We start from the raw sequence: 115343 nt of genomic DNA, 5'->3' as shown, positions 1-115343 counted from the left end.
ATTCGGCGCCGATGATCGCGAACAGGTAAGCCTTGGGGTTGCGATTGATGGTGGAGAAGAACACCTGGCCGCCGGGCTTGACCATACGGAAGCACGCACGGATCACCGAGGACGGGTCTGGCACGTGTTCGAGCATTTCCAGGCAGGTGACCACGTCGAACTGCTCGGGCATTTCTTCGGCCAGGGCTTCGGCGGTGATCTGGCGGTACTCCACGCTCACGCCGGATTCGAGCTGGTGCAACTGGGCCACGGCCAGCGGCGCTTCACCCATGTCGATGCCCATGACGGTGGCGCCGCGCTGGGCCATGGCTTCGCTGAGGATGCCGCCGCCGCAACCGACGTCCAGCACCTTCTTGCCGGCCAGGTTGACGCGCTCGTCAATCCAGTTGACCCGCAGTGGGTTGATATCGTGCAGGGGTTTGAATTCGCTCTCGCGGTCCCACCAGCGGTGAGCCAGGGCTTCAAACTTGGCGATTTCGGCGTGATCGACGTTGCTCATGGTGAATCCTCTGAATCTGATAAGTCGGTGTGTCGCGGCTGAACCCAAGGCTTCAGCCGCGTCGTTATTCGCTGTGCCCGCTGATGCGTTGGCCCCAGGCAATGGCCGTGGCGGTCAACTGTTGTTCATCCATGCGGGTCAATTGCCGGTCGTCGAGCAATGGCTTGCCGGCAACCCAAAGGTGTTTCACGCAATCGCGCCCGGTGGCATATATAAGCTGTGAGACCGGATCGTAGATCGGTTGTTGCGCCAGCCCGGAAAGATCAAAAGCGACGATGTCTGCCGCCTTGCCGACTTCCAGGGAGCCAATCTGGCTGTCCAGGCCCATCGCCCTGGCGCCGTTGAGTGTGGCCATGCGCAAGGCGCGGTGGGCATCCAGCGCAGTGGCCGAGCCGGCCACGGCCTTGGCCAGCATCGCCGCCGTGCGGGTTTCGCCGAGCAAATCCAGGTCATTGTTGCTGGCAGCGCCGTCGGTGCCGATGGCCACGTTGACGCCAGCCTGCCACAAGCGCTCCACCGGGCAAAAGCCGCTGGCCAGTTTCAGGTTCGATTCCGGGCAGTGAATGACGCTGGTGTTACTTTCTACCAGTAAAGCCAGGTCGTCTTCGCTGATTTGGGTCATGTGCACGGCCTGAAAGCGCGGGCCCAGCAGGCCAAGGCGAGCCAGGCGCGCCAATGGCCGCTCGCCGGTCTGCTCGACGGCTTGCTGCACTTCAAAGGCGGTTTCGTGAACATGCATATGGATCACGGCGTCCAGCTCTTCGGCGATCACCCGGATCTTTTCCAGGTTGGCATCGCACACAGTGTAGGGCGCGTGGGGGCCGAAGGTGATTTTGATGCGCGGGTGGTGCTTGAGGTCGCCGAACAGCTCGATACCCTGGCGAATCGCCTCGTCGGCACTGCTGGCGCCGGGGATCGGGAAGTCGAGGATCGGCAGTGCGATCTGTGCACGCATACCGCTGTTGTGCACGCAATCACTGGCGACCTTGGGGTAGAAATACATGTCCGAGAAGCAGGTGATGCCGCCCTTGATCTGCTCGGCAATGGCCAGGTTGGTACCGTCGCGCACGAACGCTTCATCGACCCACTTGGCTTCGGCTGGCCAGATGTGCTTTTCCAGCCAGGTCATCAGTGGCAAATCGTCGGCCAGGCCGCGGAACAGGGTCATGGCTGCATGGCCGTGTGCATTGACCAAGCCGGGGCTGAGCAGCATGCCGGGCAGTTCACGCACCTCTTGCGCCGCCAGCTTCAACGCCGCGTCCCGTGGCCCGATAAAGGCAATGCAGCCATCGCGGATACCCAGGCCGTGCTCCTTGAGCACCACCCCAGCGGGCTCGACGGGTACCAGCCAGGTCGGCAGCAGCAACAAGTCGAGCGGGGCGGCAGTGGAGGTCATCGCAGGCTTCTTCCCAGGCAGCTATAAAAGAAGGGCGAAGTATACCCGAGCGTCCCGGCTGGCGGATCGCTATAATCGGCGGCTTTTGTTCATGAGTGCGGGGTAAGGGATGCGCGACCGACTGTTGGCTGCAGAGAACGTGAAGGCCATCGAATGGCGTGATGGCGCGCTGCACCTGCTCGACCAGCGTGTTTTGCCGTCCCGGGAGCACTGGGTGGCCTGCGGTACCGTTGAAGCGGTGGCTGACGCCATTCGCACCATGGTGGTGCGGGGCGCACCGGCCATCGGCATCTGCGCCGCCTATGGCTTGGTGCTCGCCGCCCGCGAGCGCATCGCCGAGGGCGGTGACTGGCAGGCCGCGTGGGAAGAAGACTACGCCTTGCTGGCCCATACCCGGCCGACCGCATCGAATTTGTTCTGGGCCTTGCAGCGCATGCGCGACCGCCTGGATCGCCTCAAGCAGGACGCCGACCCGCTGGTGGTGCTGGAGGCCGAAGCCGTCGCGATCCATGAGAGTGATCGGGAAGCCAATGTGGTCATGGCCCAGTTGGGTATGGAGCGGATTCGCAAGCATCAGGGCAATGCCCAGGCGATCCTTACCCATGGCAATGCCGGCGCGTTGGCTTCCGGCGGCGTTGGCACAGCCCTCGGGGTGATTCACGCGGCGTATCTGGAGGGGTTGGTCGAGCAGGTCTATGTCAATGAAACCCGTCCATGGCTGCAAGGCTCGCGTCTGACGGCGTGGGAGTTGGCGAGCCAGGGCATCCCGGTGGCGGTGAATGCCGACTCCGCGGGGGCGCATATCCTCAAGACCAAAGGCGTGACCTGGGTGGTGGTGGGTGCTGACTGTGTTGCGGCCAATGGCGATGTGGTCAGCAAGATCGGCACTTATCAACTGGCCGTCTGTGCCATGCACCATGGCGTGCGCTTTATGGTGGTGGCGTCAAGTTCGACCCTCGATTTGATGATGGCTACGGGGGAGGATGTTGCGCTGGAGCAGCGCGATATGGGTGAGTTGCTTGAGGTTGATGGGCAGCGGTTGGATATCGCGGCGCTTAACCCTGTATTTGATGTGACGCCTGCGGACCTGATTGACGTGATCGTCACCGAAAAAGGCATTGTCGAGCGGCCAGACACTGCCAAACTGGCCAAGTTGATGTGCCGTAAGCGGCTGCATTGAGTGTGTGGGTGCCTGTGGGGGCGCCATCGCAGGCAAGCCAGCTCCCACCTTTAACTGTATTCACAAATCAAAGGTGGGAGCTGGCTTGCCTGCGATTGGCCGTTAAGGTCAATAAAACTGCTGGATCCATCCTCAAAAAATACCACCATCGCGCCTCTGAGCCCCTCTCGTCCCCTTCAAGCCTGTCATCCGTCAAATTACTAGCCTCCATGCGCATCAGGGGGATAGGTGCGTGGCGGCGATTGTGATAACATCCGGCGGTTTCCAGGGCTGCCCCGAGGGGTTGCCTATAACGTGCAGATCCGTGTCATAACTCGTTGATTTGTCGTAAGTCGTTGTCAGGCACCGTGCCGGCAGCGGCGAGCTTCGTTCGTCCCGAATGGATGTGACGAGGTTTCACCCGAAAAAGGAATCAGGCTTCTCATGGGCGAACTGGCCAAAGAAATCCTCCCGGTCAATATCGAAGACGAGCTGAAACAGTCCTACCTCGACTACGCGATGAGCGTAATTGTCGGTCGGGCACTGCCTGATGCGCGCGATGGCTTGAAGCCCGTGCACCGGCGTGTGCTGTTCGCGATGAGCGAGCTGGGTAACGACTGGAACAAGCCGTACAAGAAATCTGCCCGTGTTGTCGGTGACGTGATCGGTAAGTATCACCCTCACGGCGACATTGCGGTGTACGACACCATCGTTCGGATGGCGCAGCCGTTTTCCCTGCGCTACCTGCTGGTAGACGGCCAGGGCAACTTCGGTTCGGTGGACGGCGACAACGCCGCGGCCATGCGATACACCGAAGTGCGCATGACCAAGCTGGCGCACGAGCTGCTGGCCGACCTGCATAAAGAAACCGTGGACTGGGTGCCGAACTACGACGGCACCGAAATGATCCCGGCTGTCATGCCCACCAAGATTCCCAACCTGCTGGTCAACGGCTCCAGCGGTATCGCCGTGGGCATGGCCACCAATATCCCGCCGCACAACCTCGGTGAAGTCATCGACGGTTGCCTGGCCCTTATCGACAACCCTGAGCTGACCGTCGATGAGCTGATGCAATACATCCCCGGCCCGGACTTCCCGACCGCCGCGATCATCAACGGTCGCGCCGGCATCATCGAAGCCTACCGCACTGGCCGCGGGCGCATTTACATGCGTGCCCGCTCGATGATCGAAGACATCGACAAGGTCGGTGGCCGCCAGCAGATCGTCATCACCGAACTCCCTTACCAGCTGAACAAGGCACGCCTGATCGAGAAGATCGCCGAGCTGGTTAAAGAGAAGAAGCTGGAAGGCATCACCGAGCTGCGCGACGAGTCCGACAAGGACGGTATGCGCGTGGTCATCGAGCTGCGCCGCGGCGAAGTGCCCGAGGTGATCCTCAACAACCTCTACGCCCAGACCCAGCTGCAAAGCGTGTTTGGTATCAACGTGGTTGCCCTGATCGACGGCCGCCCGCGCATCCTGAACCTCAAGGACCTGCTGGAAGCCTTCGTGCGTCACCGCCGCGAAGTGGTCACCCGCCGCACCGTGTTCGAACTGCGCAAGGCCCGCGAGCGCGGCCATATCCTGGAAGGCCAGGCGGTTGCGTTGTCGAACATCGACCCGGTGATCGCCCTGATCAAGGCCTCGCCAACCCCGTCGGAAGCCAAGGAAGCGCTGATCAGCACGCCTTGGGAATCCAGCGCCGTGGTCGCGATGGTTGAGCGCGCTGGCGCCGACTCGTGCCGCCCCGAGACCCTGGACCCGCAATACGGTCTGCGTGAAGGCAAGTACTTCCTGTCGCCAGAACAGGCCCAGGCCATCCTGGAACTGCGCCTGCACCGCCTGACTGGCCTGGAGCACGAGAAGCTGCTGGCCGAGTATCAGGAGATCCTCAACCAGATCGGCGAGTTGATCCGCATCCTCAGCAGCGCCGTGCGCCTGATGGAAGTGATCCGCGAAGAACTGGAAGTGATCCGCGCCGAATACGGCGACGTGCGCCGCACCGAAATCCTCGATGCGCGCCTGGACCTGACCCTGGGTGACATGATCCCGGAAGAAGAGCGCGTGGTGACCATCTCCCACGGTGGCTATGCCAAGACCCAGCCGCTGGCGGCCTACCAGGCCCAGCGTCGTGGTGGCAAGGGTAAATCGGCTACCGGCGTGAAGGATGAGGACTACATCGCTCACCTGCTGGTCGCCAACAGCCACACCACGCTGCTGCTGTTCTCCAGCAAGGGCAAGGTGTACTGGCTCAAGACTTACGAAATCCCGGAAGCCTCCCGCGCTGCCCGTGGCCGTCCGTTGGTCAACCTGCTGCCCCTGGACAGTGATGAATACATCACCACCATGCTGCCGGTCGAGGAATACACCGAAGGCCACTTCATCTTCATGGCCACCGCCAAAGGCACCGTGAAGAAGACCCCGCTGGAATCCTTCAGCCGTCAACGCAGCGTGGGCCTGATCGCCCTGGAGCTGGATGAAGGCGACGTGCTGATTTCCGCAGCCATCACTGATGGCGAGCGCGAAGTCATGCTGTTCTCCGACGGCGGCAAGGTCACACGCTTCAAGGAATCCGACGTACGTGCCATGGGCCGTACCGCCCGCGGTGTACGCGGCATGCGCCTGCCGGAAGGGCAGAAGCTGATTTCCATGCTGATCCCGGAAGAAGGCAGCCAGATCCTCACCGCTTCCGAGCGTGGTTATGGCAAGCGTACCGCCATCAGTGAGTTCCCGGAGTACAAGCGTGGCGGCCAGGGCGTGATCGCCATGGTCAGCAACGACCGCAACGGCCGTCTGGTCGGCGCGGTGCAGGTGCTCGATGGCGAGGAGATCATGCTGATTTCCGACCAGGGCACCCTGGTGCGTACCCGTGTGGCGGAAGTGTCGAGCCTGGGCCGTAATACCCAGGGCGTGACCCTGATCAAGCTGGCCAAGGACGAAAAACTGGTCGGCCTGGAGCGTGTGCAGGAGCCTTCGGAAGTCGAAGGTGAAGAGCTCCAAGGTGAGGAATTTGAAGGCGAGGTGATCGCAGCTGGCGATGACAACGTTGACGAGCCAACCCTCGACGCTGCCGCAGACGAAGAAGAACCGCAGGAGTAAGCGGACACACAGGGGGCGGATGAAGATTCGCCCCCTTGTTGTTTGTCCCGTATGAAATACAGCGCCCTTTGCCTGGACGCGGTCCATGTGGGAGCTGGCTTGCCTGCGATACAGGCGCCTCGGTCATTCAGTGATACCGCGGCGCTGCTATCGCAGGCAAGCCAGCTCCCACAGATGTCCGCTCCAGAACGAGGGCGTTGCTGACATGATTGCAGCCCCACCAGATCAGAGTGAGATTGGATGTGAGCAAGAGAGCCTATAACTTCTGTGCCGGTCCCGCGGCGCTTCCTGAAGCAGTCCTGCAGCGTGCGCAGGGTGAACTCCTCGACTGGCATGGAAAAGGCCTCTCCGTGATGGAAATGAGCCATCGCAGCGATGAGTTTGTGTCCATCGCCACCAAGGCCGAGCAGGATCTGCGCGACTTGCTGGACATCCCCTCCGACTACAAAGTGTTGTTCCTGCAAGGCGGCGCGAGCCAGCAGTTCGCCCAGTTACCGCTGAACCTGCTGCCAGAAGGCGGGACTGCCGACTATATCGACACCGGTATCTGGGGTCAGAAGGCTATCGAAGAAGCCTCGCGCTACGGGCATGTCAATGTGGCAGGCACCGCCAAGCCCTACGACTACTTCGCCATTCCCGGTCAGAACGAGTGGAAGCTGACCAAGGACGCGGCCTACGTTCACTACGTCGCGAACGAAACCATCGGTGGCCTGGAATTTGATTGGGTGCCGCAAGTCGGTGACGTTCCGCTGGTGTGCGACATGTCCTCGGACATCCTCTCGCGCCCGATCGACGTGTCCAAGTACGGCATGATCTACGCCGGCGCGCAGAAGAACATCGGCCCGAGCGGCATCCTGGTCAATATCATCCGCGAAGACCTGCTGGGCCGCGCCCGCTCGGTGTGCCCGACCATGCTCAACTACAAGGTCGCGGCCGATAACGGCTCGATGTACAACACCCCGCCGGCGTTTGCCTGGTACCTGTCGGGCCTGGTGTTCGAATGGCTCAAGGAGCAGGGCGGCGTGGCGGCTATGGGCAAGCTCAACGAAGAGAAGAAGCGCGTCCTGTACGACTTTATCGACGCCAGCGGCCTGTACAGCAACCCGATCAACCTCAGCGACCGCTCGTGGATGAACGTGCCGTTCCGCCTGGCCGACGACCGCCTGGACAAGCCGTTCCTGGCCGGCGCCGACGCGCGCGGCCTGCTGAACCTCAAGGGCCACCGCTCGGTGGGTGGCATGCGCGCCTCCATTTATAACGCCGTTGACATCCACGCCATCAATGCGCTGGTTGCCTACATGGCAGAGTTCGAGAAGGAACACGGCTAATGTCTGAGCAAGAACTCAAGGCCCTGCGCGTACGCATTGACAGTCTGGACGAGAAGGTCCTGGAACTGATCAGTGAGCGCGCGCGCTGCGCCCAGGAAGTGGCCCGGGTGAAAATGGCGTCCCTGGCGGAAGGCGAAGTGCCGGTGTTCTACCGGCCCGAGCGTGAAGCCCAGGTGCTCAAGCGTGTGATGGAACGCAACAAGGGCCCGTTGGGCAACGAAGAGATGGCGCGGTTGTTCCGTGAAATCATGTCCTCGTGCCTGGCGCTGGAGCAGCCGCTGAAAGTGGCTTACCTCGGCCCTGAAGGCACCTTCACCCAGGCGGCAGCCATGAAGCACTTCGGCCATGCGGTGATCAGCAAGCCGATGGCGGCCATCGACGAAGTCTTCCGTGAAGTCGCGGCCGGTGCGGTGAATTTTGGCGTGGTGCCGGTGGAAAACTCCACCGAAGGCGCGGTCAACCACACGCTGGACAGCTTCCTTGAGCACGACATGGTCATCTGCGGTGAGGTGGAGCTGCGTATCCACCACCACCTGCTGGTGGGTGAAAACACCAAGACCGACAGCATCAGCCGTATCTATTCCCACGCCCAGTCCCTGGCCCAGTGCCGCAAGTGGTTGGACGCCCATTACCCGAATGTAGAGCGCGTTGCGGTGTCCAGCAACGCCGAGGCGGCCAAGCGGGTCAAGGGTGAGTGGAACTCGGCGGCGATTGCCGGCGATATGGCTGCCGGCCTGTACGGCCTGACGCGCCTGGCCGAAAAGATCGAAGATCGCCCGGATAACTCCACGCGCTTTTTGATGATCGGCAGCCAGGAAGTGCCGCCCACCGGCGACGACAAGACCTCGATCATCGTCTCCATGAGCAACAAGCCCGGCGCGCTGCATGAGCTGCTGGTGCCGTTCCACGACAACGGGATTGACCTGACGCGCATCGAGACTCGTCCTTCGCGCAGCGGTAAGTGGACCTACGTATTCTTTATCGACTTCATGGGCCATCACCGCGACCCTCTGGTCAAGGGCGTGCTGGAGAAAATCAGTCAGGAAGCCGTGGCACTCAAGGTGCTGGGCTCTTACCCGAAAGCGGTTTTGTGAGGCTTTGACATGAGTGGCAACTTCCTCGCCCTGGCGCAGCCGGGCGTGCAACAACTCTCGCCTTACGTTCCAGGCAAGCCTGTGGACGAACTGGCCCGCGAGTTGAATCTGGACCCGTCCAAAATCGTCAAGCTGGCGAGTAACGAAAACCCGCTGGGCCCGAGCCCAAAAGTGTTGGCGGCGATTCGTGAAGAGCTGGCCGAACTGACCCGTTATCCCGATGGCAACGGTTTTGCGCTCAAGTCTTTGCTGGCGGACAAGTGCCGGGTCGAGCTGAACCAGGTGACCCTGGGCAATGGCTCCAATGACATCCTTGAGCTGGTCGCCCGTGCTTACCTGGCGCCAGGCTTGAATGCGGTGTTCAGCGAGCACGCGTTTGCGGTCTACCCGATCGTGACTCAGGCGGTGGGGGCGGATGCTCGCGTGATTCCTGCCAAGGACTGGGGCCATGACTTGCCGGCGATGCTGGCGGCCATCGATGCCCAGACTCGCGTGGTGTTTATCGCCAACCCGAACAACCCGACCGGCACCTGGTTTGACGAGCGGGCACTGAACGAATTCCTGCAGGACGTGCCGGGGCATGTGCTGGTCGTGCTGGACGAAGCCTACATCGAGTACGCCGAAGGCAGCGACCTGCCCGATGGCCTGGATTTCCTCGCGGCCTACCCGAACCTGCTGGTGTCGCGTACGTTCTCCAAGGCTTATGGCCTGGCGTCGTTGCGGGTCGGTTATGGCTTGTCCACCCCCGTGGTCGCCGATGTGCTGAACCGCGTGCGCCAGCCGTTCAACGTCAACAGCCTGGCCCTGGCGGCCGCCTGTGCGGCGGTGCAGGATACCGAATACCTGGAAGAAGGCCGTCGCCTCAACGAAAGCGGCATGCTGCAATTGCAGGAAGGTTTTCGTGAGCTGGGCCTGGGCTGGATTCCGTCCAAGGGCAACTTCATCTGCGTCGACCTCGGCCAGGTGGCTGCGCCGGTGTTCCAGGGCTTGCTGCGCGAGGGCGTGATCGTGCGCCCGGTGGCCAACTACGGCATGCCGAACCATCTGCGTATCACCATCGGTCTGCCGGCTGAGAACAGCCGCTTCCTTGAGGCGTTGGCCAAGGTTCTGGCCCGTGGTTGATGTCACTGCATTGCAACCTGCTGTGCCTATGATCGGTCGCCTGGTGGTGGTCGGCCTGGGGTTGATCGGTGGCTCCTTCGCCAAGGGCCTGCGTGAAAGTGGGCTGTGTGGCGAAGTGGTGGGCGTGGACCTCGACCCGCAGTCGCGCACGTTGGCGGTGGAGTTGGGGGTGGTGGACCGCTGTGAGGCGGACCTGGCCGTTGCGTGCCAGGGCGCGGATGTGATCCAGCTTGCCGTGCCGATCCTGGCCATGGAGAAATTGCTGGCGGTACTGGCAGGCATGGACCTCGGGCAAGCGATCCTTACCGATGTGGGCAGCGCCAAAGGCAACGTGGTGCGTGCGGCACGATTGGCGTTTGGTGGGATGCCGCCGCGCTTTGTGCCGGGCCATCCAATCGCTGGGTCCGAGCAGAGCGGGGTGGAGGCATCCAATGCGCAGTTGTTCCGTCGGCATAAGGTTATCCTGACGCCGCTTGCGCAAACCGATCCCACGGCGTTGGCAGTGGTGGATCGTCTCTGGCGCGAGCTGGGCGCGGATGTAGAGCATATGCAGGTCGAGCGTCACGACGAAGTGTTGGCAGCGACCAGTCACTTGCCGCATCTGCTGGCATTTGGCTTGGTGGATTCGTTGGCCAAGCGCAACGAGAACCTCGAGATTTTCCGCTACGCCGCCGGCGGCTTCCGCGATTTTACGCGGATTGCCGGCAGCGATCCGGTGATGTGGCACGACATCTTCCTCGCCAATCGCGAAGCGGTGTTGCGCACTCTGGACACCTTCCGCAGTGACCTCGACGCCTTGCGCGACGCGGTGGATGCGGGAGACGGCCATCAACTGCTGGGCGTGTTCACCCGTGCGCGGGTGGCGCGTGAACATTTCAGCAAGATCCTCGCGCGCCGGGCCTACATGGAAACCGCAGTGAGCACCGATGACTTGACCTTCATCGCCAGCCCGGGTGGCCGCTTGAGCGGGCGCATCCGCGTGCCGGGTGACAAGTCGATCTCTCATCGCTCGATCATGCTGGGGTCGTTGGCCGACGGTGTGACCGAGGTGGAGGGCTTCCTTGAGGGTGAAGATGCCCTGGCGACCTTGCAGGCCTTTCGCGACATGGGCGTGGTGATCGAGGGCCCGCACCATGGGCGCGTGACCATTCACGGTGTCGGCCTGCATGGCCTGAAGGCTGCGCCGGGGCCGATCTATGTGGGTAATTCCGGCACATCGATGCGCCTGTTGGCCGGTGTATTGGCGGCGCAGAGCTTTGACAGCGTGCTGACCGGCGATGCCTCGCTGTCCAAGCGCCCGATGAACCGCGTAGCCAAGCCGCTGCGGGAAATGGGCGCAATCATCGAGACGGGGCCGGACGGGCGTCCGCCACTGAGCATTCGTGGTGGGCAGTCGCTCAAAGGCTTGAACTATGTACTGCCCATGGCCAGTGCCCAGGTGAAATCCTGCCTGTTGTTGGCGGGGTTGTACGCTGAGGGTAAAACCTCGGTGACCGAGCCAGCACCGACCCGCGACCATACCGAGCGCATGCTGCGCGGCTTTGGTTACCCGGTGGCGGTGCAGGGCGCGACGGCGTCGCTGGCGTCGGGGCATGGGTTGACCGCTACGCGTATTGAAGTGCCGGGGGATATTTCGTCTTCGGCGTTTTTCCTGGTGGCGGCCTCGATTGCCGAGGGCTCCGAGCTGCTGCTGGAGCATGTCGGTATCAACCCGACCCGCACCGGGGTAATCGATATCCTGCGGCTGATGGGGGCTGATATCGCCCTCGAAAATCAGCGCGAGGTGGGCGGCGAGCCGGTTGCGGATTTACGTGTGCGTGCCGCCGCGCTCAAGGGCATCGAAATTCCAGAGGCCCTGGTGCCGTTGGCGATTGATGAGTTCCCTGTGCTGTTTATTGCCGCAGCCTGCGCTCAAGGTCGCACCGTTTTGCGCGGTGCCGAGGAGTTGCGGCTCAAGGAGTCCGATCGTATCCAGGTGATGGCCGACGGTCTGTTGGCCCTGGGCGTGAAGTGTGAACCCACGCCTGATGGGATTATCATTGACGGTGGCCCGATGGGCGGCGGTGAAGTGCATGCCCATGGCGATCACCGGATTGCCATGGCGTTCAGTGTGGCTTCCCTGCGGGCGATGGCGCCTATTCGTATCCTTGACTGCGCCAATGTTGCTACGTCTTTTCCGAACTTTCTGACACTGTGTGCCCAAGTCGGCATCCGTGTTGCCCAAGAGGCTCAATTGTGAATATCAAAGCACCGGTGATTACCATCGACGGGCCTAGTGGCTCGGGCAAAGGCACAATCGCTGGCATTCTGGCCAAGCGCCTGGGTTGGTGCCTGCTGGATTCTGGCGCGCTGTACCGCCTGCTGGCGTTTGCTGCGCACAACCATGGTGTTGACCTGACCAACGAAGAATTGCTGACGAAGCTTGCCGCCCATCTGGATGTGCAGTTCATTGCGGCGACCGAGGGTCAGTTGCAGCGCATCATTCTGGAAGGTGATGAAGTCAGCGATGTGATTCGCACCGAGAGTATCGGCGCGGGCGCCTCCCAAGTGGCTGCGCTGCCCGCCGTGCGCGAGGCGCTGCTGCAGCGCCAGCGCGCATTCCAGGAGGCGCCGGGCCTGGTGGCCGATGGCCGCGACATGGGCACGGTGGTGTTTCCCGAGGCGCCGCTGAAGATTTTCCTGACCGCCAGCGCCGAGGAGCGGGCACGCCGCCGTTACTTGCAGTTGAAGGGCAAAGTCGATGGTGTTAGTCTGTCGAGTCTGCTAGATGAGATCCGTGCACGCGATGAGCGTGATACCCAGCGTGCGGTAGCCCCGCTCAAACCGGCGGCTGACGCCATACAGCTGGATTCCACGGAGCTGTCCATCGAGCAGGTGCTGGAACGCATCATGAGTGAAATCGCCATTCGCGATATCGCCGGGTGATCAAGAAGGCCGCAGGGGACCAGTCATAGTCCTGCGGTGGCTTCTTTTAACTGAAACTGACCCACACCGTCTGGGGTGTGGAGATGGGCGTATTCTTCGCCCTTATCAACAGGAATTAAAATGAGCGAAAGCTTTGCGGAACTCTTTGAAGAAAGCCTAAAAACCCTGAACCTTCAGGCAGGCTCCATCATCACCGGTGTTATCGTTGATATCGATTACCAAGCTCGCTGGGTAACCGTTCACGCTGGTCTGAAGTCTGAAGCTCTGATCCCGCTGGAACAGTTCTACAACGATGCTGGTGACCTGACTATCAATGTCGGTGACGAAGTTCACGTTGCTCTGGACTCGGTTGAAGACGGTTTCGGTGAAACCAAGCTGTCCCGTGAAAAAGCCAAGCGCGCTGAATGCTGGATTGTTCTCGAAGCAGCCTTCGCAGCTGAAGAAGTGGTCAAGGGCGTTATCAACGGTAAGGTTAAAGGCGGCTTCACTGTCGACGTTAACGGCATCCGTGCGTTCCTGCCAGGTTCTTTGGTCGACGTTCGTCCAGTGCGCGACACCACGCACCTGGAAGGCAAAGAACTCGAATTCAAAGTCATCAAGCTCGACCAGAAGCGCAACAACGTTGTCGTTTCCCGTCGCAGCGTGCTGGAAGCAGAGAACTCCGCCGAGCGTGAAGCTCTGCTGGAATCCCTGCAGGAAGGCCAACAAGTCAAAGGTATCGTCAAGAACCTCACCGATTACGGCGCATTCGTCGATCTGGGTGGCGTCGATGGCCTGCTGCACATTACCGACATGGCTTGGAAGCGTATCAAGCATCCTTCCGAAATCGTCAACGTTGGCGACGAGATCGATGTCAAGGTTCTGAAGTACGATCGTGAGCGTAACCGCGTTTCCCTGGGCTTGAAGCAGCTGGGCGAAGATCCATGGGTTGCTATCAAGGCTCGTTACCCAGAAAGCACTCGCGTAACCGCGCGTGTTACCAACCTGACCGACTACGGCTGCTTCGCAGAGCTGGAAGAAGGCGTGGAAGGCCTGGTACACGTTTCCGAAATGGACTGGACCAACAAGAACATCCACCCTTCGAAAGTCGTACAAGTCGGCGACGAAGTGGAAGTTATGGTTCTGGACATCGACGAAGAGCGTCGTCGTATCTCCTTGGGCATCAAGCAGTGCAAATCTAACCCATGGGAAGATTTCTCTGGCCAGTTCAACAAGGGCGATAAAATCTCCGGCACCATCAAGTCGATCACCGATTTCGGTATCTTCATTGGTCTGGACGGCGGCATCGACGGCCTGGTTCACCTGTCCGACATCTCCTGGAACGAAGTTGGCGAAGAAGCTGTTCGTCGTTTCAAGAAGGGCGACGAGCTGGACACCGTTATCCTGTCGGTTGACCCAGAGCGCGAGCGCATCTCCCTGGGTATCAAGCAACTGGAAAGCGATCCGTTCTCCGAGTACGTTCAAGAGAACGACAAAGGCGCCATCGTTAAAGGCACTGTGAAAGAAGTTGACGCCAAAGGCGCCATCATCGTTCTGGCCGACGATATCGAAGCGACTCTGAAAGCCTCCGAAATCAGCCGTGACCGCGTTGAAGACGCGCGCAACGTTCTGAAAGAAGGCCAGGAAGTAGAAGCCAAGATCATCAGCGTTGACCGCAAGAGCCGCGTGATTCAGCTCTCCATCAAGTCGAAAGACGAAGTGGAAGAGAAAGAAGCTATCCAGAGCCTGAAAGAAGCTGCTCCGGAAGCTGCTGCTGACACCACCATGGCGGCACTGCTGCGCCAGGCAATGGCTAAGCAGAACTAAGTTCTGTAAAGCTGTAGAAAAAGGGCGACCTCGGTCGCCCTTTTTTGTGCCTGAAATTTGATGAAGCAACTGCACCGAACGAAGGTGTTCAGCCCAATGTCAGAACTGACTATAGTTTTAAAAACGGCTATTTCGCGTTGCTGACTCAATAAGGGTTTGAATGAACAGAATTATCGTAGTATTCGCTTTGCTGGCGCTTGCAGGCTGCTCCTCTACCAGTGCCAAGACCCACGCCAAGCGTGGCGTCAGCGGCATCGAGATCGACTGCTCTGGCCTGGGTAACAAGTGGGAAAAATGCGAAAAACGCGCCGCCCGTGAGTGCAAGATGCAGGGCTATAAGGTCATTACCCGCTCCAGTGATGCGGAGGACGAAGAGGGCGACTACCTGTTCGGCTGGAACCCTGCTGGCGCGGTGACGCGGACCATGTTGGTGATCTGTAAGTAAGGGGTTGACCGCTCGCTGAGCGTGTTTATTCAGCCCCACATAAGTTGACACATGGGCTGTTCAAATTCATCAACTCATGCTAAAACCTTCGGAGCGCTTTTCCTAGCTGCTTGAAAAAGAAGGGAAAAATATGACGAAGTCGGAGTTGATCGAACGAATTGTCACCCATCAAGGGCTGCTCTCATCCAAGGATGTGGAGCTGGCTATCAAGACCATGCTTGAGCAAATGTCCCAATGCCTGGCCACCGGAGATCGCATCGAGATCCGCGGCTTCGGCAGCTTCTCACTGCACTACCGCGCACCGCGCGTAGGTCGCAACCCAAAAACCGGCCAATCCGTCAGCCTTGACGGCAAATTCGTTCCCCACTTCAAACCGGGCAAGGAATTGCGCGATCGGGTGAACGAAGAAGAGGAAGAAGGCGTCTGAGTGTTTTTGGGGAAGGAGAAGGGTATGCGTGGGGTTAAGCGCGTTGTTGCGGTATTGATTGCAGTGCTTGCGGCTTTGGTGGTTCTGGCGTTTGTGCTGGAGAACCAGCAGGGTGTGGCGCTGTCGTTCCTGGGGTGGAGTACTGCGCAGATGCCGGTGGCGGTGTTTGTGGTGGTGGCTTTGATTTTGGGGATGTTGATTGGGCCGGTGTTGGGGGTGGTTGTGCGTAGGCGTCGGGGTAAGGCGGTGGCTTAAGGTTTAAGTCTTGGTTGGCAGTTGTGATGGGGATCAGCGGTGTTGGTGACCGTTTGTCAGAAACCTTATCATGTCGAGCGCTTTGAGCTGCGTAGCGACCTATCCCCCGTTGGTTGCGACAGTTCTCTTGTGAAATTCAGAATCGCCCTACATACATGTCAAGACTTGTAATATGTCGAAGAGATGGCAGAATGGAATCTGTTCTCGATAACAGGCATTTTGTGCGCTCAAAATTTGGCAGAGACGCTGGGTTTTGGCGGTCACCCAATTAGAATAAAAAACGCAATTTTGTCTGCATAACGAGCCCGCAGTTTCTCTTTGAAGGCAGGTTTTTGTTGTGAGTAGTAGCCTCCGTATTCCCCCAGCACCTATATCCGACGGGATCGACCTTGTCGCGATGTTTCAATCTGTTTGGCAGCAAAAAAAGCTGCTGGCTCTGGTGACCTTAAGCTGTGTGCTAATAGCAGCTTCTTATGCTTTCCTCGCGACTCCTGAATATAAAGTCAGTTCTGTGCTGCGGCCGGCTGCCATCAATGAGTTGGATGCGCTCAATCGCTCTGAGATTTATCAGTTGCCACCCTCCGAAGCTCTACTCCGGGTCGGCGCAGCGCTGGATTCTTACGATGCTCGATTGGCTTTCTTTAGGGCCAACCCCAAGTTGTTCGAAAAATTTGTGCGTCCGGGTCAAACGCTTGAGCAAAGTTTTGAAGATTTCAACCGAAACTCTATTCGGTTGATTCTTCCCGAGCCTGAAAAGAAGAATTTGCTGAGCGCTTATGTAAAACTTGAAATGACCTATCCTAAAGGCGTTGATGGGGTCGCTATTCTTAATGGTTTTGTCGATTATGCCATCGCCAGTGAGCGTAAAAAAGTTGCTGCCGACTTGGAGGTAATTGTCAATAACCGTCTTAGCGAGTTGAAGGGTAAGCTTGAAGCCGCTCGCTCGGGTTATGATATTGAAAAAACTGCCAAAATAGCCTCGTTGCAGGAGGCTGACTCATTGAGACTTGCGCAGCTTCAGGATGAGTTAAGGGCGCTTCGTGCCCAGTTGAAAACGCTTCGTAATGATCGAATCGCTCAGTTGAATGAGGCAATTGGTATAGCCAAATCCTTAGGCATCCAAAAACCTACTACACCCTCTTCATTGGGTGAGTCGGGGAGTGCTGTAGCCGGTAGCGTAATGCGAACAGAGATCAATAACCAGCAAACGCCTCTATATTTTATGGGGGTGGATGCGCTAAAGGCAGAGCTCGCTCAGTTAAGAAGTCGGGTGTCGGATGAATTTACTGAGCCGCGTATCGCTCAGATTGCCAAAGAAATTCAGCTATTGGCATCCAATCGAGAAGTTGAGGTGCTGAAAGCTCGGAAAAATGAAGAAATTTTTCTTGCTGGGGTTCAGCCGCTGCGAGCTGAGATGTCTCGACTAAGCAGTCTAAATATTGACATGACCAAGCTGAAGTTGGTGAGTGTCGATCAGCAGGCACTTGAGCCGTTGGCGCCAGCGAGCCCGAATCGGCCGCTGGTGCTTCTGCTTGGCTTGCTCCTGGGCGGGGTGCTTGCGATATGTATTGCGCTCGCCAGGCAGGCAATACAGGGAGGCAAAATTATCGCGCATAACGGAAAGGTTGATTCTATCTCTATTGCTAGTTCTGACCCTCGTGCAGAAGGGGATTTATCCGGTCGGCGTTCACGGAGCGGTAATAGTTTGCTGGCGAAATGATCCGCTATTCGTGAGGCGTTTGGCCTCACTTTTTTATGTGTTAGGGAGCGCTGGCTAGCTGATCACGTCGGACTGAGAGGCGTTGGTTGGGGCTCGGGGTAATGTGTGTGTTCTCTACGTGGGTTTGGGCCTGGCTGGAGGGCACTATCGCTAATAGGCGAATGATCTCATGGGGGTAACCGAGGTCGTTATGGTGTGGGTCAGAGGCTTGGTTGCTCACAGAAAGCCCTTGCGGCGATCGATATAACTGGTTGAGCGCGGGTTTGTCTGAGCTTTGAGGGTAAGGCGGCGGCCAGTTTCCGATGGCTGGAATTGCGAGGGCGTGCGAAATGGGCTTGCTCGAAGAGAGACGTTATGTCGTCAGTACGCTTGTTAATGTTATGCTGCCGAGCAGAAGCGGCCATGGCCTGAACAGTATAACCGGTAGGTTTGGCAGGAACATGCTCAGATCGCCAGTTTCGAGCTTATTCTCTGACTAAATTATGATATGGAATCATCGGTAATGACTTTAAAGATTTTGAGTGTTTTCGGTACGCGACCGGAAGCTATAAAAATGGCTCCCTTAGCTCTGGCGTTGCGCGCAGATGAGCGTTTTGACGCTAAGATCTGCGTCACGGGGCAGCACCGTGAAATGCTGGATCAAGTGTTAGAGTTGTTTAAACTCGAACCTGATTTTGATCTCGCTATTATGAAGAGTGGTCAGGATCTTACTGATGTGACGACTTGCATTCTTCAAGGGATGAAGGAAGTATTTCATAATTATAAGCCTGATATTGTACTGGTGCATGGTGATACTGCAACCACATTTGCAACTACTTTGGCAGCTTACTATAAGCAGATTCCTGTGGGTCATATTGAGGCCGGTCTGCGGACAGGTAATCTTTATTCTCCTTGGCCAGAAGAAGCCAACCGAAAGCTGACGGGAGCCCTGGCATGTCTCCATTTTGCTCCGACCGAAAGATCGCAGCAGAATCTCCTCCGTGAAGGGATAGCATCTAGTTCCGTGTACGTGACAGGCAATACCGTTATTGATGCACTACTTGAGGTCGTGCAGAAGCTGGAATCTGATGATCAGCTTAAACAGAAATTTTCAGAGCAATTTTCATTTTTGCGCGACCAGCGCCGCATTATTCTTGTTACTGGCCATCGCCGTGAAAGTTTTGGTGATGGGTTCGAAAGAATATGCAGTTCGCTTGCTTCGATTGCGCATGAATTTGATGATGTTGAAATCGTATATCCTGTTCATCTGAATCCAAACGTTCGTGAGCCTGTCAATCGTTTATTGGCCGGTATCGATAATGTTCACCTTATAGAGCCGTTAGATTACCTTCCATTCGTCTATCTTATGAATCGTTCGTACTTGATTTTGACGGATTCTGGTGGCGTGCAAGAGGAAGCGCCATCCTTGGGTAAGCCTGTCTTGGTCATGCGCGATACGACTGAGCGACCCGAGGCAGTTGAAGCGGGCACAGTCAGGTTGGTTGGGACCAATAGAGAGGAAATAACTCATCATCTGCGTGAACTTCTCTTGAATAAAAACGCCTATCAGGAAATGAGTTTTGCTCATAATCCTTATGGTGATGGTAACGCTTGCGCGCGTATTATCACGGCTCTTGCCAATTTTGATATTAAGGTTTAAATATGGGTTTTTCCACAGTTTCTGTCATCGGTTTGGGTTATATTGGTCTGCCAACCGCCGCCGTTTTTGCTGCGCGTAAGGTGAAAGTTGTTGGTGTTGATGTTAATCAGAAGGCTGTCGATACTATTAATGACGGAAAAATCCATATTGTTGAACCTGATTTAGATATAGTTGTACATGCCGCCGTGACTGAAGGTTATCTCCGCGCTAGTACTAGCCCTGAGCCGGCCGATGCTTTTTTAATAGCTGTGCCTACTCCTTTCAAGGATGATCACGCTCCGGATCTTTCCTATATTGAATCCGCAAGTAAGTCTATTGCACCTGTTCTTAAAAGCGGGGACTTGGTCATTCTCGAGTCCACTTCGCCTGTCGGTGCAACTGAAAAGATGGCTTTATGGTTGGCGGAAGCTCGTCCCGACTTGACGTTTCCTCAAACTCATGGCGAAGCATCCGATATTCGTATCGCGCACTGTCCGGAGCGGGTGCTTCCTGGTCATGTGTTACGTGAGTTGGTACAAAATGATCGTGTCATTGGTGGGATGACTCCCAAGTGCTCTGATGCCGCAGCACGATTGTATAAGTTGTTCGTGGAGGGCGAATGTATCATAACAAACGCTCGAACTGCAGAGATGTGCAAGTTGACTGAGAATAGCTTTCGCGACGTTAATATCGCGTTTGCCAATGAATTGTCTATGATATGCGATAAGTTTGATGTTGATGTATGGGAGCTTATAAAGCTTGCCAATCGACATCCTCGTGTCAATATCTTGCAGCCGGGGCCTGGTGTCGGTGGGCACTGTATCGCTGTTGATCCTTGGTTCATTGTAAGTCAGGCAGAAGGCCAGGCCAGGTTGATCAAGACTGCGCGGGAGGTTAATGATTCGAAACCTCAGTGGGTTATGAACAAGGTCGACGCTGCGGTGGCTGATCATCTTTCGCTTCATTCAGAGAAGTCTGAGAAAGACGTCGTCATTGCTTGCTTCGGTCTCGCATTCAAGCCCGATATTGATGATCTGCGCGAAAGCCCGGCTCTGGAAATTACTCGCAATATTTCAAGTCGTCACGCGGGGAAAATTTTAGTCGTGGAGCCTAATATTCTTTCTTTACCTGGCTCGCTCAAAAATGCTGAACTCTGCACAGCAGAAGAAGCGATTTCTCGTGCTGATGTTCTATTGTTACTAGTAGATCACAAACCATTTAAATCTATTCCCGCATCGGCTCTTCAAGGCCGCCAGATTGTTGATACACGTGGAATTTGGCTGGTATGAAGATACTACCCGTTATTATGTCAGGGGGGGCGGGAACCCGACTTTGGCCTCTTAGTCGAACTCTCTACCCAAAGCAGTTTTTGGCTATTTCAGGTCGGGAAACTTTGTTTCAGCAGGCTGTTGATCGAGTTTTGAAGGTAGGTGGGCAAGGTGTCGAGGTGCTGCAGCCTTGCATCGTTGCGAATGATGAGCACCGCTTCCTTTGCCTAGATCAGATCCGGGAAATGAATGTTTCTAAAGCTGTTGTCATTCTTGAGCCGGTAGGACGCAATACAGCCCCTGCGCTTACGTTGGCGGCGCTCTATGCACGCGATGAAGTTGGGATGGAGGTTGACCCCGTCCTGGTTGTGGTCCCGGCCGACCAAATGATTCTTGATATTCAAGCCTTTACTGATACGGTCAGTAAAGCTGTAGACGTTGCAAAAGACGGCAGCATTGTAATCTTGGGCATCAAGCCTGATCGCCCTGAAACGGGTTATGGTTATATCCATTCTGCAGACCCCTCTGCCGTCAAGAGGGTGGATTCGTTTGTTGAAAAGCCTGGGCGGTCAACTGCAGAAAAATACTTGGAAGATGGAAGCTATTTCTGGAATAGCGGTATTTTCGTGCTGCGTGCGTCAATCTGGTTGAAAGCACTGAGCGCGTTCAGAAGAGACATCTTCGATGCCACTGAAGCCGCCTGGAAGGGCCGGGCCCAGGATAACGGGTTTATACGACCACAACTGGACGCGTTTTCCCTGATACCGCCAGAGTCGATTGACTATGCTGTGATCGAGCATTGTGCGAAAACGCCGTCAGCCGGCCTGACGTTGAAAATGCTGACGATGGACGCCGGTTGGTCCGACCTGGGGGCATGGGATGCTGTTTGGCGTTCGAGTGAGAAGGACGAAAAACAGAACGCTACCCATGGGGATGTAATATTAGATTCCAGTTCTAATACATTGGTTTACGCCTCTCACCGTTTAGTAACGGCCGTGGGGCTTGAAAATATCGTTATCGTCGAAACGCCTGATGCTGTGTTAGTCGCGGATAAAGACCGCAGTCAGGGCGTGAAGGCCATTGTCGAAGCGTTGAATGTCAAGGTCAGGCCAGAGTCAAAGCTCCATCGCCGCGTTCATCGACCCTGGGGCTGGTACGACAGCATAGATTCCGGCTCGCGCTTTCAGGTGAAGCGTATATTGGTGAAGCCGAAAGCAACGCTAAGTTTGCAGAAGCATTACCATCGGGCGGAGCATTGGATTGTTGTGTCTGGCACCGCAGAGGTGACCTGTGAAGATCGTGTTTTTCAGTTGAATGAAAATCAGAGTACTTATATCCCTATTGGCCATGTTCATCGCCTTTCCAATCCCGGCACTATTCCTCTTGAGATCATAGAAGTGCAGTCAGGAACGTATTTGGGCGAAGATGATATCGTTCGATTTGACGATACTTATGGACGTGTTTAGGGTTTAAATTTTTAGGAGTTGTATCGATGCAGAAGCACGCGCTGGTTACGGGTGTTACAGGTCAAGACGGGGCGTACCTTGTCGAACTACTGTTGTCCAAGGGTTATAAAGTCTACGGCGCTTATCGCCGGACAAGTTCTGTAAGTTTCTGGCGGTTAGAGGAGCTGGGAGTTCTTGAGCATGACGATCTCCACCTCGTAGAATTTGATTTGACTGATCTGTCCGGGGCTATTCGTTTAATTCAGAATTGCGCACCGGACGAGGTTTATAATCTCGCGGCTCAAAGTTTTGTAGGTGTTTCGTTCGATCAGCCAATCACAACGGCACAGATTACTGGTGTCGGTGCGCTCAATTTGCTCGAAGCAATCCGTATAGTAAATCCCAAGATTCGCTTCTATCAAGCTTCGACATCCGAGATGTTTGGATTGGTCCAGGCGGTTCCTCAATCTGAGAGTACACCCTTCTATCCGCGTAGTCCTTACGGTGTTGCGAAGCTGTTTGCGCATTGGACAACGATTAACTATCGTGAGTCGTACGATATCTTTGCTACCAGCGGCATTCTATTCAATCACGAGTCTCCTCTGCGGGGGAAAGAGTTTGTTACTCGCAAGATTACTGATGCTGTTGCCAGTATCGAAATTGGCAAGCAGCAAGTCCTGGAACTTGGAAATATGGATGCCAAGCGGGATTGGGGGTTCGCTAAAGAGTATGTAGATGGCATGCATCGAATGTTGCAAGTCGACACGCCGGAAACTTTTGTACTCGCTACCAATCGCACTGAAACCGTTCGTGATTTTGTTTCGATGAGTTTTAAAGCTGTGGGTGTTGATATCGAGTGGTCTGGAAGCGCTGAGAACGAGTTTGGTGTTGACCGTCGAACCGGTATCACTAGGGTAAAAGTCAACCCGCGCTTCTATCGACCTGCAGAAGTAGAATTGTTGATTGGCGATGCGTCATTTGCAAAAGAGCGATTGGGTTGGAAACCAGAAACCACACTAGAGCAACTGTGCCAGTTGATGGTTGACGCTGATCTAAGAAGGGTTCGCAATGGCACTTCAAAGTAAAGAGCGGACGGTGCTGATTACGGGGCTTTCGGGTTTCACTGGAAAGCACTTGGCGGAAAATCTCACCAAGGCCGGCTGGCGCGTTGCTGGCCTGGGAGGAGTGCGGCTCGCCTGTGAGTTTGATCACCTAGACGCGGATCTTAATGATACGAAGCGACTAAGTGATTGGATGAAGCAGGTTCAACCTACTCATATTATTCATTTAGCCGCGTTGGCCCATGTTACTGGCAGCGATGCCTTATCATACTATCGCGTCAATGTATTGGGTACGGAAAGCCTTCTTAATGCGATTAAGGAGGCGGAGATAGTTGTAGAAAAAATTATAATTGCGAGCAGTGCAAATATTTACGGAAATGCAATCTCGTCGCCTGTTTCTGAAAGCAGTGAGCCGCAGCCTGTTAATCACTATGCGTTGAGCAAATTAACGATGGAGGCGCTTGTTCGCAAGTGGTTTTCTCGTATGCCCATACTGGTAGTGCGGCCTTTCAACTACACTGGCCCCGGCCAATCGGAGTCGTTCGTTTTCTCCAAGATCGTGGGCGCGTTTGCTCGAGGGGAAAAAGAGCTCAGATTAGGTAACCTGGATGTTTCTCGCGATCTATCTGATGTGGGTTTCGTGGTTGAGGCATATACAAGATTGTTGACGACTAATCAGCGCAGCGAGTTTATAAATATATGCTCGGGTCGTAGCATTTCCTTGTTAAGCGTGATTGATGAGATGGAGCAGATCGCAGGTTATCGGCCAGCGGTTGTAGTTGATCCTGCCTTTGTCAGAGAGGATGAAGTTAAAGAACTTTACGGCAGTCCAGCCAAACTCTTTGATACGGTAGGTAAAATTGATGTGCCTAGCTTGCACGATACATTGCTATCAATGTATCAGCAGAAGGCATTTGTTTAATATCGTGGCTGGTAACAGGTCGGTGCTCTAGTGCGCATATGTTTTTTTGCTAATATGTCTGCTCATGCTAATTGGCGTGAGATGTTTGACAAAGTCGAGTTTTATCGGGTGGATATCCGAATTCTCAAGGAGCTTGGGCATGAAGTTGTTTTGTCCGGGACGCCAGGCACATTAGACTGGAAGGCGGATCTTTATTTTTGTTGGTGGTGGGGGCACTCGCCGCTTCCATTGCTCGCCGGGAAGCTACGCCGTCGGCCGGTGATAGTGACTGGAGCTTTTGATTATTCTACCTGCCGGAAGGAAATTCCGGGTCTCTGTTACCTAGATCGGCCTTTGTGGCAGAAGGCGGTACTGCGTACCTCTTTGTTGTTAGCTGATCGAAACCTGTTTATCTCAAGATCAGAGTGTGAAGAGGTTACCGCTAACCTGCGTGTCAGAAATCCAGTGTACGCAACGCTAGCGATTGACACCGATTACTATTCTCCTGGCGAGGCTCCAACTGTTGAGTCGGATTATTTTTTCACGGTAACTTGGACGAGCCGTACCAATGCCATTCGCAAAGGGCTCATTCCGACGATAGAGGCGTTCGCGCGGGTTTCGGCTAGTGCCAGCCATCTTCGACTGGTTGTTGCTGGTAAGCATGGTGATTATCTGCAGGAGCTAAAGGCCCTGACACAGCGCTTGGGCATAGAAGAGAAGGTAGAGTTTGTCGGAATGATTTCTGATGAAGAGAAACTGCACCATTATCGAAATTGCCTGGCCTATGTTCAGCCAACGCTTTACGAAGGTTTCGGGCATGCAATCGGTGAAGCACTGGCGTGTGGGGCGCGAGTTATAACTTCTCCACGGGGGGCGGTGCCAGAAGTTGCGGGTGACTTCGCTTACTGGGTCCAGCCAGACAGCCCAGAGGAAATTGCATCCGCCATGGAGGCTGTTGTCGCAACGCCGGTTTGTGCTGAAGACGCCAAAGCCAGACACCAATGGATTTCCTCGAACTATTCCATCGCAGCTCGTCGTTCGGCGCTGAAAAGTGTTCTGGATTCCTTGTCGCTGGCGAAATAAGGAGAGTTCCAGTGAGAGTACACATAAAAGTCGATGGTGGTACCGCGTGTTGAGTCGTCTGATCGGCATGTTTGAAAACTCGAGGCTATTACAGCTTGTTGTTATCACCGCCTGCATTCAAGGTGGGGTAATAATAAGTCAGTTTTTAATCACGCCTTGGGTTGACCCATCAGTTGTTGGCATGGTGCGCTCGCTGGAAACAATTATTGCTCTTGTTATCCTTGCAGGTAGCTTGGGTATGCAGAGTATCGCCATTCGTGATACCGCGGCAAGTAATGGCACTACTGATAAAAATGAAGTGCTTCGACAGGTTTTTCTGCTAGTAGTTATAGCATCAATCGGTGTCATTGCCTGTATATATGTTGCAAATAAGTTCGTGTGGAACTCTGTAATGAGCTCCTACGTGTTTACCACCTGTGGCTTAGTGCTGTTAACTAACTTGCTCCGTGTAACTACGGGGTTTGCGCAGGGTGCGAAGGTGATACGTGAGATTTACTTCGCACTGATGTTGGTTACGGGTGTCAGCATTGTTCTGCATGTTGTGTTGACCAAGTTTTTTGGTATCGAAGGCTGGATGACGGCTCGTTATATTGGAGAGTTGCTCTGTCTTGTTGCTGTGTGGTGGAAGCTGCGGTCGTATATTTTTAGCGCGCTGGATTTTCGCTTGGTAAACAGGCGTGAGTTGATGATGACCGCGAAGTCCGGGGTGACTGTCAATGCAAGTCTATTTGTGCGTTTGATGGTCGATAGTTTGCCCGTACTTATGTTGACTGCTTATCATGTGAAAATTGATGAGATCGGTTTTTTTGGTATAGCTTTGTTGAGTCTTAGTCTTGGTTTGCTTCCACTGACAATCATCGCGCAAAGGGCTATCCCAGATTTGGTGGAAGTAGTCAACGATAAAGAGATGCTGCGTGAAAGGCATCATGCGTTCTTCAGAAGTATGTTGAAGATATCCTCTTCGGTTGCGTTGTTGTTGATAGTGATTTCCCTTGTATGGTTTTTGCTTGTGGGAGGTGTTTACAAACAGGCAGCTATCTATATGTTTGTGCTGGCATTAACGCTGCCGTTGAAAGCTATTGCTCTTGTGAGTGGTACTATGTTGCTTGCATTGCGTGTATTTAGTTTGAGTTTGAAAGTCAATATAGTCGAAGGGCTGAGCGTTGCTTTGATTTTATACTTGAGCATTATGCCTTTTGGGGCGTGGGCGGGTGTTTTGGGGTATGCAACGGGTGTTGTTTTGTCCTCTATGCTGCTTTTGGTTGCGGTGAGACTCCGTCTCGCTGATTTATGACTCTAGAGGATAATGCCTTGGAAGATAAATATTCGGAGCAAGGGCGTTTACGAACGCCTATTGGAAAGAGAGTATTTGATTGTTTTGGTTTTGGTTTTTTCTTTATGGTGATCTGGTTTGCCGGCGTGATCGTTCCGCTGTATCCATTCATTATGGGGTTCGATGGGTTTAGTCTGTATTGGAATTTCAACTATTCGGATAAAAGTAGTTCTATAGATTATGCTGTTTTGTTATATGTTCTGGCTTTGGTTTTTGTTTTAATGGGCTGTTGGTTAGGGCGAAAGACTCACTTGAATTTTCCCGTTAGGGTTCGCTACATAGTGAGCTCCAGAATCTTCTCTCAAAGGTCTACAATATTTACGTTAATGGCACTGCTGGCCTTTGCAGCCATTCTTATAATCCTCGGAGGGGTATGGGGGCTGCTTTATGGCGCGAGCGATAGAATAAGAGCATTTGCAGGGTTGAACGGCCTGTTTCTTCTTCAGAATCTGTTTCTGTCTGTCTCGCTTGCCTGGTTTATACGCCTGACGGGCAGTAAAAAAAGAACGCTGTCCGAACGCTTTTGTTTTTGGTTATATTTTTTTAGTGGTTTGTTTATTTGCGCGCTTCAAGGTCAGAAGTCGACAATTTTCATTATTGTATTGGCGATGATTGTCGTTAGGCATTATCGTGTTAAACGTGTCAACCTCATAAAAGGGGCTGTGCTTGGCGGAGTGATGTTTGTCTCTTTAATGGCGTATCATCTTTTTAAGCAAGAATTTCTTGTGGCTGGCAAGTTCTTTTTTATTAACGAAGAGCAAGGTGTTTTTCTATCCTTCATTCACTTTTTGGCGACTCAGTTCACAGGCAACCTAATGCAGTTGCAAACAATGACTGTGCTGGTAGATGCGATGCCTGAAAGGCTTGAATGGCAAAACGGAACAACTCTGTTGATGCTCGTGTTGATTTTGATCCCTTCGGGTCTTTTTCCCGATAAGCCGCTCACTGCCGCGGGTGTATTTACAGAAGCCTTTTGGCCAGATAAATGGCTTTTGCAGGGCACGACAATGCCACCGGGTATTTTTGGTGAGCTTTACATGAATTTTGGTACCTTAGGTGTACTGTTTGGCGGTTTTTTCCTTGGGCTTATAGGAGGACGGCTTTATGGCGCGGTTATCTATAACCCTCAAAGTGATCGAGCGCTAGGTCTATATGCATTGGCGGTGGCTTCCCTGCTTCACCTTTTTCGAGGCGAATTGGCTTCGGTCGCTCTTCTCATAGCGTCTATATTAATACCTTTTTTGTTCTTGAGCTCAAAGCGCGACGAGCCTGTTAACAACCCAATTTAGAGAAATTGATATGTGTGGAATTTTGGGCTACATCCATAACGGAACGCGAGAGTCTATTGATTTCTCTTCAGCGCTTTCGTTTATTCGACGTCGCGGGCCAGATGATCAAGGTGTTTGGTCTGATACCGACGTTGGTGTATGGCTGGGTCAGGTGCGCCTTTCCATTCTTGATACGACTTCAGCCGGGCATCAACCGATGGTCTCTGCCGATGGGCGAGTGGTGATGGTGTTTAATGGTGAAATCTATAACTTTCGTGAGTTAAGAGCTCATCTCGAAGCTGCGGGAGATCATTTTTCCAGCCAGTCAGATTCCGAAGTATTGCTCGCGCTCTTCTGTCGCTACGGAATCGAGTGTTTGAATCGGTTAAACGGGATTTTCGCGGTCGTATTCTGGGAACGTGATACTCAAACACTTTGGGTGGCCCGGGATCAGCTCGGTGTCAAACCGCTTTATATCCATTCCAATAATGGTTGCTTTGCATTTTCAAGTGAAATGAAAGGCTTGATCAGAGGAGGCTTCAGTAAAACTGAAATTGACCCGCAAGCCGTGCTCGCGCACCTTGGTTTTCTTTGGTCGCCAGGCGATCGCACGATTGTGCGGGATATCAAAAAAGTTTTACCTGGCCAAGCCTTATGTGTCCGTAATGGGCATATCGAGAAGAGCTGGTTCTATTATGAACTGCCTATTTCAGAGAAACCTCTGAAAAAAACGGTTGCCGATGTCGCTGTCGATGTCGCCGATGCAGTCAGGACTGCCGTCCAGCGTCAGTTGGTGTCTGATGTACCGTTGGGTTCATTCTTGTCAGGCGGGTTGGATTCCAGCGCCATAGTTGCGTTCGCCGCACAGGAAATACGCGATAAAGGGCGGTTGCAGTGCTTCAGTATTCGTGTCGACAATGGATCCACTGCAAACGAAGGCTTCGCGGATGACCTTCCGTACGCACAGCGCGTTGCCAAGCATCTGGACGTCGACCTACATGTTGTAGGCGTCGGTGATGAGATGATGGATCGTCTACCAGAAATGGTTTATCTGCTTGATGAGCCTACGCCGGATCCAGCTGCATTGAATGCGTTGTTCATTTCCGAGCTGGCAAGCCAGAACGGCATTAAGGTTCTGTTGTCCGGTGCTGGGGGGGATGACATTTTTACCGGCTATCGCCGTCATTTCGCTTTGGCGCAAGAGCGTTGGTGGGGAGGGATGCCTCGCCCGCTGCGCTCGGTACTGGCCCGTAGTTCAAGTTTGCTTCCGGCATCCTCTCCGCTGTCTCGCCGTCTCGGGAAGGCTTTTCGATACGCGGACTTGCCGGCAAATGATCGCTTGATCAGTTATTTCCTTTGGCTTGAGCCTGATCAGGCTTATAGTTTGTTAGCCCCGGACTTGCGACGTGAGTTGGCAGCAGATGATCTGTTTGCCCCCATGCGAGAAACACTCTCGCGGCTACCTTCGGATGCTACGCCCATGGATAAAATGCTTACCCTGGAGTGCAAGCATTTTCTCACCGATCACAATCTCAATTACACCGATAAAATGGGTATGGCGACGGGCGTTGAAGTGCGTGTACCGCTGCTGGATCTTGATTTGGTACGCCTGGCAGGTTCATTGCCTTCGGATATCAAACAAAAAGGTCGGGAGGGGAAATGGATTTTCAAGAAAGCCATGGAACCCTATCTGCCTCACGATGTTATCTACCGACCCAAGACCGGCTTCGGTGTGCCGCTTCGCAACTGGTTGCAAGGACGTTTGAAGCCTTTGGTCGATGAGGTGCTTTCTCCTGCATCCCTGCTTAAGAGGGGGATTTTCGACCCTAAGGCAGTGGCGCATCTGATCGATGCAGATCGTTCTGGTCGAATAGACGCTGCCTATACGTTGTTCGGCATCGTTTGCATGGAACTCTGGTGCAAGCAGTACCTGGACGGCAATTTCGCCCTCGACGGTTGAGTGGGCGCCGACGCCCCGACCATATCCGATGGTAGGATAGACAGCTCTATACAAGTTTCTCAGTGATGAGTGAATTTTTAACTTTATTGGTGTGAATGCATGAAGCAGGTTGTTCAGAACATGGCTAGCGGTGAGACGTCATTGGTTAACGCGCCGGCTCCCGCTGTTCGCAGTGGCGCGCTAAAGATCAATACAACCAATACGCTGATTTCTGCCGGCACGGAACGCATGCTGGTAGGGTTTGGGCGGGCCAACTGGTTGGAAAAAGCTCGCCAGCAACCTGACAAGGTTCGTATGGTTCTGCAAAAGGTTCAGACTGATGGCTTGGCGACAACCGTCGAAGCCGTTCGCTCGAAGCTTGCACAACCGTTGCCCCTTGGATATTGCAATGTAGGTGTCGTGGGTGCCGTCGGGAAGGATGTGACCGGCTTCAAGCCCGGCGACCGTGTTGTTTCCAATGGTCCTCATGCCGATATCGTTGTTGTTCCCAAGAATCTGTGTGCCTTGATTCCGGACTCGGTGAGCGATGAAGCCGCCTCGTTTACGGTGTTGGCCAGTATTGGCTTGCAGGGTATCCGGCTCGCTCAACCGACACTGGGGGAAACCTTCGTAGTCACCGGCGTTGGTCTGATCGGATTGATGACGGTTCAACTGCTGCGGGCTCAAGGCTGTCGAGTACTTGCCATTGACTTCGATGAACAAAAGCTGGCTTTGGCTCGCAGTTATGGTGCCGAAACATGCAATCCCGGCAAGGGAGAGGATGTCGTTTCTGCGGGGATGACGTTCAGCCGCGGAAGAGGAGTGGATGGCGTCATTATCACGGCATCTACCAAGTCTTCCGATCCTGTCACCCAAGCGGCACATATGTGTCGCAAACGGGGACGTATTGTTCTGGTCGGGGTAACCGGGCTTGAGTTGAGTCGAGCTGACTTCTATGAAAAGGAACTGACATTTCAGGTTTCATGTTCTTACGGGCCCGGGCGCTATGATCCAAGTTACGAAGATCAAGGCAACGACTTCCCGATAGGTTTTGTCCGTTGGACTGAACAGCGCAACTTCGAAGCCGTCCTGGATATGCTCGCCAGCGGCCAATTGGAGGTCAACTCGCTGATCTCCCATCGGGTTGCATTCGAAGAAGCAGCGGATGCCTATCAGACGCTTACGACGGATAATTCGGCGCTGGGCATCATTCTTCAATACACCTCCCAAGATACCGAGCGAAACATCAAGGAAGTAGTACTGGCACCCGGTGCGGCGGCCAGTTTCGACCCCGTCAAACCTGTTGTTGGCTTCATTGGCGCAGGAAACTATGCATCAAGAATGCTGATACCGGCATTTAAGGCCGCAGGTGCTCAGTTCCATACGATTGTTACTGCCGGCGGTATCAATGGTGTCATTCACGGTAGCAAGGCAGGATTTGCACAGGCCTCGACTGATATCAATGCGATGCTTGGCGAGCGTACGATCAACACCGTCGCAATTGTCACTCGTCACGACAGCCATGCTCATTTTGTCAGCCAGGCGTTGGAGGCAGGTAAACATGTCTTCGTCGAAAAGCCTTTGGCAATTGAAGCCCAGGATCTGGTAACGGTTGAAGAAGCCTATCGAAATGCCGTTGAAAAAGGGCTCAAGCCACATTTGATGGTTGGGTTCAATCGACGTTTTTCGCCTCAGGTACAAAAGATGAAGGCGTTGCTTGCGGCTGTCAAAGAACCCAAGTCTTTCATCATGACGATGAATGCCGGAGCGATTCCCTCGAATCACTGGACCCAGGACCCCTCAGTCGGCGGTGGCCGTATTATTGGCGAAGCGTGTCATTTCATTGATCTGATGCGCTTTCTGGCAGGTAGCAAAATTGTTTCGATCCAGGCCCGTAGAATGGGGGATACGCCAGCTGTAGCAATTACTGAAGATAAAGCGGCAATTACCCTCGGGTTTGAGGATGGCTCTTTCGGCACAATCCACTATCTGGCCAATGGCGCTTCAAGCTTTCCAAAAGAGCGGGTTGAAGTCTTCGCTGCTGGACGTGTCCTGCAATTGGATAACTTCCGCAAGTTGAAAGGTTTCGGTTGGCCGGGCTTCAGCAAGCTGAATCTCTGGAAGCAGAACAAGGGGCAAAGCGAGTGTGCTGCGGCTTTCCTGGCCGCGGTGGAAAATGGGACTGTCACGCCGATCACCTCTGATGAAATATTCGAAGTGGCACGCGTGAGCATTGAAGTTGCCCGGATTCTGCGCGAGCAATGAGCCTTCTTCTTGTTAAGGCCAAAACTGCGCTAGCTCTCGGTTTTGGCAATCTGGCGCGTGCATTGGGCTACCGGCTTGGGGTCAAGACGGGCTTGAACCCGGTCCGACGCCTTCGGGCTGAAGTTCCCCTGGGGCCGTTTTTTGCGGAAAGTGCTAGACAGGCCGCCTCGTTACCATGTGCATCCCAATGGGATTCCCAGGTCCGATATTTCGGGGCATGGGAATGCCCGATATCTGACGCACCTCCTGATTGGCATTTGAATCCTCTGAATGGAGTTCGAGTGCCTGATCCTGGACGGGAATGGTGGCGGATTCCTGATTTTGATGCCGCTGTCGGTGATATAAAGAATATCTGGGAAGCGTCGCGCTTTGACTGGACGTTGACCTTTGCCCAGAAGTCCTGTGTTGGCGGCTCTGCGGGAACTGTACAGTTAAACGCTTGGCTGGCGGATTGGTGCGTCAATAATCCTCCCTATTGCGGTCCTAACTGGAAGTGCGGCCAGGAGGCGTCCATTCGAGTCCTGCACTTGGCAATGAGTTCGGTCATTCTCGAACAGTTTGCCAGCCCATTACCAGGTCTCGTGGACCTGGTTCTGCTGCATCTCCAGCGTATTGAGCCGACGCTGAGCTATGCGATGGCTCAGGATAATAACCACGGGACTTCGGAGGCGGCTGCGCTTTTTGTCGGCGGCAGTTGGTTGACGTTAAGTGGTCGCCCTGAGGGCGAACGCTGGCAGCGTTTGGGGCGCAGATGGCTTGAAAATCGTGCCGCTCGGTTGATTGAGCAAGACGGCAGCTTCAGTCAGTACTCCGTCAATTATCACCGAGTGATGCTCGACACGTTTTCCATGGTTGAAGTCTGGAGAAAAAAACTGGCGCTCCCGGCGTTTTCTGCCACCTTCGAGCTCAGGGCTCGCGCAGCCGCGCATTGGTTATTTTCGTTAGTCGACGAGCATACGGGTGATGCACCGAACATTGGCGCAAATGATGGCGCCCGACTGCTCCCACTGACGGATACGGACTATCGCGATTTCAGGCCTGCCGTCCAGTTGTCCATGGCGTTGTTTGCCGGAAAGAGAGCCTACGAAGCTGCAGGTGAGTGGGATCTGCCACTGCGCTGGCTGCTGCTGCCGAGTCCATCGGCTGTAGCGGCACGGCCAGCTAGTCAACTGTTTGATCATGGTGGTTATGCATTGTTACGGCGTGAGCAGACCTACGCCGTATTGCGCTATCCGCGATTCCGATTTCGGCCCAGCCAGGCAGATGCCCTGCATGTGGATCTATGGCGTGCAGGTATTAACTTGCTCCGGGACGCAGGTACTTTCAGCTACAACACCTCAGCGCAGTGGCTGAGTTATTTTCCTGGAACCGCCAGCCACAACACGCTTCAATTTGATGGGCGAGACCAGATGCCCAGGCTCAGCCGGTTTCTTTTTGGGGAATGGCTGCGAACGCGCGAGGTCGAAAGCCTGGTTGACCAGGTTGCCGCCAGCTCATGTGGCGCCACGTATGTCGATGGTAGCGGAGTCCGTCACGAGCGGCACGTCAGTCTGACGGATGTCGGCTTGCAGGTCAGAGATGAATTTACCGGGTTCAAGGATCGTGCAGTTCTACGATGGCGCTTGCAGCCGGGGGACTGGCGGCTTGAAGGCGACGTTCTGACCAACGGCTCGCATCGAATATCGGTCATTGGCAGCATGCCTATCGTTCGTCGAGAGCTCGTCCAGGGTTGGGAGTCTCGTTACTACTTACAAAAAACTGAAGTGCCGGTGCTAGAGGTTGAGGTGACTTCGGCGGGCGTTTTGACTACGGAGTATCACTGGTAGACATGAAAGTCCTTTATTTTCATCAGCATTTTTCGACTCCGAAAGGAGCGACCGGTATTCGGTCTTATGAGATGGCTTGTCGTCTGGTTGCCAGGGGGCACCAGGTGACAATGGTCTGTGGCAGCTATGGTGGTGGCCAAACCGGGCTGGAAAGCCCTTTCGTTGGTGGAAAACGCCAAGGTATGGTCGATGGTATCGAGATCATTGAATTTGACTTGGCGTACTCCAACAGCGATGGCCTGTTTGTCCGAGCGCTGAGCTTTTTGAAGTTTGCGGTGCGCAGTATCGGTATTGCGTTAACCGAGCGTTACGACCTGGTTTTTGCGACCACTACGCCGTTGACAGCTGGTATCCCCGGGATATTCGCCCGGTGGTTTCGCAATAAGCCTTTTATATTCGAGGTTCGGGATCTCTGGCCCGAGCTGCCGAAAGCGATGGGCGTCATTCGTAATCCAGTGATCCTTGCTGCCATGTCTTTCCTTGAGTGGGCGAGTTATCGTTCGGCTCACCGCCTCATTGGCTTGTCACCCGGTATTGTGAAAGGTATTGCGCACCGCGGTGTAGCACATGATCGAATCGAAATGATTCCAAACGGTTGTGACCTTGATATTTTCAATACGCATGCTGAGCCATGGTTGCCGGCTGGCGTGGATAAAAATCATCTGGTTGCGGTTTTTGCCGGCACTCACGGGGTGGCCAACAACCTGGATGCGGTACTGGATGCAGCTCGAGAACTGAAACTGCGAAAGCGCGATGATATCCGGCTGGTTTTGATCGGGCAGGGCAAGCTTAAACCCGCGCTTCAAAAACGCGCAGCGCAAGAACACTTGGACAATGTGATATTTCACGACCCGGTGAACAAGGCCCGGTTGTCAGGTTTGATGGCCAGCGCAGATCTGGGCCTGCAAATATTGGCAAACGTACCAGCCTTTTACTACGGTACGTCGCCTAACAAGTTTTTCGACTATATCGCTTCGGGGTTACCTGTTTTAAATAACTATCCTGGCTGGCTTGCTGAGATGATCGCCAAGGAAAACTGCGGTTTTGTCGTACCTCCCGACGATGCTGCGCTGTTCGCAGATGCTTTGATACAGGCGGCAGATGATCGTAACGACCTGCTGGACAAGGGCGCACGCGGTAGAGAATTGGCGGTCAGAGAGTTTGACCGACGCAAGTTGGCCGATCGATTTGTGGATTGGCTGGAGGGTGTTGCCAGATGATCAAGCGTGGGTTTGATTTATTTGCGTCCTTGCTTGGACTAATTCTGCTTTCCCCGGTCATAGCAGTAATTGCATGGAACATCCGCAAGAAACTGGGATCTCCCGTTCTGTTTCGTCAGGTACGTCCAGGTCGTCATGGCAAACCATTCGAAATGATCAAGTTCCGCACGATGCGAGATGCTCATGATGCGAACGGCGAGCCTTTACCAGACTCACAACGCATGACAGTCTTTGGGAGTTTCCTGCGGTCCAGTAGCCTGGATGAATTGCCCGAGTTGTGGAATGTGGTTAAAGGCGATATGAGTCTTGTGGGCCCTCGTCCGCTGCTTATGGAATATCTGCCTCTCTACAACGCAGAGCAGTACCGTCGTCATGAGGTGCGCCCGGGCGTGAGTGGTTGGGCGCAAGTCAACGGGCGCAATGCAATCGAATGGGAAGAAAAGTTCAAGCTGGATACCTGGTACGTTGATAATCAGTCTTTTTGGCTGGATATTAAGGTCATTTTCCTGACAATCAAAAAAGTTCTGGTACGTGACGGTATCAGTGCCGAGGGCGAAGCTACAGCATCGAAGTTTACGGGCTCCAAGTCATGAGCCGCCTTGCGGTATTAGGTGCAAGCGGCCATGGCAAAGTCGTCGCGGATACAGCCGAATGCTGTGGATGGGACATCATTGAGTTCTTCGATGACGCGTGGCCTGGCTTGGTGCGAAATGGTGCCTGGAATGTCGTAGGCAACACCGAGAGGCTGATGGCCGCTGTGCATGAATATGACGGAGTGCTGGTGGCGATCGGCAACAATCGGGTCCGCCAAGCAAAACTGGGCCAACTAAAGGCGGCGGGCGCTAAACTGGTTACGCTGCGCCATCCGGGTTCAACAGTCAGCCGGTATGCCACGGTTGGTGAGGGATCGGTGATTTTTGCTGGAGCGGTTGTGAATGCCGATGCGAGAGTTGGCAGTGGCGCTATTCTCAATACGGGCTGCAGTGTTGACCACGATTGTCTATTGGGGTCGTGTGTGCACATCAGCCCCGGCGCCCGGCTTGCAGGGGGCGTCTGCGTTCAGGATATGAGCTGGATAGGCATAGGCGCCTGCGTACGACAACTTGTGAGCATCGGTTCAAAGGTCATGGTTGGCGCTGGAGCCGTAGTAGTCAGAGACGTGCCAGACGAGGTTACAGTCGCCGGAGTACCGGCCAGGTTATTGCACGGTTCTTGAAAAGTCGTCGCTGCGTGAACAACGTGTCGAGCGAATTGCAACGGGGCTCATGTTGACGAGTCTTTCATATTTTCGAATGAAAACTGACGGGTACTGGTTGTGTTGAATTCACCATTTTCTCCTTGGCCTTCTTTTACTGAAGAAGAGGCTGATGCCGTACGTGATGTGGTTCTGTCCAATAAGGTTAACTACTGGACCGGTACACAGGGGCGTGAGTTTGAAAAGGACTTCGCGGCATGGGCGGGAACCGAATTCGCCATCGGGCTGGCCAACGGAACGGTTGCCCTGGACCTTGCCTTGAAGGCCTTGGGCATTGGTGCCGGCGATGAAGTAATTGTCACCTCACGCACTTTTCTTGCTTCTGTTTCAAGCATTGTAAATGCCGGGGCTGTTCCGGTTTTCGCTGATGTGGATCGCGATTCTCAGAACTTCAGCGCGCAGACTATCCGCGCTGTGCTGACTCCTCGCACCCGAGCCCTAATCTGTGTGCATTTGGCCGGCTGGCCTTGTGACATGGATCCGATCATGGCTTTGGCCGAGGAGTTCGATCTTAAAGTGATCGAAGATTGTGCCCAAGCTCATGGTGCTCGTTATAAGGGGCGCCCAGTGGGGTCAATTGGCCACATCGCAGCCTGGTCCTTTTGTCAGGACAAGATCATGACGACAGGCGGCGAGGGCGGAATGGTCACAACCAACGATCGTAAGCTCTGGTCGGATATGTGGTCGTTCAAGGATCATGGCAAAAGCTGGGAGGCAGTCTATGAACGTGACCATCCCCCTGGCTTTCGCTGGTTGCACGAAAGCTTCGGTACGAACTGGAGAATGCTAGAGGTTCAGGCCGTAATCGGTCGGATTCAACTCAAACGCATGACAGATTGGCAAGCCAGTCGGCTTGCGAATGCGGGTCAGATATGGGAGTGCGCCAGCCAACTCAAGGGTTTGCGTGTGCCAATCGCGCCTGAGGGTAGTGTTCACGCGGCGTATAAGTGTTACGTGTTTGTCGAGCCTCAGGCACTCAAGGCCGGGTGGGATCGTGATCGTATTCTGGCGGAGATTTCGGCGCGAGAAGTTCCGGTATTTTCTGGGTCCTGCTCCGAGGTCTATCTCGAGAAGGCGTTTGACAATACTGGCTGGCGGCCAGCGAGCCGGTTGCCGGTGGCGAGGGAACTCGGCGAAACGAGTATGATGTTTCTTGTGCACCCAACGCTGACGCGGTCTGAAATTGAAAAAACATGTTCGGTCCTAAAAGCGGTCATGCAGCTAGCTACCGAGGAGTAATCGGTTAGTACATGGGTAGTGGCGTGTGTTTTTCCAATGCTTAAGGATTTTCTTAACGTCTTGGTCAACGAGAATCCTCCAAAAGTTTTCTTGCCGTTACCCAACAAGGCGCAGGTGTGATCTTAGGAGTAGCAGAGGTGTTTCAAGGTGTTATGGATAAGTTAAGAGTCTTTTTATTGGGGCTGACGCGACGGCAAAAACGCGCCTTTCAAGTAGTGACCGACGTTTTTCTCGTCTGGTTTGCTCTGTGGATGGCCTTTGTTGTTCGCTTAGGGGTTGATGAGTTGATCAATCCGTTCAAGGAGTACCTTTGGTTGTTCTTGAGCGCCACAATCGTTGCTATTCCTCTGTTTGTGCGTTTTGGCATGTACCGCGCGGTAATGCGCTACTTCGGCAACGACGCATTAATTGCTATTATTAAAGCGGTGAGTTTGTCGGCATTAATTCTCGCTCTGATAGTTTATTGGAACAACAATCAGCAAGCCTTCGTTCCGCGCTCGGTCATCTTCAATTACTGGGGATTGAGCATGATTATGATTGGAGGCCTACGTCTTGCGATGCGTCAATATTTTCTAGGCGATTGGTTTGCTGCTGCACAGCATGTTCCGTTCACTAGCCGAGACGATGGATTACCGAGGGTGGCTATTTATGGGGCTGGCGCAGCGGGTAATCAATTGGTTGCGGCCTTACGAATGGGTAGACTCATGCGTCCTGTCGCGTTTATTGATGATGATAGCAGTATTGCTGATCGGGTCATTTCGGGGCTGCATGTTTATAAACCCAAGCATATCCAACAGATGGTTGATATGACTGGCGCTCAGCAAATACTTCTTGCAATCCCTTCTGCCAATCGTGGGCGCCGCCGAGAAATATTGAGTTTTCTTGAGGGTTTTTCCCTTCACGTACAAAGCGTACCCGGGTTTATGGATCTGGCCAGTGGGCGAGTGAAGGTTGATGATATTCAGGAAGTTGATATAGCCGACTTGCTGGGTCGAGACTCCGTGCCTCCGCAAGATGATTTGTTGGAACATTGTATCAAGGGGAAGTCGGTTCTGATAACCGGGGCCGGCGGTTCGATAGGATCGGAACTTTGTCGACAAATTCTTGCTCTTCAGCCGACAACATTACTGCTTTATGAACATAGTGAGTTCAATCTCTACAGCATTTTGCAAGAGTTGGAACAGCGGGTTTTACGCGAGTCTTTGACTGTAAGATTATTACCTATCCTAGGGTCTGTCCGTAACCAGGAAAAACTCTTGGATGTCATGAATACTTGGCATGTTGATACGGTATATCATGCAGCAGCCTATAAACATGTACCTATGGTTGAGCACAATATTGCTGAAGGAGTAATGAATAATCTGATAGGCACATTGAGCACTGCGCAGGCGGCTTTAAGAGCGAAAGTAGCGAATTTTGTGCTTATTTCTACTGATAAGGCTGTGCGTCCAACCAATGTAATGGGGAGTACCAAGCGTCTTGCTGAAATGACGCTGCAGGCATTGAGCAAGGAGATGGCTCCGGTCTTGTTTGGTGATAAAGCCAATGTTTCCTATATTAATAAAACCCGCTTCACAATGGTGCGTTTTGGGAACGTTTTGGGTTCTTCCGGGTCAGTGATTCCGTTGTTTCACAAGCAAATCAAGTCGGGTGGGCCAATAACAGTTACACATCCAAAAATCACTCGTTATTTCATGAGTATTCCCGAAGCCGCCCAATTGGTTATCCAGGCCGGCTCAATGGGACAGGGCGGGGACGTATTTGTTCTGGATATGGGCGAGCCAGTGAAAATCGTTGAGCTGGCAGAAAAAATGGTTCATTTATCGGGTCTGAGTATTCGCTCTGATAAGGCCCCTCAAGGTGATATCTCCATCGAGTTTACTGGGCTGCGACCGGGCGAGAAGCTCTATGAAGAACTTTTAATTGGTGACAATGTTGTAATGACGTCACACCCGATGATTATGAGTGCTAGTGAGGACTATTTGTCTTGGGATATATTGAAGGCACGTCTGACAGAATTGCTTAATGCTGTTGAGAAGGACGATTACAGCCGCGTACGTCAGCTTCTACGTGAAACAGTCAGTGGTTACTCTCCTGACGGTGAAATCGTCGATTGGATATATCAGCAACGACGACTTGATCCCTGATTTTTCCTCTAATTCAGGCGTTCGTGGTGACTTCATAAGTAAAATTTTTTTGTTTGCTTAGAGCCAACTCTCCTCCAACCTCTTCGATCTCTTGGGATTGTCGAGAGGTTGGGGGGCATTGATTTGATTCGCAGCGCTTGGGTGATTCTCTCACTAATTCTAGTTTGATCGGCCTGGTGCAATTTTATGACCTGACTTTTAAACACACCCAGTTACTTATCAGTTTTTGACAGTCTCTAGCAATCACCTAAGTTAGAAAAGCAGCTTCGGAAAAGCTGCTTTTTTCTCTTACCGATATCATGGAGCGTCACCAATGCAAAACCTGTACATCTCATCCCTCATCTTCGCCTTCCTCACCAGCCTCTCCGTCGCCACCACCGCCGCGCCGTCCATCAAGCCGGAACCTCCGACCCCCATCTCCACCCAGATGACCAAGACCGAGCAATCCACCAAGGTCAACCTCAACGCCGCCGACGCCGAGACCCTGCGTCGCGATCTATTCGGCATTGGTGCTTCCAAGGCGAAGGCAATCATCGCCTATCGCGAAAGCAACGGCCCGTTCACCGCGGTGGATGAGTTACTGGAAGTAAAAGGCATCGGCAAGGCACTGCTGGAGAAGAATCGCGACAGGTTGGTTATTGATTGAAGATGTAATAAAAACGCAGAAGGCCGGTCATTGACCGGCCTTTTCTTTATCGGACCTAGCGCCTGGTAATTCGCAGGCAGCATTGGCACGAAACGTGGTTACCTCTTACTTAGTGATTGTTCAACAATCTTGAGGTAACGATGACTCTCACTTTGTCTTTAGCCGATCAGATCGCCCTGGAGCTTCGCGCCGACATTATCGGTGGACGGCTATTGCCAGGCATGCCGCTGGTCGAGGTTGATCTGGTCAAGGCCTACAACTCATCACGCAATACGATTCGAGAGGCGCTGCATCGTCTGGGCCAGGAGGGCCTTACTCGCTATATCCGCAATAAGGGCGTGATGGTTCGGCGCCTGGAGCGGGCAGAAGTAAGTGACCTCTTCGTCGTCCGCCGCACCCTGGAGTTGCAGGCGATTGCCCACAGCAGGCCGCTGACGGACGTTCAATCGACACGTATGCAAAGCGCCATTGACGCCACCCACTTGGCCCGGGAGCGCGAAGATTGGCGAGCCGTGGCCACCCACAGTCTTATGTTCCACCAACAGATCGTCGCCTTGATGGGCAGCCCATTGTTCGACGATTTTTTCGCCCAGGTGATTGCCCAGTTGCGTCTGGTGTTCTGCGCCGCGCCTGACGAGCAGCGTTTCCAGTCACCCTGGCTGGAGCGTGACCATGAGATATACACACTGCTAACCCGCAACCAAACCCAGGCCGCCAGCGAGGCGATGAGCCTGTACCTGGACGATTCAGAACACCTTTCCCTCGCCCTGTTTGATCACCCTTGATAGAGGACATGCCCCATGTACAAAGACTACCCGGCCGCGTACCAGGTCAGCAAAGGTTCGGCGTTGCAGGTGGATACGGCGTTCTATGAGCGTATTCGTGATCAGAAAAGCCAGCGCACGTTGATCGAACAGTTCGAGGTGCCGATCCGCACGGGGAGGGCGTGGAAGGTGCCGGCCGGGCATGTGTTTCGTGTGACCACGCCGGTGGGGCCGCAGGTGGGGGACTTTAATGTCTGGAACGCCAACGATCCGCGCGAACGTTTGTGGGCTGCGCGCACTCGTCAGCTGCAAGGCGCTCATGTCAGCACCCATGATCGGTTGTGGTCGAACCTGCCCTTTTTAAGGCCCTTGGTCACGATCACCGATGACAGCCTGGCCAGCTACGGCATTGATGAGCACGGTGGGCGTTTGCATGATTTGTTGGGCACGCGGTGCGACCCCTATGTGAACCGTATGTTGACCGGTGAGGACTTTCATCACCATTGCCACTCGAACCTGACCCGTGCGGTATTGCCCCACGGACTGACGGAGTTCGATGTGCATGACGTGTTGAATATTTTCCAGTGCACCGGGCTCAATCACGATGACATGTACTTTATGAAGGCCTGTCCGGCGCAGAAGGGCGATTACCTGGAGTTCTTTGCCGAGATTGATTTGTTGTGTGCATTGTCGACGTGCCCGGGTGGGGACTTGTCGTTGCCGATGTGGGGGCCGGAGGCGCAGGACCCGTTGACGGTGTGTCGTCCGTTGGGGATCGAGATCTATAGGCTGGAGGATGAGTTGCTCAGTGGCTGGAGCCAGCCGGAGCGTGCTGCCTATAAGGGGCAACATGGGTTGCATATTGCCAAGGCGGATTGGGAGTAGGGGGGGGCTGCTTCGCAGCCCAGCGGGAGCAAGCTCCCTCGCCACGGGGTTACACGCGTTTTATCTGTCTTGCGTATCCTTGGCGTCCGCCTGCGCATTTCGCTCGGCCACGCGTTTGCGTTGTTCGTCGGTGAGTTCGACTTTGTTGGCGCTGTCACGCAGCATCATCAGGCCACCGACGATCGACCCGATCGCTACTACCATAATCAACCATGCATACCACGGCATAAGGCTCTCCTTGAGGCAGATGTCCGTGGGAAAGCTTCCCACGGTAATGACTGCTTTGAGTCACGGGCTTTCTGAGTAGTTCAGTGTAGGCCCGTTCTGCCTCATAGGCGCTATTGTCCGGTCAACATCGCATCTGCCGGCGCATCGACACGGTCTTGTGCGGTCAGCTGGAAGTAGATGAAGCCCACTGCCATAAAACCCAGGAAGATCAGCCCGATCAACGCATTGAACCAGGCCATCGCCACCAGGCATACCACCGCCAGCACCAGCGCAATGCCTGGCACGATGGGGTAACCCGGCGCGCGGAAGGTGCGTTCCAGCAACGGCTCGGTCTTACGCAGTTTGAACAGGCTGAGCATGCTCATGATGTACATGACGATGGCACCGAACACCGCCATGGTAATCATCGCGGCGGTCAGGGTCATGCCGCCCAGGTTGATCAGGCCGTCGCTGTAGATGGCGGCGATACCCACCACGCCGCCGGCGAGGATGGCGCGGTGCGGTGTCTGGAAACGTGAGAGTTTGGCCAGGAAAGACGGCAGGTAACCGGCACGGGCCAGGGCGAAGAACTGGCGCGAGTAGCCGAGGATGATGCCGTGGAAGCTTGCCACCAGGCCGAACAGGCCAATCCATACCAGCATGTGCAGCCAGCCGGAGCTGTCGCCCACCACGGTTTTCATCGCCTGGGGCAGTGGGTCGTTGATGTTCGAGAGGGTGCGCCAGTCACCCACACCACCGGCGAAGAACATCACGCCCATGGCCAGGATCACCAGGGTGAGGATGCCGCTGATGTAGGCCTTCGGAATGGTGCGCTTGGGGTCCTTGGCTTCTTCGGCGGCCATGGCAGCGCCTTCAATGGCGAGGAAGAACCAGATGGCGAAGGGAATGGCGGCAAACATCCCGGCAATCGCCGGGGCGCCGAAGGTGTCGGAACCGGCCCAGCCGTTGAGGGCGAAGTGGCTGAAGCTGAACGCAGGGGCGACCACCCCCATGAACACCAGCAGTTCGGCGACGGCGAGCACGCAGACGACCAACTCAAAGGTGGCGGCGAGTTTCACCCCGAGGATATTCAGGCCCATGAACACGATATAAGCGCCGACGGCGGCGTGCTTGGGGTCGAGTGCCGGGAACTGCACGTTCAGGTACGCACCAATGGCCAGGGCAATCGCGGGCGGGGCGAAGACGAACTCGATCAAGGTGGCCAAGCCGGCAATCAAGCCGCCTTTCTCACCGAAGGCGCGACGGCTGTAGGCAAAGGGGCCTCCTGCGTGGGGAATCGCAGTGGTCAGTTCGGTGAAGCTGAAGATGAAGCAGGTGTACATCGCGGCGACCATCAACGAGGTCACCAGAAAGCCCAAGGTACCGGCGACGCCCCAGCCGTAGCTCCAGCCGAAATACTCGCCGGAGATCACCAGCCCCACGGCAATACCCCATAGATGCAAGGTACCCAATGTGGGTTTGAGTTGTGTGTTCATTGTGCTGCGCTCCTTGAACTGTTTGGAATGATTCAAGGTGTTGCAGTGGCTATGCCAAGCCTCAGAACTATGTCGTAAAGCAATGCCTATGTCGCCGAAGGGACGGTTTGGCGTTTGAATGCGGCATGAGTTGCACCACATAAGTGCGGTGGTGCCTTGGCGGGCGCTTTCGCGGGCAAGCCCGCTCCCACACTTGACCGAGTTTTAACTGAAAGAACGCAGTCGAATGTGGGAGCCGGGCTTGCCCGCGAAGAGGCCCTCCCAGCCACGGCAAACCCCGCTGTAAACCCCGCATAAACCCACTCTTTACGCCATCTTTACGCCCCACCCGGCCCCTCGCTCTCGTTCCTTTACACCGCTCCTGCGGACAATGCCCCCACACGCGGCAATCGCCGCAAGACGGGGAAATTTCCATGAGCGTTCTGGACGGAGTGTCACTGCTATTGGCCGTGGCGCTGTTCATTTATCTGCTGGTTGCGCTGTTACGCGCGGATCGGAACTAGGAGCGGGCTATGCACAGTTATGACTATTGGCTGATCATCGCCTTCTTTGCCGTGGTACTGGTGCCGGCACCCTTTTTGGGGCGGTTCTACTACAAGGTGATGGAAGGCCAGCGCACTTGCCTCACCCCGGTACTGGGGCCTGTCGAGAAAGCCTGTTATCGCCTCTCGGGCGTGGATGCGCAGCAGGAGCAGAGCTGGCAGAAATACATGCTGGCCTTGCTCGCATTCAACCTGGCGGGCTTCTTGTTGTTGTTCTCGATCCTGTTATTCCAGGGCTCCCTGCCACTGAACCCGCAAAAACTGCCGGGCCAGGAATGGACCCTGGCGTTCAACACCGCCGTCAGTTTCATGACCAATACCAACTGGCAGAACTACAGCGGCGAAGCGTCCCTAAGTTATCTAAGTCAGATGGCCGGCCTCACGGTGCAGAACTTCGTCAGTGCGGCGACCGGTCTCGCCGTCCTGGTCGCCTTGTGCCGTGGGATCGGGCGCAAATCTGCCCAGACCCTGGGCAACTTCTGGGTCGACATGACCCGCGCCACCCTCTACGGCCTGCTGCCGTTGTGCCTGGTGCTCGCGCTGTTTCTGGTGTGGCAGGGCGTACCGCAAACCTTCGCCCACTATGTTGATGCGGTCACGCTGCAAGGCGTGGATCAGGTGATTCCCCTGGGGCCGGCCGCGAGCCAGATTGCGATCAAGCAACTGGGCACCAACGGCGGTGGCTTCTTCGGCGTGAACTCGGCGCATCCGTTTGAAGACCCGACAGCCTGGGCCAACCTGTTTGAAGTGGCCTCGATCATCCTGATCCCGGTAGCGTTGGTGTTTACCTTCGGCCATTACGTCAAAGACCTGCGTCAGAGCCGGGCGATCCTCGCGTGCATGCTGGCGTTGTTCCTGATCGGCGGCGCGACGTCGCTGTGGTCCGAGTACCAGCCCAACCCAACCCTGAACAACCCGGCGGTGGAGCAAACCGCACCGTTGGAAGGCAAGGAAACACGCTTCGGCACCACCGGTACCGTGCTGTGGTCGGTGACCACCACTGCGGCGTCCAACGGTTCGGTCAATGGCATGCAGGACAGCCTCAGCCCCCTGAGTGGGATGGTCGCGCTGGTCAACATGATGGTCGGCGAAGTGATCTTCGGCGGCGTGGGTGCCGGTATGTACGGCATGTTGCTCAACGTGTTGATCGCGGTGTTCCTCGCCGGCTTGATGATCGGCCGCACCCCCGAATACCTGGGCAAGAAACTCCAGGCCAAGGAAGTGCAATTGCTGGTGGTGACTCTGCTCGTTATGCCGGTCGGCGTATTGGTCTTGAGTGCCATCGCCGCCAGCCTGCCCGGCCCGGCAGGTGCCATCAGCAACCCTGGCCCCCATGGCTTCAGCCAGTTGCTCTACGCCTATACCTCGGCCAGTGCCAACAACGGTTCGGCGTTTGCCGGCCTCGGCGCCAATACCCCATTCCATAACCTGATGCTCGGCCTGGGCATGTTGATCGGCCGCTTTGGCTACATCCTCCCGGTACTGGTCCTGGCCGGCAGCCTGGCGATGAAGAAGGCCGCACCGATTGGCCAGAACAGCTTCCCCACCCATGGCGCGCTGTTCGTGACCTTGTTGACCGTGACCATTTTGTTGGTGGGCGGCCTGACTTTCCTGCCGACGCTGGCGTTGGGCCCCATCGCTGAACACTTGAGCATGGGCTTCTAGTTAAGGGATATGAAAATGAATATGCCTGCAAAAAACGCGGCCCCGGTCAAACCCCTGGAGCCTGCCAAAACCGCCATCTCGGCCCTGTGGCGCCCGGCGCTGGTCCAGGCGTTCGTCAAGCTGGACCCACGCCAACTGCAACGCTCGCCAGTGATGCTGGTGGTCGAACTGACCGCCATCCTCACCACCGTGTTGTGCTTCGTGCCCGACACCACCGTGCCCACTTTTGTAGCGGTGCAAATCGCCGTGTGGCTGTGGTTCACCGTGCTGTTCGCCAACTTCGCCGAAGCCCTGGCCGAAGGCCGCGGAAAGGCCCGCGCCGACAGCCTCAAGGCTGGCAGCGAAGGCTTGAGCGCCCGACGCCAGGAAGCCGATGGCAGCTTCAAGGTGGTGCCGGCCACCAGCCTGCGCAAGGGCGATGTGGTACGTGTTGCCGCCGGGGAAATGATCCCCGGTGACGGCGAGGTCGTCGAAGGGATTGCGGCGGTCAACGAAGCGGCGATTACCGGCGAATCCGCCCCGGTGATCCGCGAGTCTGGCGGCGACCGTTCGGCCGTCACCGGCAACACGCGGCTGGTGTCGGACTGGCTGCTCATCCGCATCACCGCCAACCCGGGCGAGTCCACCCTGGACCGCATGATCGCGCTGGTGGAAGGCGCCAAACGCCAGAAAACCCCCAACGAAGTTGCGCTGGATATTCTGCTGATCGGCCTGACCCTGATCTTTCTGCTGGTGGTCGTGACCCTGCAGCCGTTCGCCCACTTTGCCAATGGCAGCTTGCCGCTGGTGTTCCTGGTCGCACTGCTGGTGACGCTGATTCCCACCACCATTGGCGGCCTGTTGTCGGCCATCGGGATTGCCGGCATGGACCGCCTGGTACGCCTCAACGTGATTGCCAAGTCCGGCCGCGCCGTGGAAGCGGCGGGGGACGTGCATGTGTTACTGCTGGACAAGACCGGCACCATCACCTTCGGCAACCGTCGTTGCTCGGCCGTGGTCGCTGCACCTGGTGTCAGTGGCCGCGAATTGGCCGAAGGCGCGTTGCTGGCGTCCCTGGCCGATGACACGGCGGAAGGCAAGTCCATCGTTGAATACCTGCGCGCCTTGCACCCCCAGGCCGAGCCGAGCCTGGATGCGTTGACCGCCGTGCCCTTCAGCGCCGAGACCCGTTTGTCCGGTGTCGACTATCAGGGCCGTGTGTTCCGTAAAGGCGCGGTGGACTCGCTGCTGGCGTTTATCGGCCAGCAACGCAGCGACCTGCTGCCTGCGTTGTCGCGGGAAATCGACAAGATCGCCCAAAGCGGCGGCACGCCCTTGCTGGTGTGCGCCGATGGCAAGTTGCTGGGGGCGATCCATCTCAAAGACGTGGTCAAGCCAGGTATCCGTGAGCGTTTTGCCGAGTTGCGCAAGTTGGGGATTCGCACCGTGATGGTCACTGGCGACAATCCGTTGACCGCCGCCGCGATTGCCGCTGAAGCGGGTGTGGACGATGTGCTGGCCGAAGCCACGCCAGAGAAGAAACTCGCGCGTATTCGCCATGAGCAGAACGATGGTCGCCTGGTTGCCATGTGCGGCGACGGCGCCAACGACGCCCCGGCGCTGGCCCAGGCTGACGTCGGCATGGCGATGAACGACGGCACCCAGGCCGCGCGCGAAGCCGCCAACATGGTCGACCTCGACAGCGACCCGACCAAGCTGCTGGACGTGGTGCAGATCGGCAAGGAGTTGCTGGTGACTCGCGGCGCGCTGACGACCTTTTCCATCGCCAACGACGTGGCCAAGTACTTCGCGATCCTGCCGGCGCTGTTCGCCTCGATCTACCCGCAACTGGGCGTGCTCAACATCATGCACTTGCAGAGCCCACAGAGCGCGATCCTCTCGGCTATCGTGTTCAACGCGCTGATTATCGTGGTGCTGATCCCGTTGGCCCTGCGCGGCGTGCGCGTGCAGGCCGCGAGTGCGGCGGCGTTGTTGCGGCGCAATCTGCTGATCTACGGGCTGGGCGGATTGTTGGTGCCGTTCGTGGGGATCAAGGCCATCGACATGTTGCTGACCGCGCTGCACCTGGTTTGACCTGGCCGCTGATCGTTCCCACGCTCCGCTGATCGTTCCCACGCTCCGCGTGGGAATGCCACCCCGGACGCTCCGCGTCCCACCGCACCACTGAATTGAGGAGTCTGAAATGTCCAACATCATCCGCCCAGCCCTGAGCCTGCTGGTACTCATGACCCTGATCACCGGCGTGGCCTACCCGCTGGTAGTCACTGGCGTGGCCCAAGTGGCCTTCCCCGATCAAGCCAATGGCAGCCTGGTGCGCGACGCCAGCGGCAAGGTGCGCGGCTCCAGCCTGATCGCCCAGGACTTTGCCGGCGACAGCTGGTTTCACCCACGCCCGTCAGCCGGTGCTTTTGCCACAGTGTCCAGCAGTGCCAGTAACCTGGGCCCCAGCAATCCGGCCTTGGCGACCCGCATAATCGAGGATGCCGGCAAACAGTCAGTGCCTGGCCAGGGCCCGGTGCCACTGGCCTCGCTGACAACCTCCGGCAGCGGCCTTGATCCACACTTGCCACCGCAGGCGATTGCCTATCAACTGGCGCGAGTAGCGGCGGCGCGAAATGTGCCGGTGTCGACCTTGCAGCGGTTGCTGGATGAGCACATCGAAAGCCCTCTGGTAGGCCCGCCTGTAGTAAACGTACTGGCCTTGAACATGGCTTTGGAAGCGTTGTAAGCCAGGCGATCGCCATCGCGGGCAAGCCCGGCTCCCACAGTGGAATGCATTCCAAATGTGGGAGCCGGGCTTGCCCGCGATGGCGGCCTTGAAGACTCTCTATCAATACCTGAAGGAACCCCCGAGCATGAGCGACGCCGGCCGCGCCGATGCCCTGTTAGCCGATCTGCCCCGGGACGGCCGTGGCCGGCTCAAAGTCTTCCTTGGCGCCGCGCCCGGTGTGGGCAAGACCTACGCCATGCTCCAGGCGGCCCATACCCAACTGCGCCAGGGCGTGCGCCTGATCGCTGGGGTGGTTGAAACCCACGGCCGCGCCGAGACCGAAGCCTTGCTCAGCGGCCTGCCGCAACAACCGCTGTTGCGTAGCGAATACCGTGGCGTGATGCTCGAAGAAATGGACCTCGACGGCCTGCTCGCCGCCAAGCCCAAGCTGGTGCTGGTGGACGAACTGGCCCACAGCAACGCTCCCGGCAGTCGTCATGAAAAACGCTGGCAAGACATCCAGGAACTGCTCGCCGCCGGCATCAACGTGTTCACTACGGTCAACGTCCAGCACCTGGAAAGCCTCAACGACCAAGTGCGTGGTATCACCGGCGTGCAAGTGCGCGAAACCCTGCCGGACTGGGTGCTGCAAGAGGCCGACGAACTGCTGCTGATCGACCTTCCGTCTCGCGAGCTGCTCGAGCGCCTGCGTGACGGCAAGGTGTATGTGCCCGAACAGGCGCGTGCGGCCATCGATGCGTTTTTCACCCAGACCAACCTCATGGCCCTGCGCGAACTGGCCATGCAAACCGCCGCCGCCCACGTCGACGATGACCTGGCCCAGGGTTACCGCCAACTCGGCCAGGCCGCGCCGGCAGTGCGTGGGCGCCTGTTGGTCGGTGTGGATGGCGATGCCCAAGCCGAACGCCTGGTGCGCCATGCCAGCCGCGTGGCTCAGCGTCGGCATTTGCCCTGGAGCCTGGTGCACATCGACAACGGCCGTGCGCGGGATGAGCAATCGCGCCTGCGCCTGCAAAACGCCCAGCAACTGGCAGAGCGGCTGGGCGGGGAAGTGGTGTTGCTGCGCGCCGGGGAAGTGGCCAAGACCCTGATCCAGCACGCCGCCGAACGCCGTGCCAGTTTAGTGCTGGTAGGGCAGTCACGGATGCGCTGGCGGCGGCGCCTGTTCGGTGGCGGCTTGGCGGCACGCCTGTTGCGCAATGCCCGCGGCTTGGAAATCAACGTCCTCGACAGCGATGACATGCCTGCACCGCCACGTCTGCCGGAGGTACGCGGGTTGGTGTGGTTCGATTACGCCCTGGCGGTGGTGGCGACCCTCGCCGCTGCCGCAGTGGCCTGGGCCGTGTCCAGTGCGTTGGCGCTGCCGAACATCTCGCTGGTGTTTCTTGCCGCCGTGCTGCTGGTGGCGGTGCGCAGCAGCCTGGGGCCGTCCCTGGTGTGTGCCGCACTGTCGTTTTTGACTTACGATTTTCTGTTTATTCCGCCGAATTTTTCCTTCGCCATCCAGCGCGAAGAAGACGTGTTGACCCTGTTGTTCTTCCTGTTGATGGCAGCGTTGACCGGCAACCTCGCCGCACGCCAGCGCCGCCAGTTGCAGGCGTTGCGCGATACCCAGGAAGAAACCAGCGAACTGCTCGACCTGTCGCGCAAGCTCACCGCTGCCACCGACCGCCAAGCTGTCATCAGTGCCGCCGCCCACCATCTGCAAGGTTGGAACGAGCTCGATCTGTGCCTGGTCAATCGCGATGGACAGGGCGGCTGGCAGGTCGAGACCGGTGGCCCGTTGACCCTCACCGAAGCTGAACGCGCCGCCGCCGATTGGGCCTGGCAGCATGATCAGCCGGCCGGCATGGGCACCGGCACCTTGCCGTTTGGGCGTTGGTGGTGGTGGCCGCTGTCAGGTGAAGAGGGGCCCTTGGGGTTGCTGGGTGTCAGTGCCAAGCCTGGCCTGGAATTGAGCGGGCAACGTCGACGCTTGCTCACCGCGTTGAGCCAACCGCTGGCCCAGGCACTGGCGCGGGCACAATTGGGGCAGGAGTTGGAATCGGCGCGCCTGCACGGCGAAACCGAACAACTGCGCAGCGCTTTGCTCGCGTCGGTGTCCCACGACTTGCGCACGCCATTGACCTCCATGCGCGGCAGCATCGACAGCCTGCTGGCCCTTGGTGAAGCCATCCCCCTGGAGGATCGCCGCGAATTGCTCGAAGGCACTCGCGACGAGGCCGAGCGCCTCGACCGTTATATCCAGAATCTGCTGGACATGACACGCCTGGGCCACGGTGCGCTGAAACTGGCACGCGATTGGGTGTCGCCCGGCGATATTGTCGGCAGTGCCCTTGGGCGATTGCGCGCCGTGCTGGCGCCGTTGCAGATGAGCACCGATGTGCCGCCGGAACTGCCCTTGTTGTATGTGCATGCGGCGCTGATTGAGCAGGCCCTGGTCAATGTGTTGGAAAACGCCGCACGGTTTTCGCCGCCCCAGGGCCGCTTGCAGTTGCGCGCGGGCGTGCAGGATGAGCAGTTGTTTTTTGCCGTAGCGGATGAAGGGCCAGGGATTCCCGAGGAGGAGCGTGCGAAGATCTTCGACATGTTCTACACCGCTGCCCGCGGTGATCGAGGCGGGCAGGGCACCGGCCTCGGCTTGGCGATCTGCCAGGGCATGGTCGGTGCGCACGGTGGGCATATCAGCGTGGCCGATGGTATTGACGGGCGGGGCACCTGCATCACCTTGTTTCTGCCATTGCCGACACAGCCTGCCCTGGAATAAACCTTGTAGGAGCGAGGGGGACGCCTGGTTCTTGCTCGCGAAGGTCGTTAACGATAATGATGGCGTCCTGAACGCACGCGGTGCCTTGAGGTTTTTCGCGAGCAAGCTCGCTCCTACAGGGGGGTGATTTTTTAATGGATTTTAATGAGACACCATGAGCCAGACCGCGACGATTCTTGTCATTGATGACGAACCGCAGATCCGCAAATTCCTGCGCATCAGCCTGGCTTCCCAAGGCTATAAGGTAATCGAAGCCGGCACCGGCAACGAAGGCCTGGCGCAGGCGGCCTTGAGCAAACCGGATCTGCTGGTACTCGACCTGGGCCTGCCCGACATGGACGGCCAACAGGTGCTGCGCGAGTTTCGCGAGTGGTCGAGCGTGCCGGTGCTGGTGCTGTCGGTGCGGGCCAGCGAAGGTCAGAAGGTCGAGGCCCTCGACGGTGGCGCCAATGACTACGTGACCAAACCGTTCGGCATCCAGGAGTTTCTTGCCCGGGTGCGTGCGCTGTTGCGCCAGGCACCGGCCGGAGAGGCTCAGGAAGCCGCCTTGAGTTTTGGCCCGCTGACGGTCGACCTGGCCTATCGCCGCGTTTTGCTGGACGGTGCCGAAGTGGCGCTGACCCGCAAGGAATACGCAGTGCTGGCGCAGTTGGCACGCCACCCGGGGCGGGTGATTACCCAACAGCAACTGCTCAAGGACATCTGGGGGCCAACCCATACCGAGGACAGCCACTACCTGCGGATCGTGGTGGGGCACTTGCGCCAGAAGCTGGCGGATGACCCGACCCAGCCACGGTTTATCGTGACTGAGGCGGGGGTGGGGTATCGGTTGCTAAGTGCCTGAGCGTTTGGTGCCTGTGCTGGCGCCATCGCAGGCAAGCCAGCTCCCACAGCTGAAATGCATTTCCCTGTGGGAGCCGGGCTTGCCCGCGATGAGGCCATCCGCAACACTTACACGCTCAACTCTGCTCACTCTCATACCGATCCAACGTATCACTGGCAATCTCCCGCCCCAAAGCGATCAATTCCGGCGCTTTATAGAACTCGAAAAAGCGGCACACCCGCTTTGGCACGTTGATCAGCACATCGGGCGGATACCCAGCGATCTTGTATTGCGCCAAGGAGGTTTGCATCACCTCGAAACTCTGGTTGATCAGGTCCAACAGCGATGCAGGCCCGACGTTGTCGATGATGAACGAGCCGGTCGCCGACTTCGGCGCGCCAGCTTTCTCCGGCGCCGCGGCGGGTTGCTGGGCTTCGGGTTCGGCAGACTCCAGCCACGGGTTGATTTCGGCGGCCTGGGCCTGCAAGGCTTCTTGTTCCAGTTTCATCAACTGCTCGGCTTGCTTGCGGCGAAACGGCAGGTGCGAACCCAGTGACTTGGCCAGGCTGTTGAAGCGGCTCTTGAACGCTGGCGGGCGCTGGATCACCGGCAATTGATAGTGCTTCTGGTTGGTGGCGTTGAGGTTGACCGCAATGATCAAGTCACAATGGCTCGACACCACCGGCACGATGGGCAGCGGGTTGAGCAGGCCGCCGTCCACCAGCATGCGGTTGCCTTGCATCACCGGGGTGAATAGGCTGGGGATGGCCGCCGAGGCGCGCATGGCCTGGTGCAGGCAGCCTTCCTGGAACCAGATCTCCTGTTGGTTGGTGAGGTCGGTGGCGACGGCGGTGTAGGGGATGCGCAGCTCCTCGATATTGATATCGCCGACAATCTTGCGGATTTGCCCGAACACCTTCTCACCGCGGATCGCTCCCAGGCGAAAGCTCACGTCCACCAGACGCAATACGTCGAGGTAGTCCAGGCTTTCGATCCAGTTGCGGTACTCGTCGAGCTTGCCGGCGGCGTAGATTCCACCCACCACGGCGCCCATGGAGCAGCCGGCGATACAGGCGATGTCATAGCCGCGTCGTTCGATTTCTTCGATCACCCCGATATGGGCGTAGCCCCTGGCCCCACCGGAGCCCAGCACTAAGGCAACACGTTTCTTCATGGCCAGATCCTTCGCAAAACAGGGGCCCACAATGCACCCATCAAGGGGCCTGCTTCAATCCTTGCTGACAGCGCGCAATATTTTTCCAGGCTGGCGATCAGCCTCGGGTATGCTCTGGCAATAGGTACTACTGATTTCAGGCTAAGGACAAGGCACTTTTCCCTGTAGGCAACGTCTACAGGCTACGACTGAATTTGTATATTTGAGGTGTCATCAATGAAAGCCTGGATCTGTGTGCCTGTGATCGTGTTGGCCTTGGCTGGCTGTGCCGGGAAAACCGCGTATCGCGACAGCTGTGGCTCGCAATTGGACGCCGCCTGGAAAGAGCTGGACCTGGCCAAGGCCGAAGGTTTTGCTGGCACTGTCAGCTACTCCAAGGCTTTGTCGCTGTTGACTGGCGCCAAGACTCAGCAGCAGTTTGAAGCGTTCGAGGGTTGCTCCAACAAGGCCGAAAAGGCGCGGTTCTACATTCGTGAGTCTCGCGCCGGGCGATGACCCTGCGGCGGATAGGATTTTTCATCGGAAAGTGAGGGCAGGATGTCAGCGTTGGTCAATCAGTTAGTCGCTCAGGTCATTGGCCTGGAAGTAGGGTTACTGAGCTGCCAGGCTCGCCTCGCCGCCGTCACTGACGATGAAGCCTTGCATGATTTGCGCACCACGGTACGCCGCCTGCGCAGCCTGTTGCGCCCTTTGCGCGGGCTGCCCGGTGTCGAACAGCTTGAATTGGCCGCCAGCACGGTTGGCCAACTGACTACGCCGCTACGCGACCGAGAGGTGCTGGCGGCGTATTTGCATCAGCACGGTTATCACGACGCGGCTGATCGACGCCTGCGTCTGCAGCCCGAGGCTTATCGCCAGGTGGCGCAAAGCCCGGAGTTGGCGCACTTGCTGCTGATTCTGGATGCGTTCCCACGGTTTATCCGCGCGTCCCAGCATCAGAAACTGCTCAAGGGCTTGCGCCCGCGCATCCAGAAACGCCTGGCCAAGCAATGGCAGGCACTCGATGGCGCCTTGAAGGACCCCGATCATGACCGCCACCGGCTACGGTTGCTGATCAAACGTGTGCGCTATGCCGCCGAGGCGTATCCCGAGCTGGACAAATTACCCACCAACGCCCTGTCGCACTTGAAGAAGGCCCAGAGTGCGCTGGGTAACTGGCATGACTGTTGGCAGTGGCTGGCCCAGGCCGGCCATGAGCCAGACCTGCAACCCTGCGTAGCAGTGTGGCAGCGCACCATGCTCAAGGCGCAAGGCAAGGCCGACCGTGTGCTGGACACGCTCAGCTCCGAGTGTTTTTAAACCGGTCCGGTTTTTGGCCGGAATGGGCGCTGTGCCTGTGCAATTCGATGGTTAAGATTCCTCCACGATTTTCTTGATGTGAGGTCGCCATGCGCTTTAGTGATTTGCTCGACGCTGCCCGTAGCAATCCGCTGGATGTCACCATCCCTGCCGAATGGGCCCAGGGCCGGGCCACCTTTGGCGGGCTGGTCGCTGCCTTGCAGTACGAGGCGCTGCGCGCCCAGGTGCCGGCGGACCGACCGCTGCGCTCGCTGGCCATCACCTTTGTCGGCCCGGTAGCGCCGGATGTAACTGCCAGCTATCAAGTCGAAGTGCTGCGCGAAGGCAAGGCGGTCAGCCAGTTGCTCGGGCGCGTGGTGCAGAACGGTGAAGTGGCGACCCTGGTCCAGGCCAGTTTTGGCGCCTCTCGCCCCTCCGAAATTGACGTGGCAAGTGAGCCGCCACCGGTATTCAAACATTGGGATGAGTGCCAGGAACTGCCCTATATCAAGGGTGTTACCCCCGAATTCATGCGGCATCTGGCGATGCGCTGGAGTGTCGGTGGCCTGCCGTTTACCGGCAATAAATCCCGCGACATGGGCGGCTGGGTACGGTTGCGGGGGGATGTGAAAGAGGAGCCACTGACCGAGGCGCATATCCTCGCCCTGGTCGACGCCTGGCCACCGGCGTTGCTGCCACACCTGAAAAAGCCCGCGCCGGGCAGCACCCTGACCTGGACCATCGAGTTCATCCAGCCGCTGCAAGACCTGACTACGCTCGACTGGTGCCAGTACCACGTCAACATCGAACACGCCCGCGACGGCTATGGCCACGCTGCCGCTGCCTTGTGGAGCCCGACCGGCGAGTTGATCGCCCTCAGCCGCCAGACCGTGGTGGTGTTCGCCTGAACCCGCCGGTCAGTGGTGGTGCCGCTGCCGCCAGGCGCGCCACCAGCCACCGCTGAGCACAAAGCGCGGGAAGGTCACGAACTGCTCAACCACCAGGCGCTGCACCGCATCTTTGCGATCACTGAACGGCTCACTGGCCTGGGCTTCCAGGCTATGGCCGTGACGCTGCAACGCCAGGCCCGCGACAATACCAATCACGCCGACGGCGAAGCTGGCCAGGCTAAGGCTGAACACGCCCGACACGATCAGCAGAAAACCGACGATAAACAGCGGCACGGCAATCAGGTGCAACGCCAGGTTGGTTGGGTGCTGATGGTTCTGTGGGTACTGACGCCATTGCCAGGCGGGGAGATTGGGGTGACGTTTGCCCATGGTGGTGAGTCCTCTGTCCGTTGAAACAACTTGGACAGAGTTTAGGTGGAGGTGGGCGAGGTGGCGAATTGGGGCTGGCTATGGGGCTCATAGTAATTATGCGATTTTTGCTCTATCTAGAAAAAATAATCGTCTGGACCATTTATGTATACATTCGGATCGCAAAGTGAAATGAATTTAGCCTTGAATTCAATTAGAGAATTTTCATTCTTTGCTTGGAAATGAAAAAGATCATTTTGCTTAGTGATATCAACAAGAAACACCTCTTTAATGGGGATGTTGTGTATTTTTAATTCGCGAATGCCATGACAATCGATGCCCATTCTGCAGGTGTTATAGCCTTTCCCTTCCCATTTTTTTGGCAAAGTATCTGGAAATTCGGGTATGTCGAATCCTAATCCCACAGAAGGTCGATCATTTTCTATTTGCAAAGAAAAAAGAGCAATTTGGCCGATTTCTACAGGCGTGCTAAAAATTTTTTCAAAAAAAATATTATGATCAAGTTCGTTCCAGTATTTCATCGACTTCTCCTAAAGTTGTAATGGTCCTTGCCGCCGTCTACGGTTCCGTTTCGAGGCTTGTCTATTGGTCGCAAATTGAAATGCGCTTTTTGGTCACCTATGCCGTCTGGTCTGCCGAATTTATGCCCGGCAGAATGGTCCTGAATAAGAACCTTCGAGCCGTCTGCTCTCGTGAATTGATAAACCCTTGAATTTATGGTTCTACCGCTTTCATCCAATATATTGTCATCATTCAAATCAGTCATTTTTTCTATTTTGTACTGTGTCGTTCTTCCTGAGCTCGGGTGTGTCATCACATCGGGGTTTTGAGTCATAGGTACATTGGCATCCCTTTTTGCTTGCCTGAACGCCCCTTTACGAGAGACATCAGGTATATCCGGTTCTGCAGGCAAAGAGCAGATCGGTTTTTTCTTTCCTGAGCCAGGACAATTTGCGCTCAACCCTAGAGGATCAACCCACCCCGTAGGGTTGGGCACATATTGGTACCCGTTGATCCCACCCGCCAACCTCACCGGGTCCGGCGTCAGGTAGCGACCAATATCCGGATTGTAGTAGCGATGGCGGTTGTAGTGCAGGCCGCTTTCCGCATCGAAATACTGCCCTTGAAACCGTAGTGGATTGTCGACTTTGCCCACGTCGAGCCGGGCGATCTGGCCGTAGGCGCGGTAGTGGGCGGACCAGACGATTTCGCCCTCGGGGCGGGTCAGTTCTTGCGGGGTGCCGAGGTGGTCGAGTTGGTAGTGGTAGGGCTTGGTTTCTTTTGGGCCGAAACCGTCCAACAGTGCCAGTGGGCGGAAGCTGCCGGGTTCGTAGAGGTAGCTGCGATGGCGTTCTGCATGGTGTTCGGCAATTAGCTTGTCGCCTTGCCAGAAAAACTCTGTGGTTATGTCATCCACGGTCTTGCTGATGCGCCGCCCAAATGGATCGTAGCGATAGCTGGCGGTCTGGCCGTTGGGTTGCGTGACGCTGATGAGCCGATGCTGGCAGTCATAGCGGTACTCAGTAACAAGTTGCTGGCCTTTGCCGCGCCGTTCGCGGATGAGGTTGCCGAAGGCGTCGTAGTCGTAATGGCGGTCGCCCTGGATCATCAGACGATTCGCCGCGACGATGTCCGGGCCGGGGCGGTCTTGCATCAGCAGGTTGCCGGCGGGGTTGTGGCCGAAGCGTTCCTGTACGTCCTGGGAGTGGTCGGCGCGGGTCAGGCGATTAAGCGGGTCGTAGCGGTAAAGCTGTTCGCCTTTGCGGGTGTCGAGCAGGCGGGTAAGGTTGCCGGTTTTGTCGTAGTCATATTGGCGTTGGTAGAAATAGTTTTGCTGCCGCGTAACGGCGTGGGCGTGCAGACGATTCTGGTCGTCGTAGTGGTAGTGGCTGAGCAGTTGGCCTTGCTGGCGTTGGTGTTCACGGCCGCTCTTGAATAGGTGCGAGGTAAGCACTTCACCGTTGAGTTCGACGGTGGCGAGGTGGCCGCCTTTGTCGTGGTTGAAGGTGAGGCGGTTATTGTCCGGCAGGCACAGGTTTTTCAGTTGCCCGCAGGCGTCGTAGCCGTAGCGCAGGGTGCCCCAGCCTTGGTGTTCGGCGGTGAGGCGGTTTTGGCGGTCGTATTCGTAGGCCAACGCCCAGTGGCCGTCCTCGACGCTGAGGAGGTTGCCTTGGCGGTCGTAGGTATAGTCGACAACGTTGCTGTCGGGCAGGGTTTTTCGTACGAGGCGTCCGGCGTGGTCGCGCTCGTAACTGGTGATTAGCTGACTGTTATCGTCGCCGTATTCGGTCTTCTCCAGCAGGTTGCCGTTGAGGTCGTAGGCATAGGCGGTGCGCTGGCCGTCGAAGCCGGTTTCCTGGCGGATCAGGCCATTGAGGTGGTAGTCGAGTTGGTAGGTTTCGCCGGCTTCGTTTTCGATCTCGGTGAGCAGCAGCCGCACGTTGTCGTAGCGATACTTGACCTGGGTGCCGTCGGCGTTGAAGCGGCGGCTGATCAGGTGCAGGCCGTCTGCGTATTCGTAGCGGGTGACGTGGCCGAGTTCGTCGCGTTCGGCGATGATTTTGCCGTAGGGGTTGTAGCTGAATTCCCTACAACTACCGCCTGGCAATACAAGACGAATCAACCTGCCGACGCTGTCCCATTCATAGACTGTCTGCGCGCCGTGTTCATCCTCACGGGCAACTTGCCGCCCCAGATCGTCATAGCGATAACGCTTGATCCCGCCATTGGGCAATTGCTCCTCAAGCAGTTGCCCGCGTTCGTTCCACACCAGTCGATGGCAACTGTGATCCGGGTACCAAATCCCAGTCAGTTGCCCGTGCTTGTTGTAGCTGTAGTCAGTAACCTCTCCATCGGGATCGGTCCTACGCGTAACATCGCCTTGTTCATTACGCTCGTATTTCCAGACCGCCTGCCCACGCCTGACAACCCTTACAAAACCGTTGTCATGCTCGTAGGACGTTGGCTCATCATCCCCCGGAAACAGCGCCACCAAGCGTCCGGCGTCGTCATATTGATAGGCCGTCACCGCGCCCATCGGGTCTTGCTCGACGGTCAGCCGGCCCTTGGCATCGTAGGATTTGTAATGCTGAGCGCCATCCGGATCGATGCGCTGCACCAAGCGCGTCCGGTCGTCATGGACATAGACTTCCTGGCTACCATCGGCGTTATGCACGGTGACGTGGCCGTCATCGCCCCAGGCATAACGCGTGTCCATCTGCGAGAAGCTCGCCCAATGCCGGACGCAACGCGCCGCCTTGCCAGACCGTTCCCACGCCCAGAAAAAACTCGCCCCACCGGCCAACTGCCGCTCAAGAATGACGTGCTGATCGTCGTACCGATAACGCTCGCTTTCCCCGACAGCATTGGTCGCGCAGACCAGTCGTCCGTGTTCGTCGTAGGCGTAGGAAACAAGGTTCTGTTCGGTTTCCCAAACGTAGGGCTCACGCCCTTTGGCGCGATGAACCTGGTAGTCCATCGCGACGATGCGACCCAACTCATAACGCAGCAGCAACGAACGACCGGCGCCATTATCCAACCGCTCAATCCGCCCAGAACGATCCCGGCAAAGGCGCAGCCGGTTGTCATATGCATCGCTGATGGTTGTCAGTACACCGTCGCGAAAGTGATAAAAACGCGAGGCCTGGGCCAGCACCAGTTCATCAGGAGCCGAGCCTAAATAGATCGCCGCTTCGGCCAGGCTATTGGTGATCGCGGGCCGAGAATCGGTGGGCAAGGGCAGGGTGGTCGAGCGATTCTCATGGTCGATCCACACCACCGAATCGCCCGACACACAAAGCCTGTGAGCCAGCGCATGGCTCCAACCAAACCCCAACCCACAATCGACCTCCACCGCGCTAGTGCGATACAGCCGCGTCCACTCAAACGGCAAAATCCCGTCCAGCGCGCCGTCGGTGAGTGTCAGCAATTCCTCGCCGGTGACCATCGACACCGGGCAGCCGTGAGTGACTGTTTTATCCGCTGGCGCCGCCGCATCGCCCTTCGGATTCGACGCCACAGCTGGCACATCATCGACAGACTCCTGACGGACCAACGTCGTGCGCTGGGTCTTGCCACGCACCATTGGCACCGGGTTCGAAACCAGCGTGTCGCCCGCCTTCAACGGCACAGCCGGCACTGCCTTGACCGGCGTCGCCGCACTGCTCAGCAACACCGGCTTGGCGGCCTCGACATGGGTTTCCAGCCGAGGCCCCGCCACCTGCTTGACCAGCAACTCCAATAACGCCCGCGCCCGCCCGGATTTGACGTGACTGAGCGTCTGCGCGCCCAGGCGCAGCTGGACCCCAATGCCTCGCGTGGCCCAGATCAGCAACAGATTGATCAAGACTTCGCCGGTGATTTCACCCAGCAGTTCGTACATATCGGGTGGCGGCAGCATGCGTACCCAGGCCACCAGCGCCGACAGGTAGATAAACAACAGCGGCTCATCACTGAGTACCAGCAACCCCTTGGCCAGCGTGTCTCTGCCCAGTTTGAGCAGCGCGTTCAGCTCGGTCTGGGACAGGTATTTCAGCAACGTTTCGCTGTTGGTCTTGAGGTTGGCGAGCAGGTCGTACAGCTCGGTGATGTTGTCCCACAGGTTATAAAGCGCGTTGCCCAGCCCGGCAGCAAAGGCCACGCCCTGTAAGGCACTGCGCTTGTAAGCCGGCGCTTTGGCAAAGTCTGCCCATCGAGGCTTGAAATGCTCGGCCCATGCCGTGCGCAAATCCGTTTCCAGCCCGGCGATCACAGACTCATAGGACGCATACAGCGCCTGGACGTGAGCCTTGGAAACAGTGGGATAAAAGGTGATTTCGTATTGTTGGTCGCGGCTACAGTCGCTGACTTCAAGAATGCCGCTGGGGCCAATGGTCCGATGCAGTGGCGCGCCTACCGGGCTGCCGTCCTGTGCAACGGCTTGCAGCATCACGGGCGTGTTGCCGATAGGCACGAACTGTGTGCTTTCGAACAGGTGCACCAGGGTCAACCCGCCCTGGGCTTTGCATTGAGCGACCGTGCGACTGGGTTTTTTGGAGGAAATTGGCGCGACCAGTGCGACGTCTTCCCCAACCTTGAACACCTGATCCACGCTAAGTGCCGACCCACTTAAAAAGCTGTCGGCCCACTTATCAAAGATATTCAGGCAGGTGCGAAAATCCGCGAATACGCGCTCGATGTTCGGCGCTTCGGGATCCATGGGCACCAGCACCAGGTTGGCCAGCACCGAGATCAAGAGACAGCCCCATTCATCAGGGCTCTAACGAACACCACCATCTGCAATCCCTCGCACTGTTTGATCAGGCGAGGGACTTTGCAGCGGTTGTCAGGTAAAAGAAGTCGGCGTTATGCGCGGAAATAGCGAGGAAACTTCGTCTTAACTTCAGGTAAACCGAGGCTTGGTCGTAGGAGTCGGATTACAGCTGGAACAGTCTTACAACTTCAACTGCCCAATCGCCTTGCTCAACTCCCCGGCCAACGTCGCCAGTTCATTGCTGGTAGTCGCCGATGCCACGGTTTGATGTACGGTGTTTTCGGTCACATCGCGAATGCTCACCACGGCGCGGTTCATCTCTTCGGCAACATGGCTTTGCTGCTCGGCGGCCACGGCGATCTGGGTGTTGCTTTCGCGCATCTGTGCCACGGCCCCGGTGATTTCAGCCAAGGCCACACCTGCTTCCTGAGCCTGCTGGACACAGTCATCGGCCTTGAATGAGCTTTCCTGCATGAAATCCACTGCGTCGCGGGTGCCGGCTTGCAGCGCCGAGACCATGCGGGTGATTTCGTCGGTGGAGCTTTGCACACGCTTGGCCAGGTTGCGCACTTCGTCGGCGACTACCGCGAAACCGCGACCCATTTCCCCGGCGCGGGCGGCTTCGATGGCGGCGTTGAGGGCAAGCAGGTTGGTCTGTTCGGCGATGCTGTGGATCACCCCGACCACGCCGTTGATTTTCTGGCTGTCTTCGGCCAGTTTCTGGATCATTTCGGCGGTCTGCTGTACCCCACTGGACAGCCCGGCGATCGAACGCTGTACCCGGGTGACCACTGCCTGGCCGCTGCCGGCGAGGGTGTCGGCGGACTGCGACAAGTCACGGGTGGCGCCTGCGTGCTGGGCGATGTGGTAGACGGTGGCGGTCATTTCGTTGATGGCGGTGGCGGCCTGGTCGGTTTCGCTTTGCTGGCCCAGCATGCCGTGTTGCACCTCGTTCATGCTGCTGGCCAGGCGTGCGGCGCCGTCGTCCAGTTGCCGGGCGGTGCGTGCCACGGTATTGACCACGCGCTGGTAACCGGCTTGCATGGCGTTGAAGGCGCTGGCCATCTGGCCGACTTCATCCTTGCAGGCCAACGGCACTCGCGCCGACAGGTCACCAGTTTTTTCAACGTGCAGCATTACATCCTTGAGGGTGTTGAGCTGACTGAGCAGGAAGCGGATCAACAACTGCGAGGCGCCGAGCATGGCTAGCATCAGCACTGCCACGGCAACGGCGTAATTGGCGAAGCGTTCACTGAACACCTGGCTCAGGCTCGGCGCGTAGGCGAGGACTGCGACCTGCTGGCCGTCGGCCCGGCTGATCACCTCGGCGCCGATCAGCGGGTTTTCACCGAACAACGGCATGGGGTTGAGTTCAGTCCAGCCGTTGGCAGTGCTCAGGGCGGGCAGGTCCTGGGGGATCTGGCCTTTGGAAAATGCGAGCCAGTGCTCACCAGTGGGCAACGTTCTGTCGGCTGGCCAGGCGCTGAGCAAGCGTCCTTGGGCCTGGGCCGATGCTTGCGATGCCTGGCTGCGCGCCTGTTGTTCAAGCTGTACCGCGTACAGCACCAGCAGCAGGGTGGTGATGAAGGCGACCGCGTTGACGGCCCAGAATTTGTATTTGAGCGAGATATTGCTAAGCCAGGCACCCATGGAAGGTTTTCTCTGATAGCGGAAACGGTATTGGCAAGGTGCCATTATTGTGCCGCTATTCAGAACAGCGCTTTTGATATGGGTCAATGCGCCGCATCAGTCGATGGCAGGCAAGCCAAAAAAGCGCCGGGCGCAGGCGGTGCTGTGCAACGCCAGATCTTCCATCGTTTCGTTACGGTGCAGGGCCACTTCGCGCAGTACTTCGGGCAGGTACGCCGGCTCATTGCGACCATTCTTCGGCTTGGGGCGCAGGGTGCGTGGTAGCAGATAGGGCGCATCGCTTTCCAGCATCAGACGGCCACCGGGAATTTCCCTGACCAGCGAATGCAGGTGGGTGCCACGGCGTTCGTCGCAGATCCAGCCCGTGATGCCAATGTGCAAATCCAGGTCCAAGTAACTGAACAGTGCTGCCTGTTCACCGGTGAAGCAGTGCACCACGGCGGCTGGGAGGTGGTCGCGGTAGTCTTTGAGGATCTCCAGCAGGCGCTGGCTGGCATCGCGTTCATGGAGAAACACCGGCAGTTGCAGCTCGACGGCCAGGGCGAGGTGTTCTTCGAGGACTTTTTCCTGCCGGGGGCGAGGGGAGAAGTCACGGTTGAAATCCAGCCCGCATTCACCCACGGCGCGCACTCGGCTGTCGGCGAGCAAGCTGCGCAGGCGTTGGGCGCTGTCGCTGTTCCATTCGCTGGCAGAGTGAGGGTGAATGCCGGCGGTGCTGAACAGGCGCTGGCCGCTTTCGTCGAGTTTTACACACAATTGCAGTGCCTGTTCGCTGCATTCGACGCTGGTGCCGGTGAGCACCAATTGCTGCACGCCAGCGGCGTAAGCGCGTTCGAGAACGGCCGTGTGCCTCTCGTCGAAACTGGGGTTGGTCAGGTTGACGCCAATATCAATGAGTTGCATGGTGCTATCTCCGCCTGCGGCCGGAAAGCATATCAGAGCTGTAGATTGATAAGAAAAACCAAGAACTACAACGCGTTAACGCTGTCTTTGAACGTCGCAAGCGACATTGTGGTGGGCCGATTGCCTACCACCGTGGCGCCGTTGCACGCCTTGCCAGCGCATAAAGCGCTCTGTTTCTGACCACCAGCACGTCGTTATTCGCGAAGGTGCTGGCCAGTTTTCTTTTCGGAGAGCGGATGATCCGACCCTCGGCGTTGCTTATGTTGTGCCTGACGTTGCTGCTGCCCATGGCGGCGGTCGCACGTCTGGATGGGCCGCTGCAAGTGGCCAAGCCCGGCAAGGTCCGCGACCTCGCGCAAATTCGCTCCAGCCGCACTCTGCGCGTATTGGTCAACCAGAGCCGCAACAGTTCCGGTGAAGTGCAGGGCCAGGCCATCGGTGTCGAATACCATCGGTTGCGTGCCTTCGAGCAGTACCTCAATGGCCATGCCCGTGATGGGCAGGCCATCAATCTCAAGATCATCCCCAAGGCCAAGGACCAGTTACTCGGCGCGCTGGCCCGTGGCGAGGGCGACCTGGTGGCGCCCGGTGAGTTGCTGGACGTGAAGGGCGTGCACAAGGTCAGCGCCAGCGACCCGATTGTCAGCGATGTGCCGTTGTGGCTGGTGGGCGTCAAGGGTGAACGACGCTTTACCAGGCTGGAGCAACTGTCAGGTCGCACGCTGACGCTGACCACGGGCAGTGCGGCGGCGGATGCCATCAGTCAGGTCAATCAAAAACTGGCTCTGCACAAGCGCCCCCCTGTGAAAGTCGAATGGGTTGACCCCAGCCTGGCGGTGGAAGACGTCCTGGAGATGGTGCAGGCCGGGATTTTTCACCTGACGATCGTGGAAAAACCCATTGCCCAACGCTGGTCGAAAATTCTGCCCAAGTTGCGCTTTGACAAGCAGGTGGTGATCAGCGAGCCGGGCGACGAGTTCTGGTTTGTGCGCCAGGATGCCTCGATGCTGCGCGCCAGCATTGATCGGTTTCTCAAGACCTATCACACGCCTTCCGACCAGGATGTGGCATTCCAGCGTATCTATCGACGCCTCTACCAGGTACGTAACCCGTTGGCGCGGGCTGACCGCCAGCGCCTGGAAAAACTGCGCCCGGTCCTGCAAAAACATGCACGTGAGCAAGGTATGGACTGGCTGAACCTGGCGGCGTTGGCGTTCAAGGAGTCTTCCCTGGACCCAGGCGCACGCAACAGCGGCGGCCCTACCGGCCTGATGCAGATCACGCCGTCGGCGGCCCAACGGGTGGGGGTCAACAATATCGAGACGCTCGACAATAATGTGCAAGCGGGGGCACGTTACCTGGCGATGATCCGCCGCAAGTTTTTCGCCAGCCCCAAGCTCAATGAGCGTGAGCGCATGGCCTTTATGCTAGCGGCGTACAACATGGGGCCGGAGCGAGTACAGGGCATGCGCACCGAGGCCAAGCGCCGTGGGCTTAACCCCAATCAGTGGTTCTTCCAGGTTGAACGCATTGCCATGGAGCAGGTAGGGATGGGCGGCGTCAGCTATGTTAATAGCGTCAACAAGTATTATTTGGCGTTCGATCGGCAGCGGGAGTCCCTGGAGCCGCCCGCGGCTAAAATTGCATCGCGTAAATAATCGAATTTTTAGATGTCAATTAGGCAATATTTTGGCTTTTATCATTGTTTAAACTGATTAATATAGCGGCCAACCAACCCCTACCTGGAAAAGGATTTACCCCCATGAGCCCAATGATTACCCGTGTACTGTCCACTCGCGCCGGTTATGGCCTGACTATTCTGCGCATTTTCGTCGGCATCATCTTCGCTGCCCACGGTTCGCAAAAACTCTTCGGCTGGTTTGGCGGTGGTGGCCTGGCGGGCACCGCACAATGGATGGAAAGCATCGGCCTGGCGCCGGGCACGCTGATGGCGCTGCTGTCGGGCGGTACCGAGTTCTTCGCCGGCCTGGCCCTGATCATCGGTTTGTTGGTTCGCCCTGCCGCATTGGGCCTGACCTTCCTGACGCTGGTGGCGATTTTCTCTGTACACATCCACAACGGGCTGTTCATGGCCAACAACGGTTATGAGTTCGCACTGGCGTTGCTCGGCGGCGCGTTGGCGGTGTTGTTGGAAGGGGCGGGCAAATTGTCTGTCGACCGCGCGATCACTCACTGATCGTTTAGCAAGCTGTACAGAAGGCCCGCTGATGCGGGCCTTTTCGTTGCCCGGGATTCTTGACACTGCCCCACCGGCTTCTCTAGGATGCTGCTCATGCGCCGATTTAAACAGCTAATTGCGGGGCGCCACTGGGACTCAATGCAGCCCGACAGAAGCACGCTTGCTCACGCAGGGCGTTCTTCGAAATACCGCTAAAGCGCTGGTTCGGTGTTGCCTCTCACCTGCCCGCAGACTTTTGAGGCAGAGACACGACACGATGAATGCACTACGCCCTCTCATACGCCTGGCCCCGATCACCGCGGACCTGACTCAACGCAATCCGAAAATCCTTCTGGGCGGTAAGCACCAGCCGACGCTGCTGCGTTATCTGGACGGCTGGCCACGCCGTTCCGGTCGACCTTCGGCGTTCCTGATCCAGTTTGTTGAAGACGGCGATTCCCTGGCCCGTTTTGCCAGCGATAGTTTCGACCTGGCAGTGATCCAGGCACCGAATGCCAGCAACGCCGTTGAGGTGATCCATCAACTGACACGCATTGCCCGCCAAGGCCTGATTACCCGTCGCTGAGCGACTGGTGATAGGCCGCCAACGTAGATGTTCGACGCCTTCGCTGGTATAGGAAAAGTACCCAGGCAATCAGGCACAGCAGCAGCGGTATTGTGGCGACCATCAGCCATTGCAGATATCGTTCGAAACGCAGCAGCGGGGCGTATGCCTGGGTCTTGAGCGCCTGCAACTCGATAGGCAATTGCAGGCGCTCTTTGTTGAGTGCCTGCAACTGGGTAGTGGTATCCACGGCTTGGGTCATGAGGCTGGTGTGGGGTGGGTTCAACCTGCGCCATGCTTGTTCTGTCTGCTCAAGTCGTCGCTCCATCGCAGTCGCACTTTTGCGATAAGCCTGTGCGGCTTCGTCGCGCATGTGTTCTAGCCTGCGCAGTGGTTGGCGCATCACACGGGATTGAATATTTCTGAGTGCCTCGGGCGCCGCCAGATTATCCAACGTGTTCAATACAAACTGCGCGTTGCCGTTGGGTAGGGCGTTGTTGAGCGTGTCCGCGAGCAAGTCCGTGTCGGCGACGATCACCATCTGGATCTGTTCTGCCCTCTGCAGCCCGGGCGGCTGGCCCTCCAGGCCGTCGGGAAACGCTGAATAAGCGGGCCCGTCAAGGCGGGCGGCGATGACATGGCGCTGTCCTGAAGTCGCTGATTCATCTATGAGTGAGTCGAACGTGGTAGCGGAAGCAAAGCGTTCTGCGTCCACCAATGCCGATTGGCGTGAGCTCAGCAGAAGCGGGGTCAACAGCGAGCGGCTTTTGGGGGCCAAGGAGAGCGCGCCGCTGCTCGATACGATGACCGAATGCAGTCCCCAGGTACTGATATCCGTCCTGGTCATTGCCTGCCTTGGCAGATGTAGCCTGGCCGGGTGCAGTACCGCGGGCATTCCGGTGTCGGGCGTTGCTGATGAGGCATAAAGATTATCGACCAGCAACTTGTCCGCAGGCATCTGGATACCCCATGCGGTCAGCAGCGCATCCAGCCTGGCGTTTGTGGATATGGCGTCGGCGCCTATCTCGCTCACCGGGTCGATGAACATCATCAGCTTGCCGCCTTTGAGTACCCATTGCTCAAGGGCATATAGGGCTCGACCAGATAGAGCGTGTGGCTGTACAACCATCAGTGTGTTCATGGAGGGCGGTACTTGGGTGATGTTCGCTGCCAATTCCACCACATTGAATTGCTCGCGCATCAACTCCAGTAACCCTCCGGCCGATTTGCCCAAGGGCAGTCCCGACAGTAGGCCAACAGTGGGGCGGTCAGGGTGCATCAACTTGTAGATCAGGTGGCTGATTTCATACTCGAGCAATGATTCATGCTCAGGGTTGAACGCTTGGATGCGTTGGGCGCCCTGGCCGGCACGCGTACCGATAAGGCCAAGGAATCCTTGTGTGTCATCAAGGCCAAACAAGCTGGCTTTATAGGCGTCCTCAGAGAACGGGGTGGGGTTGATAATATGTAAGTTGATCATGCCGTTGGCAGCTTTTTCGAATTCCTTGAGCAAGTCTTCCACGCGCCGGCCATAACGTTTCAATACCGGTTTTTTTTGCGGTGCATTGAGGGTGTTGAAGAAATATAAGTCCAGTTGGCTTTCAAGTGAAACGAGTAATTGCCGCGCCGATGGCGATAGGGTGTGGGTGTTTTCTTGGGAAAAGTCCCAACGGACAGTTGGCAGTTTGGGTACCCAGACTAAATTGAATGCCAGAAACAGTAGTGATATGACGATCAATGTCATACCCGCGCGAAAAGCGGATCCCATCAGTGGCGTTCCTATGTCAGCTGTTTCTGTAGTTGAGTGTGAGGGTGGTCGCAAACAGAAAAGCCAAGATCATGCTTATGAAGTACAGGCAGTCATGCAATGTCAACTTGCCGTTATCCATCGCGCTGAAGCGGGAAATCGGATCAAGGGATATCAAACTGTCGATAATCCATATGGGGGTCTGCTGTTCCAGTGCATCCAACATTGAAGATATCCCACTGGCGGCCAGCAACAAGCACAGCGTCAAGAGGGAAATCATAACGCGTTGGTTCGTCAGCACACAGGCAAAGCAACCTACAGAGAGATAGCTTCCCGCCAACAACCAACTGGCGAAGAACTGTGATGCGATAACGGTATTGTCGGGGGTGCCAAGATAATTGACAGCCATCACCCAAGGGAAATTAAGCATCAAAGCGATGCCACAGACGATCCATGCCGCCATAAACTTTCCAACCACTCGCTGCGTCGGAGTGACGGGTAAGGATTTCAATGTGTCGCAAAAGCCGGTATTGGATTCGTCGGACCATAACTGCGTCGATAAAATCGGTACCAGTAGCAGATAGAGCCATGGATGCAGTTCGAAGAAAGCCTGCAAATCGCTGCTGTTTTGCTCCAGCCAGTGATGGCTGTGCAACCCCATCGTCGCACCCAGCACGAGAAAAACCGCCACACTCAGATAAGTGCTCGGTGACGAGGCAAAGCTGGCGAGTTGTCGTTTGAAAATGATGGCTAGCAGTCTCAAGGATTTACCTCATGGCTCAGATGGTGAACGACATCGTTCAGGCGACCCGGCTCCAGATTCATTGACGTTATGTTCCAGCCACGGTGGGTGATGAGCGCGTTGATTGAAGGGAAGATGGAGTGCCCGGGCATGGCCAGAACAGTCACCTTGCCGGGGGCATGCCGGTCTTCTTCGATGCCTGCGACGCCAGGTAATACGGCAAGCGCCAGCAAATCCAGCGGGGTGTCCGCCGCCAGGGTCACAGCCTGGAAATGCCGGGAGCTGCGTTGCAAATCCGCCAGTGAAGCGTCGGCCACCAGGCGGCCACCGGCGATGACCAGGGCACGGGTGCAGGTATCCGCTAACTCTTGGTAACGGCGGGAGGCGATGATGATCGTCATTTCCTCGGTCAGGGATTGGATGAGTGCCCTGAACTTGAGCCGTTGATCAGGACATAGTCCCTCCGTAGGCTCATCCAGCAGAAGCAGGCTTGGGGAGTGCAGGAGTGCCTGGGCCATTGCGACTCTGCGCTTCAAGCCAAGTGGAAGCACATCGATCGGGCAGTTGAGCGCGGGCAGCAGTTCCAGTCGCGTGACTACTTGCTCGACTCGACTGCGCTTTTCAACACCGCTCAAACCGCGAATAGCGGCAATAAAATTGAGCATATGCCTGACGGACATCCTGTGATGATTGAGGCCGTCCTGGAGTTGATAGCCAACGACTTTTTTGGCTTGGAGTGAATGGGTCTGGGTACTGAAGCCTTGGATAGTGATTTGTCCTGAAGTAGGTTTGATTGCCCCGGCAATCAAACTCAGCAGTGCTGTTTTTCCTGCACCACTCTCTCCCAGCAGGGCCACACACTCCTGGCGCTGGGCGCAGAAGGAGAGGTTGGTGATAACGCTTTTTTTGCCCAGCTGTTTTGTCAAGTTGCTTATCTCGATCATATTTTTACCGAATAAGTTTTGCAGGGCGTGTGAGAGGTGCCGGCCGTATGGGAGAGAGCTTTAAAAAGGGTACGTTCAATAAAGTGGCTTGGGAACGCGAGACGTAACTAATAAGAAGAATCCTACGTTCGGCTCGATAATTCGCTGAAACAATTGTTTTGTTTGGAAGACTTATTAAAGCTCGGATGTTTATCTGGTGTTTATATAAGGTTTTTTCTTTTGTAATGAGGCCTGATTGCCATGATGCTTCTACGTACTCTTGTTCTTGAACGTAACGACGAAGACGCGCCCGTTAACGGCGCGTTGCTTTGTGGGTTCGCTGTCACGCAAGCCGGGTCCAACTTTCTCGTGTATAGCCTGGATGAGGAGACCGAACCCGGTCACTCCCGGGTCTATATCGCGGTATTACGTAAAAAGCTCGAACGCTATTTTCTGGGGGGGGTTGATTCAAAAGAGGACCTGCAATCAGCGATGCAGGTCTTCAAGCAGATCCTGATGATGGCGGCCGCGTCAGGTGCGAAGGCAAGCTCGATTGGCGACGCTGAGGTTCCCTTTCACTTTATTGACTTGAAGGGCTGCCGGCTGCCGCCTGCCAGGCCCGAGGATCATCACTCGGTGATCATCAAGAAGGCATTGGTCATGAAGGTGATCACCTTGGGTATGTCTGCGCCGGCGTTGCCTGCGATCGAAAGCAGCGCAGTGATCGTGCCTTCCATTCGCTTTTCGTCGCAAATGGTTGCGCCGCCCCGAAATCCGCGCACACCCACGGCTGTGCCGCAGCCTATGGATGAAGACACCTTTGAAGAGCCGGCGCAGTCGCTGGCCGCGATCCCACAGTTGCAGGTCAAGACCAGTGCGCCGCCTGTCCCGGATGAACAAAATGACAGTCAGTTTGAGCCAAACAACCTGCGGCTGGAGCCACCCGAGCCCGACCACTTGGACCCGCCTGCCCACCTGGAACATACCTCTTTGCTTGAAATGGACAGCGCGCTGAGCAATCTGGCCAAGGTCGCCCAAGAGTTGACGCAAAAAAAATGCGCCGTCCTCGAGAAAGAACAAATGCTTGAACAGTGGCAGGCGTCCCTGCAACAGCAGCAGAGCCAACTGGATGAAAAAGGCCGTGAACTTGAGCAGCGCCATACCTATTTGCAGAAGCAGGGGTTGGAGGTCAGTCAGAAAGCCGAAAAACTGACAATGATGATGTTGCAGCTGTCCGGCATGCGCCAGCGCATGCAGGGCATGCTGCTTGAGTTGGATCAAGTCCTGGAGGGCCATGGGTGAGGTTACAGGAGGCGCCGGCCTGGATACTTTCCAGGGTTCATTTATCATCAGTCCCAGCCAGCCGCTGCCTGGGCATGATGCCCTGGCGTATCGGCACCATTAGATATTGCCTGGGGATGTGAGCGTTTGAGTACCAAGCTGATTACCAAAGAGGGTCATGAAGCGCTGAAAAAAGAGCTGGATTACCTATGGCGTGAAAAACGTCCGGATACCACGCGTAAAGTGACCTGGGCAGCCTCCCTGGGAGATCGCAGTGAAAACGCCGATTACCAGTACAACAAGAAGCTGCTGCGCGAGATCGACCGACGGGTGCGTTACCTGCGCAAACGCCTGGAAGACATGCGGGTGGTGGAGTACATGCCCGAGCAGGAGGGAAAGGTGTTTTTCGGCGCATGGGTCGAAATCGAAAACGAACAGGGCGAGACCAAGCGTTTTCGCATCGTGGGTTATGACGAGATCTACGACCGTATGGATTACATCTCCATCGACTCACCCATGGCACGGGCCCTGCTGCGCAAGGAGGTGGATGACGAGGCAGTCGTACAGACCCCGGGCGGAGAGGTGTGCTGGTGGATCACCAAGATCGAATATGTAAAGCCGGCCTGATGGCACGTACCCTTGGCAGAGTACGCGCCATCGGGGGTCAGCTTTCGCGCAGAACGGTCAGCGGGCTGGCATTCAGTGCGCGGCGCGTGCCAAATACCCCGGCAGCGCCAATCAGCAAGGCACCGATTACGGGCAGCAGTAACAACCACGGGTGGGGATGCCACGCCAGGTCAAATGCATAGCGGTACAGCACCCAGGTCACCAGTTCGGTGCCCAGTGCCGCCAACAAGCCGCTGACGGCGCCCAGCAGGCCGAACTCAATGCGTCGGGCCTTGACCAGCAACTTACGCTCGGCACCCAAGGCGCGTAGCAATGCACCCTGGCGGATTCGTTCATCCAGGGTGGCCTGCAGGCCAGAGAACAACACCGCCATGCCCGCCGCGAGGACAAACAACAGCACGTATTCGACTGCCAGCGTTACTTGGGCAAGGATGCTGCGCAACTGCTCCAGCAGGGCCTCGACCTGCAGGATAGTGACCGCCGGGAAGGCCCGTGACAGGTCGACGATCTGTTGGTCATGGCCGGGAGCCAGATAGAAGCTGGTGAGGTAGGTCGCGGGCAGATCCTTCAAGGTGCCCGGTTGGAAAATCATGAAGAAGTTGGGCTGGAAGTTATCCCAGTTGATGGTACGCAGGCTGGTGACCCGCGCTTCACGATTTTCCCCGCCGATGGTGAACAACAGATGGTCGTTGAGCTTGAGCTTCAAGCTCTCGGCCACTTTGGCTTCCACCGACACGCCAGGAACCCCGTCAGTGGGTTGCGCCGACCACCAGGTACCTGCCGTCAGGACGTTACCCGCTGGCAAGTCGGCCGCCCAAGTCAGGCTCAGGTCACGTTGAGTGGCACGGTCGCCACTGGAGTCCTTGCTGACAATCTCCTGCACGGGTTCGCCATTGATGCTGATCAGGCGCCCTGGCACCACCGGGTAGAGCGGCGCTGCTTGTGCCTGGACGTCCAGCAGGCGGGCGCCAAAGGCGTCCTTGTCGGCTGGCAGGATATTCAGGGCGAAGTAGTTGGGCGCATCCTTGGGCAACTGGTTTTGCCAGGTGTCGAGCAATTCGCCCCGCAACAGCGCGATCAACCCCATGGACAACAGGATCAAGCCAAAGGCCAGGGATTGGCCCGCTGCCGCCAACGGGTGACGCAACAATTGGCCCAGGCCCAGGCGCCATGGCAGGGAGGCGCGAGCCAGTAACCGCCGCAGGCTCTGTAGCAACAACAGCAGCAAGCCACCCAGGAGCAGCGCAGCGACTACACCGCCGCCGAGTAATGCGAAGGTCAATACCAGGTCCAGGCTCAGGCGCCACATGATCAGGCCCAAGGCAAACAGTGCCGCGCCGTAGACCATCCAAGTACTTGAAGGAATAGGCAGCAAATCGCGGCGCAATACCCGCAGCGGCGGTACCCGGCCCAGTGCGGCCAGCGGTGGGAGGGCGAAGCCGGCGAGGGCGACCAGTCCGGTGCCGATCCCGGCAACAGCCGGCAGCAACCCGCCTGGCGGTACGTCGGCGGGCAACAGGTCGTGCAGGAAGTAGAACAGGCCAAATTGCGCCAGCCAGCCGAGCAGGGCGCCGGCCAGGCTCGCCAGCAAGCCCAGCACGCTCAGTTGCAGGCTGAACAGCAGCATGGCTTCACGGCGCGACAGGCCCAGGCAGCGCAACAACGCGCTGGCATCGAAACGTCGACTGGCGAAGCGGTTGGCCGACAGCGCCACGGCCACGCCAGCCAGCAGCACGGCCACCAGGCTGGCCATGTTCAGGTAACGTTCGGCCTTGCCCAGCGCGCCGCCGATTTGCTGGTTGCCATCGCGGGAGTCCTGCAGCCGCTGGTTGGCAGCCAGGCCCGGTTTGACCAGGTCGCGATAGGTTTGCAGCGCAGTGCTGCCTTGTGGCGCACGCCATAGTTCGCGGTAGCTCACACGGCTGCCTGGCTGGACGACACCGGTGGCGTCCAGGTCCGCCAGGTTGATCATGACCCTGGGCGTGAGGCTGTAGAAGTTCCCGGCCCGGTCGGGCTCGTAGGTCAGGATGCGCGCCAGGCGCAGGGTCTTCATGCCGACATCGATGCTGTCGCCGATTTTCAGGTCCAGCGCCGTCAGCAATCGTGCTTCCACCCAGGCGTCACCGGGTTTGGGACCACCGCCAGGGGTTTGCGTACCGAATGGCTCGGTGCTGCTTTTAAGCTCGCCGCGCAAGGGGTACTGCTCGTTGACCGCCTTGATGCTGGAGAGCTGGATGCCATTATCGGTGGCGATAACGCTGGAGAACTCCACGATACGAGCGTGATCCAGGCCCAGTTCGGTCCCGGATTTGATTTGCTCGGGCCGGGCCGGCGAGCTGCCTTCGAGCACCAGGTCGGCGCCGAGGAATTCGGTGGCGCGCAGCAGCATGGCGCCGTTGAGGCGTGCACCAAAGTAGCCGATGGCGGTGCTGGCAGCCACGGCCACCAGCAGGGCAAAGAACAGCACGCGCAATTCGCCGGCGCGGGCATCGCGCAGTAACTGACGCATGGCAAGGCTGAACAGACGCAACAGCGGCAAACGTGCCATCAAGGCTCCAGGGGCGCGACCATCAGGCCGGCTTCAAGGCGGATCAGGCGTCGGCAACGGTGGGCCAGACGCTCGTCGTGAGTGACCAGTACCAGGGTCGTACCGCTCTCTTTATTCAGCTCGAACAGCAGATCGCTGATGCGTTCGCCAGTATGGCTGTCGAGGTTGCCGGTGGGCTCGTCGGCAAACAGCACGTCCGGTTCGGCGGCAAACGCGCGGGCTATCGCCACGCGTTGTTGTTCGCCACCGGACAGCTGACGGGGCGAGTGGGTCAGGCGCTGGCCCAGGCCTACGCGCTCCAGCAGGTGTTTGGCTCGCTCGCGGGCGTCCTGGCGACCGTCCAGCTCCAGCGGCAGCATCACGTTTTCCAGTGCATTCAAGCTGTCGAGCAATTGGAAGGATTGGAATACGAAGCCCACATGTTCGGCACGGATGCGTGCGCGCTGGTCTTCGTCGAGGGTGCTCAGGGCTTGCCCGGCCAGGGTGACTTCGCCGCTGCTGGGCAAGTCGAGGCCGGCCAGCAGGCCCAGTAGCGTGGATTTGCCGGAACCGGAGCTGCCGACGATAGCCAGGCTATCGCCCTTGTTCAGTTCCAGGCTCAGTTCGTGCAGGATAGTCAGTTCACCTTCCGCGCTGGGAACCACTTTGCTAAGGTTTCGCGCGGTGAGAATGCTTGCGCCCATGGAGAATCCGATGCGAGTGTGGTTTTTGAGTGCTGGCCTGGCCTTGATGTGTATGGCCCAGAACGCAGCGGCGGGTACAGTCCTGATCGTTGGCGATAGTATCAGTGCCGGTTTCGGCCTGGATACCCGCAAAGGGTGGGTCGCGTTGCTGGAGCAACGGCTCAAGCAGGAGGGTTTTGACGATAAAGTGGTCAATGCTTCCATCAGTGGAGACACCAGCGCGGGAGGCCTCGCGCGGCTGCCCGCGGCGCTTGCAACGCACAAACCGGACGTTGTGGTGATCGAGTTGGGTGGCAACGATGGGTTGCGCGGCCAGCCGCCTGCGCAATTGCAACAAAATCTTGCTTCGATGATCCAGCAGTCCCGGGACAGCGGCGCCAAGGTGCTGCTGTTGGGCATGCAGATTCCGCCCAATTACGGCAAGCGCTATGTCGAAGCCTTTGCCAAGGTATTCGGTGATGTGGCACAGAAAGAAAAGGTGCCGTTTGTGCCGTTTTTCCTCGAGGGTGTGGGTGGCCATCCGGAGTTGATGCAGGCTGACGGGCTACACCCGGCAGTCGCGGCGCAAGACAAGTTGCTGGAAAATGTCTGGCCAACGCTAAAACCGCTGTTATGACGCTTTTCTACCGGCAGGCTTTCGGCTAAGGTGGCGCCCCCCCGATTTGGAGCCCTCGATGTCGCGCCCTGCCTGGTCCCTGTTTAACTACCAACTGATCGAGCCGGACGAGCAGCTGGACCTGTTCGCCTGCCAGGAAGTGCGGGTGCATTTGGTGGCGCGTCAATTGGAACTGGGCGGCTCGATCGATCGCACGCTCTGCGGCACTCTATTGCCGGCACAGCCACGCTGGTCATCGGTCAACCGCTCGATTTTCCAAGACCAGCGACTCTGCCCGTTATGCCGGGCAATTCTCGAATCGCAAAAGCGCGGCACGCCTCCGATCTGGCCGGAGCTGCGCTTCGAGTTATAGAAGCAGCTGCAAGCATCAAGCTGTAAGCTGTAAGCTTGCGGCTGAAAGCTTGTAGCTCGCTTTTAACCTACCCGTCGTCTTGCGAAGGATTTTCCGGATGTTGTCGCGCCTTTCCGTCGTCACCTGCTGCCTGTCTCTTGCTGCGCTTTGTGCGGCGGGTTCGGCGGCGGCCTTGCAGTTGCCCTTGCCGCCGCCCGGTGAGGACATTGTTGGCCAGGTCCAAGTGATCAAGGCCAAGTACGAAGACACCTTTGCCGACCTTGGCACCACCTACGACCTGGGCTATTCGGAAATGGTTGCGGCCAACCCGGGTGTCGATGCCTGGTTGCCGGGGGCGGGCACCGAGATTGTGCTGCCGACACGCTTTATCCTGCCGCCCGGGCCGCGGGAAGGCATTGTGATCAACCTGGCGGAATACCGGCTCTACTACTATCCAAAAGGCCAAAATGTCGTCTATACCTTCCCCCTGGGCATTGGCCGGGAAGGCTGGGGTTCGCCGATCGCCCATACCAGTATCATCGCCAAGACGCCGAACCCGACCTGGACGCCACCGGCCTCGATCAAGGCCGAACACGCCGCCAACGGTGATCCGCTGCCCAACGTGGTGCCTGCCGGCCCGGACAATCCGCTGGGGCCCTTCAAGTTCACCCTGGGCACGCCGGGTTACCTGATTCACGGCTCCAACATGAAGTTTGGTATCGGCACGCGCACCAGCCACGGTTGCTTCCGCATGTTCAATAACAACGTGTTGGAAATGGCGGGCATGGTGCCGGTAGGCACGTCAGTGCGCATCATCAATGATGCGTACAAGTTCGGCAGCAGTGGTGGCAAGGTTTACCTTGAGGCTCACACGCCGTTGAACGATGACGGTACGCCCTCGGTGGTCGACAAGCACACCGCGGTCATCAATGCGTTGCTCAAGCGCGAAGACCTGTCCAATAACCTGCGGGTCAACTGGGACCAGGTGCGTGATGTGGTCGCCGCCGAGGATGGCTTGCCGACCGAAATTGGAGTGCCAGGCGCGGCGCCCGTGGCCTCCAGTACCCCAGCCGACCTGCTGTAGGAGCGAGCTTGCTCGCGAAAAACCTGAGGGCGCCGCTGACATTCAGGACGCCCGCGTTATCGTTGACCATCTTCGCGAGCAAGCGCACTCCTACAGGTGGCGCGGGCCAAATCAAAGGCAAAAAAAAGCCGACCCATAAATGGATCGGCTTGATAACAACCCCGAAGGATTATTACTTGCGGCTTGCTTTTTCAAGCATGCGCAGAGCGCGCTCGTTAGCTTCGTCAGCAGTCTGTTGTGCTTTTTGAGCAGCAGCCAGAGCTTCATCAGCTTTACGGTAGGCTTCGTCTGCACGGGCCTGGGAGCGAGCTGCTGCGTCTTCAGTTGCAGTCAGACGAGCTTCGGTTTCTTTGGAGACGCTGCTGCAACCGGTAGCCAGAACTGCGGCCAGAGCCAGAGCAGAGAATTTCAGAACGTTGTTCATCGTGTTCCCCTTCAAGGACTTTCAATTTAATGGCTACTTTCTCAGAGTGAGCTAATAGCCGGCGTACATACTACCCATTACTTGTAGTAAGTAAACTGACGTTGCGCAAGAAGCAAAAAAAATTCTTGTGCTGAATCTATTTTGGCTAATCTTTTGGCGGTCTGTATGAAAACTGTCCAGATTTTTGCACCTCGACGAACATTGGATCCAGGCTGAAAGGGCCGGCCCGCATGTGTTAAGCCTTGTAAACAGATGAAATTTTATATAACGAAGCGGGGCACTTTGGTTGCGCTTGGCTTTACTGCGCAAGGCATCTTTCGCGCATCTAGAGGTGACTTTAAGTGCGCCAGTTCGTCTCAAGGTTCAACTGCCGGCAATGTTCAGGCTATCGGTCACCGGTTGATCGAGGCCCTTTCTATATCCACCAGCGGCAGGGGATGACGAGTGCGCCTTGAGCAATTTCAGGATTGGTGCCTACTATTCCCTATGTGCTGGTTGTGAGCGCTCACGGTTTTCTCGCTGTCGAAACCGGCACGGGGTGGCGTAGATGTTCCTTCGCCGGAAAAACATCGGTAAGGTAGGGTCGTTAATTCAGACCCGCGAGGAGTAGTGATGAGCGAGGCGTTGTCCATCCACCATGACCAGGCTGGTCATCAGTTCGAGACCAATGTGGACGGTCATCGTGCCTACCTGACCTACATGGACCTCGGGAAGCAGACCCTGGATATCTATCGCACCTTCGTGCCCAACGCACTGCGGGGGCGAGGCATTGCGGCTGCGTTGACCGAGGAAGCCTTGAAGTTTGCCGAAGAGGCTGGCTACACGGTGATCCCCTCATGCTCCTATGTCGAACGCTATATGGAGCGCCACCAGCGCCATGCTGCGAAGCTGTAACTGACCAGTTGCCAATAAAAAACGCCGGGCTTGGCCCGGCGTTTTTGTGTGCGCGAAACAGGTATTGGCTCAGGTGCGTTTGCGCTGGGGCAACACGTCCTTGAGTTTGGCATGCATGCTGCGCAGGGTGGTTTCAGTGGCCGACCAGTCGATGCAGGCATCGGTGATCGACACGCCGTATTGCAAATCGGCCAAGTCTTTTGGAATCGCCTGGCAACCCCAGTTCAAATGGCTCTCGACCATCAAGCCGATGATCGACTGGTTGCCCTCCAGGATCTGGTTGGCAACGTTCTCCATCACCAGCGGCTGCAACGCCGGGTCTTTGTTGGAGTTGGCGTGGCTGCAGTCAACCATGATGTTTGGCTTGATCTTGGCCTTGTTCAGTGCCTGTTCGCACAATGCGACGCTGACCGAGTCATAGTTGGGCTTGCCATTGCCGCCACGCAGCACCACGTGACCGTAGGCGTTGCCCTTGGTCGTCACGATGGACACGCCGCCTTCCTGGTTGATACCCAGGAAACGGTGAGGGCTGGAGACCGATTGCAGCGCATTGATCGCCACGGTCAGGCCGCCGTCGGTGCCGTTCTTGAAGCCTACGGCCGAGGACAGGCCGGACGCCATTTCGCGGTGGGTCTGGGATTCGGTGGTACGTGCGCCGATGGCCGACCAACTGATCAGGTCCTGCAGGTATTGCGGGGAGATCGGGTCGAGGGCTTCGGTTGCGGTGGGCAGGCCCATTTCAGCCAGGTCCAGCAGCAGCTTGCGACCGATGTGCAAGCCATCCTGGATTTTGAAGGAGTCGTCCAGGTATGGGTCGTTGATCAAGCCTTTCCAGCCGACGGTGGTACGCGGTTTCTCGAAATACACGCGCATGACCAGGTACAAGGTGTCGGACACCTCTGCCGCCAGCACCTTGAGGCGCTCGGCATATTCGTGGGCGGCCTTGAGGTCGTGGATAGAGCAGGGCCCGATCACCACGAACAGGCGGTGGTCGGTGCCGTCGAGAATGTCACGGATGACTTCGCGGCCCTTGGTGACGGTCTGCAGGGCAGCGTCGCTCAGGGGGATTTCGCGCTTGAGCTGATCGGGGGTGATCAGGGTCTCGTTGGATTCAACGTTAAGGTCATTGATCGGTAAATCAGCCATCGTGTTACTCGCCAGGGTCACGGGTGCCGGCCGCCAGCTATCCCCGTGCGGCGGGCACAGCATGATTTGAATGCAGGGGGGAGGAACCTTAGCGCGTAACACGGGCCCGCGACAATGGGCAAAGCCCGGTTTAATCCAGCGCTGGCTACACAATCGCCTCATGGGAGAACTCGCCAGCATGGCGCGACACCCAGTCACGGGCCATGGCTTCAAGTTGCGCAGGCGTTGGCTCGGCATCTTCGTGCAGGCGGCAGTAACGCTCGATCTGGCACACTTGCTCACCCATTCGCGCACCGAACAAGGCGTGTTCATCGGTAAAGCAAATACCGATGCGATAGCCCTGTTCGACTTTGCGGCACCAGGCGACATAGCCCGGATAACGGGCGCTGGGCCCCAGGGAAGGGATATGCAGATCAACCGCCGTGCCGGCGCGCCAGGCACGTGGCCAATTGCAGGCGACGCCGCCGCGGCCGATAGTATGCAGGCGTTGGCGGGGCAGGGCGGGAGAGGGACGTTGGATCAACTCGACAGCGACATCATCAGGGTGAGGTAAAAAACGACCCATGTACACGGACTCCGAGCGCCGTCCAGTTGACGGCAATGGCAGCAGTATAGTGAAGGAACTGGAATTGACCGACCTGGATATTGACCAGCAATTGCTGGGATTGCCAGGTATTTCGCTGGTAGTGTTCACCAGTGTCGGTTGTGCCAGTTGCCGCTGGGCACGCCAGCAGTTGCCTGGCTGGCACTTGCCGGTGGACCGCGTGTGCTGGGTGGATGCCGGGCACAACGGCGGTGCGGTGGAACGCTACCAGATCTTTCATTTGCCGGCGTTGTTCCTGGTGTGCGAGGGTCAATTCCTTGGGCAATTACAGGCACGTCTTACAGCATCCGACCTCGCTGAATGCGTAAACCAGGCGCTCAATCGAATACCAGAGGATTTGCCATGACAGCAGTTGCAGCCCCGTCGCCACGCATTGGCATTATCGGTACCGGTGCCATTGGTGGTTACTACGGACTGATGCTGGCGCGTGCCGGCTTCGATGTGCATTTCCTGTTGCGCAGCGAATATGCCGCGGTGAGCAGGCATGGCCTGCACGTCAACAGTACGGTGCATGGGCAACTGCACCTGCATCCGGTGCAGGCCTATGCCAGCGCCGCCGACATGCCGCCGTGCGACTGGCTACTGGTGGGCACCAAGTCCACCGGCAATGTGGGCCTGGCGCCCACCATCGCCCAGGTGGCGACGCCGGACGCCAAAGTGGTGCTCTTGCAAAACGGCCTCGATGTCGAAGACAGCCTGCGTGAACACCTGCCGCCGTCGCTGCATCTGTTGGGCGGCCTGTGCTACATCGGTGTGCACCGCTCGGCCCCCGGTGTGGTCGAGCATCAGGCGTTGGGCCGGGTCAACCTGGGCTATCACAGTGGCGCGGCGGCCAACGACGAGGTGCAGCAACAGGCGATTGTCGAAGCCGGCGCCGGGCTGTTTCATCAAGCTGGCATCGAGTCCCAGGCCATGGCCAATGTGCATCTGGCGCGTTGGCACAAGCTGGTCTGGAACGTGCCGTTCAACGGCCTCTCTGTATTGCTGGGCACGGGCACCACGGCCATGATGGCCGATGAGTCCAGCCGCGAGTTGATCCAGGCGCTGATGGCCGAGGTGGTGCAGGGCGCTCATGCCTGCGGGCATGAAATTCCTGCCAGTTACGCTGGGCAGATGTTCGCCATGACAGAAACCATGGACGACTACCTGCCCAGCATGTACCACGACCATCTGCACAAGCGGCCGCTGGAGCTGGCGGCCATCTACGCCCGCCCCTTGGCCGCTGCCAAAGCGGCCGGTTGCGAACTGCCACGCATGCAGGCGCTCTATCAGGCCTTGAGTTTTATTGATCGGCACAACCGCTGATTGGGGGGAACTACCATGGTGAAGGGATTGGCTGACAAACTGGTGCTGGCGATTTCCTCACGAGCGCTGTTCGACCTGAGTGACAGCCACAAGGTTTATCTGGCTGAAGGGGTCGAGGCTTACCGCAAATACCAGATCGAGCACGAGGAGGAAACCCTCGAGCCTGGCGATGCCTTCCCGCTGGTCAAGAAGCTGCTGAGCCTGAATGCCAGCCTGGGGCGTGCGCGGGTCGAGGTGGTGTTGGTGTCGCGCAACAGTGCCGATACCGGGCTGCGGGTGTTCAACTCGATCCAGCATTACGGCCTGGATATTTCCCGCGCCGCTTTTGTAGGCGGGCGTAGTCCCTATCCCTATTTGGCCGCCTTCGGTTGTCATCTGTTTCTCTCCACCCATGCTGAAGATGTGCGCAGTGCCCTCGATGCCGGGTTTGCGGCCGCGACGATTTTGTCCGGCGGCCCGCGCCGCGCTTCCAGCGAAGAGCTGCGCATCGCATTCGATGGCGATGCCGTGCTGTTCTCCGATGAGTCCGAGCGTGTCTACCAGGCCGGCGGGCTGGCAGCCTTCCAGGCCAGCGAGCGAGAGTCGGCGCGCCAGCCTTTGCACGGCGGTCCGTTCAAGGGCTTCCTGGCGGCACTGAACCTGTTGCAACGCGAGTTTGCCGATGAGGCCTGCCCGATCCGTACCGCGTTGGTCACCGCACGTTCGGCACCGTCCCATGAACGCGTGATCCGCACGTTGCGCGAGTGGGATATCCGCCTGGACGAGTCGCTGTTCCTCGGTGGCCTGGAAAAATCCGCGTTTCTGGAAGCCTTTGCCGCCGATGTGTTTTTCGATGACCAGGCCGGCCATTGCGAGAAAGCCAGGGAGGTAGTGGCCACCGGGCACGTGCCCCATGGCATCAGCAATGAGTTGAGAATCCAGACCGAGAGCTAGCTGCTAAGCTCATTCAATTCCCGCCATCCTGGCAGTCCAGGAGGTTTTATGATTCGCTCGATGCTGTTTGCCACGGACCTCGGTCTGTATGCACCCTATGTGATGCAACATGCAGTGGCGCTGGCGCGAACGTTCAAGGCTGACCTGTATGTGATCCACGTGGTCGAGCCCATTGGCTTGTTCGCCGAATCGGTGTTGCAGAGCTACCTTGATGAAACCGCCTTGAGCGAATGGCAGAGCAAGGGGCTGAGCACGGTGATGGCGACGATTGAACAGCGCGTGCTGGACAGCTTTCGCGAGGAGTGGGAGGAAGGGGAGCAGGACCTGCAATGGATTCGCTCGGTCAAGGTTATCCAGGGGGACCCTTGCGAGGTGATTCTCGACCAGTTGCGAAAACTGTCCGTCGACTTGCTGGTCGTAGGCAGTCATAGCCAGGCAACCGGCGTGGCCGTCCCCCTTGGGCGTACCGCCGCACGGGTGTTGCAGTTGTCCCCGGTGCCGGTTTACCTGGTGCCGTCGCTGCAGCGTCGGCGCAGTGACGATAGTTGATCGGTAAAGACGATAAAAAGTTCTAGATTTATCCGTCAAACCTTTAATATAGTTATATGCCGTCGCTGATACCCGTGGCGTCTATCTGCTTTGAGGGATTCATATGAAGCTTCAACAACTGCGCTACATCTGGGAAGTGGCGCACCACGACCTCAACGTTTCCGCTACCGCTCAAAGCCTCTATACCTCGCAGCCTGGTATCAGCAAGCAGATCCGCCTGCTCGAAGACGAGTTGGGCGTCGAAGTCTTCGCACGCAGCGGCAAACACTTGACCCGCGTCACTCCAGCCGGCGAGCGCATCATCACCACCGCCGGCGAGATCCTGCGTAAAGTCGAAAGCATCAAGCAGATCGCCCAGGAGTTCTCCAACGAGAAGAAAGGCACCTTGTCGATCGCCACCACTCACACCCAGGCGCGCTATGCATTGCCGCCGGTGATCCGTGATTTCATCAAGCAATACCCGGACGTAGCGCTGCACATGCACCAGGGTTCGCCGATGCAGATTGCCGAGATGGCCGCTGACGGCACCGTCGATTTTGCCATCGCCACCGAGGCCCTGGAATTGTTCGGCGACCTGGTAATGATGCCCTGCTACCGTTGGAACCGCTGCGTGGTTGTGCCCCAGGGGCACCCTTTGGCCAAGCTGCCGAAGCTGACCCTGGAAGCCTTGGCTGAATACCCGATCGTGACCTACGTGTTCGGCTTTACCGGCCGTTCCAAGCTCGACGAAGCGTTCAGCCATCGCGGCCTCACGCCCAAGGTGGTGTTCACCGCTGCCGATGCCGACGTGATCAAGACCTATGTTCGCCTCGGCCTGGGCGTCGGAATCGTCGCCAAGATGGCGGTCGACACCAACCTGGACAAAGACCTGGTGGTGCTGGATGCCAGCGAACTGTTCGAGTCCAGCGTGACCAAGATCGGTTTCCGCCGCGGTACCTTCCTGCGCGGCTTCATGTGCGACTTCATCGAGAAGTTCGCACCGCACCTGACCCGTGAAGTGATGGCCAAGGCGATCCAGTGCCACAACAAGCAAGAGCTGGAAGAGTTGTTTGACGGCGTTGAATTGCCCGTCCACTGACCGCGATGACCTTGTAGGAGCGAGCTTGCTCGCGAAGATCGCCAACGTTAACGCGGGGTGCCAGGTTGTATGTGGCGCCCTTGCGTTCCTTCGCGAGCAAGCTCGCTCCTACAGGGAAGCTGCAGGTTATCTGGCCTCGGTAACCGTAAAGTGCTGCCGAGCGCCGGCCACCAGAATCTCCACCTCTTCATCGATACGCTTGCCCAACAGACCTTTACCCAACGGCGAGCGCGGCGTGATGACAGTCACCGGTTGCCCGACCACATCCACTTTCAAACCCGCTGCATCCGGCGCCAGGAACAGCCATTGCTGGCGGCCGTCCTCGTCTTCCAGGCCCACCAGCGTGCCGATCTCTATCCCGCGTCGATCATCGTATGCACGTAGCTGCAGTTGCTGGCACAGCACCAGCGATTGCTTGATCTCCTCCACTCGCCGGGCCTGCCCGGTGGCCAGGTACGAAGCCTCCAGGCCGAGGGTGTCGTATTTGTTCTCGGCAATGTTTTCTTCGTGGGTCGCGGTTTCGTAGGCGGTCTGCGCGGCGCGTTGGACGATGTCGAGGTCGACGGTGAGCTTTTCCAGGATCAACTGGAGCACGGCGTGTTTATTCATGGCGGTATCTGGCATCAATCGCAGAATTGCAGGACATTGGCCCGCGTCTTTTCATTGGGGGCGTTCTGGTCTTGTTGCAGCCAGAACTGGCATTTGGGGTTGGACAGGTTACGCGCGTTGCTTCGGGCCTGGTCCAGGGCCTGTTGTTGTTCCTGTTTTTGCAGGTTTTGTTGGTACTGTTCGAACAGACGGCTCGGTGGCTGCGGCTCAACCATCGCCGGTTTGCCCAATTGCTGAACCGCCTGTGCCACCGGCGCCAGGCTCTGGGGGAACAGGTAGCGAGACGCCAGCCAGGTGGTCAGCGCAATGGCGATAAACCCTAGCCACACGCCTGCGGCAATAGCGATGCAGAGTTTGAGCAGCGATAACGGACGGTCAGACATAAGGGCCTCCTGGCAGGCATTGACGGCATGACGGTGATTGTCGCACAGCCTCTGTGCAGAATAATCGCGATCAAGCCTTCTGCATCCACGCATTTATGCGGACAATCGAACCTTTGATTGATGGAGCCCGGAATGAAAGCCCGCTGGGATATTTTTTGCAGTGTCGTCGACAACTACGGCGACATCGGCGTGACCTGGCGCTTGGCCCGGCAGTTGGTGGTGGAGCATGGCTGTGACGTGCGCTTGTGGGTCGATGACCTGCGCGCCTTCGAACGCATGTGCCCGGACATTGATGTGCAGGTGGGCCAGCAATGGCAAGAGGGCGTCGAAGTGCGTCACTGGCCGGCCGAATGGCCAGGCGCGCACCCGGCCGATGTGGTGATTGCTGCGTTCGCCTGCCAGCTACCGCCTGAGTACATGGACTGCATGGCCGAGCGAGAGCGTGCGCCATTGTGGATGAACCTGGATTACCTCAGCGCTGAAGACTGGGTGGTGGGTTGTCATCGCTTGCCTTCGGTGAAGTACAAAGGCGTGCAGAAATACTTTTTCTTCCCCGGGTTTCGCCCTGGCACCGGCGGCCTGTTGCGTGAAGCCGGCTTGTTGGAGCGACGCCAGGCGTTTCAACAGGAAGCCGCCGCGCAGCAACAGTTCCTGCAAAGCCTGGGCGTTGCTCCGGCGGCCGGCGCGCGTTTGATGTCGCTGTTTGCCTATGAGAATGATGGCTTGGCCGGCTGGCTGGACGTGCTGGCAGCCGATGGGCGCAGGACGCACTTGCTGGTGCCGGAAGGGCGCATTCTAGGGGATGTGCAACGCTGGCTGGGGGTGAGCAGTTTGTCGGCGGGAGACATTCAGGTGCGCGGCGCGCTGACCGTTCAGGTCATTGCATTCGTGCGTCAGGAGCAATATGACCGATTGCTATGGTGCTGCGAATTCAACGCCGTACGGGGCGAAGACTCGTTCGTGCGTGCCCAGTGGGCGGGGAGGCCAATGCTATGGCACATCTACCGCCAGGACGAAGACATCCACCTGGACAAGCTCGATGCCTTCCTGGAACTGTACACTGCCGCACTTTCACCGGCCGCCAAGGCTGCCGTCGTCACGCTTTGGCAAGCCTGGAACGCTGATGGCGATATGGCACAGTCCTGGAAAATGCTGCTGGAACACTGGCCCGAGGTCACCCAGCACGCTGAGAAGTGGTGTCTGGAACAAGGCTTGCAGGCCGATCTTGCGACGGCGCTGGTACAGTTTTATGAAAGTTGGATATGATACGCCACCTTGATTTTTGTCAATCCCATCCAAATTTCGGATATACGCAATGAAAACTGGTAAAGAACTGAAACCCGGTACAGTGATCCGTCTCGAAAACGACCCTTGGCTGGTTCAGAAAGCTGAGTTCACCAAGTCTGGTCGTAACAGCGCAATCATGAAGACCAAGCTGAAGAACCTGCTGACCGGTTACAAGACCGAGATCGTCTACAGCGCCGATGACAAACTGGACGACGTAATCCTCGACCGCAAAGAAGCGACCCTGTCCTTCATCAGCGGCGACACCTACACGTTCATGGACATTACCGACTACACCATGTACGAGCTGAACGCTGAAGATATCGAAGCCGTTCTGCCGTTCATCGAAGAAGGCATGGAAGACGTCTGCGAAGCTATCTTCTTCGAAGATCGCCTGGTTTCCGTAGAGCTGCCGACCACCATCGTGCGTCAGGTTGACTACACCGAAGGTTCCGCTCGCGGTGACACTTCCGGCAAGGTGATGAAGCCTGCCAAACTGAAGAACGGTACCGAGCTGAGCGTTGCAGACTTCATCGAAATCGGCGACATGATCGAGATCGACACCCGTGAAGGTGGTTCGTACAAAGGTCGCGCCAAGAAGTAATTCTGGCCCCGGCGATACGAAAAAAGCCCGACTTTGAGTCGGGCTTTTTCATGGGCGTCTGTTTTTCAGACCGTTACATGCAAGCGCACATCAACGTTGCCACGGGTGGCGTTGGAGTACGGGCAGACCTGGTGCGCGGCGTCGACCAGGCTTTGCGCGTCATCCTGGGCCAGGCCCGGCAGGCTGACATGCAGGTCGATATCCAGGCCGAAGCCGCCAGGGATCTGGCCGATGCCAACGTGGGCGGTGATCGAAGCGTCATCCGGGATTTTGCGTTTGGTCTGGCTGGCAACGAATTTCAGTGCGCCGATAAAGCAGGCGGAGTAGCCGGCAGCAAACAATTGCTCGGGGTTAGTGGCCTGGCCACCGGCGCCACCCAACTCCTTGGGAGTCGACAGTTTGACGTCGAGGATATTGTCGCTGGAAACGGCGCGACCATCACGGCCGCCAGTGGCGGTGGCTACTGCGGTATAGAGCGTTTGCATGGGGCGTTCCTCTGTGTGTTTAGCGCTAAACATTTGCGCGCTAAGTAGTTGGTGAGGCGAATGTATAGCACTAATGTTTAGTGCGCAAGTTAATTTTTCAGTTTTTTGGCTGATTGAAAAATTTGAGGGCACCGCAGAGCAAAAAGTGGGAGCTGGCTTGCCTGCGATTGCGGTGTGTCAGTCAATGCATTGTTGACTGATGTACCGCCATCGCAGCATAGGTATCTACATAACTCTGTTAGCTCAACGGTAAGCACGATGCGAAGCGAGCCGCTCTTTATCTTGATCTGCTTTTGATCTTAGGCGCCCCGTTAAACCACGCTGGCGGATTACGGGCACACCGAGCCTGGGCGAGGTGCCGAGTGGTGGGGCAAGAGCGTTTTGCTTACTTTTGTCTGGGCCGGTATTCCGGCTTTTCAAAAGTGAGCCGCTGTAAAAGCGGAACCCTAAGTGGCCGTTACCGCAGGAATGGATATGTACACGGTCCAACTGTATTGACTGTCAGGCCGTCTTCGCAGGCAAGCCACCACCTTGGATCGCGGGGGCATCAGTTATATCTGTGTCGGCTGCCAGGCCGTCACGGGAGCAAGCTCCCTCGCCACAGATTTAGCGTCGTGCCGAAGTTGTGTAGATAGCTATGGCCATTGCAGGCAAGCCAGCTCCCACTTTTTAGGTGTGCGTTGCGTCAGAGGCTGGTTTGCAGATTGGCGCGCAACGCGATCAGGTCTCCTTGCAGCTTGCGCAATTGCTCCAGCGCCATCCCGCTGGCGCCCAGGATGCATTGCGGAACATCCTTGGCCTTCTCCTGCAAGGCGCGCCCGGTGTCGGTCAGTTCCACGACTACCACTCGTTCATCTTCGCGGCTGCGGGTACGGCTGAGCAGGCCCTCGGCTTCCAGGCGCTTGAGCAGTGGCGTCATGGAGCCTGGGTCCGTCAGCAGGCGGCTGCTGATTTCGCTGACGGTCAATTCATCCTCTTCCCACAGCACCATCATGGCCAGGTATTGCGGATAGGTCAGGCCGATGGCTTGGAGCAGCGGCTTGTAGACCTTGGTCATCAGCAATGAAGTAGAGTGCAGGGCGAAGCACAGCTGGTTGTCCAGCAACAGCGATTCGCAAGGATCAGGGTTTTTGCTCATGGTAGCGTCTCGAATAAGCATGTCTGGGCTGGAATCTAGCGGGCAAATCTTTAATGCGCCAGGTAATTCTTGCCGGAGGCGTCAGACCAAGCCACTTTGCAATGCCAGATCCCAAGGCGGCACCGGGCTGAAACGGGATTTAAGATATTCAAGCAACAATCGGCTGCGCGCATTGGGCTGTTGCTCCAGGCGCAGCGCATAAATGCCGGCGGTTTCCGGGCTCGGCAAACCGTCTTCACAAAACAGCGGCAACAGCTCACCGCGTACCAGGTATTCACTGGCCAACCAGGTCGGCAGATGAGCGATGCCCAGCCCGGCCAGTGCACCCGAAAGCAGGGCTTCGGCATTGTTGGCGCTCATGCGGATGCGCCGGGGGCGATAGGTGGTGCGACGCCCGTCCAGTTCGAAGCGCCAGGCGAACATTGGCGCCAGCCCGTCCCAGTCCAGGCCATCATGTTCGCTCAGCTCTCGAGGATGGGCCGGCGTGCCACGGCTTTTCAGGTACGCGGGGCTGGCGCAGGCGATACGCACAATGCTCGCCAACGGCGTAGCGACCAGCCGGGTATCGACAATATGCCCAGCGCGCAGAACCAGATCGACCTTGCCCAGATGCGCGCCCTGCATATCGACAAAGCTGTCGATCAAGTGCAGGTGCACGTCCAGTCCTGGGTACAGGTTTAAAAAGTCCGCAATGACCGGCGCCAGATGCCGGCGGCCGAATGCTGCGGGCGCATCGACCCGGATCAACCCCTCCGGCGCATGGCTCAGCGAGACCGCTTCAGCCCGCGCCAGCTGCAACTCGTTGACAATCCGTCGTGCCCGCTCGGCAAAGGCCAGGCCCGCCGAGGTGGGCACCACCGCATGGGTGCTGCGTTGGAACAGGCGGCTACCCACGGAGCTTTCCAGGCTGTCGATGCGCCGGGCCACGGCGGAAGGTGTCAGCGGATGGCGGCGCGCGGCGGCGGAAAAGCTGCCGGCTTCCAGCACATCCAGAAACAGGCTGAGTTGGTCGGTCAAGGTGTTGGGGTTCATGGCTCGACGCTTATGCGAGATTGGCACAACCATTGTGCGTTGCTGTGCGTTTCCGCGCCAGAGCCGACTGCGTAGCATGCAAAGCTTGGAATTGCGGAGTAGCGAGCGGTGTGGGATCTAGTGATGTACTTGGCATTGGGTGCGGCGTTGGGCACCGTGGGTGGGCTGTTTGGCATCGGCGGCGGGCTGATTGCTATCCCGGTACTCGGCGTGTTGTTCGGGCTGGATCAGCAAATTGCCCAGGGCACCGCTTTGGTCATGGTCGTGCCGAACGTGATGCTCGCCCTGTGGGGCTATCACCAACGTAACCGCATCGAGTTGCGTCACGCCTTACCCTTGGGTGTGACCGGCTTTTGCTTTGCCTGGCTGGGATCGATCTGGGCGGTGGGGCTGGATGCGGGCGCCATGCGCATTGGTTTTATTGCGTTCTTGGTGGCGCTGTCTGCCTACAACCTGCTGCGCATGTTCACCCGCAACGCGCCGCCCACCACGCAAATGCGTTATTCCTGGCCCTGGCTTGGCGTCTTGGGCGCGGCATCCGGCTCCATGGGCGGGCTGTTCGGGGTCGGCGGCGCGGTGGTGGCCACACCGGTACTCACCAGTGTGTTCGGCACTACTCAAGTGGTTGCCCAAGGGTTGTCGTTGGCCTTGGCGTTGCCCAGTACCGGTGTGACCCTGGTCACCTATGCCTGGCACCACGAGGTGGACTGGATGATCGGCCTACCGCTGGCGGTGGGTGGCCTGCTGAGTATCAGTTGGGGCGTGAAAGTGGCTCATGCCTTGCCGGAGCGCCTGTTGCGCGGCCTGTTCTGTGGCTTTTTGGTGGTGTGCGCGGTGATGCTTACCTTTAAAGTTTGAAGCCTTCGACGATGTAGTCCGCCAGGCACTCGGTGATCGGCGAGGTCATCTGCGGGTTACGCAGCAAGCGCAGGTTCATCGACGGCAAAGGCGGGAAGCCTTCGTCGCTGCCGAGCACTCGCAGGTCGTCGGTGACCAGGCTTTCCATGCTGACCATCGCCGCCAGGCCCGCACTCACCACCGCCAGGATCGCTGCTCCGTTAGAGCTGTGATAGGCCAGGCGATAATCTCGCCCGGCCGCGTCCAATGCCGCACGTGCCCAATGGGTGTACAGGCACTCGTCGCCGGACACCGCCAGAGGCAGGGCATCGTGCTCCTCCACACAAAAGCACGGTGATGCTGCCCATACCATGCGTTCGGTACGCAACAACTCACCCAGATCATTGCCGGGCTCGCGGCTGATCACGGTCAGCGCCAAGTCCCGCCGTTGCATCAATACGGTCGATGCTTCGCAGTGCATTTCGATTTGAATCAGTGGGTAGGCTTTGGAGAACTGTTTCAGGATCCCTGGCAGAAAGCGCATCAGATAGTCATCCGGCGTGCCGATGCGCACCAATCCCACCATATGCGGCTCGCGCAGGGTATTGAACACTTCACTGTGCAATTTCAGGATGCGCCGCGCATAACCCAGCAGCACCTGGCCTTCGGGCGTGAGCCGTACCTGCCGGCCATCGCGCTCGAACAGTTTGCGCTGCAACACGTCTTCTTCCAGACGCTTCATCTGCATGCTGACCGCCGATTGAGTGCGATTGACCGTCTCGCCGGCACGGGTGAAACCGCCCTGGTCGGCAATGGCGACGAAGGTGCGCAGCACGTCTGTGTCGATGCTGGGATAGGCGGACAATTGATCAATCTCCGAGATGTAATACATAAGAAACATTCGTTGGATTGATCATAATGCCAGGCACACACTGTCGTCATCCCCACTGGAGGGCGAGAAGATGAAAGGTCAAAAAGGTTTCATATCGACGGATAACTGGCCGTTTTCCGGGCTATTTCACACATTCGCGCGTTGGCAACTGTTGCATCAGGAGCGGCAGATGCTGGCGACCTTGAGCGATGACGCACTCAAGGACATCGGGCTCAATCGCGCCGACGTCGCGCAGGAAAGCCATCGGCATTTCTGGGAAGACCCGCTGCGAAAATAAGCCCGGATGCAGTAGGGTAGGGCGCGAGCCTCAATGGAGATCGCCATGCCCGCCGACCTGTGTATTTCACTCAAGCAAGCTCGACGCATGGCGCTGGCTGCCCAGGGGTTTTCCGGGCGCCAGGCGCCTGCACAGATAAAGGCCACGCACCTCAACCGCTTGATCGAGCGCCTGGGCGTTTTACAGATCGACTCGGTCAATGCGCTGGTGCGTTCCCACTACCTGCCCGTGTTTTCTCGCCTTGGTTCTTATTCCCCATCGATTCTTGAGCAGGCGGCCTGGAGCCTGGGGCGGCGGCGTTCTCTGTTTGAATACTGGGGGCATGAGGCGTCGCTGCTGCCCTTGGCGCTGTACCCGTTGATGGGTTGGCGTATGGAGCGCGCCCGGCAAGGGCAGGGGATCTATTCGCAGATGGCACGTTTTGGCCGTGAGCAGCAGGCGACGATTCAGCGCGTGTTGCGCACCGTCGAACAGCAGGGCGCCGTGGGGGCGGGTAGCTTGTCGACCCGCGAGGAGCGTGCCGGTCCCTGGTGGGATTGGAGTGATGAAAAGCACGCGCTGGAATGGCTGTTCGCCGCTGGCCTGGTCACGGTTGCCGGTCGTCGAGGGTTTGAGCGGCTTTATGATCTGCCCGAGCGTGTTATTCCCGCAGAGGTGCTCAGGGTCTCCATGAGTGAAGGTGAAGCGCAGCGTGGCTTGCTGTTGCACAGTGCGACTGCATTGGGTGTCGCCACCGAAAAAGACCTGCGCGATTATTTCCGCCTCGACCCCGCCGACAGCCGCAACCGCTTGGCCGAGCTGGTTGAGGATGGGCAACTGCTGGCGTGCCAGGTGCGGGGCTGGAAACAACCAGCGTATTGCCTGGCGGCGCCCAAACTGCCGCGCAACGTGCCGGCCAGTGCATTGTTGTCGCCGTTCGATTCGCTGATATGGGAGCGCAGCCGCACCGAGCGCTTGTTCGACTTTCGCTATCGCCTGGAGATCTACACTCCGCAAGAAAGACGCGTGTACGGCTATTACGTCCTGCCGTTTCTCCACAACGAACGCATTGCCGCACGCGTCGACCTGCGGGCCGAGCGTGCCCATGAGCGCCTGGCCGTGCATGCCGTGCACGAGGAAGAACCTGGGCTGGATGAGGAAGGTATGTTGGCGCTGGCCTTGAACCTACGAAAGATGGCCGACTGGCTAGGGCTGGAACAGATCCAGCTCAATTGCCAGCGGCCCAGTGCTGCCCGGTTGAGGGCTGCGATGCTGAACCGGGATGTCAGCCTTTAAGGCTCTATCGCGGGCAAGCCCGGCTCCCACATTTGAACGCGTTTTTCTGTGGGAGCCGGGCTTGCCCGCGATGGCGTCATCCCCGTCGATAAAACGTCAGCGCTTTACCTGTTTCAAGGTCTTGGCAATCAGGAACGCCAACTCCAGCGACTGATCGGCATTCATCCGTGGGTCGCAATGGGTGTGGTAGCGGTCTGACAGGCCATCTTCGGTGATCGGTCGTGCGCCGCCGATGCATTCGGTGACGTTCTGCCCGGTCATCTCGATATGGATCCCGCCGGCATAGCTGCCTTCTGCCTGGTGCACCTGGAAAAAATCCTTCACTTCGCCAAGGATCTGCGCAAAGTCGCGGGTCTTGTAGCCACTGCTGGCCTTGATGGTATTGCCGTGCATTGGGTCGCAACTCCACAGCACCTGCTTGCCCTCGCGCTGCACGGCACGGATCAGGTTGGGCAAATGGTCGCCGACCTTGCCTGCACCCATACGGGCAATGAGGTTGAGGCGGCCGGGGTCGTTATCCGGGTTGAGGATGTCGATCAGGCGGATCAGGTCCTCCGGGTTCATGCTCGGTCCGACTTTCACGCCGATCGGGTTGTTCACCCCGCGCAGGAACTCGACATGGGCGCCGTCCAATTGACGGGTACGGTCGCCGATCCACAGCATATGCGCCGAGCAGTCGTAGTAATCGTTGGTCAGGCTGTCGCGGCGCACGAAGGCTTGTTCATAGTTGAGCAGCAACGCTTCGTGGGCGGTGAAGAAGCTGGTTTCGCGCAATTGCGGCGAGCTGTCCATGCCACAGGCGCGCATGAAGGCCAGGGTTTCGTCGATGCGGTCGGCCAGTTGGCTGTACTTTTCGGCGAGGGCGGAGTTGGCGATGAAATCCAGGTTCCATTTGTGCACTTGGTGCAGGTCGGCAAAACCGCCCTGGGCAAAGGCGCGCAGCAGGTTGAGGGTGGCGGTGGACTGGTGGTAGGACTGCAACAGGCGGTCCGGGTCTGGCACGCGGCTTTTTTCGTCGAAGCCGATGCCGTTGACGATATCGCCACGGTAGGCGGGCAGGGTGATGCCGTCGATGGTTTCATCGTTGGCCGAACGTGGCTTGGCGAACTGGCCGGCCATGCGCCCGACTTTCACCACCGGGCAACCGGCGGCGAAGGTCATGACAATGGCCATCTGCAGCAGCACCTTGAAGGTGTCGCGGATCTTCGCGGCGGAAAACTCGGCGAAGCTCTCGGCGCAATCGCCACCTTGCAGCAGGAAGGCACGACCCTGGGTCACTTCGGCAAACTGACGGCGCAATTCGCGGGCTTCGCCGGCAAACACCAGGGGCGGGTAGCTCGCCAGGCTCTGCTCCACTTGCTCCAAGTGCGCGGCGTCCGGGTATCGGGGTTGCTGCTGGATCGGCAGGGCTCGCCAGCTATCGGGACTCCAGGGGTGGCTCATCATGAACTCGTTTGCAGGTGGATGTTAGGGCGTCAATGTTAGCAGCAATTAGTGCGTGACCTGTGGTTGCCGCTTGGCCGACAATCGCGCCTTTGTCGTGCGGTAAACCCTTTAGGAGTAGTGATGAGCGAGGAGCGTGTCGAGCGCCTGCTGGCCGAAGTCCATGATGAATTCGGCATGATCCGTGTGCTTGAAGTGGCTGATTACCGCTTTCTCGAATTTGGCGACGCCATCGAGCAAAGCTGTGTGTTCACTGCTGACCCGAGCTGGCTGGAGTACGACTACACCCGCGCGATGCTGATCGGCGCGTTGTGCCATGAACAGCCGGAAAGTGCGTTGTTCCTCGGCCTGGGCGCGGGCACGTTGACCCAGGCATGCCTCAAGTTCCTGGCGCTGGAGGATGTCGAAGCCATTGAGCTGCGCCCCGATGTGCCGCGCCTGGCGATTGAATATCTGGGGCTGGATGACGATCCGCGCTTGTACATCCGCATTGGTGACGCGCTGCAATTGCTCGACAGTGCTGAATCGGCCGATTTGATTTTCGTCGACCTCTACACCGATGTCGGCCCGGGCGTGGGGCATCTGGCCTGGACCTTCCTGGAAAACTGTCAGAAGAAACTCAACCCGGGCGGCTGGCTGGTGATCAACCAGTGGGCCACCGATGACGGCAAGCCGCTGGGGGCGGCGTTGCTGCGTGGGTTGTACCACCGGCATTACTGGGAGCTGCCGGTGAAGGAGGGCAATGTGATTCTATTGGTGCCTTCGGAGCTGGATCAGGTGCTGGACCTGGATGCGCTGTCAGCCCGAGCCGAAGCCTTGGCGCCGCGATTGGGGTATTCGTTGCAGCCGTTGATCAAGGCGATTCGGCCAGCAACTTAGTTGTCAGTTCGGACGCTTTCGCGGGCAAGCCCACAGTCGAATTGCACTCTGTGTTGAAATGCAATCCCCTGTGGGAGCGGGCTTGCCCGCGAAGAGGCCCTCACTGGCGACGGCTAACTCAGTTTGTTCAAATCCCCTTGAACACCCCGGGCCGCTTCTCGACCATCGCCCGAACACCCTCCTTGGCGTCCTCACTGTTGAGCAGTTTATCCACCATGGGCGGCAGCGCGGCGGCTGCGACGGCCTCACCCTCCATGCGCGCCAGGCGTGCCGACATCAACGTTGCCTGCACACCCAGCGGCGCCTGGCGGGCAATGCGGTTGGCCAATTCAATGGCACGTGGCAACAGGTCTTCACTGGCCATCACTTCCTGCACCAACCCCAGGCGCAGGGCCTCATGGGCGTCGAATTCGTCGCCGGTGAGCAGCCAACGCATCGCATTGCCCCAGCCGGCAATCTGATGAAAGCGCAATGTCGCGCCGCCAAACGGAAAGATGCCGCGTTGCACCTCCATCTGGGCGAAGCGGGTATTGCTGGCGCAGAGGTTGATATCCGCCGCCAGCATCAACTCGATACCAATGGTCAGGCAGTAACCTTGGGCGGCGACGATCACCGGCTTGCTCACGCGCGGGCCGGCAAACACCCCCCACGGGTCGCACCCTCCCAGCGGCGGTTGCCAGCCGCCGGCCATTACGCCGCTGACATTGGCCAGGTCCAGTCCTGCGGTGAAGTGATCGCCATGGGCAAACACCACGGCCACCCGTGCGTCATCGTTTCGATCAAATTCGCCATAGGCCAGGCTCAGTTCATTGAGCAAATCCAGGTCAAAGGCGTTGCGCTTGGCCACGCGGTCCAGGCCTAGCAATAGAACATGGCCCTCAAGTGCGCGGCTGACACGGCTACTGCTGGCTTGATTCATCGGTTGTGCCCTCGGGGCGCAGGTGAGGTTTCAGACCAAAGGGTCTCAATGGGTGGGTGAACCGTTTAAGCTCGATGACCAACAGGGCCGGGCCTTTGAAAAATAGACTCTGGCGCACGGATCTGCAAAGCGCGTGACCCAGTGCGGTTTATCGGCGCCTGGCGATAAAAAAAGCTCCCTTTTTCAGCTATTTCCGGTATAGTGCGCGCCGGCCTTTAACCGGGCCGCGTTTAGGTAGCGCAATTCCCCGAAGTCAGCTTCGGCTGCACGTCCGCACAGCGGACTCTTCCTTGACGAATCTTTTTCATTCATTCGTTTTCGCAAATCCCCGCCGACAAAGCAGCCAGGGCGACTCTTGAGTCTCAACACGGCATGCGCAGCTTTGGAGCATGGGTCTTTGCGGATGCACTTAGAGGCAGACCCATGACCCAGGAAACCGGCGGCTTCGCCGCTTTTAATCTTAACCCGAATATTCTTGCAGCCGTCGCAGCGACCGGCTACGAAGAACCTTCGGCGATTCAGCAGCAATCGATCCCGATCATCATGGCCGGTAAGGACATGATTGGCCAGGCGCAAACTGGTACCGGTAAAACCGCCGCGTTCGCCCTGCCTATTCTGCATTGCATCGATCCTGCCAAGCGCGAGCCGCAAGCCCTGATCCTGGCGCCAACCCGTGAGTTGGCGCTGCAAGTAGCAACCGCCTTTGAAACCTACGCCAAGCAAATGCCGGGTGTAACTGTTGTGGCCGTTTACGGCGGCGCCCCTATGGGCCCACAACTCAAGGCAATCCGTAATGGCGCACAGATCGTTGTCGCCACTCCGGGCCGTCTGTGCGACCACCTGCGTCGTGACGAAAAAGTCCTGTCGACCGTGAACCACCTGGTTCTGGACGAAGCTGACGAAATGTTGAAGCTGGGCTTCATGGATGACCTGGAAGTCATCTTCAAGGCGCTGCCAGCGACCCGTCAGACCGTACTGTTCTCGGCTACCCTGCCGCAGTCCATCCGTGCCATTGCCGAACGCCATCTGCGCGATCCGGAGCACGTGAAGATCCAGACCAAGACCCAGACCGTTACCGCGATCGAACAGGCTCACCTGTTGGTTCACGCTGACCAGAAGACCTCGGCTGTATTGAGCCTGCTGGAAGTCGAAGACTTCGACGCCCTGATCATGTTCGTGCGCACCAAGCAAGCGACCCTGGACCTGGCCAGCGCCCTGGAAGCCAAAGGCTACAAAGCCGCTGCGCTGAACGGTGACATTGCCCAGAACCAGCGTGAGCGCGTGATCGACTCCCTCAAGGATGGCCGTCTGGACATCGTTGTGGCGACCGACGTTGCTGCCCGTGGCCTCGACGTTCCACGTATCACCCACGTGTTCAACGTTGACATGCCTTACGATCCAGAGTCCTACGTTCACCGTATCGGCCGTACTGGCCGTGCCGGTCGCGAAGGTCGTGCGTTGCTGCTGGTGACTCCACGTGAGCGCCGCATGCTGCAAGTGATCGAGCGTGTTACCGGCCAGAAAGTTGCCGAAGTCCGCCTGCCGGATGCCCAGGCCGTTCTCGATGCGCGCATCAAGAAACTGACCAACAGCCTGGCGCCACTGGTGGCTGACGCTGAATCGACCCACGGCGACCTGCTGGACCGCCTGACCGCCGATATCGGTTGCACCCCGCGTGCCCTGGCTGCAGCCCTGCTGCGCAAAGCTACCAATGGTCAGGCCCTGACCTTGGCAGCCATCGAAAAAGAACGTCCACTGGTTCCGAACAGCGCGCCACGCGGTGATCGTCCAGAGCGTTCCGGTGACCGTCCAGACCGTGGTGACCGTGAGCGTCGTGCTCCAGTGCCATTGGCTGAAGGCCGTGCTCGTTGCCGTACCGCGCTGGGTGCGCGTGATGGTATCGCTGCCAAGAACCTGCTGGGCGCTATCCTCAACGAGGGTGGCCTGGCACGTGAAGCCATCGGTCGCATCCAGGTGCGTGACAGCTTCTCCCTGGTGGAGTTGCCGGAAGACGGCCTGGAAAAACTGCTGGCCAAGCTGAAAGACACTCGCGTTGCCGGTAAGCAGCTCAAGCTGCGTCGCTACCGCGAAGATTGATCCGCCCTTGGGCTGATTGATCGCACATAAAAAATCCCCGACTGGTTCGGGGATTTTTTTTCGCCTCATGTTTTAGGCTCCGACGCGATCAACTGTGAGAGCAGGCAAGCCAGCTCCCACAGGTATAACGGTTTCAGCCAAAGCGATAGATATCCATGCCCAAGGCACCCAGTGTGAAGCCTTGGTGCGCCACGCTGAAATCTGCGCCCGCACCCCGCGCAAAGTACAGCGGCAGCAAATGTTCATCGCTGGGATGGCTGCGCACGGCATGTGGCGCCTGGCGGCGATAGTCATGCAAGGCGGCGTCGTCATTGGCCGCGAGTCTGTCGACCACCCAGTCACGAAATTCCCGGGCCCACGATGAGATCGTCTCCGGCCCGGCGCGCCAATCCAGTTCGCCCAGGTTGTGGGTGATGCTGCCGGAGCCGATCAGCAGCACACCCTGTTCGCGCAGGCTCGCGAGTGCATGCCCGACTCGAGTCTGCAAAGCCGGGCCCAGGCGGCTGGGCAAGGACACTTGTACCACCGGGATGTCCGCTGCCGGGTACATCAGCGACAGCGGGACCCAGGTGCCGTGGTCGAAGGGGCGTTGCTCGTCAATACGTGCAGCCAGGCCGTCGGCGTGCAGCAGTTCGACGATCTCACTGGCCAACTGCGGGTCACCCGGCGCGGGGTATTGCACCGCAAACAGCTCGCGCGGAAAGCCACCGAAGTCGTGCCAGGTTTCGGGGGCAGCACTGCCGCTGACCAGCAGGTCCGGGCTTTCCCAATGCGCCGACACCACCACAATGGCTTTGGGCCGTGGCAGTTCGGCAGCCAGGCGCTGCAGCGCAGGACCGCTGGCACCGGGTTGCAAGGCCAGCATGGGCGAGCCGTGGGAGATAAACAGGCTGGGGAGCATGAGCAGGGTCCTGAGGGTTAAGATGGAGTCATCTTCAATCAGATCATCGATCTAAATCTAATATAAGTTTTAGCGCCTTTTGATCGAATTTTCGGAGTGATTCATGCAGCCTGAATTTTGGCAGGACCGCTGGGCGAGCAATCAGATCGGCTTCCATCAGCGCGAGGTCAATCCCTATTTGCAACGGCACTGGCCCGTGCTGGGGTTGCCCGAGGGGGCAAAGGTGCTGGTACCGTTGTGTGGCAAAAGCCTGGACTTGGTATGGCTCAAGAGCCAGGGGTACCCGGTAATGGGCGTGGAGCTGTCGGAGCAGGCGGTTGAGGCGTTCTTCAGCGAGCAGGAGCTTGTGCCGCACGTCAGTCAGCAGGGCGCCTTCAAGGTCTACCAGGCCAGCATGATCGAGCTGTGGTGTGGCGATTTCTTTAGCCTCGATGCCGGGGCGCTGGCCGGTTGCAGCGCCGTTTATGACCGCGCAGCGTTGATAGCATTGCCGCCACTGATGCGCGCGCAATACGCAGAGCATCTGAATGCCTTGCTGCCCTCAGGCTGCCAGGGTTTGCTGATTACCCTCGATTACGACCAAGGGCAGAAGGCCGGCCCACCCTTTGCTGTCACGGACGAGGAAGTGCAGGTGCTATTTGCACTGCATTGGGCGTTGGAGCGGCTGGAGGAGCGGGACATCCTGAGGGAGAGCGGAAAGTTCCTGCAGGACGGTGTTACTCGCCTTGAAGAGCGTGCTTATCGGCTGACCAGGCGCTAAAAGGGTTTTTCCTTTTGTAGGAGCGAGGGGGACGCCTAGTTCTTGCTCGCGAAAGACGTCAACGATAACGCGTGCTTGCTAAATGAACGCGGCGCCTGCGAGTTTTTCGCGAGCAAGCTCGCTCCTACAGAGAGCGGTGAAATCAGCAGGCACAAAAAAGGGGCGATCAGATCGCCCCCTTGTTGAGTCATCCGGCTATCAGCCCCGGCGACGCAGTGCGTCAATCCGCTCTTCCAGCGGCGGGTGGCTCATGAACAGGCGAGCCAGGCCCTGCTTGATGCCGCCGTTGATGCCGAAGGCGGTCAGGCTGTCGGGCATATGCACCGGCAGGCCCTGTTCGGAGCGCAAGCGTTGCAGCGCGCCGATCATTGCGCTGGTGCCCGCCAGGCGTGCGCCGGCTTCATCTGCGCGGAACTCGCGTTTGCGAGAGAACCACATCACGATGGCGCTGGCCAGGAAACCCAGGACCAGCTCGGCGAAAATGGTCGCCACGAAGTAGGCAATACCACGGCCTTCTTCGTTCTTGAAGATGACCTTGTCGACGAAGTTGCCGATGATCCGCGCAAAGAACATCACGAAGGTGTTCACCACGCCCTGTACCAGCGCCAGGGTGACCATGTCACCGTTGGCCACGTGCCCGATCTCGTGGGCCAGCACCGCCTTGACTTCGTCGGGCGAAAACCGCTCCAGCAGGCCCTGGCTCACGGCCACCAGCGCGTCGTTCTTGTTCCAGCCGGTCGCAAAGGCGTTGGCCTCATAAGCCGGGAAAATCCCGACTTCGGGCATTTTGATGCCTGCTTCTTGAGACAACTGCTCCACGGTTTGCATCAGCCATTGTTCATGGCGAGTGCGTGGTTGCGTGATGATCTGGGTGCTGGTGCTCATCTTTGCCATCCACTTGGAGATGAACAGCGAGAACAGCGAACCGGCAAAACCAAAGACTGCACAGAAAATCAGCAGCTGATTGAGGTTCAGATCAACCCCATTGGCCGCCATGAACCCGTTGAAGCCAAAAAGGCTCAGGGTGACGCTGGCAATCAGTACGACTGCCAGGTTAGTGGCCAAGAACAGCAGGATGCGCATCATGGTTGTAGAATTCTCCTCATGCTTAATATGTCGCTCACTGCGGGGTATATAAGGTGCGGCATGGGGTGATTCAACCGGGGGACTATTTCAAACTGTGTCCTACACCGTTGGCGTAGGGCCTTGAAGGGATTTTCCGACCTGTATTGTCAGCCTTGCTCGACCCGATGCTACCCTGTCGCCCCGTGATTATAGGGGGCACGTCATAGGCAGGGGCCAAATGAAGTACAACCGCAAGTAAGTGACACAGAAGTGTTGCTAGATAATCGCTGTACGACCCTTTGTGAGTCGTACAGCGTCAATTGCCTTACTGGCGATAGGACTTCAGGAAGTTACCGATGCGACCAATCGCCATCTCCAGGTCATCCACACGTGGCAATGTCACCACGCGGAAGTGATCCGGCCATGGCCAGTTGAAGGCGGTACCTTGCACGACCAGCAGTTTTTCTGACAGCAGCAGGTCGAGCACGAACTTCTCGTCGTTGAGGATCGGGCAGACTTTCGGGTCGATCCGCGGGAACGCGTAAAGCGCGCCCATGGGCTTCACACAGCTCACGCCGGGGATGGCGTTGAGCAGCTCCCAAGTGCGGTTACGTTGCTCCAGCAGGCGACCTTGGGGCAGGATCAGGTCGTTGATGCTCTGGTAGCCGCCGAGGGCGGTCTGGATCGCGTGCTGGCTCGGTACGTTGGCGCACAGGCGCATGTTGGCCAGCATGTCGATGCCTTCGATGTAGCTTTGCGCATTGTGCTTGGGGCCGGAGATGGCGATCCAGCCGGAGCGGAAACCCGCCACGCGGTAGGACTTGGACAGGCCATTGAAGGTCAGGCACAGCAGGTCCGGGGCCAGGGAGGCGGTGCAGATATGCACGGCGTCATCGTAGAGGATCTTGTCGTAGATCTCGTCGGAGAACACCACCAGGTTGTGCTGACGCGCCAGTTCCAGCATGCCCAGCAATACTTCCCTGGAGTACACGGCGCCAGTGGGGTTGTTCGGGTTGATGATCACCAGGGCCTTGGTGTTGGGCGTGATCTTGGCCTTGATGTCGGCCAGGTCCGGGAACCAGTCGGCGCCCTCATCACACAGGTAATGCACCGGGTGGCCGCCCGCCAAGGTCACGGCGGCGGTCCACAGCGGGTAATCCGGGGCTGGCACCAGGACTTCATCGCCATTGTTGAGCAACGCCTGCATGGACATCACGATCAGCTCGGACACGCCGTTGCCCAGGTAGATGTCCTCGATGCCGACGCCTTCGACCTGCTTCTGCTGGTAGTACTGCATCACCGCCTTGCACGCGCTGAACAGGCCCTTGGAGTCGCTGTAACCCTGGGCGGTCGGCAGGTTGCGGATCACATCCTGAAGGATTTCGTCCGGCGCTTCGAACCCAAACGGCGCCGGGTTGCCAATGTTCAGCTTGAGGATGCGATGGCCTTCCTCTTCCAGGCGTTTGGCGTGCTTGAGCACCGGGCCGCGAATGTCATAGCAGACGTTGGCGAGCTTGTTCGATTTGCTGACCTGCATGGCGATGTGATCCTGAAAATGAACGATCCCGACGGCGTAGGCACTACCGTAGGGTGAAGCCTGCACGGCCCGCACCCATAAATACGTTTGAATGCCGATGGCGCGGGTGCCAGACTGGCGTTTTGAAGAGGCGCAATCATACGTGCCGCCTGATCCATGGAAAAGACACAGATCAGGGTTTTTCAGTTGCCGAGGTGTACCGATGGATAAGTTGCAGAAAACTGTAGATGAATGGAAGGCGATGCTCGATCCGGAGCAGTACAACGTGTGCCGTCTCAAGGGTACCGAGCGACCGTTCAGCGGCAAGTACAACGCCACCAAGACCGACGGCGTCTACCACTGCATCTGCTGCAACGAGCCGCTGTTCGATTCCAAGGCGAAGTTTGATTCCGGCTGTGGCTGGCCCAGCTTCTATGAGCCGATCGCCGACAGCGCGATGGTCGAGATCCGCGATGTCAGCCACGGCATGATTCGCACCGAAGTCACCTGCGCCAAGTGTGATGCACACTTGGGGCATGTGTTCCCGGACGGCCCACCGCCGACGGGCCTGCGCTACTGCATCAATTCGGTATGCCTGGAGCTGGTGCCGCGCTAGGCTTGCATGGTCCCTGTAGGGGCGAGCAAGCTCGCTCCTACAAATAAGGCTCTTCTTTCCCTGACTTGAGGCATTGCCATGAGCGACTCCCTGCTGAGCATCCCTTGCACCACCATCAAGGGTGAGCAAAAGACCTTGGCCGACTTTGCCGGCAAGGCCATTCTGGTGGTCAACACCGCGAGCAAATGCGGCTTCACACCGCAGTACAAGGGCCTCGAGCAACTTTGGCAGCAATACAAGGACCAGGGCCTGGTGGTGCTCGGCTTTCCCTGCAACCAGTTCGGCAAGCAGGAACCCGGCAATGAAGGCGCGATATCCGAGTTCTGCGAGCTGAACTTCGGCGTCAGTTTTCCGCTGTTCAAGAAAATCGACGTCAATGGCAGCGATGCCCACCCGTTGTTTGTGCAGTTGAAAAAACAGGCCCCGGGGCTGCTGGGTTCCAAGAACATCAAGTGGAACTTCACCAAGTTTCTCATTGGCCGTGATGGCAAGCAGGTCAAGCGTTTTGCGCCAACCACCAAGCCCCAGGACTTGACCCAGGAGATCGAAGCCCTGCTCAAATGACCGCAATATTGCGGGTACCCATCAGAGGCTGGTTGTCTTCGGTACCCACAGTTCCAGTAAGGCGTTGAGTTCTTCACGGCGAAACGGCTTGGCCAGGTAATCGTTCATTCCAGCGGCCCGGCAACGCTCGCGTTCTTCGGCCATCGCGTTGGCGGTCAAGGCAACAATGGGCAAGTCCGGCCAACGCCCGCTCCGGCGAATTTGTCGGCTGGCCTCATAGCCATCCATCACAGGCATGTTGCAGTCCATCAACACCAAGTCGAAGCGCTGGTCCTCCAGAAGCTTGAGGGCTTCGCCGCCATGGGCCGCGACGATCACCTCACACCCGAGCTTGCTGAGCATGCCCTTGGCCACCAGTTGATTGACCGCGTTGTCCTCCACCAGCAGGATGCGCGCGCGGTGCGCAAGCGGTGCGGTTTCTATCTGGACCGGGTCGAGCACCAGTTGCGCGCCGCTGCGCAGGTTGCGTTGCAGGATCTGGTACAGCGCGTTGCGGCTCAATGGGCGCGCTTGTTGCTGCAGCGGCGCCAGGGCCGTGACTTCTTCGCTGGGCAAAAAGTTACCATAGGCGGTAACCAGCAGAATCGGCGCGCTGATGCCCGGGCGCAAGCGGAACAAGCATTCAGGGCAGTCGGTGATCAACAGGTCGGGCGCCAGCCCGCTCAAATCATCGTCCTGGGAATAGCAGCGCGGTGTCAGCCCCCAAGAGGGCAATAGCGTGGTGAGCAGCTCCGTCAGCCCGCCGCCGGCGTTGGTGATGGCGATCACCTCGCCCGTGAGCGGTGCATAGCGCATGGCAGGCAAATGCGCGGGCAGTGGGAGGTCGGCGCAGAACTGGCTGCCAAAGCCCACCTCCGAGCTGATACTCAAGCGGCCTTGCATGGCTTCGCACAGGTTATGAGTCAACGCCAGGCCCAATCCCGTCCCGCCAAACTGGCGGGTAATGCCAGCGCCGGCCTGGGTGAACGGCTGGAAGATTTTCACCTGGGCTTCCTGGGCGATGCCAATGCCGGTATCGCACACTTCAATGCTGACCCGGCCTTCTAGGGCGCGCAGACGCACATCGACGCGGCCAAAGCGGGTGAACTTCAAGGCGTTGGAGAGCAAGTTGCTGACGATCTGCCGCACACGGGTAGGGTCGCCGACCACCTGGGCGGGAAATTGCGGGTCGATCAGGCAGGTCAGCTCCACGCTCGGAGCGGCATTTTGCGAGAGCAGGTTGGCGGTATCTTCCACCAATGAGCCCAGGTCGAACGGGATATGCTCCAGTTCCAGCTGGCCGGCGTCGAACTTGGACAGGTCAAGAATATCGTTGAGCAACTCCACCAGCACTTTGCCTGAGTCATGGGCAATGGACAGTTGCTGGCGCTGTTCGGCGGTCAGCGGGCTATCCAGTGAGAGGGCAATCATGCCCAGCAACCCATTGAGCGGCGTACGAATTTCATGGCTCATATTGGCCAGGAATGCTGCCCGTGCCTGAGCCATGCCCAGCGCAGTCATTTTCGCCGCCTCCAGCTCATCGTTGGACTGGCTCAAGCGTTGGTTGCTGGCCTTGAGTTCGAGGGTGCGCGCAGAAACGATATTTTCCAGTTGCCCCAAATACTCCGTGAGGCGATCTTCGGCATGGCGCCGTTGCTGGATCTCGGTTTCCATGTTTTCGAATTGTTGGTTGGCGACGCTGACCAGCACGCCGATTTCATCGTGTTCATGCCCCGGTGGGCAATCCAGGCGCGCCTGTTTGCGTGTGCTCAGCTCGCGGATAATGCGCACCAGCGGTTGGGTGAGCATTACGTAGAACAGGCCGAGCAAAATCCCGGTGAGCAGCAGGCTGCGGGCGAAGCCGTTGAGCAGAGTGATCTCGGCGCGATGCAGGAAACGGCTGCCAAAGGCATAAGTATCGACGTCCAGGCGTAGCACACCAAGGGAGTCGTTGGGCATATGGCTGAGAAACAGTCGGTCTTCGAATTGGCGATTGGCACCAAACAGAAAATCGCTGACCGGCCGATAGTTGCTTTCCTTGCGCGGACGGTTGACGTCGGCCAGCACCACGCCATTGTTGTCGATCAACTGCGCGCGGATGATGGCGGGGGAGTGCAGCAGGCCCAAGGTCAGTTCCTGGGCGAGTTCGGCATCGATGTTGTAGGCGATTCTTGACGCCGGGTTATGGCTGATTTCAATCAGTGAGCGTATTTCACGGTTGATGGATGCGTCTTCACTGGCATAATCAATGCCGATTTGGATCAGACTGAGCAGGGTTCCCAAGACGAAACCGACCAGCACAGTCAATCTGGCTTGTTTATAAGACAAGCGGTGGGCGAACTTGATATCCATCGAGTGTTGAACCACTTAGCGTTTCCCTTCGCCCGGCAAGCATAGCTGAACATCCACAAGCTTTGGCTCGCCCGGCATGAATCGTTTGTTTGATGCAGCCCTACAGTTTGCCGCAGGGTTGCCAATACGCCATCTTTTGCAAGAAGTTGCCAGAGGAATAGCTGTGGATTCTCGATTGAATGCCTTTCTTGAGCGCGCCGATGCGGTGCTGGCTCGCCTGGAACCGTTGTTACCCGCCCCACGCCAGGCGATCGACTGGCACCAATGCCTGGCCGCCCGCTGGCAGCGCGAAGGTCGCAATGGCTTCCTGTTACCGTTGGAAGTGAGCCTGGACATGCGCCTGTCGGACCTGATCGGTGTCGACAAACAACGTGAACAACTGGCGCGCAACACCCAACAGTTCCTTGATGGGTTACCCGCCAACCACGCCCTGTTATGGGGTTCGCGTGGCACCGGCAAGTCTTCCATGGTCCGGGCCTTGCTCGCCCAGCACGCCAACGCCGGCCTGCGTCTTATCGAGATCGAGCGTGACCACCTGGCTGACCTGCCGCGGGTGGTCGAGCAACTGGTCAAGCTACCACAACGCTTCATTTTGTTTTGCGATGACCTATCGTTCGAGGCCGGCGAAGGTGACTATCGCGTGCTCAAGAGCGTGCTGGATGGTTCCCTGGAACAGGCGCCGGAAAACGTGCTGCTGTACGCCACGTCCAACCGTCGCCACCTTGTGCCGGAAAACCAGAGCGACAATGACAACTGGAAACGCGTGGACGGCGAATTGCACCCGAGCGAGGCGGTTGAAGACAAGATTGCCTTGTCGGATCGTTTTGGCTTGTGGTTGTCGTTCTACCCCTTTACCCAGGAGCATTTCCTGGATGTGGTGGAACACTGGATCGGTGAGTTGGCCAGCAAGGCCGGCTTGCAGTGGCAACGCGATGAGCAGCTTGACGTTCTCGCGGTGCGTTGGGCCACTGGGCGCGGCAACCGTAATGGCCGGTGCGCCTATCAATTCGCCCGTTACTGGGTGGGTCTTAAATTGCTGGAACGTCAACCATGATCGATTTACAACAGGCCGGCAGCGGCCTTGATGGCTATGCCATGCTCTGCGCGCAACTGGAGTCATTGCTGGCTGATGAGCGCGATTTTATTGCCAACAGTGCGCAGTTTTCCGCGTTCCTGTTCAACCAGTTGGATGACTTGAACTGGGCTGGCTTTTATCTCAATCGTAACGAAGAGCTGGTGCTTGGGCCCTTTCAGGGGCAGATCGCCTGTGTGCGCATTCCGTTTGGTCGCGGCGTGTGTGGTGCGGCTGCGGCCTCACGGAAAACCCAGCGCGTGGAGGACGTGCACGCGTTCCCAGGCCATATCGCCTGCGACAGCGCTTCGAACAGTGAATTGGTGGTGCCATTGGTCAAGGACGGCCAACTGATTGGTGTCCTTGACCTCGACAGCCCATTGCTGGGCCGCTTTACCCCTCATGACCAGGAGGGGATTGAGCGGCTGGCGGAGATTTTCCTGCAGTTGACCGACTGCTGAAGCGGTGGGTACTTATGCTGGTCGCGGTAGGAGCGCATTTGCTCGCTCCCGCCACGACGGGCCCTGGTGCTATGGGGCTTGCAGTTCATCGAGTTGAACCCGCAGCATCTTCTCCAATTCCAGCATGAGCTGTTCCAGGGCCCTGATGCCGCTTTCGATCACGGCCCACTCCTCATTGCGAGAACAGGTTTGCTCCAAGGCTTCGCATTGCCCCGCCAACGAATGGGCTTGAACGATGCGGGCGGCACCCTTGATCTTGTGGGCTTGCTCAATGATGTCCGAGGGGGGCGCGTGTCGATCCCGCAGTTCGATAAGGACCTTGCGGTCGTGAAGGCTGCTGCTCAGCAGCTCCTCCAGCAAGCGTCGACTCAACTGTGGATCACCGCCGGTCAGCGCTTCCAAGCATTCGAGGTCCAGCCGTTGGGGCACGGTTTCAGGGGCGATATGTGCCAGTTGGCGCTCTAATACGGTAAGGCTGATGGGTTTGAACAGGCAGTCATCCATGCCGGCTTGCACGCACCGTTGCCTTTCCTCCGGCTGGGCGTTGGCGGTAAAACCCAGTACCACGCAGGGCACCAATTGTTCGCGTTGCTCATATTCACGGATTGAACGACTCAGTTCGTAGCCATTCATGATGGGCATGTTGCAGTCGGCAATTACCAGGTCGAAATGCTCTTTACGCCAGGCCTGGAACCCTGCGGCTCCGTGCTCGGCAGCGATGAATTTATGCCCCAGGTAGCCCAATTGCTGGCACATCAGCAGGCGATTCGCCGGATGGTCGTCTACCACCAGTACGTTAAGCACCCGTGCGGTGGCCGGCGTTGGCGGCGTGTGTTCACCCACCGCCTGGATCGCTTGCAGGCGAGGCATGCTCAGGTTGACGTGCACCTGGGTGCCGACCATGGGCACGCTGCTCAGGCTCAATTGGCCGCCCATCATCGCGCACAGGCTGCGGCAGATCACCAGACCCAGGCCCGCGCCACTGCGCGCCAGTTGCCCTGAGTTGTCCGCCTGGGCAAAGGGTTCGAACAGGCGTTGTTGGTCATCCCGGCTGATGCCGATGCCGGTGTCTTCCACCACCAGTTTCAGCTCGATCTGCTCCGGGGCCTGGGTAGGCTGCAGCTCGACCTTGATCTTGACCTGCCCTTGTTCGGTGAACTTGATCGCGTTGCTCACAAGGTTCGATAGCACCTGCTTGAAGCGCAGCGGGTCTATCAGCACCTCGATATCGTTCAGGTCGGGTTTGAACTCCAGCAGCAGGCTGAGGGTTTTCTGCCGTGCGAGACCGTCGAAGACGCGCACCACTGATTCAATTACCTCCCGCAGGTTGACGCGCTCCGGCGCCAGGCTGAGGCGGCCGGACTCGATACGCGCGATGTCGAGAATGTCACCGATCAGCTCCAGCAGGTCTCTGGCCGAGTTGTACGCCACCTCGATCGCCGGACGGTCAAGGTGTCCTTGGTCGGCGCGCTTGAGCGTCAGTTCGAGCATGCCGATCACAGCGTTCATCGGGGTACGAATCTCGTGGCTCATGGTAGCCAGGAACGTGCTCTTGGCGCGGTTGGCTTCGTCGGCGCGCTCCTTGGCAGCGCGTAGTTCATCGAATAGCTGGCGTCGGTCACTGATATCGATCCAGCCACCGATGATGCCCTGGACTTCACCCGTAGAGTCGCGGTAGGGAAGGATCCAGTGATAGATGGTCAGTTTCTTGTCGTGGATATGCAGGCTGCGATCGAGGATCAGCGGATTACCCTCGGCCACCACACGCAGATAGTCAGCATGATACTGGGCTGCCTCCGACGCCAGCGCCATGGTCATCTGGGTCACGCTTTTGCCGATCACCTCTTCGCGCTTGACGTCGAACACCTGCAGGTAGCTGTCGTTACAGGTCTGCAACAACCCATTGCGGTCGCGCACGTAGATCGGATGGGGCGTCTCATTGACCAGTGCACGCATGAACTCGAACTGATCGTTGAGGGCACGTTCGGCCATTTTTCGATGCTTGATCTGGCGACGCATGTAGGCGTTCCAGGCTAGGGATATCAACAGCAACAGCCCGGTGCCGATGATGATTCGCGCGATCAGTTGATGGTAATTACGCCAGTAGCTGTCCGATGCGGCGGTGTAGCCACGCCAGCGACTGTTGATTACGCCCATTTCATCCGGGGCAATGCTGAGCAGCGCCTTGTCGAGTATCGAGCTCAATTCCGTGGCTTGGCGCGAGGTAGCAAGAGAGAAGGTCGCCGGGGTCGTGCCGATGCTGGCGCTTATTTGCAATTTATCCTGGAAGACCTGGGATGACAGGAAATAGTTGGCGATCACCAAGGTATTCACTGCCCCATCCACTTGTCCCTGTGCTAGCAGCTCCGATGCTCTGAACGTATCACTGGTTTCCACCAGTTGAACCTGCGGGAAGTCTTTGCTCAAGGTCGCGGCCAGTGGGTTGCCTCGGGTGATTGCCAGACGCTTTCCTGCCATTTGCTCCATGTTCGAGGGGGCACCTTGCTCTCTGCGTGTCAACAATACATAGGAGTTTTCCAGATAGGGGCGGCTGAAATTAAGCTGCGAATCTCGTTCGTTGCTGGGCACGATGGCACCGATCATATCGACTTTCTGGGTCGCGACCTGGTCGATCATCGCGCTGACATCGCGCCCGCGCTGCACCGAAAAACGCAGGCCGGTGCGCAAGCGAATCAACTCCAGCAAGTCGGCGGTGATGCCGCGAAAGTTACCGTCTGCATCGAAGAACGTCAGGGGCGCGAAAGTTTCGTTGACGACCACGGTGACCACCGGATGCTCTTTGAGCCAGCGCTCTTCGCGCTGGGTCAGTTGCAGCTTCTTGTCGGTCAGCAGGATGTCGCTGCCGGCGCTCCAGCGCTTGGCAATACTGTCCCTTTCGTTGATGGGCACTGAGGCCAGGGCTGAATCGACAATGCTGAGGAGCATCCGGTTGTCCTGGCGCGTGGCAAAACTGAAACCATAAGCTTCATGTTTGCCGAAGTTGGCCATGCGAATGTTCTTGAGATAGCCCTTGTTGATCATGTAATGGGTGGAAATGGTGTCACCGAGAAACACATCCGCCTGGTCGAAGGCCACTGCATTCAAGGCATTCTGATAGGACGGGTAGGCGCGGATGCTCGCCTTGGGGTACAGCTTCTCCACCTCATTGAGCGGCAGGTAGTGATAGACAAGGCTCAGGCGCAGCCCATCGAGGCCTTCGCTGAGGCTGCGGGTTTCTCCCTCGCGCGTGACCAGCACCGGCTGGTCCACGGCATAAGGTTCGGAGAGGATAAGATTTGGCGTCGCAGCTTCAAACCCGTTTGAGGAGCCCAGCAGGTCAATTTCCCCGTCTTCCAGGGCGCGAATGGCCGCCGCTCGGGAGGGGTAGCGCATCACATTGATTGGCAGGGAGAGTGCCTTGGCCAGTAATCCTGCGTAGTCGGCGGTAAGGCCTTCGTAGTCATGGCCGCTGGAAGTGAGGTCGAAGGGCGGGTAATCAGGTGTGGATGTCCCCAGCGTGAGTTCACGTTTGTTCTGCAGCCACTGGCGCTGGGCCTTGTCAAAATGAGTGTCCAGTTGAACAGCTCCCGCACGACTCAAGAGGGTGAAACGTTCCGGGCTGGTTTGGTGCTCCGCCAGCACGGTAGTGCTGAAGTACAAACCGGCACTTAATATAATCAGATAGTCCTTTATACGCCTGGGCATCCGCTTTCTCACACTAGCGCGTTTCGTTTTGCCATCTCGATGAGTTCTACCAAGGATTTGGCTTTGAGTTTCTGCATGAGTCTCTTTTTATAAGTACTGACCGTCTTGTTGCTTAAAAACATACCTTTGGCAATTTCCTTGTTAGTGCGACCTTGCGCAAAAAGTTGCAGGACCATCAACTCTCGGTCATTAACTGACTTGAACAGTTCCAGCTCCTGGACATCCATGCCTTCGGCTCCGGGGCCACTCAATGCCTGGCTGGGGAAGTAGTTGTAGCCGGACAGGACAGCGCGAATGGCGCTCAGCAATTCGCTCAGGTCACCCTCCTTGCACACGTAGCCTTCGGCGCCCGAGCGCATGCACCGCGTAGCAAATAGCGTCGGGCACTGGGCCGTGAGCACCAGGGTCTTCATTGAGGTGTTCATGGCATTGAATCGGCAGAGCACCTCGAGACCGTCGAGTTTCGGGATGCTGATATCCAGAATCACCAAGTCTGGAAGGCACTCACGGACCATTTGTATGGCATCGCACCCGTTGTCTGTTTCGCCGACGACCTTGTAACCTTCGTGCTCCAGCAACATTCGAATAGCAAGCCGGATAACGGGGTGGTCATCGATAATAAAAACTGAGTTCATAATCACATTCCATGCAGGTGCAAATAAAGCGGGCACATTAGCTCAGAAGATAAGGGCACGGCATGAAGCGCACGAGCAGTAGATGCAAAACAGGAAAGTTCCTACAATTAAAAAGGTATGCGCCTACAAGTTGATGGGTAGTCGTGACAGAGCATGTGAGCGTTTCGAACGCAATCGTGGCATGGTGATAGGCTTGAATTTTTACGGCGGGCTTCGTAGCGTATTTCGTCGAAGAAGATGTTTAAAGTCCTACGTAGGGGGGGTAAAAGTTAAGCCGATTAACTTTTCAAGTTCGTCCTTGTTCAACGGTTTTGATAAATAGCCAAGAAGCGGAAGACTTCGTTGCGAGGCTTGTTTTGTCAGGCTCATCAGTTCTGGCGTGGGTAACCCGCTTAACAGAATAGCGCTGGTAATGAAGCGCCGACGGCTGGCGATTTCCACTAGTTCAAGTCCGGGCAGGTCGGGCAGGCATTGGTCGCACAACATCAGGTCAAAGGGATGTTCGGACTGGCTCATTGTGCGTATGGCCTGCTCTGCGTTTTCCACCGCAGTCAGTTGATCGAAGCCGAAGCTGTTGAGCAGGCATTGGGTGGCCAGAAGTTGAAACGGGTGATCCTCCACCAAAAGAATACGAAGAGAGTATCTGGGCATAGAAAGCACACAGTGAGGCAAGCGTCGATGGGGGCAGTAGAATTGCTCGGTCGGTTGGGAACGCGTGATTATTCTTCGGATGCTTGTACGAATTCGATCAGTCCGCTCTGTTCCCATCGTAGGGCAATTCGTTTCAGGGAACAGGCGGTCGGATGCAAGCGTTACTGAGGGCTGGAACGCCCAGTCATTTCCCGTGCCATTTCGGTGGCGTAGCTGTCGGTCATACCGGCAATGAAGTCGATCATTCGCAGGAACGAGGCGTGCAGTGGCCAGGCGGGGTCCGGCGCGCTGTTGCCCAGCAAATCGAGAATGCGCCGATTCTTGAACGACGGTGTTCGCCCGCCATGTTGTTCAAGGGCCGCGCCGCAGAACGCGTTCAGCAGGATTTCCAAGGTGGTGTAAGCGCCGATTTCATGCAATGTCTTGCGCTTGTCCTGGAAAATTTTCTTGCGCGCCATGTCTTTGGCATCCAGCACGCAGCGCTTTGCCGGGCCGTGCATATGCTCCACCAGGTCTCCCTGCAGCGTGCCGGCCAGCAGGGCGTCCTGCTGTTCGACAAACGCCTGCGCAGCCGCATTGGTCAGGTGCTCGATGGCTTTGCCACGCAGGATCGCCAGCTTGCGTCGGCGAGAGTCCAATGGGCCCAGCTGGCGATAGGTTTGTGGCAGGTCATCACCGACCAGGTCGAGCAACAACGACTCCACTTCGCTGTACTGCAGAAGCTCCATTTCCAGGCCATCTTCCAGGTCGATCAACGCGTAGCAGATGTCGTCGGCTGCCTCCATCAGGTAGACGAGCGGGTGACGCGCCCACCGTTGTTCCTCTAACTGGGGCAAGCCAAGCTTGTGGGCGATCTGCTCAAGAATTGGCAACTCGCTCTGGTAACAGCCGAACTTGTGTTTCTTGTAGCCCAGCGAGTCGGCGTGACGGGCAGTCCAGGGGTATTTGAGATACGTGCCCAAGGTGGCGTAGGTCAGCCGCGTGCCGCCGTCGAACTGGTGGTATTCAAGTTGGGTAAGTACCCGAAAGCCCTGGGCATTGCCTTCGAAGTTAAGGAAGTCATTGCGTTCGGCGCTGCTCATGCCATCCAGCCAACCTCGCCCGGCGGCCTGTTGGAACCAGTGGCGAATGGCGTCTTCGCCGGAATGCCCGAATGGCGGGTTGCCGATGTCATGGGCCAGGCAGGCCGATTGCACCACCATGCCCAGGTCGCTGGGGTCGCACCAGTCGGGCAGGGCGCTGCGCAGGGTTTCGCCCACGCGCATGCCGAGTGAGCGCCCCACGCAGCTGACTTCCAGGGAGTGGGTCAAGCGTGTGTGGATATGGTCGTTGCTCGAAACCGGATGCACTTGGGTCTTGCGTCCCAGGCGCCGGAATGCGCCGGAGAAAATAATGCGGTCGTGATCTTTGTGGAAGGGGCTGCGGCCCAGTTCTTCAGGGCTGTGCAGGGGTTTTCCAAGACGTTCGCGGGTTAGCAGGGTGGGCCAATCCAAGGCGCAGGCTCTCCGTAGTGTGAATGACAGTTCCAGCTTCCCGGTTCGGCCTTCAAGGGCAGGCGAATCCAGCGGTCGGCCGCGTCGGTATCAATTAACAGGCAGCGCAAAAAACCGCAATGACCAGCAGGTGTCTGGTCATTGCGGTCATCGGCTAACGAGGGTCAGCTTTTGCGCGAAGACCCTTGCATGGCCAACTTGATCAGGGGGATCAAGCCGGCACCCAGCCGCACCAGGCGCGTGATGCTGCTGATACTGCCGCCCTTGGCGCCCTTGCCGGTAAAGAAGCCCATCAGCGTAACCGCCGCCACGCCCCACAACGGCGCGTGCTTGATGCCCAGGCTGTCCTGCCAGTTGTGGCGCATGTTGCGCATTTTGTGCAGGGGCGCCATGAGTTGTTGGGACTCATGACGGATTTCCTGGCGGTGCATTTCCATGCGCAGGCGAATCAAGGCTTTGCGCATTTCCCGGCGAGAAGTATTTTGCGGGATCTCAGTCATGCTCATGGCAGCAGGCGCTCCCGGTCATTGGCCAGTTCTTCGAGCGTGGCGTGGAAGGGCGTGGACTCATCGAATACCGCCGCCTTCAAGCGCACACCGCAGAACGCAGCGGCCAGGCTGTAGAACACGCAGAGGCAGATGATGCCGGTCAGGCGATAGCCCGTGTCCCAAACCAGGATCATCACCAGCGTCGACAACCCCACCAGCAACAGCAGGGCAAACACCAACGCCAGGCCGGCAAACAGCAAAAGGCTGACGGTACGGGCCTTTTGCTCTTGTAATTCAATGCCGAACAACTCGACATGACTGTGCAGCAAGCCCAGCACAGCTGCGCCCAGGCGTCGGGAAGTTGAACCGCTTGCTGAGGAATGTGCGCTCGTGGATGAGCTGGATTCGCCAATAGACATGGTTAGCGCCTTGTAGCCAATAGACCGATCAAAAAGCCTACGCCGGCAGCAATGCCGACTGACTGCCATGGGTTGGCTTGCACGTAGTCTTCGGTGGCGGTGATTGCCGCCTGGCCGCGCTCGCGCAATGAGTCTTCGGTCAGTTGCAGGGTCTCGCGGGCCTTGAGCAGGCTCTCGTGGATCTTGGTGCGCAACTCGTCAGCCTGGTCACCGGCCAGCACGGCAGTGTCGTCCAGCAGCTTTTCGGTATCGCTGACCAGGGTTTGAAAATCCTCCATCAGTATCTCTTGAGCAGTCTTTGCTGTTTTACCGGCCATGGTTATCTCCGTGGGTAGCTGATCTGTACGTGTGGTTTCGAGTCGCGGCGTTCGCTGAAGGTTCATTGCAATTGTGTGGTACAGCTTTTGCTTTGCCTTGGTGCGCAGGCCTTGGAGCCTGCGCTGAATCCGGGCGGTCGAGGTGAAAACCTTGGAAAACCTTACCCTAAATCACTTAATTTCGCGGAAAAACCCTTTCGGCAACGGCCTGTTGTGTTGATCGCTGCGCTAAAGCGGTTCACGCCCTCTGAAGAAAGGCGGAGCCGGCGGTGCCAATTTAGTGCGCTAAACCCTGGCTTGAACCGCTTTGGTGCTTTTTGCCTTGATGCAGGCCTGCCAACCTCCATGGAAAACTTGCAAAGCGCGGTGGACACCCTCGTCCACAGCTCCAATACCTTGTTCATTCTGATTGGCGCGGTCATGGTGCTGGCCATGCACGCCGGCTTTGCCTTCCTTGAAGTTGGCACGGTACGGCAGAAGAACCAAGTCAACGCCTTGTCGAAAATCCTCAGTGATTTCGCGATTTCAACGCTGGCCTATTTCTTTATAGGCTATTGGATCTCCTACGGTGTGAGCTTCCTGCAACCGGCCGCGGTGATCAGCGCCGATCATGGCTACGGCCTGGTGAAGTTTTTCTTCCTGCTGACGTTTGCCGCGGCGATTCCGGCAATTATTTCCGGCGGGATTGCCGAGCGTGCGAAGTTTGCCCCGCAGCTGTGTGCCACCGCGCT

The 115343-nt window shown here is 57.6% G+C and carries 104 protein-coding genes and 2 pseudogenes (2 of these 106 only partly in view); 68 read left to right on the top strand and 38 right to left on the bottom strand.

Features of this window, described 5'->3' with window-relative positions:
* Both ubiG and HBO10_RS01320 read right to left on the bottom strand, forming a co-directional pair.
* A protein-coding gene (ubiG, locus tag HBO10_RS01325; RefSeq protein WP_003189760.1) for a bifunctional 2-polyprenyl-6-hydroxyphenol methylase/3-demethylubiquinol 3-O-methyltransferase UbiG crosses the window boundary here: on the bottom strand, positions 1-499 show its 5' portion. 200 nt of this gene lie to the left of the window's left edge; only the first 499 of its 699 coding nucleotides appear in the window; the start codon lies at positions 497-499; its stop codon lies beyond the left edge, outside the window.
* 64 nt (positions 500-563) lie between these two features.
* Complete coding sequence (locus HBO10_RS01320) at positions 564-1895, bottom strand: TRZ/ATZ family hydrolase (RefSeq protein ID WP_034126684.1); 1332 nt, start codon at positions 1893-1895, stop codon at positions 564-566.
* Between the two features lie 109 nt (positions 1896-2004).
* On the opposite strand from HBO10_RS01320, the gene mtnA reads away from it, so the two are divergent.
* The 31 genes from mtnA (at position 2005) to HBO10_RS01165 (ending at position 41438) form a co-directional block, all read left to right on the top strand.
* A complete protein-coding gene (mtnA, locus tag HBO10_RS01315; RefSeq protein WP_034126685.1) occupies positions 2005-3075 on the top strand; it encodes an S-methyl-5-thioribose-1-phosphate isomerase in 1071 nt (356 codons plus the stop codon).
* A 423-nt stretch (positions 3076-3498) separates the two neighbouring features.
* Positions 3499-6153: a DNA gyrase subunit A gene (gyrA, locus tag HBO10_RS01310; RefSeq protein ID WP_169921882.1), complete on the top strand. Its 2655-nt coding sequence runs from the start codon at positions 3499-3501 to the stop codon at positions 6151-6153.
* Positions 6154-6395: 242 nt separating this feature from the next.
* Positions 6396-7481: a 3-phosphoserine/phosphohydroxythreonine transaminase gene (serC, locus tag HBO10_RS01305; protein WP_034126687.1), complete on the top strand. Its 1086-nt coding sequence runs from the start codon at positions 6396-6398 to the stop codon at positions 7479-7481.
* The gene (gene pheA, locus HBO10_RS01300; RefSeq protein WP_032902668.1) at positions 7481-8575 is read left to right on the top strand and encodes a prephenate dehydratase; all 1095 of its coding nucleotides are present in this window, start codon (positions 7481-7483) and stop codon (positions 8573-8575) included. Before serC ends, pheA begins: the two co-directional genes overlap by 1 nt.
* A 9-nt stretch (positions 8576-8584) precedes the next feature.
* Positions 8585-9697, top strand: coding sequence for a histidinol-phosphate transaminase (hisC, locus tag HBO10_RS01295; RefSeq protein ID WP_034126688.1), 1113 nt, complete (start codon positions 8585-8587; stop codon positions 9695-9697).
* Positions 9698-9725: 28 nt separating this feature from the next.
* Positions 9726-11936, top strand: coding sequence for a bifunctional prephenate dehydrogenase/3-phosphoshikimate 1-carboxyvinyltransferase (locus HBO10_RS01290; protein ID WP_034126689.1), 2211 nt, complete (start codon positions 9726-9728; stop codon positions 11934-11936).
* A complete protein-coding gene (cmk, locus tag HBO10_RS01285) occupies positions 11933-12622 on the top strand; it encodes a (d)CMP kinase (RefSeq protein WP_003189772.1) in 690 nt (229 codons plus the stop codon). The genes HBO10_RS01290 and cmk overlap by 4 nt, the downstream gene beginning before the upstream one ends.
* 120 nt (positions 12623-12742) lie before the next feature.
* A complete protein-coding gene (gene rpsA, locus HBO10_RS01280; RefSeq protein WP_003189774.1) occupies positions 12743-14428 on the top strand; it encodes a 30S ribosomal protein S1 in 1686 nt (561 codons plus the stop codon).
* 160 nt (positions 14429-14588) lie between these two features.
* Complete coding sequence (locus HBO10_RS01275) at positions 14589-14873, top strand: lipoprotein (RefSeq protein WP_034126690.1); 285 nt, start codon at positions 14589-14591, stop codon at positions 14871-14873.
* 130 nt (positions 14874-15003) lie between these two features.
* Positions 15004-15300 (top strand): integration host factor subunit beta, encoded by a 297-nt coding sequence (gene ihfB / locus HBO10_RS01270; protein WP_003189779.1) that lies wholly within the window; start codon positions 15004-15006, stop codon positions 15298-15300.
* Positions 15301-15324: 24 nt separating this feature from the next.
* Positions 15325-15555 (top strand): lipopolysaccharide assembly protein LapA domain-containing protein, encoded by a 231-nt coding sequence (locus HBO10_RS01265; RefSeq protein WP_034126691.1) that lies wholly within the window; start codon positions 15325-15327, stop codon positions 15553-15555.
* 337 nt (positions 15556-15892) lie between these two features.
* Positions 15893-17275 (top strand): Wzz/FepE/Etk N-terminal domain-containing protein, encoded by a 1383-nt coding sequence (locus tag HBO10_RS01260; protein ID WP_080757700.1) that lies wholly within the window; start codon positions 15893-15895, stop codon positions 17273-17275.
* A gap of 502 nt (positions 17276-17777) precedes the next feature.
* Positions 17778-18914 carry a UDP-N-acetylglucosamine 2-epimerase (non-hydrolyzing) gene (gene wecB / locus HBO10_RS01255; RefSeq protein ID WP_034126692.1) on the top strand — a complete coding sequence of 379 codons (1137 nt, stop codon included), beginning with the start codon at positions 17778-17780 and terminating at the stop codon, positions 18912-18914.
* 2 nt (positions 18915-18916) lie between these two features.
* Positions 18917-20182 carry a UDP-N-acetyl-D-mannosamine dehydrogenase gene (gene wecC, locus HBO10_RS01250; RefSeq protein ID WP_034126693.1) on the top strand — a complete coding sequence of 422 codons (1266 nt, stop codon included), beginning with the start codon at positions 18917-18919 and terminating at the stop codon, positions 20180-20182.
* Entirely contained in the window at positions 20179-21627 is a 1449-nt protein-coding gene (locus HBO10_RS01245) for a mannose-1-phosphate guanylyltransferase/mannose-6-phosphate isomerase (RefSeq protein ID WP_034126694.1), read from the top strand. Before wecC ends, HBO10_RS01245 begins: the two co-directional genes overlap by 4 nt.
* A gap of 26 nt (positions 21628-21653) precedes the next feature.
* Positions 21654-22691 (top strand): GDP-mannose 4,6-dehydratase, encoded by a 1038-nt coding sequence (gene gmd / locus HBO10_RS01240; RefSeq protein ID WP_034126695.1) that lies wholly within the window; start codon positions 21654-21656, stop codon positions 22689-22691.
* Positions 22675-23589, top strand: a complete 915-nt coding sequence (locus tag HBO10_RS01235; RefSeq protein WP_034126696.1) for a GDP-mannose 4,6-dehydratase — start codon at positions 22675-22677, stop codon at positions 23587-23589. The genes gmd and HBO10_RS01235 overlap by 17 nt, the downstream gene beginning before the upstream one ends.
* An 81-nt stretch (positions 23590-23670) precedes the next feature.
* A complete protein-coding gene (locus HBO10_RS31175) occupies positions 23671-24651 on the top strand; it encodes a glycosyltransferase (protein ID WP_230633838.1) in 981 nt (326 codons plus the stop codon).
* A 46-nt stretch (positions 24652-24697) separates the two neighbouring features.
* Positions 24698-25945, top strand: coding sequence for a membrane protein (locus HBO10_RS01225; RefSeq protein ID WP_034126697.1), 1248 nt, complete (start codon positions 24698-24700; stop codon positions 25943-25945).
* 17 nt (positions 25946-25962) lie between these two features.
* Positions 25963-27273, top strand: a complete 1311-nt coding sequence (locus tag HBO10_RS01220; protein ID WP_230633839.1) for an oligosaccharide repeat unit polymerase — start codon at positions 25963-25965, stop codon at positions 27271-27273.
* A 10-nt stretch (positions 27274-27283) separates the two neighbouring features.
* The gene (asnB, locus tag HBO10_RS01215; protein WP_034126698.1) at positions 27284-29212 is read left to right on the top strand and encodes an asparagine synthase (glutamine-hydrolyzing); all 1929 of its coding nucleotides are present in this window, start codon (positions 27284-27286) and stop codon (positions 29210-29212) included.
* Positions 29213-29311: 99 nt separating this feature from the next.
* Positions 29312-31456, top strand: coding sequence for a bi-domain-containing oxidoreductase (locus tag HBO10_RS01210; RefSeq protein ID WP_034126699.1), 2145 nt, complete (start codon positions 29312-29314; stop codon positions 31454-31456).
* Between the two features lie 281 nt (positions 31457-31737).
* Positions 31738-33282, top strand: a complete 1545-nt coding sequence (locus tag HBO10_RS31085) for a heparinase II/III-family protein (protein ID WP_230633840.1) — start codon at positions 31738-31740, stop codon at positions 33280-33282.
* Positions 33283-33284: 2 nt separating this feature from the next.
* Entirely contained in the window at positions 33285-34502 is a 1218-nt protein-coding gene (locus HBO10_RS01200) for a glycosyltransferase family 4 protein (RefSeq protein WP_034126701.1), read from the top strand.
* Positions 34499-35095, top strand: coding sequence for a sugar transferase (locus HBO10_RS01195; protein WP_034126702.1), 597 nt, complete (start codon positions 34499-34501; stop codon positions 35093-35095). The genes HBO10_RS01200 and HBO10_RS01195 overlap by 4 nt, the downstream gene beginning before the upstream one ends.
* On the top strand, positions 35092-35718 hold the full coding sequence (locus HBO10_RS01190) for an acetyltransferase (protein WP_034126703.1): 627 nt from the start codon (positions 35092-35094) through the stop codon (positions 35716-35718). The genes HBO10_RS01195 and HBO10_RS01190 overlap by 4 nt, the downstream gene beginning before the upstream one ends.
* 99 nt (positions 35719-35817) lie before the next feature.
* Positions 35818-36996: a DegT/DnrJ/EryC1/StrS aminotransferase family protein gene (locus HBO10_RS01185; RefSeq protein WP_034126704.1), complete on the top strand. Its 1179-nt coding sequence runs from the start codon at positions 35818-35820 to the stop codon at positions 36994-36996.
* Positions 36997-37148: 152 nt separating this feature from the next.
* Positions 37149-39143, top strand: a complete 1995-nt coding sequence (locus tag HBO10_RS01180) for a nucleoside-diphosphate sugar epimerase/dehydratase (protein ID WP_034126705.1) — start codon at positions 37149-37151, stop codon at positions 39141-39143.
* A gap of 313 nt (positions 39144-39456) precedes the next feature.
* Positions 39457-39789 (top strand): ComEA family DNA-binding protein, encoded by a 333-nt coding sequence (locus HBO10_RS01175; RefSeq protein WP_034126706.1) that lies wholly within the window; start codon positions 39457-39459, stop codon positions 39787-39789.
* A 140-nt stretch (positions 39790-39929) separates the two neighbouring features.
* A complete protein-coding gene (locus HBO10_RS01170) occupies positions 39930-40574 on the top strand; it encodes a GntR family transcriptional regulator (protein WP_034126707.1) in 645 nt (214 codons plus the stop codon).
* A gap of 15 nt (positions 40575-40589) precedes the next feature.
* A complete protein-coding gene (locus HBO10_RS01165; protein WP_034126708.1) occupies positions 40590-41438 on the top strand; it encodes a DUF1989 domain-containing protein in 849 nt (282 codons plus the stop codon).
* A 60-nt stretch (positions 41439-41498) separates the two neighbouring features.
* On the opposite strand, the gene HBO10_RS01160 is transcribed toward HBO10_RS01165, so the two are convergent.
* Both HBO10_RS01160 and eat read right to left on the bottom strand, forming a co-directional pair.
* Entirely contained in the window at positions 41499-41666 is a 168-nt protein-coding gene (locus HBO10_RS01160) for a DUF2897 family protein (protein WP_080757701.1), read from the bottom strand.
* A 110-nt stretch (positions 41667-41776) separates the two neighbouring features.
* Complete coding sequence (gene eat, locus HBO10_RS01155; RefSeq protein WP_034126709.1) at positions 41777-43141, bottom strand: ethanolamine permease; 1365 nt, start codon at positions 43139-43141, stop codon at positions 41777-41779.
* A 413-nt stretch (positions 43142-43554) separates the two neighbouring features.
* On the opposite strand from eat, the gene kdpF reads away from it, so the two are divergent.
* The 7 genes and pseudogenes from kdpF (at position 43555) to HBO10_RS01125 (ending at position 51690) form a co-directional block, all read left to right on the top strand.
* On the top strand, positions 43555-43644 hold the full coding sequence (gene kdpF / locus HBO10_RS01150) for a K(+)-transporting ATPase subunit F (protein ID WP_003218754.1): 90 nt from the start codon (positions 43555-43557) through the stop codon (positions 43642-43644).
* A 9-nt stretch (positions 43645-43653) separates the two neighbouring features.
* Positions 43654-45348 carry a potassium-transporting ATPase subunit KdpA gene (gene kdpA / locus HBO10_RS01145; protein ID WP_034126710.1) on the top strand — a complete coding sequence of 565 codons (1695 nt, stop codon included), beginning with the start codon at positions 43654-43656 and terminating at the stop codon, positions 45346-45348.
* A gap of 15 nt (positions 45349-45363) precedes the next feature.
* Complete coding sequence (gene kdpB, locus HBO10_RS01140) at positions 45364-47421, top strand: potassium-transporting ATPase subunit KdpB (RefSeq protein WP_169918940.1); 2058 nt, start codon at positions 45364-45366, stop codon at positions 47419-47421.
* A 109-nt stretch (positions 47422-47530) separates the two neighbouring features.
* Positions 47531-48076, top strand: a complete 546-nt coding sequence (gene kdpC, locus HBO10_RS01135) for a potassium-transporting ATPase subunit KdpC (RefSeq protein WP_034126712.1) — start codon at positions 47531-47533, stop codon at positions 48074-48076.
* A 127-nt stretch (positions 48077-48203) separates the two neighbouring features.
* Complete coding sequence (locus tag HBO10_RS01130; RefSeq protein ID WP_034127036.1) at positions 48204-50846, top strand: sensor histidine kinase KdpD; 2643 nt, start codon at positions 48204-48206, stop codon at positions 50844-50846.
* A 31-nt stretch (positions 50847-50877) separates the two neighbouring features.
* Positions 50878-50964: pseudogene (locus tag HBO10_RS31170) on the top strand (outer membrane lipoprotein carrier protein LolA); the annotation flags it as partial.
* A gap of 36 nt (positions 50965-51000) precedes the next feature.
* Entirely contained in the window at positions 51001-51690 is a 690-nt protein-coding gene (locus HBO10_RS01125; RefSeq protein ID WP_034126713.1) for a response regulator, read from the top strand.
* Positions 51691-51805: 115 nt separating this feature from the next.
* Here the strand turns inward: HBO10_RS01125 and HBO10_RS01120 are convergent, their stop codons facing one another.
* Positions 51806-52843 carry a patatin-like phospholipase family protein gene (locus HBO10_RS01120; RefSeq protein WP_003189836.1) on the bottom strand — a complete coding sequence of 346 codons (1038 nt, stop codon included), beginning with the start codon at positions 52841-52843 and terminating at the stop codon, positions 51806-51808.
* 216 nt (positions 52844-53059) lie between these two features.
* On the opposite strand from HBO10_RS01120, the gene HBO10_RS01115 reads away from it, so the two are divergent.
* The 3 genes from HBO10_RS01115 to HBO10_RS01105 all read left to right on the top strand — a co-directional run bounded on the left by HBO10_RS01115 (position 53060) and on the right by HBO10_RS01105 (position 55029).
* The gene (locus tag HBO10_RS01115; protein ID WP_003189839.1) at positions 53060-53338 is read left to right on the top strand and encodes a hypothetical protein; all 279 of its coding nucleotides are present in this window, start codon (positions 53060-53062) and stop codon (positions 53336-53338) included.
* Between the two features lie 42 nt (positions 53339-53380).
* Positions 53381-54142 carry a CHAD domain-containing protein gene (locus HBO10_RS01110; protein ID WP_034126714.1) on the top strand — a complete coding sequence of 254 codons (762 nt, stop codon included), beginning with the start codon at positions 53381-53383 and terminating at the stop codon, positions 54140-54142.
* Positions 54143-54231: 89 nt separating this feature from the next.
* Positions 54232-55029: a thioesterase family protein gene (locus tag HBO10_RS01105; protein ID WP_034126715.1), complete on the top strand. Its 798-nt coding sequence runs from the start codon at positions 54232-54234 to the stop codon at positions 55027-55029.
* Between the two features lie 9 nt (positions 55030-55038).
* On the opposite strand, the gene HBO10_RS01100 is transcribed toward HBO10_RS01105, so the two are convergent.
* The 5 genes from HBO10_RS01100 to HBO10_RS01080 all read right to left on the bottom strand — a co-directional run bounded on the left by HBO10_RS01100 (position 55039) and on the right by HBO10_RS01080 (position 63205).
* Positions 55039-55401 carry an Mpo1-like protein gene (locus HBO10_RS01100; protein ID WP_003189844.1) on the bottom strand — a complete coding sequence of 121 codons (363 nt, stop codon included), beginning with the start codon at positions 55399-55401 and terminating at the stop codon, positions 55039-55041.
* Positions 55402-55517: 116 nt separating this feature from the next.
* A complete protein-coding gene (locus HBO10_RS01095; RefSeq protein WP_034126716.1) occupies positions 55518-55922 on the bottom strand; it encodes an Imm50 family immunity protein in 405 nt (134 codons plus the stop codon).
* Positions 55919-60634 carry an RHS repeat-associated core domain-containing protein gene (locus HBO10_RS01090; protein ID WP_169921881.1) on the bottom strand — a complete coding sequence of 1572 codons (4716 nt, stop codon included), beginning with the start codon at positions 60632-60634 and terminating at the stop codon, positions 55919-55921. Before HBO10_RS01090 ends, HBO10_RS01095 begins: the two co-directional genes overlap by 4 nt.
* Positions 60635-60832: 198 nt before the next feature.
* The gene (locus tag HBO10_RS01085) at positions 60833-62302 is read right to left on the bottom strand and encodes a methyl-accepting chemotaxis protein (RefSeq protein WP_034126718.1); all 1470 of its coding nucleotides are present in this window, start codon (positions 62300-62302) and stop codon (positions 60833-60835) included.
* A gap of 96 nt (positions 62303-62398) precedes the next feature.
* Entirely contained in the window at positions 62399-63205 is an 807-nt protein-coding gene (locus HBO10_RS01080) for a TatD family hydrolase (RefSeq protein ID WP_034126719.1), read from the bottom strand.
* 236 nt (positions 63206-63441) lie between these two features.
* Between HBO10_RS01080 and HBO10_RS01075 the strand changes: the two genes are divergently transcribed.
* The 3 genes from HBO10_RS01075 (at position 63442) to HBO10_RS01065 (ending at position 65970) form a co-directional block, all read left to right on the top strand.
* A complete protein-coding gene (locus HBO10_RS01075; protein WP_034126720.1) occupies positions 63442-64863 on the top strand; it encodes a transglycosylase SLT domain-containing protein in 1422 nt (473 codons plus the stop codon).
* 104 nt (positions 64864-64967) lie between these two features.
* Positions 64968-65402, top strand: coding sequence for a DoxX family protein (locus HBO10_RS01070; RefSeq protein WP_003189852.1), 435 nt, complete (start codon positions 64968-64970; stop codon positions 65400-65402).
* A 259-nt stretch (positions 65403-65661) separates the two neighbouring features.
* Positions 65662-65970, top strand: coding sequence for a hypothetical protein (locus HBO10_RS01065; protein WP_034126721.1), 309 nt, complete (start codon positions 65662-65664; stop codon positions 65968-65970).
* Here HBO10_RS01065 and HBO10_RS01060 read toward each other — a convergent pair.
* From HBO10_RS01060 to HBO10_RS01050, 3 genes are read right to left on the bottom strand one after another with little or no spacing between them, the layout of a single operon-like run.
* Positions 65957-67717, bottom strand: a complete 1761-nt coding sequence (locus HBO10_RS01060) for a Gldg family protein (protein ID WP_034126722.1) — start codon at positions 67715-67717, stop codon at positions 65957-65959. The genes HBO10_RS01065 and HBO10_RS01060 overlap by 14 nt on opposite strands.
* Positions 67718-67733: 16 nt before the next feature.
* Entirely contained in the window at positions 67734-68459 is a 726-nt protein-coding gene (locus HBO10_RS01055; protein WP_034126723.1) for an ABC transporter permease, read from the bottom strand.
* Complete coding sequence (locus tag HBO10_RS01050) at positions 68456-69382, bottom strand: ABC transporter ATP-binding protein (RefSeq protein ID WP_034126724.1); 927 nt, start codon at positions 69380-69382, stop codon at positions 68456-68458. The genes HBO10_RS01055 and HBO10_RS01050 overlap by 4 nt, the downstream gene beginning before the upstream one ends.
* Positions 69383-69622: 240 nt before the next feature.
* Here HBO10_RS01050 and HBO10_RS01045 point away from each other — a divergent pair, with 240 nt between their 5' ends.
* Positions 69623-70663 carry a hypothetical protein gene (locus tag HBO10_RS01045; protein WP_034126725.1) on the top strand — a complete coding sequence of 347 codons (1041 nt, stop codon included), beginning with the start codon at positions 69623-69625 and terminating at the stop codon, positions 70661-70663.
* A 126-nt stretch (positions 70664-70789) separates the two neighbouring features.
* Positions 70790-71269 (top strand): transcription elongation factor GreB, encoded by a 480-nt coding sequence (gene greB, locus HBO10_RS01040; RefSeq protein ID WP_034126726.1) that lies wholly within the window; start codon positions 70790-70792, stop codon positions 71267-71269.
* Between the two features lie 37 nt (positions 71270-71306).
* On the opposite strand, the gene HBO10_RS01035 is transcribed toward greB, so the two are convergent.
* A complete protein-coding gene (locus HBO10_RS01035; RefSeq protein WP_034126727.1) occupies positions 71307-73817 on the bottom strand; it encodes an ABC transporter permease in 2511 nt (836 codons plus the stop codon).
* Positions 73817-74500: an ABC transporter ATP-binding protein gene (locus HBO10_RS01030; RefSeq protein ID WP_003189864.1), complete on the bottom strand. Its 684-nt coding sequence runs from the start codon at positions 74498-74500 to the stop codon at positions 73817-73819. The genes HBO10_RS01035 and HBO10_RS01030 overlap by 1 nt, the downstream gene beginning before the upstream one ends.
* A 10-nt stretch (positions 74501-74510) precedes the next feature.
* Here HBO10_RS01030 and HBO10_RS01025 point away from each other — a divergent pair, with 10 nt between their 5' ends.
* The 3 genes from HBO10_RS01025 to HBO10_RS01015 all read left to right on the top strand — a co-directional run bounded on the left by HBO10_RS01025 (position 74511) and on the right by HBO10_RS01015 (position 76531).
* Entirely contained in the window at positions 74511-75116 is a 606-nt protein-coding gene (locus HBO10_RS01025; protein WP_034126728.1) for an arylesterase, read from the top strand.
* Positions 75117-75174: 58 nt separating this feature from the next.
* Entirely contained in the window at positions 75175-75468 is a 294-nt protein-coding gene (locus tag HBO10_RS01020; protein ID WP_003189866.1) for a hypothetical protein, read from the top strand.
* Positions 75469-75565: 97 nt separating this feature from the next.
* A complete protein-coding gene (locus tag HBO10_RS01015) occupies positions 75566-76531 on the top strand; it encodes a L,D-transpeptidase family protein (RefSeq protein ID WP_003189867.1) in 966 nt (321 codons plus the stop codon).
* Here HBO10_RS01015 and HBO10_RS31165 read toward each other — a convergent pair.
* A pseudogene (locus HBO10_RS31165) lies at positions 76527-76613 on the bottom strand (outer membrane lipoprotein carrier protein LolA); the annotation flags it as partial. The gene HBO10_RS01015 and the pseudogene HBO10_RS31165 overlap by 5 nt on opposite strands.
* Before the next feature lie 90 nt (positions 76614-76703).
* Positions 76704-76955, bottom strand: a complete 252-nt coding sequence (oprI, locus tag HBO10_RS01010) for an outer membrane lipoprotei OprI (RefSeq protein ID WP_003172710.1) — start codon at positions 76953-76955, stop codon at positions 76704-76706.
* Between the two features lie 612 nt (positions 76956-77567).
* Between oprI and HBO10_RS01005 the strand changes: the two genes are divergently transcribed.
* On the top strand, positions 77568-77849 hold the full coding sequence (locus HBO10_RS01005; protein ID WP_003189869.1) for a GNAT family N-acetyltransferase: 282 nt from the start codon (positions 77568-77570) through the stop codon (positions 77847-77849).
* 69 nt (positions 77850-77918) lie between these two features.
* Here HBO10_RS01005 and HBO10_RS01000 read toward each other — a convergent pair whose 3' ends face one another.
* A complete protein-coding gene (locus HBO10_RS01000) occupies positions 77919-78995 on the bottom strand; it encodes a 3-deoxy-7-phosphoheptulonate synthase (RefSeq protein WP_003189871.1) in 1077 nt (358 codons plus the stop codon).
* A 145-nt stretch (positions 78996-79140) separates the two neighbouring features.
* A complete protein-coding gene (locus HBO10_RS00995) occupies positions 79141-79560 on the bottom strand; it encodes a pilus assembly protein PilZ (protein WP_034126729.1) in 420 nt (139 codons plus the stop codon).
* On the opposite strand from HBO10_RS00995, the gene HBO10_RS00990 reads away from it, so the two are divergent.
* The 5 genes from HBO10_RS00990 to cysB all read left to right on the top strand — a co-directional run bounded on the left by HBO10_RS00990 (position 79559) and on the right by cysB (position 83464).
* Entirely contained in the window at positions 79559-79945 is a 387-nt protein-coding gene (locus HBO10_RS00990) for a hypothetical protein (RefSeq protein WP_034126730.1), read from the top strand. The two genes, HBO10_RS00995 and HBO10_RS00990, sit on opposite strands and share 2 nt — an antisense overlap.
* Positions 79942-80904: a putative 2-dehydropantoate 2-reductase gene (locus tag HBO10_RS00985; RefSeq protein ID WP_034126731.1), complete on the top strand. Its 963-nt coding sequence runs from the start codon at positions 79942-79944 to the stop codon at positions 80902-80904. The genes HBO10_RS00990 and HBO10_RS00985 overlap by 4 nt, the downstream gene beginning before the upstream one ends.
* A 15-nt stretch (positions 80905-80919) precedes the next feature.
* Positions 80920-81837, top strand: coding sequence for a 5'-nucleotidase (locus HBO10_RS00980; protein WP_034126732.1), 918 nt, complete (start codon positions 80920-80922; stop codon positions 81835-81837).
* A 48-nt stretch (positions 81838-81885) separates the two neighbouring features.
* A complete protein-coding gene (locus HBO10_RS00975) occupies positions 81886-82386 on the top strand; it encodes a universal stress protein (protein ID WP_034126733.1) in 501 nt (166 codons plus the stop codon).
* 103 nt (positions 82387-82489) lie between these two features.
* Complete coding sequence (cysB, locus tag HBO10_RS00970) at positions 82490-83464, top strand: HTH-type transcriptional regulator CysB (protein ID WP_003189876.1); 975 nt, start codon at positions 82490-82492, stop codon at positions 83462-83464.
* A gap of 126 nt (positions 83465-83590) precedes the next feature.
* Here cysB and HBO10_RS00965 read toward each other — a convergent pair whose 3' ends face one another.
* Both HBO10_RS00965 and HBO10_RS00960 read right to left on the bottom strand, forming a co-directional pair.
* A complete protein-coding gene (locus HBO10_RS00965; protein ID WP_034127037.1) occupies positions 83591-84073 on the bottom strand; it encodes a GreA/GreB family elongation factor in 483 nt (160 codons plus the stop codon).
* A 14-nt stretch (positions 84074-84087) separates the two neighbouring features.
* Entirely contained in the window at positions 84088-84456 is a 369-nt protein-coding gene (locus HBO10_RS00960) for a hypothetical protein (RefSeq protein ID WP_034126734.1), read from the bottom strand.
* Positions 84457-84588: 132 nt separating this feature from the next.
* Here HBO10_RS00960 and earP point away from each other — a divergent pair, with 132 nt between their 5' ends.
* Entirely contained in the window at positions 84589-85722 is a 1134-nt protein-coding gene (gene earP / locus HBO10_RS00955) for an elongation factor P maturation arginine rhamnosyltransferase EarP (protein ID WP_034126735.1), read from the top strand.
* A 49-nt stretch (positions 85723-85771) separates the two neighbouring features.
* Positions 85772-86344 carry an elongation factor P gene (locus tag HBO10_RS00950; protein WP_034126736.1) on the top strand — a complete coding sequence of 191 codons (573 nt, stop codon included), beginning with the start codon at positions 85772-85774 and terminating at the stop codon, positions 86342-86344.
* 65 nt (positions 86345-86409) lie between these two features.
* Here the strand turns inward: HBO10_RS00950 and HBO10_RS00945 are convergent, their stop codons facing one another.
* The 3 genes from HBO10_RS00945 to HBO10_RS00935 form a co-directional block, all read right to left on the bottom strand.
* Entirely contained in the window at positions 86410-86829 is a 420-nt protein-coding gene (locus HBO10_RS00945; RefSeq protein ID WP_034126737.1) for an organic hydroperoxide resistance protein, read from the bottom strand.
* Positions 86830-87514: 685 nt separating this feature from the next.
* Positions 87515-87967, bottom strand: a complete 453-nt coding sequence (locus HBO10_RS00940) for a MarR family transcriptional regulator (RefSeq protein ID WP_034127142.1) — start codon at positions 87965-87967, stop codon at positions 87515-87517.
* 81 nt (positions 87968-88048) lie between these two features.
* Positions 88049-88999, bottom strand: a complete 951-nt coding sequence (locus HBO10_RS00935) for a LysR family transcriptional regulator (RefSeq protein WP_034127143.1) — start codon at positions 88997-88999, stop codon at positions 88049-88051.
* 108 nt (positions 89000-89107) lie between these two features.
* On the opposite strand from HBO10_RS00935, the gene HBO10_RS00930 reads away from it, so the two are divergent.
* Positions 89108-89857 carry a sulfite exporter TauE/SafE family protein gene (locus tag HBO10_RS00930; RefSeq protein ID WP_169921880.1) on the top strand — a complete coding sequence of 250 codons (750 nt, stop codon included), beginning with the start codon at positions 89108-89110 and terminating at the stop codon, positions 89855-89857.
* Here the strand turns inward: HBO10_RS00930 and HBO10_RS00925 are convergent.
* The gene (locus HBO10_RS00925; protein ID WP_034127145.1) at positions 89847-90728 is read right to left on the bottom strand and encodes a LysR family transcriptional regulator; all 882 of its coding nucleotides are present in this window, start codon (positions 90726-90728) and stop codon (positions 89847-89849) included. The genes HBO10_RS00930 and HBO10_RS00925 overlap by 11 nt on opposite strands.
* A gap of 70 nt (positions 90729-90798) precedes the next feature.
* Between HBO10_RS00925 and HBO10_RS00920 the strand changes: the two genes are divergently transcribed.
* The gene (locus tag HBO10_RS00920) at positions 90799-91005 is read left to right on the top strand and encodes a DUF1127 domain-containing protein (RefSeq protein ID WP_034127146.1); all 207 of its coding nucleotides are present in this window, start codon (positions 90799-90801) and stop codon (positions 91003-91005) included.
* A gap of 45 nt (positions 91006-91050) precedes the next feature.
* The gene (locus tag HBO10_RS00915) at positions 91051-92280 is read left to right on the top strand and encodes a winged helix-turn-helix domain-containing protein (RefSeq protein WP_034127147.1); all 1230 of its coding nucleotides are present in this window, start codon (positions 91051-91053) and stop codon (positions 92278-92280) included.
* Positions 92281-92376: 96 nt separating this feature from the next.
* On the opposite strand, the gene HBO10_RS00910 is transcribed toward HBO10_RS00915, so the two are convergent.
* The gene (locus HBO10_RS00910; RefSeq protein WP_034127148.1) at positions 92377-93723 is read right to left on the bottom strand and encodes a 3-deoxy-7-phosphoheptulonate synthase class II; all 1347 of its coding nucleotides are present in this window, start codon (positions 93721-93723) and stop codon (positions 92377-92379) included.
* Positions 93724-93846: 123 nt separating this feature from the next.
* On the opposite strand from HBO10_RS00910, the gene HBO10_RS00905 reads away from it, so the two are divergent.
* On the top strand, positions 93847-94602 hold the full coding sequence (locus HBO10_RS00905; RefSeq protein WP_034127149.1) for a spermidine synthase: 756 nt from the start codon (positions 93847-93849) through the stop codon (positions 94600-94602).
* Between the two features lie 127 nt (positions 94603-94729).
* Here the strand turns inward: HBO10_RS00905 and HBO10_RS00900 are convergent, their stop codons facing one another.
* Complete coding sequence (locus tag HBO10_RS00900; protein ID WP_034127150.1) at positions 94730-95521, bottom strand: crotonase/enoyl-CoA hydratase family protein; 792 nt, start codon at positions 95519-95521, stop codon at positions 94730-94732.
* Positions 95522-95944: 423 nt separating this feature from the next.
* Between HBO10_RS00900 and HBO10_RS00895 the strand changes: the two genes are divergently transcribed.
* The gene (locus HBO10_RS00895; protein WP_014717677.1) at positions 95945-97618 is read left to right on the top strand and encodes a DEAD/DEAH box helicase; all 1674 of its coding nucleotides are present in this window, start codon (positions 95945-95947) and stop codon (positions 97616-97618) included.
* 133 nt (positions 97619-97751) lie between these two features.
* On the opposite strand, the gene HBO10_RS00890 is transcribed toward HBO10_RS00895, so the two are convergent.
* Positions 97752-98519 carry a class III extradiol ring-cleavage dioxygenase gene (locus HBO10_RS00890; RefSeq protein WP_034127151.1) on the bottom strand — a complete coding sequence of 256 codons (768 nt, stop codon included), beginning with the start codon at positions 98517-98519 and terminating at the stop codon, positions 97752-97754.
* A gap of 103 nt (positions 98520-98622) precedes the next feature.
* Between HBO10_RS00890 and HBO10_RS00885 the strand changes: the two genes are divergently transcribed.
* Positions 98623-99279, top strand: a complete 657-nt coding sequence (locus HBO10_RS00885) for a thiopurine S-methyltransferase (protein ID WP_034127152.1) — start codon at positions 98623-98625, stop codon at positions 99277-99279.
* 198 nt (positions 99280-99477) lie between these two features.
* Here HBO10_RS00885 and htpX read toward each other — a convergent pair whose 3' ends face one another.
* Together htpX and HBO10_RS00875 are read right to left on the bottom strand one after the other, a co-directional pair.
* Positions 99478-100365 carry a protease HtpX gene (htpX, locus tag HBO10_RS00880; protein WP_003189904.1) on the bottom strand — a complete coding sequence of 296 codons (888 nt, stop codon included), beginning with the start codon at positions 100363-100365 and terminating at the stop codon, positions 99478-99480.
* A gap of 304 nt (positions 100366-100669) precedes the next feature.
* Positions 100670-101881 (bottom strand): pyridoxal phosphate-dependent aminotransferase, encoded by a 1212-nt coding sequence (locus HBO10_RS00875; protein ID WP_034127153.1) that lies wholly within the window; start codon positions 101879-101881, stop codon positions 100670-100672.
* A 202-nt stretch (positions 101882-102083) separates the two neighbouring features.
* On the opposite strand from HBO10_RS00875, the gene msrB reads away from it, so the two are divergent.
* Together msrB and HBO10_RS00865 are read left to right on the top strand one after the other, a co-directional pair.
* Entirely contained in the window at positions 102084-102476 is a 393-nt protein-coding gene (msrB, locus tag HBO10_RS00870) for a peptide-methionine (R)-S-oxide reductase MsrB (protein WP_034127154.1), read from the top strand.
* Between the two features lie 78 nt (positions 102477-102554).
* On the top strand, positions 102555-103040 hold the full coding sequence (locus tag HBO10_RS00865; RefSeq protein ID WP_034127155.1) for a glutathione peroxidase: 486 nt from the start codon (positions 102555-102557) through the stop codon (positions 103038-103040).
* Between the two features lie 21 nt (positions 103041-103061).
* Here HBO10_RS00865 and HBO10_RS00860 read toward each other — a convergent pair whose 3' ends face one another.
* Complete coding sequence (locus HBO10_RS00860) at positions 103062-105371, bottom strand: response regulator (RefSeq protein ID WP_034127156.1); 2310 nt, start codon at positions 105369-105371, stop codon at positions 103062-103064.
* Between the two features lie 163 nt (positions 105372-105534).
* On the opposite strand from HBO10_RS00860, the gene HBO10_RS00855 reads away from it, so the two are divergent.
* Positions 105535-106425 carry an ATP-binding protein gene (locus HBO10_RS00855; RefSeq protein ID WP_034127157.1) on the top strand — a complete coding sequence of 297 codons (891 nt, stop codon included), beginning with the start codon at positions 105535-105537 and terminating at the stop codon, positions 106423-106425.
* The gene (locus tag HBO10_RS00850) at positions 106422-106904 is read left to right on the top strand and encodes a GAF domain-containing protein (RefSeq protein WP_034127158.1); all 483 of its coding nucleotides are present in this window, start codon (positions 106422-106424) and stop codon (positions 106902-106904) included. The genes HBO10_RS00855 and HBO10_RS00850 overlap by 4 nt, the downstream gene beginning before the upstream one ends.
* Before the next feature lie 69 nt (positions 106905-106973).
* Here HBO10_RS00850 and HBO10_RS00845 read toward each other — a convergent pair whose 3' ends face one another.
* From HBO10_RS00845 to HBO10_RS00815, 7 genes are all read right to left on the bottom strand, one after another.
* The gene (locus tag HBO10_RS00845) at positions 106974-110609 is read right to left on the bottom strand and encodes a transporter substrate-binding domain-containing protein (protein WP_034127159.1); all 3636 of its coding nucleotides are present in this window, start codon (positions 110607-110609) and stop codon (positions 106974-106976) included.
* 8 nt (positions 110610-110617) lie between these two features.
* On the bottom strand, positions 110618-111244 hold the full coding sequence (locus tag HBO10_RS00840) for a response regulator transcription factor (RefSeq protein ID WP_034127160.1): 627 nt from the start codon (positions 111242-111244) through the stop codon (positions 110618-110620).
* A 249-nt stretch (positions 111245-111493) separates the two neighbouring features.
* Complete coding sequence (locus HBO10_RS00835) at positions 111494-111895, bottom strand: response regulator (RefSeq protein ID WP_034127161.1); 402 nt, start codon at positions 111893-111895, stop codon at positions 111494-111496.
* Positions 111896-112056: 161 nt separating this feature from the next.
* A complete protein-coding gene (locus tag HBO10_RS00830) occupies positions 112057-113388 on the bottom strand; it encodes a deoxyguanosinetriphosphate triphosphohydrolase (RefSeq protein WP_034127162.1) in 1332 nt (443 codons plus the stop codon).
* A gap of 164 nt (positions 113389-113552) precedes the next feature.
* Positions 113553-113894, bottom strand: coding sequence for a hypothetical protein (locus HBO10_RS00825; protein ID WP_034127163.1), 342 nt, complete (start codon positions 113892-113894; stop codon positions 113553-113555).
* A complete protein-coding gene (locus HBO10_RS00820) occupies positions 113891-114295 on the bottom strand; it encodes a phage holin family protein (protein ID WP_005786473.1) in 405 nt (134 codons plus the stop codon). Before HBO10_RS00820 ends, HBO10_RS00825 begins: the two co-directional genes overlap by 4 nt.
* A gap of 2 nt (positions 114296-114297) precedes the next feature.
* Positions 114298-114612, bottom strand: a complete 315-nt coding sequence (locus HBO10_RS00815; RefSeq protein WP_003189926.1) for a YqjD family protein — start codon at positions 114610-114612, stop codon at positions 114298-114300.
* A gap of 345 nt (positions 114613-114957) precedes the next feature.
* On the opposite strand from HBO10_RS00815, the gene HBO10_RS00810 reads away from it, so the two are divergent.
* On the top strand, positions 114958-115343 hold the 5' portion of the coding sequence (locus tag HBO10_RS00810) for an ammonium transporter (RefSeq protein ID WP_034127164.1). It continues 823 nt past the right edge of the window; only the first 386 of its 1209 coding nucleotides appear in the window; it begins with the start codon at positions 114958-114960; its stop codon lies beyond the right edge, outside the window.

Origin of the sequence: Pseudomonas sp. WS 5503 (assembly GCF_012985385.1) — a bacterium.
GTDB classification, from domain to species: domain Bacteria; phylum Pseudomonadota; class Gammaproteobacteria; order Pseudomonadales; family Pseudomonadaceae; genus Aquipseudomonas; species Aquipseudomonas paracarnis.
This window is presented reverse-complemented; position numbering and strand designations above follow the sequence as displayed.

Coding starts and splice junctions, on each gene's coding strand:
- gyrA (WP_169921882.1), top strand. CDS start 3,499: ATGGGCGAACTGGCCAAAGAAATCCTCCCGGTCAATATCGAAGACGAG.
- asnB (WP_034126698.1), top strand. CDS start 27,284: ATGTGTGGAATTTTGGGCTACATCCATAACGGAACGCGAGAGTCTATT.
- HBO10_RS00860 (WP_034127156.1), bottom strand. CDS start 105,371: ATGGATATCAAGTTCGCCCACCGCTTGTCTTATAAACAAGCCAGATTG.
- HBO10_RS01210 (WP_034126699.1), top strand. CDS start 29,312: ATGAAGCAGGTTGTTCAGAACATGGCTAGCGGTGAGACGTCATTGGTT.
- HBO10_RS00835 (WP_034127161.1), bottom strand. CDS start 111,895: ATGCCCAGATACTCTCTTCGTATTCTTTTGGTGGAGGATCACCCGTTT.
- HBO10_RS01030 (WP_003189864.1), bottom strand. CDS start 74,500: ATGGGCGCAAGCATTCTCACCGCGCGAAACCTTAGCAAAGTGGTTCCC.
- HBO10_RS01265 (WP_034126691.1), top strand. CDS start 15,325: ATGCGTGGGGTTAAGCGCGTTGTTGCGGTATTGATTGCAGTGCTTGCG.
- HBO10_RS01290 (WP_034126689.1), top strand. CDS start 9,726: ATGATCGGTCGCCTGGTGGTGGTCGGCCTGGGGTTGATCGGTGGCTCC.
- HBO10_RS01085 (WP_034126718.1), bottom strand. CDS start 62,302: ATGGGTGCCTGGCTTAGCAATATCTCGCTCAAATACAAATTCTGGGCC.
- HBO10_RS01115 (WP_003189839.1), top strand. CDS start 53,060: ATGAAAGCCTGGATCTGTGTGCCTGTGATCGTGTTGGCCTTGGCTGGC.
- HBO10_RS00985 (WP_034126731.1), top strand. CDS start 79,942: ATGACAGCAGTTGCAGCCCCGTCGCCACGCATTGGCATTATCGGTACC.
- HBO10_RS00885 (WP_034127152.1), top strand. CDS start 98,623: ATGCAGCCTGAATTTTGGCAGGACCGCTGGGCGAGCAATCAGATCGGC.
- HBO10_RS01080 (WP_034126719.1), bottom strand. CDS start 63,205: ATGCAACTCATTGATATTGGCGTCAACCTGACCAACCCCAGTTTCGAC.
- HBO10_RS01020 (WP_003189866.1), top strand. CDS start 75,175: ATGTCGCGCCCTGCCTGGTCCCTGTTTAACTACCAACTGATCGAGCCG.
- HBO10_RS01170 (WP_034126707.1), top strand. CDS start 39,930: ATGACTCTCACTTTGTCTTTAGCCGATCAGATCGCCCTGGAGCTTCGC.
- kdpC (WP_034126712.1), top strand. CDS start 47,531: ATGTCCAACATCATCCGCCCAGCCCTGAGCCTGCTGGTACTCATGACC.
- oprI (WP_003172710.1), bottom strand. CDS start 76,955: ATGAACAACGTTCTGAAATTCTCTGCTCTGGCTCTGGCCGCAGTTCTG.
- HBO10_RS00975 (WP_034126733.1), top strand. CDS start 81,886: ATGATTCGCTCGATGCTGTTTGCCACGGACCTCGGTCTGTATGCACCC.
- HBO10_RS00925 (WP_034127145.1), bottom strand. CDS start 90,728: ATGTATTACATCTCGGAGATTGATCAATTGTCCGCCTATCCCAGCATC.
- HBO10_RS31175 (WP_230633838.1), top strand. CDS start 23,671: ATGTTTGACAAAGTCGAGTTTTATCGGGTGGATATCCGAATTCTCAAG.
- HBO10_RS01160 (WP_080757701.1), bottom strand. CDS start 41,666: ATGCCGTGGTATGCATGGTTGATTATGGTAGTAGCGATCGGGTCGATC.
- HBO10_RS01100 (WP_003189844.1), bottom strand. CDS start 55,401: ATGGGCAAACGTCACCCCAATCTCCCCGCCTGGCAATGGCGTCAGTAC.
- wecC (WP_034126693.1), top strand. CDS start 18,917: ATGGGTTTTTCCACAGTTTCTGTCATCGGTTTGGGTTATATTGGTCTG.
- HBO10_RS00820 (WP_005786473.1), bottom strand. CDS start 114,295: ATGTCTATTGGCGAATCCAGCTCATCCACGAGCGCACATTCCTCAGCA.
- rpsA (WP_003189774.1), top strand. CDS start 12,743: ATGAGCGAAAGCTTTGCGGAACTCTTTGAAGAAAGCCTAAAAACCCTG.
- HBO10_RS00890 (WP_034127151.1), bottom strand. CDS start 98,519: ATGCTCCCCAGCCTGTTTATCTCCCACGGCTCGCCCATGCTGGCCTTG.
- kdpF (WP_003218754.1), top strand. CDS start 43,555: ATGAGCGTTCTGGACGGAGTGTCACTGCTATTGGCCGTGGCGCTGTTC.
- HBO10_RS01195 (WP_034126702.1), top strand. CDS start 34,499: ATGATCAAGCGTGGGTTTGATTTATTTGCGTCCTTGCTTGGACTAATT.
- HBO10_RS00935 (WP_034127143.1), bottom strand. CDS start 88,999: ATGAACCCCAACACCTTGACCGACCAACTCAGCCTGTTTCTGGATGTG.
- HBO10_RS01180 (WP_034126705.1), top strand. CDS start 37,149: ATGGATAAGTTAAGAGTCTTTTTATTGGGGCTGACGCGACGGCAAAAA.
- HBO10_RS00990 (WP_034126730.1), top strand. CDS start 79,559: ATGTACACGGACTCCGAGCGCCGTCCAGTTGACGGCAATGGCAGCAGT.
- HBO10_RS01120 (WP_003189836.1), bottom strand. CDS start 52,843: ATGAAGAAACGTGTTGCCTTAGTGCTGGGCTCCGGTGGGGCCAGGGGC.
- HBO10_RS00995 (WP_034126729.1), bottom strand. CDS start 79,560: ATGGGTCGTTTTTTACCTCACCCTGATGATGTCGCTGTCGAGTTGATC.
- HBO10_RS00940 (WP_034127142.1), bottom strand. CDS start 87,967: ATGAGCAAAAACCCTGATCCTTGCGAATCGCTGTTGCTGGACAACCAG.
- HBO10_RS00950 (WP_034126736.1), top strand. CDS start 85,772: ATGAAAACTGGTAAAGAACTGAAACCCGGTACAGTGATCCGTCTCGAA.
- HBO10_RS00905 (WP_034127149.1), top strand. CDS start 93,847: ATGAGCGAGGAGCGTGTCGAGCGCCTGCTGGCCGAAGTCCATGATGAA.
- HBO10_RS01125 (WP_034126713.1), top strand. CDS start 51,001: ATGAGCCAGACCGCGACGATTCTTGTCATTGATGACGAACCGCAGATC.
- hisC (WP_034126688.1), top strand. CDS start 8,585: ATGAGTGGCAACTTCCTCGCCCTGGCGCAGCCGGGCGTGCAACAACTC.
- HBO10_RS01235 (WP_034126696.1), top strand. CDS start 22,675: ATGGCACTTCAAAGTAAAGAGCGGACGGTGCTGATTACGGGGCTTTCG.
- HBO10_RS00920 (WP_034127146.1), top strand. CDS start 90,799: ATGAAAGGTCAAAAAGGTTTCATATCGACGGATAACTGGCCGTTTTCC.
- HBO10_RS00910 (WP_034127148.1), bottom strand. CDS start 93,723: ATGAGCCACCCCTGGAGTCCCGATAGCTGGCGAGCCCTGCCGATCCAG.
- HBO10_RS00965 (WP_034127037.1), bottom strand. CDS start 84,073: ATGAATAAACACGCCGTGCTCCAGTTGATCCTGGAAAAGCTCACCGTC.
- HBO10_RS01200 (WP_034126701.1), top strand. CDS start 33,285: ATGAAAGTCCTTTATTTTCATCAGCATTTTTCGACTCCGAAAGGAGCG.
- gmd (WP_034126695.1), top strand. CDS start 21,654: ATGCAGAAGCACGCGCTGGTTACGGGTGTTACAGGTCAAGACGGGGCG.
- HBO10_RS01045 (WP_034126725.1), top strand. CDS start 69,623: ATGATGCTTCTACGTACTCTTGTTCTTGAACGTAACGACGAAGACGCG.
- HBO10_RS01245 (WP_034126694.1), top strand. CDS start 20,179: ATGAAGATACTACCCGTTATTATGTCAGGGGGGGCGGGAACCCGACTT.
- HBO10_RS00960 (WP_034126734.1), bottom strand. CDS start 84,456: ATGTCTGACCGTCCGTTATCGCTGCTCAAACTCTGCATCGCTATTGCC.
- HBO10_RS00980 (WP_034126732.1), top strand. CDS start 80,920: ATGGTGAAGGGATTGGCTGACAAACTGGTGCTGGCGATTTCCTCACGA.
- HBO10_RS00845 (WP_034127159.1), bottom strand. CDS start 110,609: ATGCCCAGGCGTATAAAGGACTATCTGATTATATTAAGTGCCGGTTTG.
- HBO10_RS01130 (WP_034127036.1), top strand. CDS start 48,204: ATGAGCGACGCCGGCCGCGCCGATGCCCTGTTAGCCGATCTGCCCCGG.
- earP (WP_034126735.1), top strand. CDS start 84,589: ATGAAAGCCCGCTGGGATATTTTTTGCAGTGTCGTCGACAACTACGGC.
- HBO10_RS00825 (WP_034127163.1), bottom strand. CDS start 113,894: ATGAGCATGACTGAGATCCCGCAAAATACTTCTCGCCGGGAAATGCGC.
- HBO10_RS01075 (WP_034126720.1), top strand. CDS start 63,442: ATGATCCGACCCTCGGCGTTGCTTATGTTGTGCCTGACGTTGCTGCTG.
- wecB (WP_034126692.1), top strand. CDS start 17,778: ATGACTTTAAAGATTTTGAGTGTTTTCGGTACGCGACCGGAAGCTATA.
- HBO10_RS01165 (WP_034126708.1), top strand. CDS start 40,590: ATGTACAAAGACTACCCGGCCGCGTACCAGGTCAGCAAAGGTTCGGCG.
- HBO10_RS01060 (WP_034126722.1), bottom strand. CDS start 67,717: ATGGGATCCGCTTTTCGCGCGGGTATGACATTGATCGTCATATCACTA.
- HBO10_RS00945 (WP_034126737.1), bottom strand. CDS start 86,829: ATGCAAACGCTCTATACCGCAGTAGCCACCGCCACTGGCGGCCGTGAT.
- HBO10_RS00865 (WP_034127155.1), top strand. CDS start 102,555: ATGAGCGACTCCCTGCTGAGCATCCCTTGCACCACCATCAAGGGTGAG.
- HBO10_RS01005 (WP_003189869.1), top strand. CDS start 77,568: ATGAGCGAGGCGTTGTCCATCCACCATGACCAGGCTGGTCATCAGTTC.
- HBO10_RS01105 (WP_034126715.1), top strand. CDS start 54,232: ATGCGCTTTAGTGATTTGCTCGACGCTGCCCGTAGCAATCCGCTGGAT.
- HBO10_RS01320 (WP_034126684.1), bottom strand. CDS start 1,895: ATGACCTCCACTGCCGCCCCGCTCGACTTGTTGCTGCTGCCGACCTGG.
- HBO10_RS01050 (WP_034126724.1), bottom strand. CDS start 69,382: ATGATCGAGATAAGCAACTTGACAAAACAGCTGGGCAAAAAAAGCGTT.
- HBO10_RS01095 (WP_034126716.1), bottom strand. CDS start 55,922: ATGAAATACTGGAACGAACTTGATCATAATATTTTTTTTGAAAAAATT.
- kdpB (WP_169918940.1), top strand. CDS start 45,364: ATGAATATGCCTGCAAAAAACGCGGCCCCGGTCAAACCCCTGGAGCCT.
- ihfB (WP_003189779.1), top strand. CDS start 15,004: ATGACGAAGTCGGAGTTGATCGAACGAATTGTCACCCATCAAGGGCTG.
- HBO10_RS01190 (WP_034126703.1), top strand. CDS start 35,092: ATGAGCCGCCTTGCGGTATTAGGTGCAAGCGGCCATGGCAAAGTCGTC.
- HBO10_RS00840 (WP_034127160.1), bottom strand. CDS start 111,244: ATGAACTCAGTTTTTATTATCGATGACCACCCCGTTATCCGGCTTGCT.
- cysB (WP_003189876.1), top strand. CDS start 82,490: ATGAAGCTTCAACAACTGCGCTACATCTGGGAAGTGGCGCACCACGAC.
- HBO10_RS01070 (WP_003189852.1), top strand. CDS start 64,968: ATGAGCCCAATGATTACCCGTGTACTGTCCACTCGCGCCGGTTATGGC.
- HBO10_RS00815 (WP_003189926.1), bottom strand. CDS start 114,612: ATGGCCGGTAAAACAGCAAAGACTGCTCAAGAGATACTGATGGAGGAT.
- HBO10_RS01175 (WP_034126706.1), top strand. CDS start 39,457: ATGCAAAACCTGTACATCTCATCCCTCATCTTCGCCTTCCTCACCAGC.
- HBO10_RS01025 (WP_034126728.1), top strand. CDS start 74,511: ATGCGAGTGTGGTTTTTGAGTGCTGGCCTGGCCTTGATGTGTATGGCC.
- HBO10_RS00895 (WP_014717677.1), top strand. CDS start 95,945: ATGACCCAGGAAACCGGCGGCTTCGCCGCTTTTAATCTTAACCCGAAT.
- kdpA (WP_034126710.1), top strand. CDS start 43,654: ATGCACAGTTATGACTATTGGCTGATCATCGCCTTCTTTGCCGTGGTA.
- eat (WP_034126709.1), bottom strand. CDS start 43,141: ATGAACACACAACTCAAACCCACATTGGGTACCTTGCATCTATGGGGT.
- htpX (WP_003189904.1), bottom strand. CDS start 100,365: ATGATGCGCATCCTGCTGTTCTTGGCCACTAACCTGGCAGTCGTACTG.
- HBO10_RS01110 (WP_034126714.1), top strand. CDS start 53,381: ATGTCAGCGTTGGTCAATCAGTTAGTCGCTCAGGTCATTGGCCTGGAA.
- HBO10_RS01065 (WP_034126721.1), top strand. CDS start 65,662: ATGAATGCACTACGCCCTCTCATACGCCTGGCCCCGATCACCGCGGAC.
- msrB (WP_034127154.1), top strand. CDS start 102,084: ATGGATAAGTTGCAGAAAACTGTAGATGAATGGAAGGCGATGCTCGAT.
- HBO10_RS01275 (WP_034126690.1), top strand. CDS start 14,589: ATGAACAGAATTATCGTAGTATTCGCTTTGCTGGCGCTTGCAGGCTGC.
- HBO10_RS00915 (WP_034127147.1), top strand. CDS start 91,051: ATGCCCGCCGACCTGTGTATTTCACTCAAGCAAGCTCGACGCATGGCG.
- HBO10_RS00900 (WP_034127150.1), bottom strand. CDS start 95,521: ATGAATCAAGCCAGCAGTAGCCGTGTCAGCCGCGCACTTGAGGGCCAT.
- pheA (WP_032902668.1), top strand. CDS start 7,481: ATGTCTGAGCAAGAACTCAAGGCCCTGCGCGTACGCATTGACAGTCTG.
- mtnA (WP_034126685.1), top strand. CDS start 2,005: ATGCGCGACCGACTGTTGGCTGCAGAGAACGTGAAGGCCATCGAATGG.
- HBO10_RS00875 (WP_034127153.1), bottom strand. CDS start 101,881: ATGCAGGTCAGCAAATCGAACAAGCTCGCCAACGTCTGCTATGACATT.
- HBO10_RS01015 (WP_003189867.1), top strand. CDS start 75,566: ATGTTGTCGCGCCTTTCCGTCGTCACCTGCTGCCTGTCTCTTGCTGCG.
- HBO10_RS00850 (WP_034127158.1), top strand. CDS start 106,422: ATGATCGATTTACAACAGGCCGGCAGCGGCCTTGATGGCTATGCCATG.
- HBO10_RS01035 (WP_034126727.1), bottom strand. CDS start 73,817: ATGGCACGTTTGCCGCTGTTGCGTCTGTTCAGCCTTGCCATGCGTCAG.
- HBO10_RS01000 (WP_003189871.1), bottom strand. CDS start 78,995: ATGGCTGATTTACCGATCAATGACCTTAACGTTGAATCCAACGAGACC.